Source organism: Halomonas sp. QHL1, assembly GCF_001882345.1.
Lineage (GTDB): Bacteria > Pseudomonadota > Gammaproteobacteria > Pseudomonadales > Halomonadaceae > Vreelandella.
On sequence record NZ_MINL01000001.1, the window covers coordinates 2,825,714 to 2,910,408 of the forward strand.

An 84,695-nucleotide genomic window follows, 5' to 3' on the forward strand; every position below is an offset into this window, starting at 1 on the left:
TAAGTTGGGCTGGTTTTCCAGCATTCCACGGATCGCTGCCTTATAACGGATGCGGTCAGCCTGGGCACGGGTGGCCCGAACGGCGGGCCCTTTGCTGGCATTGAGCACGCGAAACTGGATGCCACCCAAGTCCGTGGCAAGCCCCATGGCGCCGCCCAGTGCATCAATTTCCTTGACCAAGTGACTTTTGCCGATGCCGCCAATGGCGGGATTACACGACATTTGGCCCAGAGTTTCGATGTTATGGGTGAGCAGCAGGGTCTGACAGCCCATGCGAGCAGAGGCCAGTGCGGCTTCAGTTCCCGCATGGCCACCGCCGATGACAATCACGTCAAAGCGGTCGGGGTAATTCAAAAGACACCTCGTCTTGTGCCTATCGGCACGGATGATGTGGCCAGTGCAGTCGATTCTAGACGCAGCCACCTTAGATCAATGAGGCGGCAAGTATAAACCCCCTGTGGGTAACCGTCAGGTTTTTCCACACCCCGAATTGTTAAACAGCCTCTATTAATAACAACATAAATATAAAATAAGAGAAGTTCTGTAAATGTTGTAATTACTAGTGTGGACAATTTCTGTGTATAAGCGATTTATTGTTAGTAATTTCATGCGCTTATATTGTTGACTTCTACATGTTTGAAGGCGGGAGTTCCTGGGCAGAAAGGGTGCTAAGCCTGTGGATGGAATAGTGCTTTATCCACAGATGTAATTAGGCACGGCTTATCCACCGTCCAGTACCTGGGTTGTTACCGCACCTGTGAACAACCACCGTTGGGTGTAGAGCTAATGCTAAGAGACGGCCATAGTAGGCCTTAAGGTGATAAAACCGATGAAAGTAAAAAAACTTTATCCACAGGCAAAAAAATGGCCTGTCGTGTCGACAGGCCGGTAAAAAAGCGTTATTCAGCGTGAATTGGCGGTTATTTTAAAGCGCGAAAGGGTGTTCAATTTAATGTTTAAGCACGCGCGCGAGGAAGGATTGGGTGCGTTCGTGTTGTGGCGTATCGAACAATTCTTCCGGATGGCCCTGCTCAGTTATCTCGCCTTTATGGATAAAAATAACCCGGTCGGCAACCTCGCGGGCGAAGCCCATTTCATGGGTAACTATCACCATCGTCATGCCTTCTTTGGCCAACTCACGCATGGCATCCAGTACTTCGCCGATCATTTCCGGATCTAGCGCCGACGTAGGCTCGTCAAACAACATCAGGCGGGGTTCCATCGCCAAGGCGCGGGCCAGTGCCACACGTTGCTGTTGGCCGCCTGAGAGCTGGCTAGGGTACTTATCCGCTTGGTCAGCAATACCTACTCGGTCAAGCAGCCGCTTTGCGTTGCTGACCGCGTCGTCCCGGCTTAAACCACGCACTTTCATTGGCGCCAGGGTGACATTATCGATCACGCTGAGATGGGGAAAAAGGTTGAACTGCTGAAAGACCATGCCCACTTCGGTACGGATGGTTTGCAGCGCTTGGGTACTCTTTCCATGGGGCAATAGTTCGTTGCTGTCGACCACCAGATTGCCGGACTGGAACTCTTCCAGGCCGTTAATACAGCGAATTAGCGTGGATTTTCCTGACCCACTGGCACCGATAATCACGACGACTTCACCAGGCACAATCGTTAGGTCAATATCGTTGAGTACGTGCAGGCTGCCAAAGTGTTTATTGAGCTGCTGCATACGCACAATGGGTTGCGTTGCGTCGTTCATTGTCTCGCTCATTGCGCGTGTCCTTATTGTCCTGCCAGGCCTCTGATCTCAAGCTGGCGAAGGATGATTGATAGGGTCCAAGTGATCGCTAGATACATCAATGCGACCATGAAATAGACCTCAAGGGCCGTGAAGGTGGTGGAGATATAGATTTGTCCTTGACGCACCAATTCACCAACGCCAATCACCGAGAACAGTGACGTGTCCTTGATACTGATAATGCCCTGATTACCCAGGGAGGGGATCATCCGCCGAAAGGCTTGGGGCCAGATAACGTAGCGAAACGCCTGGGTGCGGGAGAGACCGAGTGAGAGCGATGCTTCGCCTTGTCCGCGCTCTATTGACTGCACGCCACCGCGAACGATTTCAGAGATATAAGCGCCAGAATTAACGGCAATCGCAGCAATACCGGCTACCAAGGGATTAATCGGCCCTCCTAGCAGTTGCGGTAAGCCGTAAAATATAAACAGCACTTGAACCAGGATGGGCGTGCCGCGAAATACTTCAATGTACAAAATTGCTGGCCAGCGCAGCCAACGTAGGCGGCTAATACGTAACAAGCCAAAGAAAATGCCGATAAAAAAACCGATGGCGAGACCGCCAAACGAGATAAGCAGTGTCCAGGGAATACCTGGCAGCAGGTAAGGGATAGACCCAAACGCTGCCGACCAATCAAATTGAAAATTGACGTCCACGCGTAGACTCCTGAATCAAAAACAGAGATGAGAAAAGCACACAAGAAACGCAGCAGGGCCGGGGGTTGTGGCCACCCGGCCCTGTCATGACGTTATACTGTCAGCGAGTATTTATGCTCACTCTTCGCTGGAGGCTTCACCAAACCATTTGGTGTAAATCTCATCGTAAGTACCGTCTTCTTTCATCGCAGCAAGCGCTTCATTGGTAGGCTCTACCCATTCGCTGCCTTTATGAAAAACGATGCCGTACTGTTGACCTTCGTACAACGGTCCAACGACTTTAGTGCGTCCTTCACCGCGGGTTTGTGCGAAGTAGGAAACGTTAGGCGCATCGTAGAAAACGGCATCGACGTTACGGCCTAGTAACGCCATATACATATCGCTCATGGCCGGGAAGGGAGTGATATCGGCGTCTTCACCGAGCTCTTCTTTTAAGAAGTCGTAGCTGGTGGAACCAATGCGCGTGGCGATAGACAGGTCGGCGAGGTCTTCGATAGTTTCAACGTCGTCGTTGTCGGCACGAACGATGATTTTTAAGCCGGAATCGTAGTATGGGTCGGAGAAGTCAACGATCTCAGCACGTTCTTCGGTGATGGTGGTTCCCGCAATAGCGATCTCTTGGCTACCGGTTTGCACGGCAGGAATAATGCCAGCAAATTCCATCGTGGTGAGATTGACTTCAAAGCCTGCACGTTCAGCAACTTCGTTAATAATGTCCATATCGAAGCCGACCATTTCGCCGGTTTCTTGATCCATCATTTCGAACGGCACAAAGCTTGGGTCAGTGGCCACGTTCACTTTGGGCAATTCAGCCATGGCGGCAGTGGTGCTGCCCAATCCCAGTGCGAGTGCGAGCGTTGTTTTCGTCAGGTTGAGTGGTAGTGCTACTTTCATAAGTTTCCCCGTGCTTTATGAGGCTAGTAGTGGGCTTTAAAGCGATTTAAACCGCTTGAAGCGTCCCTTAAGCCGTTATTGACCTATCAACCTTGGCGAGAAACGGTCAGGGCGTCAAGTCACGGGGGGCGTTGTGGGCCAACGCTGTTTAGACCATAAAGGAAGCGCCGCAGCCGCAGGTGGTGGTGGCGTTAGGGTTTTGAACACGAAAACGTGCGCCTGCCAGGCCCTCTTCGTAGTCGACGGTGGAACCTACCAAATACTGGTAAGAGAGGGGGTCAACCACTAAGGCAGCGTTGCCAAATTCAATAACGGTGTCATCTTCAGCGACGTTTTCAGCAAAATCGAAACCGTACTGAAAGCCCGAACAGCCGCCACCGGTCACGTAGACCCGCAGTTTAAGGGATGGATTATTCTCTTCTGCAATTAGCGCATTAATACGTTTGCGTGCGCTATCAGAGAGCAGTAGTGGGGTCGGAACAAAGGCTTCTGCACCGCTCATGGGTACCTCCCGCGAGCTTAAAGAACGAATAAATCGGCATTGGGGGGTGATTATGGGTAATTCCCAGCAAATTGGTCAACTATTGCTGGGAATTAGTTAGGTGAATCTTAGCTGGCGAGGGCAGGTTTCCGCGAGGGCGCTGTGAACCCATCCCTGGGCGCTACTTTCGACATCTGACCGCCATGGATGGCGGAAATGCCGGAATTGTCGGGAACATTATTCCGGCCCTGGAAAAAGACCTTCGCTTCAACCTATCCTCGCACCATGTGATCGGTTTCGGCACATCGCCCTCTCTGAGCTGCCCTCTGCATGCTGGTTTTGGTGAGGTTTTAAGGCATCAGTGCCGGGGCTGTTAGGCCGGTGTTCTCGTCAAAGCCGAACATCAGGTTGAGGTTTTGGATCGCTTGGCCCGAAGCGCCTTTGACCAGGTTATCAATCACCGATAGCACGACGACGGTGTTGCCATTGCCGGGGCGATGGACCGCTAGGCGGCAGGTATTGATGCCTTTGACACTGCGCGTTTCAGGATGGCTTCCCGCAGGCATTACATCGACAAACGGTTCGTTGGCATAGCGCTGCTCAAATAGAGCCTGCAGATCACCGGGCTCAGCGGTGAGCTGGCCGTAAAGCGTGGCGTGAATGCCACGGATCATCGGCGTTAAGTGTGGCACAAAGGTTAAACCCACCGTGGATTGCTGAATATCCCTAAGCCCTTGGCTAATTTCGGGTAGATGGCGGTGGCCACCTGCGCCGTAAGCTTTCATCGACTCACTGGCTTCGGCGAGCAGAGAGCCGACCTTAGCGCCGCGGCCTGCGCCGGTAACGCCGGATTTGCAGTCAGCAATCAATTGGCTTGGGTCGATCAAACCCGCTTCCAGAAGCGGCAGGTAGCCCAACTGAACGGCAGTGGGGTAGCAGCCGGGTACCGCAATTAAACGTGCTTCTTTGATTTTCTCACGGTGCATTTCTGGCAGCCCGTAGACCGCCTCTTGCAACAATTCTGGGGCGCCGTGGGCCTGGTCGTACCAACGGCTCCACTCATCGGCATCGCGCAGCCGGAAATCGGCTGATAGGTCGATCACCCGAGTGCCGTTTTCGAGTAGCTCACCCGCCAGGGCGTGAGCAACGCCGTGAGGTGTGGCAAAAAATACCGCATCCATGGCGCCCAACTGTTTGGCGTCCGGCTCGCTAAACGCCAGCGTGTCGTAGTGGCCGCGCAGGTTGGGGTACATATCGCACACCTTGACGCCGGTTTCCGAGCGCGAGGTAATCATGGCTACGTTGACGTGGGGGTGTTGGGCGAGTAGCCGCAATAGTTCAACGCCGGTGTAACCGGTACCGCCCACAATGCCGACCTTAATCACAAATTACTCCTTACGGATGCCACTGAGTAGAAAACCGAATTCGCTATTAGCCTAAGCATAGGATACCAAGCTGTTTAAGCGTATCCAGCTATGATACACAAGAGTGTAGATACATGAGCAAGGAAGGTCGCTGTGGCGCGTTTTTCCCGATCGGATTTTACCTTAGAGAGTTTTCGTCGCCAGTTGGCCAACGTCGACGCCCTTCCGCAACTCTGTTTGCTGGGCCTTGTCTCGGGGGTTATTACCGGCGCTGTGATGGTGGCGTTTCGGCTGCTATTGGAAGCGGGCGCCGCACTCTACATGACCGATGGCGATCCAGAAGCGTTTGAAAGCATGGCGCCCTGGCTACGTGCGCTGCTACCCATGCTGGCGGTTACCCTCGTGGGTGTGCTGCTGTACCGGCAAAAACCGGCAGCGCGCAAGCTGGGCGTTGGCCACGTGATTGAGCGGCTTACCTATCATCAGGGCCGTTTTCCGTTACGTAATTGGCTTAACCAATGGTGGGTTGGTGTTGTCGTAGTGCTAGGTGGTTTGTCTGCGGGCCGTGAGGGCCCGGCGATTCACTTGGGGGCAGCGGCGGCTAGCGGGCTTGGTCAGCAGATACGCTTGCCCAATAATAGTCTGAGAGTACTCGTGGCGTGCGGCACCGCAGCTGCTATTTCCGCCTCTTTTAACACGCCCATCGCGGGTGTCATCTTTGCCATGGAAGTGGTGATGATGGAGTACACCTTGATGAGCTTTATGCCCGTGATTTTGGCCTCTACCATGGGCGCGCTGGTGGCGCAGTTGGCGTATGGCAACGAACCCGCTTTCCGTATCCCCGAGATAGCACTGGGCTCACTGATCAACTTGCCGTGGATTGTGGTTACCGGGTTGGTGATTGGCCTGCTAGCAGGGCTGTTTATTCATATTTCACGCAGTCAGCGGATTATGCAGTGGCCGCTTTGGGTGCGTCTTGGCTTGGTGGGGGTGGCGACTGGTGCGGTGGCCTGGTGGTTCCCCCAGGTTCAAGGCATTGGCTATGACAGCGTGGCGGCGGCGCTCAATAACCAGCTGGAAATTAAAGTGCTGCTGGCGCTAATGATCGTCAAACTGCTGCTTACGGCACTAACCGTCGCTGGTGGTGTTCCCATCGGTATTATCGGCCCGGTGTTGGTCATCGGCGCTGCTACAGGCGCGCTGTTTGGTTTACTGGGGGGCTGGCTTTGGTCCGATAAAGCCGCGGATCCGGGCATTTACGCAATGCTAGGTATGGCTGCAATGATGGGGGCGGTATTACAAGCGCCCCTGGCTGCGCTAATGGCGCTTTTGGAGTTAACCCACACGCCGAGTATCATGCTTCCCGGCATGTTGGCGGTGGTGGTGGCGTGCTTAACTTCGCGTCAATTGACTGGCTGTGAAGGCTTTTTTATCAGCACGGTACGCTACGGGCTGCACCCGCTTCAGCAGCCGTTGATGCAGGCACTCTCAAGGGTTTCGGTGCCTGCGGTGATGGAGCGTCAACTGGTGCGCACCGAGCGAATGATCACGCCTGATCGAGCGCGACTTTTATTAGAAACCAACCCGGTATGGCTAGTGATCGAGCGCTCAACAGAGGAAAAACCCGTGCTGGCGCTAAAAGCCGCTGAATTGGCACGCTGGTTACTTGAGCACGATGAGGCGCTGCAGGGGGAAGAGCCACCTGCGGATGAACTGATCGATTTACTCGAAATCCCCGGGCAGCGTTTGGAGCTGGCGCCGATTGGCTTGCAGGCGACGCTTTCTGAAGCGTTTCTAAAACTGCAGGATAACGCCCTGGGGGCGCTCTACGTTGTGCATGGCTATCGCCCAAAGCAGCGACGTATTTCAGGTATTATCACCCGTGGCGCCATCGAGCGTTATTATCACTACACTGACCCACGCGGCGCCGATGACCTTGGCACTGATAAACGCGAGAAGGATTCATCACTTTAAGGAGCGACAATGTACCTATGGGTGAAGGCTATTCACTTAATGGCCGTAGTGACGTGGTTTGCTGCGCTGTTCTATTTACCCCGCCTGTATGTGTATCACGCCACTGCGCGGGATAACGGCGACGAACAGGCCATCAGCTATTTTAAAACCATGGAGCGTAAGCTTTACCGTGGCATCATGACACCATCGATGATTGCGGTGCTCATTTTTGGTGGCTGGATGCTCTACCTGGTGCCCGAATGGTTTAGCCAGGGCTGGATGCACGCCAAGCTGGCGCTAGTGGTTGTGCTTATTGCTTATCATCACGTTTGTTTGATCTATTTAAAGCAGTTTGACCAGGATCGTTGTACCAAAGGTCATGTGTTTTTCCGCTGGTTTAACGAAGCACCGGTGATTGCGCTGGTGGCGATTATTATTCTCGCCGTTGTGAAGCCCTTTTGATGCGCCGACCACTTCCTCCCGTGGTGTTGGTACTTGCCGGGCATGATCCGACTGGTGGGGCAGGGTTAATCGCTGACAGTGAAGCCATCGCAGCCTGTGGTGGTTGGGCGGTAACGATCCCCACTGCGCTGACGGTACAAAATTGTCATAATGTGACCCGCGTGATCCCTGCTGATCCGACCGCGATGCGCCAAATGGCCGAGGCGATTAGTGAGATGCAGGTCGCGGCGATTAAGCTTGGCTTACTCGCTGATGAAGACACCCTGCGCGCAGCGGAGCAAATTATTCGTCGTTTTCCAGGCATTCCCGTGGTGGCCGATCCGGTCTTTAAGGCCGGTGGCGGAACTGAGTTATCCACACCTGCTTTGCGTCAACTGTTTATTGATCGCTTGCTACCGCTTGTGGATATCTTAACTCCGAATCGCGCTGAGTTGGCCCAGCTTACGCCCGACATCATCACTCCTTTCGATGATACTGCCCGCGCGGTGGCACTGATGTCACAGGGGTGCCAAGCCATCCTGGTCACGGCCACAGATGAGCCTCTGCCCGGCAATGAGCAGCAGGTAGTGCACACCCTGCACTCGCCCGATACCACTCGCCAGTGGCAGTGGCCACGTTTGCCTGAACTGTTCCATGGCTCTGGATGCACGCTGGCATCGGCCATTGCCGCCCGTATTGCTGTTGGTGAGCGCTTACCAACTGCTTGTGAGCAGGCGCAGCGCTTTACCTGGCAAAGTCTGTCTCAAGGCTTTCAACCGTCCAGCGGCCAGTGTTTGCCACATCGTGTTTCACGGGCTGTCCGTTTTTGATCCTATCTTCTGTACGCCATTGACCGAGAGGATGCCATGACTACATCAGCTGAACTGTTTGAACTTGCCAGTCGTCATATACCGGGCGGCGTAAACTCACCCGTTCGGGCGTTTAAGGGATTACACCGTCCGCCGGTCTTTATGGAGCGTGCTCAAGGAGCCTTTTTGTTTGACGTCGAAGGCAATCGCTACGTGGACTATGTCGGATCCTGGGGACCCATGATCACTGGGCATGCCGACCAAGACGTATTGACTGCCGTGCGAGCGCGATTAGACAATGGCCTGTCCTTTGGTACCCCTACCGCAGTCGAAACCACCATGGCGGATTTGATCTGCGAAATGATTCCCTCCATGGATATGGTGCGCATGACCAGCTCGGGCACCGAAGCGACTATGTCGGCGATACGCCTGGCGCGAGGTACCACCGGCCGCGATAAGATCGTTAAGTTCGAGGGTAACTACCACGGCCACTCTGATTCGCTGTTGGTTAAAGCGGGCTCAGGTGCGCTTACCCACGGCGAACCCAGCTCGCCGGGCGTCCCCGCGTCGCTGGCTGAACACACCATTACGCTCTCGTTTAACGACCCTGAAGGCGTTGAGGCGTGTTTCAACGAAATTGGTGATCAGATTGCCTGCATTATCGTTGAACCCGTTGCCGGCAATATGAACTGTATTCCGCCTCAACCGGGCTTTTTGGAAACACTGCGCCGGGTATGTAACGAGTACGGCAGCGTGCTGATTTTTGACGAAGTGATGACCGGTTTTCGAGTGGCATTGGGCGGAGCGCAAGCCCACTACGGTATAGTGCCCGATCTAACCTGCTTGGGAAAAATTGTCGGTGGTGGTATGCCGGTGGGCGCCTTTGGGGGCAAGCGCGAAATAATGCAAAACATCTCCCCCATGGGGCCGGTTTACCAAGCGGGTACGTTGTCGGGTAACCCGCTGGCTATGGCCGCAGGCGTTGCACTACTTACCAAACTACAGGTACCAGGCTTTCACGATGCGCTTACCCAGCGGGTTAACACGCTTTGCACGGGCCTTCAGGAGCGTGCCAATGCCGCAAGGGTGCCGATGATGACGCAGTCGGCCGGCGGCATGTTTGGGCTCTTCTTCACCTCTCAAAGCCGTGTAGATAACTTTGCCCAAGCCACCGCCTGTAACCCGGATGCCTTCCGCCGTTTCTTTGGCGCGATGCTTGATCACGGTGTTTACTTGGCGCCTTCTGCCTACGAAGCAGGCTTTATGTCCAGCGCACACACCCCGGAAGACATTCAGTTCACCCTGGATGCAGCAGAAAAAGCCTTTGCAGTTATGTAACGGCAAGTAACTAAAAGCCCGCTATACTGCATTAGCCGCTCACCTTGAGCGGCTAATGCTTAGATGAGAGTTACACTCATGATACGACCAGCGGCTTGGCGATACGTGATCTGCGCGGCGGGGCTGCTAGCCTGCTTCCCGCTCGCTGCACAGACGCCTCAGGAGCAGAACATGACCCAGATACATATCACCATGAGCGGTTCGCCGGGCGCAGAGTTTTCCGCCCACTGGCGGATTACCCATGAAGGTGAAACCACCGAGCACGTTGAAGAGAGCGGTACAGTACCTGCTGAATACACCTTTACCGGTACAGAGCTTGAAGGCACAGTAAAGCTGTTAAGTGATGACGAGCGACTAGAGGTGGGTATTCAAAAAGGCAGTAACCGTTCTACTTCGTCAACTCAGGGAGCGGGAGGAACATTGACAGTGTCAATTCGCTAACAAAAAACCGCCCCTGAAAGGGGCGGAATTTATGAGCATGCGATATTTATTTTGTATCGCTTTGCTTAGCGACCTTGGCTTACAGTATTAACGTTACCATTGCCATAAGTAGTGATAGTTGAGTTATGGCTGTAACCAGCTTGAGTAACGTTATGTTCATTATTGGCACCAAAAGTTTTGATATAAGAATCATTACCAAAACCTGACTGCTCTACGTTACTAGTGTTGTTATATCCAATGGTAATAATCGTACTATCTAGGTAATTACCATTTTGGATAACACTATCATCGTTGTTACTACCAGACTGCTCTATCCACGAGTCGTTGCTGAAACCGTTTTGTTCAACGTTAGCAAGGTTGTTGTAGCCACCAAAAAAGCCAGACTGTTGGATGCCAGATTGGTTATTCCAACCAGATTGATCTACGTTTGCTTCGTTACCAAATCCACTTTGATCAACCCACGAGTCATTACTGTAACCGTCTTGATCGACGCTGGCAGTATTGTAAGAACCACGTTGTTCAATCACAGAATCGTTAAACTTGCCATCTTGAACCACAACGGCTTCGTTGCCAGTTCCCCAGCTTTGTTTTACATATGAATCATTCTTCTTGCCATCTTGGGTAACGTAGGCACCATTATCACTACTTGTTTGATAAATACCCGAAACGTTATAAGCCCCTAGCTGGTCAACAACGGCTTCGTTACCATTAGCAGTTTGTTCGATATTTGAGTCGTTTCGGCCAGGCGCATAAGTTGAATAACCAGCAACATCATCTTGAGTGACATAAGCACTATTGCCGTTCCCTTCTTGAAGAATTCGGGATTTTTGTGTTCCCCACTGGGTAACACTGGTAGTGTTATCGCTACCGTATTGGTAGGTAGAGGAGTCACTACCAGCTGTCTGAGCAAAAGCAGCAGTGCTCATAGCGAAGGCAACGGCGGCAGCGATAGTGGTGATTTGAGTTTTCATGGTGTTTCCCCTTGATGCTTGCTTTAGTTATTACTGAGTCAACGGTTGTTGCTCAGTAGGTTTCGACGGTGACTGGACGTGCATTGCTTGAAAACGCTTGTTGTTCAACACTAATGACACGGTAGCCACTCCCCGATTGTGAAATCTGTACATCACTCCGGTTGCCAAGTTGGCGCACATAAGAATTTAGTTGTCTTGATGCGCTTCCTGACTGAGTAATATCCGCTTTATGATTTCTACCTATTTGAGAGATATTACTTACGTTATTACCGCCTATTTGAGTTACCGTCGCCGTGTTGTAATTTCCTAACTGATAAATGCTAGAAAAGTTTCCGGCTTGGTAACTAGCTGATTGCGAAACATTGGTACGGTTATTGTTACCAATCTGCGCAATAATGCTGTAGTTGCCTTGATGTTGTTGGGCAGCAGCTTGCTTAGAGAACTGCTCAACACGGTTACTGTCCGCATTGATTGTCAAAGAAACTGAAAGGGTTGCCGTCAACAGTGCAGCCATTAGGGCAGATCGTTTGGTTGCGGTAATATTCAGCTTCATATTATTTCCCTCTGAAACAATTTGTATCGATTTGTATTTCTTGTGTTGAGTTTGGATCATTTTGAAATTTACGCTATCGAACCTTTTATTATTTTAGTTATGTATTTGTTAATAATTTTATAATTAAAAATTATTAGATTTCTAATCAAAATAATATAAAAATAGTAAAAAAACGGCTATGCATACCGCATAGCCGTTGATCATTGATGTTTTTTGTTCTGAGTTTTTTATAAGGTTGTAAATGAAATTTTGTTACAAAAGCCGTTTTGTGTTTCTAAAGTTAGTTTTAAATTGATTAAAGCAAAGGGATTGGTGCATCTAGGTAATCTGACAAAATAGTGTCTTGAAAATTAACACCATTAGAGAGATTCCAAAGGTTATTCTCTACACCACGGGCCACCAAATGTATAACTGCTGACTCAATGGCTGACATCACGGCAAGTTGTACTGGTTCATTGGTGGTAAGACCTACTTCAGCCTCTAACAAACGTCGAAAATCGATAAACCGATAAACACCTGCTCGCATCTCTTTAGAGTAAATCGTTTTGGTCGTGGTGACGTTAGCTAGTACCTCGCCGGTTGATATTTCAACCGCGCGTAGATTAACCGTTACTTGGTCCACCTGGTATTGTCCTGAAGCGCCAATACCAAAGTACTCTGCCCCAGCACCCCCGGTACGTACGTTGGACTCGTAGGCAATAATGCCACCTTCAAGCATCACCGAGGCAGCACGAAGTGAAGGCAATGTATCTGGTTGACCAAAGCGTTCGAACTCGGCACGAATAATGCGCCTCTCGGTAAGTAAGTTCTGTAAACCAACACGCTCAAGCGGTATAAACCAGCCGGAATCCGCCAGTGCTCCGGTGAGCATTGCTGCAGCTCCCTGCGTTACGGCGGTCGAAAAAGTACTGGCCGGTGCAGGGCGGTACTGGCCCGTTTGATCCCGGAAGTCATAAACAGAGACAAAAATTCGCCCTGAGGGTGGTGGTAGAGAGACTAAGTCTTGATAAGTTGCCCCACGCGGGGTCAATGTCGCTTCTGCACCTTCTAAATTCTCTGAAGTTGCGACCATACCAGCACAGCCGCTTAGTACACTAACCATGAGTAGTGTAGCGATGATTTTCATAATGATCCCCTGAATTGCATGTAGCATTAAGTAGGCTTTTGGCAGCCTTGTTAGTTTTTCTTAGTTAGTAGAGCAGATAAGACATCAAGGGTTGAACAGCAAACCACCTACGCTAATGTTGGTAACATCACCGGTGGCTTTATCGATTACTTCTACTATGAGCTGCCCCCCTTCATTGCGAACCACGACGCTAAAGTCCCCGCTGTCAAACGACCCTGTACCATTGTCTACTCCGCCTACATCATTGATTAGATCCGATATAAATCGGCTCTCAAGGCTTTGGATAAGCCGTTCGGTTGGGGAGAGCGGTTCAAAATCTTCGATGTTCGGGTCTGTGGTGGTGTCTTGCGCCTGGGCTTTACCCAGTAAATAGCTACCCATAAAGGGGTCGCCGCCAAACGAAGGGTTGATCGGTGTATAGATCAGCTCCCCTGCGCTTGCTTGCAGGGTCAGCGCACTTGCCAAGATGGTGGTTGCCAGAACACTAACAGCTGTTGTTTTAAATATGTTTTTCATTAGCGTAGCTCCTCTTTTCCAAGGTCTTTGTCTGAGTTAAGTACTGAAGCCAGTTGTTGCCGCAGTAATGCTTCTTCGACGGTCTGCACGGCTTCCCCGGCGGCCCGGTCAGCTTCGCTGATCCTAGGGGAGAGCTGTGTACGAAAATACATACGGTTGCCTTCCATCACCCATATTTGGCTACCCCAGCGCGCATCAGGCCGCTCATTAATTGTGATGGTGGCATTGCCGATAATTAGGTTATCCAGTGCCCGTTGGCTAAAGGCGCGATAGAAGGTTTTACCGGCCATAGTGATCGTTCGATCTACCAGCACGCCGGTCAGCTCACTTCCCCCGTTAGTGTTGCCTTGCACTTCAGGTCCATCGGGACTAGAGAGCTGATTAATAGCGTCAATCGCTTCTTGTTCGTTGGTGGGCAACGCATCCGTTGGCTCATTTGCCACTGCCACTACTAAAGATGACATGACCCATATCGCCAGGATGAGAAAGCCGCTTGATAGACGGTGTATTGATGACATAAAAGTTACCCTTACCCCTTCTCTATTAGCGGGGACGATGCCGCTGTAGGCTGCGCGCGGTTTCAATATTGGGCAGAATCGGACCCAAATTTTGATGAATCCAATTGAGCGCTTGGATACGGTTGTGAACGTTAATTTTGCGGAAAATGTTGTAAAGATGTGACTTAACGGTGTGCTCACTAACAAACAGCTTCTCGGCAATTTGTTGATTGGAGGAACCTGCGCTAAGCAGGGAAATAATCTCCATTTCCCGGTTAGTGAGTCCGCAGGCTGGGCGGAAGGCATTGCTTTGGTATTTTCGATAAAACAGGATCAACCGCGCCATTAAATCCCGCGACATCCACAGCTCCCCTTCAAGCAGCGCGTGTATGCCTTTACAGATCACCTCAAGGCTTTCGTTGCGATAAAAAACGCCTTTTAGCTGAGCGCATGACAGTGCTTCAAGCGCGTGATCCATATCGTGAATGTTGAAGGCGGCTAGAGGCGTTTTAGTTAACGCATCAGGTAACTTATCTTGCCACTCCGGCAGTGCATCAACGCCGATATGGTCGCTATCAATTAGAATCAACATGTTGCCCGAAGCGGAAATAGGTAACGCCGCGTGGGGAGAATGGATACTAATTTGACAGCCGGTGTGCTTGTTCAAGTATTCAGCGAACAGCTGAGCTTGGGGACTTCTTTCGGTAACGACATATACCGTACCGGTGGACTTTTCCTGCGACATTGGGTAGCCCTCGTGGAAAGAAAGAGTGAGCAGGTAACCTTTGAAGTGTTGACCATAAGGTGCGCTTCGTAAAGTTTTGTTATTAAAAATGTGGTAAAAATATTCTATATAAGTCGATAATATTTTCGAACAATTGTTTTTATTCCTTTAAAAACAATATTTAATGTTTAAATTAGCAAGTAATTGAACAGGTGTTTTTTTAGATACGTTTGGTAACATTATGATGGCTGTTGATACGATCAATGAGCGCGTAAACTGATGTTCTACTGTTTGGAGTGCGTACCATGGCCGCCGTCAATACCCTTGTTCTTGCCAGTGGCAATGCAGGAAAATTAAGAGAATTCAATCAATTACTTTCACCTTTGGGGTTCGATATTCGCCCTCAAGCGGATTTTGGCGTCACGGATGTGGAAGAGACGGGGCTTACCTTTGTCGAAAATGCACTGTTAAAAGCGCGTGAAGCGAGCCTTATAAGCGGATTACCCGCATTAGCTGATGATTCCGGGCTTGAAGTAGACGCACTGAACGGTGCGCCTGGTATCTATTCAGCCCGCTATGGCGGTGAACCCAGAAGTGATGAGAAAAATAATCAAACGTTGTTAGCTGCGCTAAGTGCCTTTGCGGAAGGCCAACGAAGCGCACGCTACTGGTGTGTGCTTGTCTATTTGCGCCACCCGAAAGATCCGGTGCCGGTCATCGTGCAACGCAGTTGGGAAGGCGAGATTCTTGCTCATCCCCGGGGGAAGGAAGGCTTCGGCTACGACCCGCTTTTCTGGTTACCCGACCAGGGCATGAGCGTTGCCGAGCTGCCCAGTGAAAGTAAAAATCGCCTTAGTCACCGTGGTCGCGCGCTGCAAGGGTTGGTGGAGTTATTGAAGGTGGCGCATGGCTGATACGCTGCCGCCACTATCTCTTTATATCCACACACCTTGGTGTGTCCGTAAATGTCCGTACTGTGATTTCAATTCTCATGAGCCGGGGACGCACGGTTTTACACCACGGGATTTGCCCGAAGTCGCCTATCTAAAGGCGCTGTTACAAGATCTGGATAGCGATCTTGTCCTAGCGGCTGGACGCGAAATTCAGACCATTTTTATTGGCGGTGGGACACCCAGCCTGCTGTCACCTGCGTTTTATGACCGTTTATTGAAAGAGATCGAAGCCCGTTTACCCTTCGCTAATGATATCGAGGTTACCTTGGAGGCGAATCCAGGTACCACCGAGCAAGAGCGTTTCATTGGTTACCGGAAAGCAGGTATAAATCGCCTCTCGCTGGGTATTCAAAGTTTTCAGCCCGATCAACTGCATGCTCTGGGGCGTATACATAGCGGTGACGAAGCGATCACGGCGGTAGCACAGGCGCGCCAGGCAGGCTTTACCAACATTAATATTGACCTTATGCACGGTTTGCCTGACCAAACGCCCCAGTTGGCGATGGATGATATTGCCCAAGCGCTGGCATTGGCACCTGATCATCTCTCTTGGTATCAATTGACCCTTGAGCCGAATACAGCCTTTCACTCTCACCCTCCGGTGTTACCAGAGGAAGAGGCGCTTTGGGATATTCAGGACAAGGGGCATCAGCTTTTGGAACAGGCGGGTTTTAAGCGCTACGAGATTTCGGCTTACGCAAGCGCTGATCACCAAAGTCGCCATAACCTTAACTACTGGCAGTTTGGTGACTATCTTGGAATTGGCGCTGGAGCCCACGGCAAGCTTAGCCATATTGATCAAAATGGGGAGTGGCGCATTGAGCGACGCTGGAAAACCCGTCAGCCGGACGCTTATTTAAAGCGCACGGATGATCTGCGTGGTTTTATCGCCGGGAAGCAGCCAATAAAAGCGGATGAGCTGCCGTTGGAGTTTGCCATGAACGCTCTACGGCTTACTGACGGGGTTGCGTTGGATACGTGGAGGGCCAACACTGGGCAGGCTGCTGCAATGTTACTCACGCGTTTACAATCCGCGGAGAAAAAAGGACTTTTGATGCAAATGCCTGAAAAGCTGCGTGCATCGCCTCAAGGTCTATTATTCTTGAACGAGTTGCTAGCCTTGATCAGTGATGATTGATTAGCGATGAATTAAAAGATATCTCAAACACAAACAAGGAGTGAGTGATGCGTATTTCTCGACTACTGACACCGGTGGCGGCCGCTATTCTACTGGCCGGTTGCGCCACATCGGACCCATACGGTGGCCAAACGCAGCGCTCTAGCACCGCGATGGGCTCTGGGATTGGTGCCGCCGTCGGTGCTGCTGCGGGTGCACTGTCTGGCGATGGCAGCACCAGCCGCCGTGACCGTGCGTTAATCGGCGCGGCCGTGGGTGCTGCCGCCGGCGCTGGTGTTGGTGTTTACATGGATCGCCAGGAACAGCAACTGCGTGAAAACCTGGAAGGGTCACGTATTGAGATTGATCGTCGTGGCGACGATATCGTGCTTAATATGCCAAGCGGCGTTACCTTTGGCTTTGACTCTGCCGATCTTACTAGTGAAGCGCGTAGCTCTCTTAATGAAGTTGCTAATGTACTCACCCAGTACCAAGATACCCGCGTGAATATTGCGGGCCACACCGACAGCACTGGTGATGCAAGCTACAACCAGCGCCTTTCTGAGCGCCGCGCTCAATCCGTGGGCAGCTACTTAACTCAAAACGGTGTTTCATCCACGCGTCTTAATACCTCTGGCTATGGCGCCACTCAGCCAGTTGCCAGTAACGACAATGATCAAGGTCGCGCCCAGAACCGTCGGGTAGAAATTACCTTAACGCCAACCGGCGATGGTCAAGGTCAAGGTTAATACACGGTTGGATTAATCTGGCTATTGCCGCCCAAAGCCCGCTATGCTCACATAGCGGGCTTTTTTCATTCATCTACCGATGAGTCTTCATGCTGTCTTATCAACACGCCTACCATGCTGGTAATTTTGCCGATGTGCATAAACATCTAACGCTTTACGCGGTAATTGATTACTTATTACGTAAAAAAACCGCTATTACATATGTTGATACTCACGCGGGACGAGGACTCTACCCCCTCAACGCTCAAGAGACCCAACGCTTGCAAGAGTATCGCCTGGGGATATGGCCAGTGTGGCAAGCCCGCGCAGGGTTTAGCGATGAGCTGCTAAAGGCGTGGCAAGAAGCGTTAACCAGCGCTCAACCCGTGTCAGAGTCACTGACTCACTACCCAGGCTCTCCCTGGTGGCTGGGCCATTCATTGCGTGAGCAGGATCATCTGAGGTTATTTGAACTGCATCCTGGTGAGCATGAGCAGCTGAGTACCCAAGGGTTACCGCCACACGCACAGCGCGTGTTTGGTGACGGTCTGTCAGGACTAAAAGCCATGTTGCCCGCTACATCCCCACGGTTGTGTGTGCTGGTCGATCCCAGCTATGAGCGTAAAGCGGAGTATCAGGAAGTTGCTGAGACAGTGGCTTATACGCTGGAAAAAGCGCGCCATGGGGTAGTATTGATTTGGTACCCGCTGTTACCAGCAGGCCATCATCACACGCTATTAAGCAGCCTCAAGGAGAGCGGAATACGCAAGATATGGCGCAGCGAGCTGCTGCTGCGCGAACCAGGAGAGCAGGCCCATGGCATGTTCGGTAGCGGTATGCTGGTGATCAATCCGCCCTGGGGGTTGGATAACCGCTTGGCAGCAGCGATGGCAGAAATTACCCCGCTGCTAGGTGCCGATAGCCGCTATCAGGCGGACTGGTGGGTGGGAGAGTAGTGTTTGTAAAAAAGTAGCGCTATTTGCCGATACAGAAACTGCCAAAAATCTCGCCTAGTAAATCATCAGCGCTGAATTCGCCAGTGATCTCGCCTAAGGCCTGTTGGGCGTCACGCAAATCTTCCGCCAGCAGTTCGCCTGCACCATAGCCATCAAGCTGAGCACGGCCGGTATCAAGTGATGCCATGGCGCGATCTAGGGCGTCCAGGTGCCGTCGGCGGGCGGAGAAGCAACCCTCGGTAGTGGCGGCAAATCCCATCACATCCTTTAGGTGAGCCTTTAAGTTATCCACACCCGTACCGGTTTTTGCCGATAACCTGACGATGGGCGTGGTTGTGGATAGATCAATTCCCGCCGTTTCAGCACTGGTATCGATTTTATTACGCACCAGGGTTAAGCGTGTCTGGTCGGGTAGGCGAGCGACAAACTCGGGCCAGATGGCCATAGGATCGGTAGAAGTGGTGGTACTGGCATCAACGAGTAGCAGCACCCGATCGGCTTTCTCTATCTCGGCCCAGGCACGTGCGACACCAATTTTCTCAACCGCATCGGGCGTATCGCGCAAACCAGCAGTGTCGATAATATGCAGCGGCATACCGTCGATATGGATATGCTCACGGAGTACGTCTCGGGTCGTCCCCGCGATATCTGTCACAATGGCGGTATCTTGTTCCGTCAGGGCATTCAATAGGCTGGATTTACCCGCATTGGGCCACCCGGCAATGACCACGCTCATCCCTTCTCGCAGCAGTGCACCTTGGCCTGCCGCCTGGCGTACGTCGCTAAGTGCTTGCTGGACGCTGCTTAAGTGCTGGGTAACGTGTCCGTCGGCAAGAAAGTCGATCTCCTCTTCGGGGAAGTCGATCGCCGCTTCAACGTATACGCGCAGTTCGATCAAGCGCTGCACCAGCGCAGAGACACGCTTTGAGAACTCGCCCTGTAGCGAGCGCACGGCGTTTTCTGCTGCTGAGCGCGAGGTGGCATCGATGAGGTCGGCAATCGCTTCCGCCTGGGCCAGGTCGAGCTTGTCGTTCAAAAACGCCCGCTCGGAAAACTCTCCTGGCCGTGCCAAACGGGCACCTAAGGCCACACAACGCTCCAGCAGCATGTCCATAATAATTGGGCCGCCGTGTCCCTGGAGTTCCAGTACGTCTTCACCGGTAAACGAGTGGGGACCGTTAAAGAACAGGGCGATGCCTTCATCAATGCTCTCTTCTGCGCCTTGGAAGGGGCCATAGTGAGCGTATCGTGGAGTAGGGCAATGACCTACCATGGCTTGAGCGATTGCGCGGCAGGCGGGGCCGGAGACGCGGATAATACCCACGCCGCCGCGTCCTGGGGGAGTTGCCAGCGCCGCAATGGTGTCAGGCGTGTAGAGGCGTTCGGCCATGGTGAATCTCTTAGTCAATTGGCAAAAGTAGCATTTGATCGGTCTAGCATCGATCTACATAGTTTGGATTTGTCGACCTTAAAACGCCAGACCCCCGCTCAAGGCGGGGGTCTGAAGGACGAAGTCAAAGGCAGTTTATTTAGTTCTCATACCCTTGCCGATACTCGGATCATTTTCGATTTTGCGCGTAATGTAGTACTGCTGCGCCACCGAAATGATGTTGTTGACCACCCAGTAGATGACCAGACCCGCCGGGAACCACAGGAAGAAGAAGGTAAAGATGATCGGTAGCATCTTCATGATCTTCGCCTGCATAGGATCCGGAGGCGTCGGGTTCAACATCTGCTGAACGAACATCGAAATGCCCATCAGAATCGGCAGAATGAAGTACGGATCCTTCACTGATAGATCCTGAATCCAGAAGATAAACGGCGCGTGGCGCAGTTCAACCGACTCCAGCAACATCCAGTAGAGAGCGATGAAGACCGGCATCTGAATCACAATAGGTAGACAGCCCCCCAGCGGATTGATCTTTTCCTTCTGGTAGAACTTCATCATCTCTTGCGACATTTTTTGTCGGTCGTCGCCATACATCTCTTTCAAGCGCTGCATTTCAGGGCCGAGCTTACGCATGCGGCCCATGGATTTGTACGCTTTGGCGGAAAGCGGGAACAGCACTGTCTTAACCAGCACGGTTAACAGAACAATCGACCAACCCCAGTTGCCAACCACATCATGGATCTTATCCAGCAGCCAGAAAAGTGGGTTAGCGATAAACCAAAGCCAGCCGTAATCCACGGTTAATTTCAGGTTGGGGGCGACTTGCTCAAGGTAGTCTTGCACCTTCGGCCCCATATAGAGGGTTGCACCCAGCGTCGCTTCACTATCGGCTGCCACATTGCTAGTAGGGCCAGCAAAGGCTACGACATTACGATTACTAGAGTCAGTAGTAACGTAATAAAGGTTTTGCTGATCCTGCTGAGGTGCCCATGCTGATACAAAGTAGTGCTGAATAATCGCTATCCAGCCGCCTTGTGCTTCGCGGTTTTCAAAGTTACGGCTTTGAATATCGTCAAAGTCGACTTTCTCGTAGCGCGCATCCGGCGTTGAGTAAGCGGCTCCCAAATAGGAGTTCATACCCATAGAGACACCGCTTGATGGATCAGGGCTATTGTCGCGTGCCAACTGGCCGATAAAGCGCGCACTTACCGGTGCGTCGGTATTATTGGCGAGGTAGTAATTGACGTTGACAGCATAGCTGCCACGCTCAAAGGTAAGCCGCTTAATAACCTCAACGCCGTTAACGTCAGCGGTCAGTTCAACGCTTAGCTCTTCGTCGTTATCGCCTAAACGATACTCAGAGTTTTCAGGTGTGAAGGTGATACGGCTCGCTTGACCATCGAGCTGGATACCTGAGCGAGCCACATAGCTACGGCTGCTGTTATCGGATAACAGGACATAGTTACGGTCTGAATCAAGGGATAGTTTGTGCTGCGGCAACGCGGCATAAACTATATCGCCACCGTGTGGATCAATACGCACATCGAGGACGTCGGTGGTGACGGCAATGAAATCGCGGCTTGATGTCTCGCTTTCGGTATCAGGAATACCTTCACCTACCGCACTTTGCTGTGAAGACGTGCTTGGAACCGCTAAGCCGTCCTCGCCATCTTCAACATTGCTGGGGGGCGCCGAAGTGCTGCGTTGCGTCGTTTCAGGCACTGAATCATAATTCGGCTGCCCGTAATCCTGATTCCACTGGACGACTAGCAAGTACGCCAGTACGGCTAGTGGAATCAGTAATAAAAGTCGTTTTACGTCCATGAGGGTTCTGCCCGCTGGGTGGTGAACATGCTAATGGCGCAGTGTCATTTACTCGACTCTTGACACACGAAAGCCTGCCAGTTGGCAGGCCGAGGTCGAGCGGCGAGGAGTGCACCAAAGGTCACGTGTCACGCTTAGGCGTTGGTACTGCGATCATCGCCTGTGCGTCACGCTGAAGTCGCTTCCACATGCCGTGTAACTGGCGATGTAAGGTGTCGTTATCGATATCCTGAACGCCACGTCGTGCCAGTACCACTATATCCACAGAGGGTAAGTGATCTTGACGAAGACGAACGGATTCTCTAACCAGACGCTTGAAACGGTTGCGATCTACGGCGCGTTTAACATTCTTTTTGCTGACCACCAGTCCAAGGCGGGGGTGTCCCCGAGTACTCAAGCGGACTAACGCCATCATACCTTTGCCATGCACTTTTAGGTCGGCTTGCTCGAACACGTGACTAAAATCCCCAGCATTTAGTAACCGTAACTGCCGGGGAAAGCCTTGCTGCGGCACACGCAATCCGAAATCAGGCGCTCAGACGCTTGCGGCCTTTGGCACGGCGACGTGCGAGGACGGCGCGACCGTTTTTGGTTGCCATACGAGCACGGAAGCCATGCGCGCGCTTGCGCTTGAGAACGCTAGGTTGAAAAGTGCGTTTCATAACTCGTTATTCCCACGTGGTTTAGGACGGAAAGTGAATTCCAAAAAGCCCGGTCCAGTGAGGAACTAGCCGGGGAGATTCAATTCAAGACCGGAAATTGTAGAGACTTCCTTTGCTGGGTGCAATTTTTCCTTGCATAAAAAGCCTTATCACGCCCCAGCCAGCGTGCTTGGTTCGGTAAGAGTAGCAATCAATAAGGTTACTATTATTACTAATTGGTAGTTCTAAATCTGTTGTTATTAATAGTGGGGATACAATTTGTGGATAAGTACTTTTAAATATTAATTTTCAGTTGGTTATAATAATTAAAAATCTGTGTGTAAGTTCCGTATAAGCCGTCCACAAGGTGTTGGCTGGTTGTGTTTAACCCGTGCGTAAGACGCATAATTAACGATTATCCCCGTCCCTCCACAGGGTTTTCCCATAGGCTCATGGCAAGTTGTCCACAGGTCAATATTGAGGATTAAACCCGTGTGGATAACCGAGGCTTTGGGCGCTACAATGGTCGGCCGTTTTCAACCGATGGTGAGATGAGTGTCACTGACGCTTTGGCAACAGTGCCTGGACAACCTGCAGGATGAGCTGAATTCCCAACAGTTCAATACCTGGATACGCCCGCTGCAGGCAGAGGAAGGAGAGTCCAACGAGCTGCGCTTATTAGCGCCGAATCGCTTTGTGCGCGATTGGGTGAGCGATAAGTATGCCAAGCGGATTAGTGAGCTCATGCGTGAACTCGCACCGGCTAAACCGCCAAAGGTCAGCCTGACGGTGGGTAGTCGCCGCTTGGCAACCCAGGCCCCTCAGCATCGCGATTTAGGCAATCCCGTATCCGCTTCTCCATCGCGACCAGCATCCCCCGCGGTTCACACGCTGCCACGCGGCGATATTGCCGATGAGCGTGAAATCGATAGACTGCGCGATGAAGCGCCAAGTCGGCGTAATAATGAGCGTCAGGTGCAGGTAGAAGGCAGCCTGAAACATGGTAGCGGGCTTAATCCGAATTTTACTTTCGATACGTTTGTAGAAGGCAAATCGAACCAATTGGCTCGTGCTGCCTCTCGTCAGGTGTCTGAAAACCCAGGCGGCGCTTATAACCCCTTATTTTTATACGGTGGTGTGGGCTTGGGTAAAACCCACTTAATGCATGCGGTGGGGAACGCTTTGGCAACCCGACGTGAAAACGCCCGAGTGGTGTACCTGCACTCCGAGCGGTTTGTCGCCGATATGGTCAAAGCGTTACAGCTTAATGCGATTAATGATTTTAAGCGTTTTTACCGCAGTGTTGATGCGTTACTGATTGATGATATTCAATTTTTTGCTGGGAAAGAGCGCTCGCAAGAAGAGTTTTTTCATACCTTCAATGCTTTATTAGAAGGCGGTCAGCAAATGATCCTTACCTCTGATCGCTATCCTAAAGAGATCAGTGGGGTAGAGGAGCGCCTCAAATCACGCTTTGGTTGGGGTCTTACGGTCGCGATAGAGCCGCCGGAGCTTGAAACCCGCGTGGCCATCTTGATGAAAAAGGCCGACCAAGCTAAGGTCGATTTGCCTCACGATGCGGCTTTCTTTATTGCGCAAAAAATTCGTTCCAACGTGCGCGAATTGGAAGGTGCGCTGAAAAAAGTCATTGCTGATTCGCATTTCATGGGTAAAACGATTACCCAGGACTTTATTCGCGAGTCACTGAAAGACCTGTTAGCGCTTCAGGATAAGCAGGTGGGGGTAGATAATATTCAGCGTACGGTTGCCGAATATTACAAGATTAAGGTGGCGGATCTGCTTTCGAAGCGCCGTTCACGCTCAGTTGCCCGCCCTCGGCAGGTGGCAATGGCGCTTGCTAAGGAGCTCACTAATCACAGCTTACCTGAGATTGGCGATGCCTTTGGGGGGCGCGACCATACAACGGTGCTGCATGCTTGCCGAAAAGTGAAATCATTGCAGGAAGAGAGCGCGGATATTCGTGAAGATTACAAGAATTTACTGCGCCTGTTGACCAGTTAATCATCCCATGGGACAGGTCTGTTACGCGCAGGCCTTTCAGGATATAGAACCGGAGTGTTGATGAAATTTTCGATTTCCCGAGAGGCGCTGCTACGTCCGCTGACTCTGGTCGCTGGTGTTGTTGAGCGCCGCCAAACGCTGCCAGTACTTTCTAATGTGCTGATTCAAGTAGAGGGTGACCAAGTATCGCTCACCGGCACGGATTTAGAAGTAGAGCTCGTTGGTCGTACCGTGGCCAGTCAGGTCGATCAGGCGGGTTCCGCGACAGTGCCCGCGCGTAAGCTGATGGATATTTGTAAATCATTGCCCGATCAGTCTGACATTCAGCTGGCCGTTGAAGAGGGTCGCGCGGTACTGCGTAGTGGTCGTTCACGTTTTACGCTGTCGACTCTGCCTGTCGCTGAATTTCCCAATATCGAAGATGCGGACGGCAGTCAGGAAATTAGCGTACCCCGCGGTACCCTCAAGCACCTGATTGAAGCGACCTCGTTTGCCATGGCGCAGCAGGATGTGCGTTATTACCTGAATGGTATGCTGCTGGAAATCCAGAGCAATTTGCTGCGCACTGTCGCTACTGACGGTCACCGTTTGGCAATGTGCTCGCGCCCAATCGACGTGACTGTTAGTCAGTCTCAAAAGCTGATTGTGCCGCGTAAAGGGATTTTAGAGCTGTCGCGCCTGCTAGATGACAGCGATGAGCCTGTCAGCTTAACGCTCGGCTCCAGCCATGTGCGTGCCCACACAGGGGATTTTACCTTCACCTCCAAGTTAATTGACGGCAAATTTCCTGACTATGAGCGTGTAGTGCCTCGCAATGGCGATAAAGTACTGATTGCCGAGCGAGCTGAGTTGCGTCAGGTGCTTTCGCGCACTGCCATCCTCTCTAATGAGAAGTACCGTGGTGTGCGCCTTTATCTTGAGGAGAACAACCTTAAAGTAATGGCTAACAACCCCGAGCAGGAAGAAGCGGAGGAGAATATCGCCGTTGAATATAACGGCGGGGCAATGGAAGTTGGTTTTAACGTTGGCTACTTGGTTGATGTGTTGACGGTGCTTAATGAGGATCGTGTGCAGATTACTCTGGCCGATCCCAATAGTAGTGCACTGCTTGAAGAGCCCGGCGGCGGTGATGCGCTCTATGTCGTTATGCCGATGCGCCTGTAAACAGTCTTTGTTTTGGGGCATAACAACCTATAAGCAGACAACGTTAGCGGCGCTTCTGGTTGCAGAAGCGCCGCTGCTCGTTTTGGGCAATACTCCCTTTTTCAAAGGATCTTTTAAGTGGTGATAATAGGATGAGCCTGACACTGCTTAGTTTCCACGCTTTGCGCAATCTCCAACCGATTGAGCTGGCCCCCTCTTCGCGCATCAATGTTATCAGCGGTGCTAACGGCAGTGGAAAAACCAGCCTGTTGGAAGGTGTGCATATTCTAGGCATGGGGCGCTCTTTTCGTACCCGCCAGTTAAAGCACGCGATCCAAACAGACGAGCCCTATATGACACTGTACGGCCGTTTAAGCGGAGAGCCGGAGGTTACCCTTGGCGTGCGCCGGTTAAGAGCTCAACGGGAGCTTGAGCTTCGTTTAAAAGGTGATAAGAACGCTCGCTTGGCGGAACTGGTAGAGGCAATGCCGCTTCAATTAATCAACCCAGATGCTTTCCGATTGCTTGAAGGTTCTCCCGCAGGTCGTCGAGAGTTTCTCGACTGGGGTGTGTTTCACGTGAAACATGACTTTTTAACAATCTGGAAGCGCACCCGACGTGCGTTGAAACATCGGAATGCACTGCTCAGGCGTGGTAGAATACAACCTCAAGAAATGGCGGTGTGGGAGCATGAGTTAGCCATTTCGGGTGAACAGATGGATACGTTACGTCGGGCTTGGTTCAATGACTTTTTGCCGGTCTTTGAAGAGACACTCAAGGTGTTGCTTCCCTTGCCGGGGATGTCGATTCACTACGCCAGGGGGTGGGATAAAGATCGATCCCTCGCTGATGTGCTATACGATAGTCGGCCAACTGATCAGCAGATGGGGTTTACTCAGCAAGGCCCGCAGCGCGCAGATTTACGTATCAGAATAAACAAACAGCCTGCTGTAGAAGTGCTTTCCAGAGGCCAGCAAAAGTTAGTGGTGAGTGCATTAAAACTTGCCCAAGGGCGGTTTCTGGAAAGAACAGCACAGCGGCACTGTATTTATCTTATTGATGATTTACCCGCAGAGCTTGACGAGCAAAACCGTTACCAGTTTTGTGGGCTACTCGAAGATATGCAGTGCCAAGCATTTATTACCAGTGTCGAACCTTCTGCATTAAAGAATGCCTGGCGCACTGATACCCCTGTGAATATGTTTCACGTGAAACATAGCAAAGAGGGATTTAGTGGTTTAGAGAGATTCAGCTAGCGCAGGAAGGGAAGGACGATACAGGATGAGACAGACTTCACAACGGAGTGGTCAATGAGCGAGCAGGCTTACGATTCATCAAGCATCAAGGTGCTCAAGGGACTGGACGCGGTGCGTAAGCGGCCAGGTATGTATATTGGTGACACCGACGACGGTACTGGGCTCCACCACATGGTCTTCGAGTTGGTGGATAACTCCATCGACGAGGCGTTGGCTGGGCATTGTAGTGAAATTCGTGTTGTCATCCACCCGGATGAGTCGGTCACCGTGAGTGATAACGGCCGCGGCGTACCCACCGAGCTTCACGAAGGGGAAGGGGTTTCCGCTGCAGAAGTTATCATGACGGTTCTGCACGCAGGCGGTAAATTCGATGATAACTCCTACAAGGTTTCCGGTGGGTTGCACGGCGTCGGTGTCTCTGTTGTTAACGCGCTTTCCGCTGAACTGCGCTTAACCATTTGGCGTCAAGGTGAAGTGTTCGAACAAATGTACCGCCATGGCGTGCCTCAAGCGCCGTTGGGTGTTGTGGGCAAAACCGAAAAAAGCGGCACCCGGGTTCACTTCCGCCCATCGCCAGAAACCTTTGGCAATATCGAGTTCCATTTTGATATTTTAGCCAAACGACTCCGTGAACTCTCTTTCTTGAACTCTGGTGTGGCTATCCGTTTGCTGGATGAGCGCAGCGGTAAAGAAGAGCTATTTCACTACGAAGGTGGTTTGAGAGCCTTTGTTGATCACCTCAATACCAATAAGAGTGTGATTAATCCGGTATTCCACTTTAACGCTATTCGTGAAGATGGCGTTGAAGTAGAAGTGGCCATGCAGTGGAGCGAAGCGTTCACTGAAAACATTTTCTGCTATACCAATAATATTCCACAGCGAGATGGCGGAGCACACCTGGCTGGTTTTAGGGCAGGTCTTACCCGTACGCTCAATAACTATATTGAAGCAGAAAACTTGCTTAAGAAGGCCAAGGTCAATACGACCGGTGACGATGCCCGTGAAGGCCTGACCGCGATCATTTCAGTAAAAGTGCCGGATCCTAAGTTTTCGTCTCAAACGAAAGATAAGCTAGTTTCAAGTGAAGTGAAGACAGCGGTTGAGCAGGAAATGAGTCGCCTTTTTTCTGAGTATCTTGTTGAAAAACCTAACGAAGCCAAGGCGATCGTCAATAAGATGTTGGATGCAGCGCGTGCCCGTGAAGCGGCCCGCAAAGCGCGCGATATGACCCGCCGCAAAGGCGCATTGGATATTGCCGGTTTACCAGGCAAGTTGGCGGATTGCCAGGAAAAAGACCCTAGCCAATCAGAGCTTTACTTGGTGGAGGGTGACTCGGCGGGTGGCAGTGCCAAACAGGGCCGCGACCGCCGTACTCAGGCTATTTTGCCGCTCAAAGGTAAAATCCTCAACGTCGAAAAAGCACGTTTCGACAAAATGCTTTCCTCTGCAGAAGTGGGCACGCTAATCACGGCGCTGGGCTGTGGCATTGGTCGTGAAGAGTTTAACCCTGATAAGTTGCGTTACCACTCGGTTATCATCATGACCGATGCTGATGTCGACGGGTCGCACATCCGTACGTTGCTATTGACGTTCTTCTTCCGTCAAATGCCGGAATTGATCGAGCGAGGTCATATCTTCATCGCTCAACCGCCACTTTATAAAATTAAGCGCGGCAAGCAAGAGCTCTATCTGAAAGATGAGCAGGCGATGGTGGATTATTTAACCACGACGGCTCTAGACGGCGCAGGCCTGCATGTTAACGCCAATGCGCCGGGTATTTCGGGCTCACAGCTTGAGACACTGGTAAATCAGTACCGTAATGTGATGAAGCGGATTGATCGTTTGTCGCGGGTTTATCCCAATGAAGTGCTTAAGCAGATCGTTCATGCATCGGCACTTAAAGGTGAAGAAAGCCTGAAAGATCGCGTTACCATGGAGAACTGGATAGCCGAGCTGCAGAAGATTATGGACGATATGGTGGCCTATGAAGGTGGGCCCCGTTATCACTTCCATCTTCAAGAAGATTCTGAGCGTGGGCTTTTCTTACCGACCGTATCGCTAGTTGCTCACGGTGTGACGACTGAGTATACGTGGGGTCTCGACTTCTTTGAAAGCGCTGACTATCGGGGCATCGCCGCGTTGGGCGAAACCTTGGATGGCTTACTGGAAGAGGGCGCCTATATTGCCCGTGGCGAACGTCAGAAGCCTGTATCGCACTTCTCTGAAGTGTTGGCGTGGTTAATGCAGGAAGGGCAGCGTGGTTTGTCGTTCCAGCGCTATAAGGGCTTGGGTGAAATGAACCCAGACCAGCTCTGGGATACCACAATGGATCCGGAAACTCGGCGCATGCTGCGGGTGACGATCGAAGATGCCGTGGGTGCCGATATGATGTTCAACACCTTGATGGGTGACGACGTTGAACCACGTCGCGACTTTATCGAAACCAATGCGCTGGTGGCGAATTTAGACGTATAAGATGGATAGCGCTCGTTAAGATGTTTCACGTGAAACACTACGTTAACGAGCATTAATCTCGACATAATTTAATGCCACCATGATAATAAGCGCCGCTATGTATTTTATAGCGGCGCTTTTTTTGGTAGGAAGAAGCTGTGGCAGAAAGGAGAGGGGCGCGTGCAGTCAAAGTAGAGCTGTCAAGTTATTTGCACGGTACTATTTAGCTATCAATTAGCCACTCAACAAATTGTGCTAAATCATCGAAGATTAGGGCCTTTTCAAGGTCAGCCCCTTTTTGCTCCGTCTTAACCCCTTTTCCTGTTCTCACCAGCACTGTTTTACAACCTACTGCTTCGCCCGCCTGTAAATCACGTAGGCTATCACCGACCATCCAGCTCCCTGTTAAGCTTTCTAGCCCGAGGAGTTGTTGAATGTTTAGCAGCATTCCTGGTAATGGTTTACGACATGAGCACTTATCGTCTGGCCCATGGGGGCAGTAAGCGATATGGGTGATATGGCCACCTTGCGCTTCGACTAACGCAATTAAGTGTTCATGCATCGCATGGAGCGTTGTTTCATCATAATAGCCACGGGCGATGCCCGATTGATTCGTTGCGACGGCAACGGTGAATCCCGCGCGTGTGAGTCGGGCAATGGCTGTGATGGAAGAGGGGTAGGGCACCCACTCGTCGAGAGATTTGATGTAGTTATCAGAGTCATGGTTGATGACGCCGTCTCGATCAAGAATGACAAGTTTTTCGGCATTTAGCATAGAGATCCTATTGTTACGGTTGCCAGGGACGCTTTTCTGCCGCCAATTTTAAAACTATCTTACCCTGATCTGGCAAAAGTGTTTCACGTGAAACACATACTCCCGTCAAACAATAAAAAGCCCAACCTTTTAGGGTTGGGCTTGGGTTGCGAACAATGAGCCGACGACTACTGAGGGAGTAGCGAAATATCGGCGACTTCTAAAAACAGCGCTTGAAGGCTAGCAAGAAGTGCTAATCGATTACGCTGAATAGCCGGGTCGTCCGCCATCACCATTACTTGGTCAAAGAAGGCATCCACAGGATCTCGCAGGGTGGCAAGTGCGTCGAGTGCACGCTGGTAATCCCCCGCAGCAAATAGCGGTGCCACCTGCGTCTGGCTACCTGTAACAGCGTCGAACAGCGCCCGTTCGGCATCTTCCTGCAGCAAGTTTTGATCGACCTGTGTGCTGCCGTCATGCTCCTGTTTGCTTAGAATATTTGAAACACGCTTGTTAGCCGCCGCCAGCGCTGCGGCTTCATCCCGCTGGGCAAAGGCCTTCACAGCGCGCAGGCGGCGAGCGAAGTCGAGCGGGTTAGTGACGGGGCGTGCACGCACGGCAAGGTACATTTCAGCGCTGATGCCTTCTTCCTGGCCCCAGGCGCGGAAGCGATCAAGCATGTACGTCAGCACGTCCTCAACCAGACCGTCAGCCTTGGGCAGACCCTGGTGCTGCTCTGAGGCAACCGCCAGCAGCTCGCGCAGGTCAAGATCCAGATCGCCTTTGACCAGAATGTTAAGTACGCCAATCGAAGCACGACGTAGCGCGAAAGGATCTTTTGCACCGGTAGGGCGTTGGCCAATCCCGAAGATGCCTACCAGGGTATCCAGACGATCCGCCAAGGCTAGTGCTTTGCCTGTAGCGCTTTGGGGAATCGTATCGGTAGCAAAGCGCGGCAGGTACTGCTCTTCAAGGGCTTGGGCAACCTCCGCGGGTTCACCATCCTGCTGCGCGTAGTAGCGTCCCATAATGCCCTGAAGTTCTGGGAATTCGAGCACCATTTCCGTCACAAGATCACACTTGGCAAGCGCTACGGCGCGCTGTGCATGAGCCACGTCGCCATTAATACGCTCGGCAATAAACGTCGCAATAGCTGAGCTACGGCGAGCTTTATCCGCGAGGGTGCCTAGCTGCTGCTGGAATACCACGCTCTCTAACTGGGGAATGCGCGAGGCAAGCGTTCGCTTGCGGTCGGTGTCGTAGAAAAACGCTGCATCGGCTAGGCGCGGGCGAATAACTTTCTCGTTACCGGCAATCACCTGGTCGGGGTCAGCGCTGTCGATATTGGCAATGGTGATAAATAGTGGTTTCAGCTTGCCAGCGTCGTCAAGCAGGTGAAAATATTTCTGGTTAGCCTTCATCGAGGAGATCAAGCACTCGGGGGGTACTTCCAGGAAGCGCTCATCGAAGCTACCAGTCAGGGCGACCGGCCATTCCACCAAGCCGCTCACTTCTACCAGAAGGTCTTCGTCGATAACGGCATTGGCCTCCTGCACTTCGGCTTCTGCTAATACCTGCTCACGGATACGCTCGCGGCGTTGCTCACGATCCACCAGTACATAGGCATTTTCCAGCGTAGCCACATACTCGTCGGCGTGGGCCAGCTGAAGTGCATCAGGGGCGTGGAAGCGGTGACCGTAGGTCGTACAGCTAGCTTCTAGGCCAAGCGCCTCTGCGGCCACTACATCGCTACCGTAAAGTGCTACCAACCAGTGAACAGGGCGCGAAAACTCAACCCGTGAAGTACCCCAACGCATGTTTTTGGGCACGGGGAGGGTGCTGATTGATTTGCGGATAATCGCGGGTAGCAGCGCTTGAATAGATTCTCCCTGCTGCTGTTCACGAAAACCTAGCCAAGTACCTTTATCGGTTTCTAAATGAATCAACTCGTCTACGCTTACACCGCAAGAGCGGGCAAAGCCTTCCGCGGCTTTAGTGGCAACGCCATCTTTGAAGGCAGCCGCCAGCGCTGGGCCACGGCGCTCAACGTCTCGGTCAGGCTGTTTATCGGCCAGTTCACGCACTTGTACCGCTAAACGCCGTGGCGTCGCAAAAGCGGTAACGCTGGCAAAGGGAACATCGGCTTCTTGCAGGCCTTTCTCTATTCCCGCGGCGAACGCATCGGAAAGAGCATCCAGAGCCGTGGGCGGTAGCTCTTCTGCACCGAGTTCTAGTAAAAGCGTATTAACAGCCATTAGTTGTCTCCCTGATCGGCGAGTAGCTCTTGTAACAGTTCTCGGCGAAGAATTTCTGGCGCCATGGGGAAACCTTCGGCCTTACGCGACTCAAAGTAAGCAGTGGCGACATCCCGGGCCATAGTGCGAACGCGTAGGATAAAGCGCTGACGCTCAGTGACCGAGATCGCGTGACGGGCATCTAATAAGTTGAACGTGTGCGATGCCTTCAGAACTTGTTCGTAGGCCGGTAGCGGCAGGCTGGCAGCGAGCAGCTTGCCACACTCTTTTTCCTGATGATCAAAGTTAGCAAATAGCTGGTCAACATCGGCATGTTCGAAATTGTAGGTGGACTGCTCGCGTTCGTTTTGCAGGTAGACATCGCCGTAAGTCACTTTGCTGCCATCGGGGGCAATGGCCCAAACGAGGTCATAAACGCTGTCGACGTCCTGAAGGTACATGGCGATACGCTCAAGCCCATAGGTCAGTTCGCCGGTCACTGGGTAGCATTCGATGCCACCAGCCTGCTGAAAGTAGGTAAACTGGGTGACTTCCATGCCGTTTAACCAGATTTCCCAGCCCAGGCCCCAGGCGCCAAGAGTAGGGGATTCCCAGTTATCTTCGACAAAGCGCACATCGTGAACCAACGGATCAAGACCCAGGCGTTTGAGAGAGCCCAGATAGAGATCCTGTAAGTTACTCGGCGATGGCTTCATCACTACCTGAAACTGATAGTAGTGCTGAAGGCGGTTAGGGTTTTCGCCATAGCGGCCGTCAGTGGGGCGACGGGAAGGCTGAACATAGGCAGCATTCCAGGTTTCGGGACCAATCGCCCGCAGGAAGGTAGCGGGGTGGAAGGTGCCCGCGCCGACTTCCATATCGAGCGGCTGAAGGATGACGCAACCCTGTTCTGCCCAGTACTGCTGCAGAGCAAGGATCAAGCCTTGAAAGGTCGACACATCGGGTGTCGATTGGTTTGTCGAGACACTCATCGCGGAAAGCACCGTTGGCCATGAATTCATAAGGCGTCAAGTATACAATCCTAGGCAGATGGGTTATAGGCAAGTATGCCAACAAGCCGCTTTAGGTAAGGAGAACAGTATGATTGTGGTAACAGGCGGTGCCGGTTTTATCGGGGCCAACATAGTCAAAGCATTGAACGCCCGTGGTCGAAATGACGTGATGGTGGTTGATGATCTTCGGGACGGTACCAAATTCGTCAATCTAGCCGACTGCACGCTGGCGGATTATCTCGATAAAGATGATTTCCTCACCAGGGTCAAAGCTGCCCTGCGCGGTGAAAGCGTCGATCTACCTAAGATCGATGCTATTTTCCACGAAGGCGCCTGCTCGGATACTACCGAATGGGATGGCCACTACATGATGGAGAATAACTTCGAGTACTCCAAAGTGCTGCTTAATTACTGCGAGCAGCAGAGTATTCCTTTTTTATACGCCTCGTCAGCCGCCACCTATGGCGGTAGCGAGGTCTTTAAAGAGGTGCCTGAGTGCGAAAAGCCGCTTAACGTATACGGCTATTCCAAGCTGCTGTTTGATCAGCACGTGCGTTCGCGCTGGGGCGAGTTAACCACGCAAGTAGTTGGCTTTCGTTACTTTAATGTCTACGGCCCTCGTGAGCAGCATAAGGGCAAAATGGCCAGTGTGGCCTATCATAACCACCTGCAAATTCGTAATGGCGAAACGCTCAAGCTGTTTGGCGGCTATGACGGCTATGAAGCAGGTATGCAGAGCCGGGACTTTGTTTATGTCGGCGATGTGGTCGATGTGAATCTCTGGTTTTTGGATAATCCTGGTCAATCCGGCATCTTCAATCTTGGCACCGGTCGGGCTGAGCCTTTTAAAGCCATTGGCGAGGCGGTTATCGACTTTTACGGTAAAGGCGAGATCGACTACATAGCCTTCCCCGAAGAATTGAAAGGACGCTATCAAAGCTATACCCGTGCCGATATTGGCCAGTTACGCGAGAGCGGCTGTGATGTTGAGTTCAAAACCGTTGCTCAAGGGGTGAAGGCCTACTTGGAGTGGTTAAATGGCTAACTCAAATCAGCGCTTGCTGGTGATTGGCCCCTCATGGGTGGGCGATATGGTCATGGCACAAAGCCTGTTTATGACCTTAAAAGCTCGTCAGCCAGGCGCGACGATAGGCGTGGTTGCCCCCGCGTGGTCACAGCCTATTTTAGAGCGTATGCCCGAAGTGGATGAAGTGCTGCCACTGGCAGTGGGGCACGGTGAATTTGGCTTAGCCAGCCGCCGCGAACTCGCCAACCGCCTGCGTGGACGCTTTGACCGCGCCATTGTGCTACCACGTTCCTGGAAGGCAGCGCTGGTGCCCTTTATGGCGCGTATTCCAGAGCGCATAGGCTTTTTAGGGGAACACCGATATGGGCTCCTTAAAGAGCGCCGCAAGCTCGACAAGCAGGTGCTTGATCAAACGGTAAAGCGCTTTGTATCGCTTGGCTTACCCCAGGAAGAGGCGGCTAGCGGTGACTTTGCACTGCCAAAGCCGCGACTGCAGATAGACCGCGATAATTTGGTCAATTTACGGCTGACGCACTCGCTTTCATCGCGTTCGGCGATCGGCATGATGCCCGGCGCTGAGTACGGCCCCGCCAAGCAGTGGCCGGTTAGTTATTTTCATGCATTAGCCAAACGGCTGGTGGATGAGGGCTTTGAAGTACGCGTAATCGGTGGGGCAAAGGATCATCCGGCGGGAGAGGAGATTACTCGGGGGCTTTCCCATGCCCATAATCTGTGCGGTAAAACGCAGCTGGCCGATGCGGTTGATCTGCTGGCGGATTGTCGGCAAGTAGTCACTAATGACTCGGGATTAATGCATGTGGCCGCAGCGGTAGGCGTACGTATTCATGCAATATACGGCTCCTCATCGCCCGCCTACACGCCGCCCTTGACCGATAACGCAGTCATTCATTACCTAGCGCTCTCCTGCTCGCCCTGCTTTCAGCGTACCTGCCCGTTAGGGCACACCAATTGCCTTAATCAGCTCAGCGTTGAGCAAGTCTATCAACAGATTCACGCGGCTCATCAGTGGGAGAGCGTCATCGTTAATGGGTGAGCTCAACTTCGTCTGCCACGTCAGCAGGCGTCTCTAGGGTTTGCTTTTGAGAGGCTTCTTGAGAAGGCTCATCGGGATCATCGCGCCGTTGAGGGGAGATGCCCTCCCAAAGGCGGTGCTGAAGCGCCGTCTCTTCTCTTAAACGCTCATTAAGCACTTCGATGCCGTGGGCCTCTACCAGCGTACGGTTACTGCTGAAAAGCGACGTACCCAATCCAGCGCGGTCGCGCTCCAAATGAAAGCCCATCGCATCGAGTATGGTGGGGAAAACATCCAGCATGGTAGCGTCCCGGCGAATACGCTGAGGCTCAATACTGTTACCTAGCATAACCAGCGTGTTGTCGCGATCTAATGCAGTCAGTTGATCCCACACAGAAACGCGCATCGTCAAATGGTCGCTGAGAATGACCACCAAGGTATTATCGAGAAGACCCTCGGACTCCAAACGTTCAACCAAATTTCGGGCAAGCCAAGTAGCGCACTCGACTGAGTAAAGAATATCCTGACCGTCAAATTCACCCTGCCTTTCTACGCACGACTGAGAGGGGTAACCATTGGGCGCATGGCCTGCCAAATTCAGGCTAATCACACCCCATGGGCCGTTATCTTGCTTATCTAAGCGCCTTACTTCATCGGCGGTGATGTCATAAAGCGTGTCGTCATAAAGCCCCCAGCTATTCACATACTCAGGATCCTCTAGAAGGGGCTCTAAATCTTCACGTCCTTTCACCATACTGAATTGATGTCCGCGGTAGAACAAACCTTTACCCGCAAATTGTGTGCTGGCGCCACCTAGATAGCTCAGCTGGTAACCCTGCCCGGCCAGTATGTCGCCGAGACAATCGACTCCAGGTACAACCTTGGAAAGCGGATCGAACTGGCTGTCGTGAAGGAGCCCGGCGGGCATCAATGGCACGCCGCACTGACTGGCAATCATGCCCGCCATCGTCCAGCCCGTATTATCCATCTGACGCACGCCCTCAAAGACGGCACCCCGCTCCCCTAGCGCGTTGAGATTGGCGTAGGCATCCCCAAATATTTCATTGGAGTAGGTGCGCTCAATGCTTTCCAAATAGAGAATGAGTAAGTTAGGAGCGCCTCTAAGTTCCTCGGCCGGAGGTGGCTTGTAGCGTCGATCCAGCCAAGCGCCGTCATCGGTAACAATGGCCGCGCTGCGTTGTCCTATGCCATAAAGTAGCGGGTTGCTAGCCAATAACAAAATAGCGAAAAAGCGCTCGGCTAACCGCCAGCGCTGATCATGGCGTGATAACCACGTCACGGCTGCCAGTACACCGATCATTATCAGCGTATAGAGCACTGCGGAGACCATTTTGCCTGCGCCACCGTGCTCGGCCATGCCCGCCTGAAGGTGAAAAAACACTGCACCCAGATCGACAATGCCAAAGCTGTCCGCCAGGTAAACGTAAACACCCCAAAGGCTTAACGGTACAAGCGACCATGGCCACATTTTACGGTAGCGGGCATTGGCAGGCTGGCCCCAGCGTAGCTTAAGCCCCACACCAATCCATGCGGCCGCTACAAAAAAGAGCGTCCACCAGGGCAGGCGAGTCAGTACCGTGACGGTATAGCCCATGCAGAGGCCTATAGTGACGATCGCTATTTTTCGAATAGTACGAGGATCCATAGGTAACCTATCATTCAGCTAAATTTTCCTACACAAAGGCATTTAGCTCCCTGTGCAATGCTTGCTTTGGCGGCTCGATTGCCCTAAATAATCACGACTGCGGCTGCTTTGAGGGAAAAAGTATTTCCTATGAACGAACTGCACGGCAGACCACTGGCAAAAAGATAGGCAAGGTGTTTCGTCGCTCCTCACTGCCTCGTGCGTAAAAACGGTAGTTGCTACAAGCCGAGTTGGCCACTTCCAGAAAAATCTGCGACATTAATAGTATGGCAGCCGAGGCTGAGAAAGCAGCTCCGTCGGAAGCGCTGTTGAATCATCCTTTATCAAACGCGGCTGCTGATGAGCCAATTGCCCTTCTATTTAAGCTAAGCCATAATAGGGCTACAGCGAGCATGTTCGCAGGTAATCCTGGGGCGCTATCTTTAGAGTACCGAAGAGTTTATCATTCAGTGAAAGTTTTAGTAATGCTTACGGGCACTGAATTGTTGCCATAAGATTAATTATGGCTGCAGCCTAATTTTAAAGGATTATTTGCATGAAGAAAATATTGATTTTAACTTTCAGCAGAGTTGTTAAGCTGTTGGCTAATATAGTTAAAATGCTAAGTTATTCTTTTCATTGGCTGCTTCCTGATAAACGATTCAAGATTCCTGCATATGCTAAGCCACTCTTGTCTAAGCCGGACGGTAGTCTTATTCCCAAGACAATATGGCAAACCAATTTCACAGACAAAGTTACGTTGCCAGTATATGTGAACTATTTGTTTAATCGTATAATGGCCCCTGGCTATGAATACCGGTTTATGATTACTGAATCACGTAGAGATTTTGTATCTACTTTTTATCCAAAAGAGCTTTCATATTACAAATCTCTACAGATAGGGGCTGCCCAAGCTGATTTCTGGCGGCTGCTTGTATTAAATAAATTTGGTGGTGTTTATCTTGACATTGATGCCCACTTAGTATGGCCGCTTGGAGATATTCTTGGCAACGAAGAAGAGCTCTATATCATCACTGGAAGAAAAGAGCTTAGTAATTACTTCATTGCTAGTCGAGCGGGTAACGATAATTTAAAAATAATGATAGATAAAATAGTCGATAATATTGATACAGAGAGCTCAGAAAATGTTTTTTACCTTACAGGACCCGGCGTGTTTCAGGAGTGTCTAGAGCAAACGGTGGTTCCTACTGTTTCATATCGCTATGCAGTCAACCAGGGTAGCTTTACCAATGAGTATTTTCAATACGTTGATAAACCAGAGGGGAAATGGAATAAGCAGCAAAGAAATACAAATATAATCAGAAAATAAGAGCTAAACTTTATAAATGTATAAAAGCTTGATGTATTTTATTGATTTATAAGGTGCTATCTTCATAATTAGTTTAGTAAAATCAATGCGTAAGTGTAATCTCATGGCGTATACAATTCTATAGGTTAAGAAGAGCACGCCATGGCGCTCATAGATAAATTAAACATTTTTTATAGGGTCATGGCAGCTTTATGATATAAGCTGAAGCTAGGAATTGTTAGTGACAGCCAAGATGTAAGCCTGAATAATGTAGATGCAGACATACCTTCAGGTATTACAAGCTAAGCTGTCAACAAACCTACTATATGTTATCGGCACAGAAGCCAATTTATTGTGCGAGCTTGCTAGCATGAAACTAGATCCTCATTTGATAAAATACGTTTTATTACGCGCCTACACACTTTTCTGGCGAAGGTGAACCGTGTCAATTTCTGCTGTTTTAATTGTGAAAAATGAAGCACATCACTTACGTGAGTGTCTGGATACGCTTGCCTGGGTTGATGAGATTGTCGTGCTGGATGCGGGAAGCCAGGACGACACCTGTAGCATTGCGCGTGAATACACCGATAATGTAAGCGTGAACACAGACTGGCAGGGCTTTGGCATACAGCGCCAGCGGGCACAGGCGCAGGCCACCCACGAGTGGATATTGATGGTGGATGCCGATGAGCGGGTAACCCCGGAGCTGCGCGACAGTATCCTGAAGGCGGTACAGCAGCCAACCGCCGTTTACAGCGCTAGTCGTCTTTCCTGGTGCTTCGGGCGCTTTATCCGCCACTCTGGCTGGTATCCGGACAGGGTACTACGTCTATATCCCAAAGCGCAGGCCTTCTATAACGCTGCGCTGGTACACGAAAAGCTGGTGGTGCCGGAGGAGTTAACCGTCAAGCGACTCTCCGGTGACTTGCTACACTACACCTATCGCGATTTGCGCCACTACTTGGAGAAGTCCGCCCACTATGCCCAGGCCTGGGCGGAGCAACGTGCCGCCCAGGGCAAAACCGCTACTTTGGGCAGCGGCGTCACCCATGGGATTGCCTGTTTTCTCAAGATGTATGTGCTTAAAGCGGGCTTTAAAGATGGCAGGCAGGGTTTTCTGCTGGCCCTGCTCTCGGCGCACTCCACGTTCAGCAAGTACGCTGATCTCTGGATACGCACTCGCACATCATCTGCTGAGAAACGCTGAAATCCGCCGAGCCGCCGCCTCAATATCAATCGCCGACATATCCTGCTGGTCTGCCGTGGCTGGCGGGCTAAACGCTAGGCGCCTGTCGGCGCTGTTGCAGGTTTGCCAGCGCAATGGCGTTGCCGAGCGTTTGGCCGGGTAAAACCCGGCCGTGGCAATGTTCAAGCAGCCAGCAATATGCAACGGGCCGGTCGAGCCGGCAATCAGCATATCCGCCCCCGCCAGTTGGAGAGCAAAATCAGCTACGCTAGCGCTGGCAGGTAGACGTCTGGCCGCAATACCTATACAGGCTAGCTGTTCAATCAGCGCTTGGCCGGCCGATTCTTCACCGGGGCCTGCGCTAATTAGCCAGTCGGCAAACGCCCCACTCAACTGTCGGGTAATACTACCCAGCAGCGCGGCATACTGATCAATCGAAAGATTCACCGCCGAGCCGCCGCTGCCAGGGTGTACCACCACCAGCCGGGCGGCGGGGTGCGGTTCAATGCAGCTTGCCAGTAGCTTGCGCTGCTCATTTCTTTGAACGTCATCCATGGGCCAAAAGGGCGGGTCGGGCAGCGTATTCAAGCTAAGTGAAAGGCGGGCAAGCAGCTCACAGGCGAGATCAACGTTATATTGATATTCGGGCTTTTCTGAACGCGAGCGCCTCTGTCGGATGCGCACGTTATAAAACAGTTGCGCCCATTTGGTCGCCGGCGCCACGCGCAGGCTGATACCAGCCCGCCAGCCCAGACAGCCAATTCTCGGTGTTGAGAAAAGCGTCAGCAGGCCATTAAACCGGGCAGCCTTGACGCTATCCAGCAGCTTCTTCTGGGCCGCTTTATCTGCTTGCGGGCCTGGGTCGATGATCACGTCGTCGACCCAGGGGCAGGCGCTTGCCAGTGGCGCGGTATAGGCGGGAACCAATACCGTAATATGGGGTGCAGGCGATGCGCGCTTCAGGCACGCCAACGCTGGCCAGGCCAGCATAAAGTCGCCGATTTTGTCGTTGCGAACAACGAGCAATTTTTTCGCCATGGTTAAAGCCCTATTAATTGCAGCCTGTATACTACAAGAGATTGTATTCATTGTTTAACGGTGCGTATGAGTGGTGACGGAATGACAGATAAAGTGCTGCAGTTGTGTATGTCGAGTGGCAAAGGAGGAATGGAGATCTATGTCGACCGAGCCATCGAGGATTTAAAGGAAGAGGGCTGGGAGGTTATTGGCATCTGCCTTGAAAATACCAAGGTAGAAGCATACATGCAGCTTAATGGTGTGGCGTACAAGGCCTTCAAGAGCAACCTGGCAGCACTGGCTAACGTATTAGGCATTCGCCGCTGGCTGATCGATCAGGGCGTGAAGGTCGTTCACTGCCATAAATCGAGCGATTTAAGGCTAAGTGCACTGTTGAAGTGCCTGATGCCGAATATCAACGTGCTGTATACCGACCATGTCGGAGGGCGCAGAACCAAGAAAAGCCCCTATCACCGATTTGCCTATGGCAAGGTAGATCGCGTTCTGTCTATTAGCCAGGCTACCCATCAGCGTAACGTCAGTAACTTGCCCGTGCCGCCAAAGCACGTGATCTGTCTGCCCCATGGGGTGAATATCAGCACGTATAGGCCGTGCCATGACGCTCAAGCGATCCGGGCCAAACGTGACGCGCTGGGTGTGCCCGACGGGGCAGTGGTGATCGGCTTGCCTGGGCGTGTCACACCCGGCAAAGGGCAGGACGTGTGGGTCAAGGCGTTGTTGGCGCTTAACCCTGCGCTTGATTTTTATGCACTCTCCATCGGCGGTACTGACTATGCCTCCGGCGGCGTCGAGAGTTTTTATGCAGAGCTTCAGGGGTTGATTGTTGGCACCCTGCTTGAAGGAAAAATCAGTTTCCTGGGACACCGTAGCGATCTGGCCGAGATTCTGCCGGTGCTAGACATGGTGTGCATTCCTTCAGAAAACGAAGCCTTTGGGTTAACGATCATTGAGTCTATGGCCTGCGGCATGCCGATCATTGGCTCCAATACCGGCTCTCTGCCGGAGCTGGTCGACAGTGCGTCGGGCGTACTGGTCGGGCCGCATGATATCGATGCGTGGGCCACGGCGATGGGCACCATGGTGCGGGATGATACTGGGCGCCAGGCAATGGGCCGTGCCGCCAGAGCGCGTGTTGAGCAGCACTTTAGCAACAAGAAACACGTCAAACGCCTGATTGAGCTCTATCGAGGTGCGGTGTAGTCCTCATGATAGCCCGCATGAATACGTGCTATGACAGACGCGACCTGGTCAGGCGCGCTAAACTTTGCCACCGAGCGGGAAAGACGAGACAAATTAGCCTCTTGCCACTTACCTGCCGTACGAAGCCGGCAGCGATCAAGGTCAATTAACCAGGGCATACCGGTTGGATCGATTAGGATATTGCGCGCGTTCAGGTCAACGTGGTCAAGCCCTGCTTGATGAAAGCGCCGAATCATAACCCCCACACGGTGTAATAGCGCTTCATCGGCTTGATCGTTGACTAGCAGCTCGGCCAGCGCCTTGGCACCCGCAATGCGCACGGTGATCAACGCAGCTTCATAAGTAAGCCCATAGCGGGTAACACAACTTGCTACAGGGCGGGGTACCGGCAACCCTTGCTCAAAAAGCTTGGCGGTCAAGCGCAGTTCACGAAATGCCCGGGTTTGCTCCGCGCCGGTCCATAGGTAGCGTTTTTCACTGAGTTTAGCCACCATGCCACCACGGCGATAAGGCCTGAGAGCCCATTGTTCTTTAGGTGTTGCCTGCAAGAAAAGGCTATTACCTCGACCGGGGGCCTCGCCCACAATTAATCCGCGTTCACACCAGTAATCGTGAGTGAATAGGTCTGGATCCATTTGGTGTGATCCCGGCGCGTCACATAAACTGTCCACATCATGTAAAATCAGCCAATTTCTCTTCCGGAGTGCCGCTAAGCGCATGAAGCCCTCTCTGCCTATTCAGCCTAACCACATTGCCATTTTGCGCCTCTCCGCCCTTGGAGACGTATGCAATCTCGTGCCCACGGTGCGGGCGTTGCAGCGCCAGTGGCCCGATGCGCGCATTACCTGGATTATCGGTAAGGGAGAACACAGTCTACTGGCGGGGCTTTCCGGGGTCGAGTTCGTTGTTTACGACAAGGCCACCGGTATTGCCGGTATGCGTGCGCTATGGCGCCAGCTTGCCGATATGCGCTTCGATGTGCTGTTGCATATGCAGCAGGCCATACGTGCCAGTGTTTTATCGCTCGGCCTGAAGGCTAACGTACGTGTTGGCTATGACAAGGCGCGTGCCAAAGATGCTCAGCACTGGTTCACCCAGCATCAGCTTGCACCGCACCCCAATGCCCATGTATTGGAGTCATTTATGGACTTCGCACGGGTGCTCGGGGTAAAGGACGAACGCTTAGAGTGGAATTTATCTGTGCCCGATACGGCACGTAATGAAGCACAGGTGATCAGTGGTGAGGCGCCTTACCTAGTGATTAACCCCTGCAGCAATGTGCGCCTGCGTAATTTTCGCAATTGGTCGGTAGAGGGTTACGCGAGCGTAATTGAATACGCTTGGGTGCAGCACGGTCTTAAAAGCGTCTTAACCGGTGGTGGTAGTGCCCTGGAGCGTGAAATCGGCGATCAAATCGAAGCGCTCTGCCAGCCTGCAAGTGTGATTAATGCCATTGGCGGCACCTCATTGAAAGGGGTTTTAGCGCTAATCGATCAAGCCCAAGCGGTGATAGCGCCGGATACTGGCCCTATTCATATGGCCAATGCCATGGGAACGCCCGCATTGGGGCTTTATGCCTCCACCAATCCTCAGCGTGCTGCACCTTATTTGTGGCGCGAGTTTGCCGTCAACGTATACCCCGAAGCGGTGCGTACTTATCTGCATAAATCGGTAGACGAAGTGAGCTGGGGCCAGCGAGTGCGCCACCCAAGCGCCATGATGCTGATTAAAGCAGACGATGTTATTGCCAAGTTGGATGCGTTGCTTGCGCATACCGCTTCAACCTCCAGCGCAGGGAGCACCGATGAAGATTGATTTAACCGCCTTAGAACATGCCCGAGTGCTAGTGGTCGGCGATGTCATGCTTGATCGCTATTGGCACGGCGGTACCTCGCGGATTTCCCCCGAAGCACCTGTGCCCGTAGTTCGGGTAGAAGATGTTGAAGACCGCCCAGGCGGGGCGGCCAACGTGGCGCTAAACATTACCTCCCTCGGCGGAAATGCGGTGCTGGCGGGCGTGATCGGAGACGATGAAAACGCGCAAATTCTACAAGCCAGTTTGACTGCCTCGGGTGTAAGTACTTACTTTCAGCGTAGCGCCGAGATACCTACGATCACTAAGCTGCGGGTGATGAGCCGCAACCAGCAGCTGTTGCGTCTGGATTTCGAGCAGCATTTGGACAGTGTTGATACTAGTGAGCTGGTGACTCAGGTAGAAAGAGCACTGCCCAACTGCGACGTAGTGATCCTTTCCGACTATGGCAAAGGCACGCTGAACCAGGTGGAAAACCTGATTGCCAACGCAAGAGCCCAGGGCAAACGGGTGCTGATCGATCCGAAAGGGCATGATTTCAGCAAATACCGTGGAGCAAGTTTAATCACTCCCAATCTGACTGAATTTGAAGCCGTGGTCGGCCATTGCACGACTGATGCAGAGTTATCCCGCCGGGGTGAAGCGCTACGTGCTGAGTTGGAGCTAGAAGCGCTGCTGATTACTCGCAGCGAAAAAGGCATGACGCTGATTCGTGAAGGACACGCGCCGCTTCACTTACCCACCCGGGCGCAGGAAGTTTTCGATGTAACAGGGGCGGGCGATACCGTTATTGGCCTAATGGGATTAGCGCTAGCGTCGGGCCATGCTTTTCCTGAAGCGATGATGTTGGCTAATTTGGGGGCTGGGTTGGTAGTGGCCAAACCGGGCACGGCCACGCTCTCAATCGCCGAGCTCTACACCGCGCTACACGGCGATAAATTAGCCGAGTTTGGGGTAATTGAGCCTGCTGTGTTGATAGAGGCTGTAAGGGCCGCCCAACTGCGCGGTGAGCGGGTGGTCATGACCAACGGCTGCTTTGATATTTTGCACGCTGGCCACGTGGCTTACCTGGAGCAAGCCAAGCGCCTGGGCGACCGTTTAATCGTCGCCGTTAACGATGACGCCTCCATTGGTCGTTTGAAAGGGCCCAAGCGGCCGATCAATCCCTTAAATCGGCGCATGCAGGTGTTGGCGGGGTTAGGGGCTGTTGATTGGGTCGTGCCGTTCAGTGACGACACCCCTCAAGCGCTGATTGAAGCGGTACTACCCGATATATTGGTCAAAGGTGGCGATTACCGCCCCGAAGATATTGCGGGTGGCGCGGCCGTTATCGCCAATGGAGGTGAGGTTAAAGTGTTGGGCTTTGAAGATGGCGTTTCGACCTCGGCGATGATTAGCTCTATCCTAGATCGCGAGCGCTAATGACGACACTTGCCTGGCCTCGGCTTGCCTATTCGGCAGCGCTGTATGCACTCTCACCCTTGATTTTTTGGCGTGTCTGGCGTGAGCAAGTGCACACTTACTCGCGTCTTCAGCGGCTGGGTTTACGCCTTCAGCCGCTGCCTCCCGCGCCGCGCATTTGGCTTCACTGTGCCTCGGTGGGAGAAGTTCGCGCCGCTCGACCGCTGATTGAGGGACTACTAGCACGTTATCCATCGCATAGCCTGCTGCTCACCACCATGACCGCCACCGGCGCCGAACAGTCCCAAGCGCTCATTAGCGAGCAACCCCCCGCCGATCAAGCAAGGCTTGCCCATCGCTTCCTGCCTCTAGACTTTCCTGGCGCTACCAAACGCTTTGTACGTAGCGTTCAACCTGAACTCGCGATTCTGTTTGAAACCGAGCTATGGCCCAACTTGATCCACGCCTGTCGCCAGCAGGGGACTCCCATCGCAGTGGTCAATGGGCGATTATCGCCTCGCGCCTTTACGCGTTACCGACGCCTACGCCCGCTGATGGCCTGCACGCTCGCCGAGATTAGCTGGCTAGCTGCAAAATCACCAGCAGACGCCGAGCGCTTTAATGCTTTAGGTTGCAGCACGGATATCACCCGCATCGTCGGCTCGCTGAAATTTGAGATGGCTAGCCAGGATAAGTCGCGGGAAGAGGGGAAGCACTTACTTCAAGATTGGGGAGAGCGCCCAGTATGGGTAGCGGGCTCCACCCGAGAAGGCGAAGAAGTGTTACTGCTTAAGGCCCATCGCCAATTGCTCAAAAGTCACCCTGATGCGTTGCTGGTGCTGGTGCCCCGCCACCCCCAGCGCTTTGATGATGTTGCTAAACTTTGCCAAACAGAAGGCTGGACACTAAGTCGTCGCAGCCAACAGCAGCCCGCCACAAAGCAAACGCAGGTTTACCTCGGGGATACGCTCGGTGAACTAGCCACGCTGTATGCGGCAGGCCGGGTGGCTTTTGTGGGGGGGAGCCTAGTGCCATTGGGCGGGCACAATGTGCTTGAGCCGGCGGCGCTAGGTAGGCCGGTGCTTAGCGGCCCCTCGATTGAGAACTTCGCCGATGTTGCTGAACCGCTTCAATCGGCAGGAGCGCTAACGCTAGTAGATAGCCCCGATGCTCTGGCAGAGGCCCTGGCGGACTATTTTGCTAACCCTGAGCGGGCCCAAGAAGCAGGGCTCGCCGGTTGGGAAACGATACGGGCCCATCGGGGAGCGTTGTCATGTACGCTTGATGGCCTTGAAAAGCTCTCACCTCACTGAGCTGGCCCAATGTGAGCGATCACTATCTATTTGCTAGGCTGCAACATAAATGTCTGGAAGGTGAGCTGCTCAAACTCATGATCCAGTACTGCCAGCCCCACAAGGGAAACAAAGAGCAGCGAAACTGCATAGCCGTAGCCATAGAATACTGGCCCTAGCAACTGGCTAAGTAGCGTCAGCATTAAATTAGCTAATAAGAATAAGAAGCAGAGCCATAGCGCGGGTTTAAGTCGGTCTAAATAAAACAGCACGTTGAGTATGGCCATAAACAGCACTTGAATACCTACTGCGACGATATCGATATTAAAAAGAGGTAAATACCAGTGTGAAAAGCCTAGCCAGGTAAATAGCGCTGGGCCGCTGAGCAATAAAGCAACCACGGTTATTCCCTGCACTTTAAAGATATCGTAAATACCGTGCCTTACACTGGCCACCATTTCGCCGCGCAGCTCTTCGATATGTAAAAGCGTATCTCCACCCCGAACGGCTTCGTAATAGGCGTGACAGCTTTCGGCAAAGTTTGTCTCCATGCGCATAATAAAGACCGCCATGCCCGGTACGATTGACAGGTAAGCTAAAAAGATCGGTAAATCGTAGATAGGCGATGCCCGCAACGGGCCAATAATCGATTCTGAAGTGGCAGGGTTGAACCAAAATACCAGCTTATCGGCCCAAATACCCAGCTGATAAAACAGCCCAATGGCTATTAACGAGTGCTGGCACTGCCCGGCGCGGTGGAGGTCAAAGGCCCATAAACGATCGCTTGGGTAGTGGCGAATCACCATGACCAGCAGGGTAAAGAGTAGTAAGCTTTGGCCAATCACAAAGCCACCTAGCAAACCTACCAGACCGTAGTCTTTAAGTAATAAGCCCGCCGCAAAAGTGGTGCCGTAACCACAGGCAAAGGCCAAGAGTACCTGGCGGTAGGCTTTAGTCCCCGCCACAAACACCGTGACACACCAGATCATGCTAAGCACCACAAAACTCATTAACATTTCGAGCTGATAGAGCCAGGGTGTGTCTGCAAAGGTGAACCATAGCAGAGCACCACCGATGCTGGATGCGGCGAGTATGACCAGTGTCAGCAGGCCAAATAAGTTGGGTAGAATGGCGCTATCGCGTTTCTCAAACAGCCGGTCAGCGACATAACGGGTAAACAAAAGCTGTACCAGCGAGGTAAGCAACAGCGAGCCTGCAACCAGCCACGTGACCGAGATCAAAAATGCCGTCACATGGGTGCTGTTCCCAGGGCTGGCAGCGGCAGAGAGCACGCCCAGTGCCATAACGGCCAGAATCGAAAGCACCCAGGGCCCAGAGCTGATTAAACCCGCGTAACCATAGGCGCGTATCAGGCTGAAATAACTGTCCTGCCGGAGTAAACGGCGTAGTTCAAAACCAATGCCAGCCATCAATTGTCTCCCATCGCGAGAAGCTAGCGCATGCCGAGCGCTGAAAAAAGGTGAGCAACCGTGGCGCTTGGCGGTGCGGCACGTGGGTCAATGACTTCTTCATAAAGCTGGTGGTAACGCGCCATCATTAACGCTTCGGTGTACTCGGCCTCTACCCGGGCAATGCCCGCTGCACGCGCGTTTTGCCAAGCGTTAGGTTGAGTTAGCAATAACTGCATAGCGTGGGCAGTGGCCATGGGACTGGCAATGGGTACGATGTGCCCAGCCACTTGTTGGTGTGCCGGGTCGCCAATGACAAGCTCGCGACACGCTCCCACGTCACTGCATACCACCGGAATCCCTGCCGCCATGGCTTCCAGCACTACTAGCGGCTGCGCCTCACTGATGGAGGTCAACACCACAAGACGCACCTGGGCGAGTATCTCTTCAGTGCGTTGAAAACCCAGAAAATGAACACTTTTTTCTAAGCCCAGCTGAGCCACTAAATCGCGGCACTCCTGGGCATAGTCGGGGTCTTCGCTATCCGGCCCAACAATCCACCCCTGTGCATCGGGTAGCTGGCTGGTGAGCTGGCGCATCGCGCGAATAAATGTCTTGATATCCTTAATAGGTGTGACGCGGCCAAGCAGCGCCACAATCGGTTGCTGGTTGTTGGCCGTAGCAGTGCGTAAAGGCGCGAAGCGCTCAATATGGATGCCATTGGGTATGATGCGAGTGCGCGCTTCGGGGGCGCCATCCTGCAACTGCCGTAGGCGATTACCTTCGTGTAACGTGGTGATTTGGGCAGCGCTGGCATAGGTCATCCGCCCCAGGCCTTGGAAAAAGCGGATCCACATTTGGCGAATATAACCGGTATCGATTTGAAAGCCATGGGAGAGTGCATCGGTAGCGCTTTTGATCCACTTCGCTTCCAGCAGATCGATTTGTCGCTCTTTGGTATAGATACCGTGTTCGGTAATCACCAGCGGCCGCTGGTGAATATGGTGTGCTAACGCACCTAAAAAGCCAGCGTAGCCAGTCGAGATCGTATGCAGACAGCGACCTCTTGGTAAACCTTTGGCAATACGCGCCAGCAGAAATAGCGGTGCGTGAATATTACGCACCGACCAGAAGTAGTCGATAAACGAGGGTTCGGTAACGTGTTCGAGGTAGTGATCAACAATATGCTGCCAAGCTGCTTGGCTATGCAGAAAATCCTCTTGGCTTAAGCCACCTCGCTGACCGATCATTTTGGCCACGTCACACAGCACACGGCTCTGGTCATGAAGCGATGGGTTGCGCAGCGTTTCATGCAGTTCATGCACGGTATTGAACGTGCTTGGGCTGCCTTTGCGTGCTTTTATGGCATGTAGACTAGGCTGATCATCCATTAAATAGTGGCGCTCTAAATGCACCACGTTAGTCGGCCGCTCAAACAGTATGTCCCCGTAGTGGTCGGGGCGCCCGCCAATAAAGACCAGCGCAAACCGTAGCTGAGGCAGTCCTCTAATCAGTTGATCCACCCAGGAACTCACCCCACCGCGAACCATGGGGTAAGTGCCTTCCAGCAGCAAAATCACATCTGCGGGGGCATCACGTTTACCAAGCGTGGGCCAGGTCATCGCCAATACTCCATTACGGGGTACAGCACAGGGTGCTGTTGAGCGGAAGGGCTAAGCTTTAAAAGCTGCTCGCGAAGTGCACTGAAACGGTGAGTTTGAAACGCTAGCTCAGCCCGGTAGGGGACAAGGTCATCGTTATCCAACCCTAAGGCTTCACACTGCAAAAAAGCAGCTTCAGCGCCATTAATATCGTTTAGAGCCACGCAAATGCGGCCACGCAGTAGCTGTCGGTGCGCAGAGTTGGCGCTGCTAATCGCTAGATCAATGTAATGAAGCGCTTGAGTTAAATAGAAGTGAGCTGTGCTGCCCTGGGCGAGCTTGAGGTAGTCATACTCCCAGTTCAGCATGGCGAGTGCTTCAGCATGGTGGCCGAACGGGTCGCTGTGTTGTTCCCGCTTATGAGCCAGCCGCTGAATGCGTTCGTCCAAATCACGCTCGATGCTACTGAGCATGGAATAGGCCAGCAGTCGAACGTCGTCAGTGTGGTCGGCCAGCCCCAAACGCAGCAGTCCAATGGCCTGCCGGGACGGCAAATGACGGCAGGCCAAGATCGCTTCCTGACGCTGAACGGGGCTGCCGGAATAGCTTAGTATGCTGGTGAGGCCTTCGCGCATCGCCGTAGAGTCGGCCCTGGGAGGGGTTAGCGGTTGATAAGGTAGAGGTGGTAATGCCAGTGCCTGCCAGTAGGCTGCATGGCGAGGAGTAGCAAAATAGAGCGCGGGTACCACGGCCAGCAATAAGCCTAATAGGGCAATGCCAGGAAACAACAACAGCAGCAGGAAAAACAAAAGCACAATACCAAAGACTGGCCGTTGGTAGTGCGTCGGTAACGTTAACCTCACCCCTTCGGCTAAAAGCAGGCTGCCTACAACGTGCAAGGCAAGTTGTAAAAGAGTAGGAAGGCCAACATCGCCTGCCCAGCTGTAGGCGGCCCACCCTTCGAAGCCAAGCCCTGCGGCCAACCATGGGATGCTACTGAGAAAGGCAAACCGCGCAGGTTCGACAGCTTTAGAGGTGGGCATAGGACACCTCTTGATTAGCATGGCGCGGTAACAGTTTTCTAGCCGAAAGGCCACCATCGATCACCTGGTAGTTAATAGTGATGTACTGGCAGGCTTCGCCCACGCCGGGTTCGGAGGCGAAAACTTCCTGTAAGCGTTCTGCATAAATGGCAAATGCACGTTGCTGCGTCAGCGGTAGCAGTACGTAAAGGCGCTGTGGGCGGCCCTCGTGGGTGACAACCCAACTGCGGTCAAGGCCTCGCTGCTGGTTGACCACGGTGTTAATAAGAGGCTGAACCTGCGCATTGCTGAGTTGAGAGGAGAAGTCGATGGTCACTAATAGCGAGGTCAGTTGAAAATCTCGGGCGTGGCGTACCCATTGGGCAACCACTGCGTGGCGGTCATAGCTACCCCCCTGAGGTGTGTGCTGGGCGTGGTGCAGCATATCGCCTAATTGAGCACCCAGTACGGCAAGCAGGTGCAAATGGCCGCGATGAAAATCAATAAACGGCATGGCGGTAACGGCGACCACTGCGTAGATGCGCTCTTCTACATCAATCAGTGGTACAACGGCCAGTAGCGGTGCATTGTCAATATTGATGCCCTGCTCCATAGCGCTTCTAAGACAGATCATCTGGCGCTGCTCAAGGCATGCACGCAGCATAGGGTCGTTCCAATCAAGCGGTGTTTCGCCACCAAACCAAGTCGCTGCTTGAGGCTGTAAACGGTGGAGGTGGTCCATCGGCACTAGCACCGCTTGCTGTATACGTGCGTGAAGCGCCAAAAAATTAAGCAACTCACTACCATGATTCGTCAAAGGCTCTTGGCTAGGGTTGAGAGACTGAAACTTCTCTTCAAGGGCTTTAAGCGCATCTCGCAGAGTGAAGGGGTTCGCGGCCAAACGCTCTGCCAATTGGTCATGGGAGACGCGCAGTAGCTGGTAGTGGCGCACAAACTCTTCTAAACGGGTTGATTGCGCTCGATGGATAATCGCCATTTGCTGTAGCCGCCGCCGCCATACATCCGCCATTTCTCCTGCCACCATACCCACCAATATCAGGGCGATAGCAATGGGGAGACGCTGAGCGCGGTCATTGATGAGGCTGCCGTGGTACCACCAGCCCTCCAGGCCCATCACGGCGACGCTTAACAGCGCGCTGCTGAACCCCATCGCGAAGCCATAGCGCATGCCCACCAATAAGGGGGCAATGGCTAACAGCCAGGTAAGGCCACTGCCCAACAGTAGCGGGTCTTCGGGATTGATCAGCCAACCAATCACCGGTAGCGCCAGGGTAATGACCAGCGCTTCCAGCAGACGCAGCCAACGAGGCGGTAGGGCAGGTTGTAGTTCGTCTATATGCGTGGCCATGGTGACCTCACTACTGCAAGGGCAGAGTATCGACTAGATCTGACATTAATTTTTGTGCCACGCCGCTAGTGGTGCTAAACCCCCAACCGGTGCGTGCACCGCTGGCGCTCCACATAATCTCACCGCTATTAACGTCGACGACTCGTAAGCTGATGCCGATGGCAGGCTCGCCATCTAACCCCGCTTTGTATTGCCACTCATCTACCGAGCCGGTAACGCCATAACGGACACCCTGCTGCTGTGCCCAGCTAAGAGCAGCTTGGTAGTCTTGGTCGCTGGGCAGCTCCAGTAGGCCCATGGGCGCCGCCCTCGGGGCTTGGGTTAGCGAGCGGATGCCCTGCTGGTGAAGCAGCGTAGACAAGCTTGCTTCAGCTTTTTGTCCTGCCAAGGGTGTTTCAGAATGGTTGGCAAGGGGCAGCAGTGCCCAGGTAACTTGGCGTTCAAGCGGTTCTGTCCGATGCACGTCCGTAACAGCGCAGCCGCTAAGAACTGTGCTAAGGGCAATGCTAAGCAGCACAAGCCATAGCAGGTGTCGTGACAGGTAAGTGCGCATAGCGGTATCTCCAGGGGCGCCAATACGGCGCTGTAAGCAGTGGTTGTGGAAATGGCATCGGCGTTGGGTTGTCTGAGACATGGTTAGTGCCCTAGGAAGTATTGATAGGTGAGTGAAACGCCAAGATTGGTATCGCCATCACTACCCGACCCTTGATCAGCCTCCAAGCGCAGGCTTAAAGAGTCGTTACCAAACAGGCGACTGCCTACAGCGAAGCGTGCATTAAGGCCAATATCGTTATCCGGCAGCTGGTAGCCAGCCTCCAGCCCTAATTCGATAGTGGGAGAGCCAACATAGGGCGTTGTGCTATAAGGATCGCCGCGGCGCAGGGTGACGCCCATGCCTACAAAGCTTGATTGATCGGTCAGTAGATCATCGGGCTGAAAATCTGTTGGCAGGCGCTGAAGAATATCGCCCGGTAAGTCATCGTCTAACGTGTAGTCGGCGTGGTTCGCCAGCAGGCTCACTTCTAACTGGCGGGTGGCGCCTTTTATCAGCGCATGGTGCAGTGCGGCCTCTACCCGATAGCCATCGCCCAGGCTATTACGCGATTCACGGCTGCGCAGGTTCACGTGGCTAGCATCCAGGGTAACGGTGTCACGTGCCGTTGGGGACCACTCCAGCTGGGCACCGATGCGGTCTTCCACCGCGAGTAGACGCATACGGTCATTGATGTCCGAGAGCTGGCTAATCTCGCCATAGAGCGTGCCTGCCAAGCGTGACGTGGCCTGCCAGCGTTGGGCCGCACGTCCATATGTCCGGTCAACACTGTCTGTTTGCACCTGGCCTACTGTGACGGTGGTATCAAGGCGTGTGCCGTTCCAACCAAGGGAGAGCTCAGCGCCGCGCTCATCAGTGAGGCCTTCACTGTCCACTTGGGTAGGGGGAATATCCAACTGGCGTTGTACCAGCGCTAGCTCGCTCCATAAGCGCTCGCCACTGACTTGATACAAAGCTTCCTGGGAGTCGATATCCAGATCACCCAGACGCCGGTAAGACGCGGTGGTGGCCAGCCGGTGCGGCATCTCATTGGCCAGTTCAACCATATCTAGGCGCTGATCTTGGCCAGCGTGATTGAGTGATTCAGCGAGCGCCTGAGCGTCTTGCCGGCGGTCTAACTGGCGCATAATGGCTAATCGGTCGGTGAGGGAAAGGGCACGCCCCATATCGCTATCAAGCAGTTGTTTAAGCGTATCGCGATCATTTTTTTCCAACGCCACGGCGAGCGTTTGCCAAGCGGGGCTAACGTGCCCCTGGGCTTGGGCGCGGAGCAGCAAATAGCGTGCATGGAGTGGCCGGTGCATGGCCATCTGCGCATCAAATAACCATTCACTGTCGCTTGGCTGGGGGGCCGCGCTTTCAAAAGCATTAGTGACCACTTGGGCGTACCAGCCGCGTACGCTCTCTGGCCCATGCTGCTGGGTGACCAGCGACATGGCCTGGGTATGGTCGCGGCGCTGCTCGGTACTTAGTGGGGTGTCTAGGTCTTTGATAAGCCCAGGGGCAAGTTCTTCCAGGGCGGCGACGCGACGTGTAAAGGCGAGCGCCTCTTGACCGCTTTGGCTAAGCGCATCGGCGTAATAAATCTGTTGCCAAGCGTCCAGTACGCCCGCATCGCTGGCCTGGGCATACCAGACAAGCGTTTGGCTTAGTTCACCCAGATAGCGGTGCCCTTCGGCCATGGCGCTCATCATTGTTGGGGTATGCGCAGCCTGCGCCTGCCACTCACCGAGGCGCTGGCGCAGGGTGGCTTCGTCACCTGAGGCGGCGAGAGCATACAGCATGCCCGCCTGCAGGCTTGGATCGTTGGGAGATAGTTCAAGCGCGCGTCGATAAGCGGCGCTAGCATCGTCAGGGGCGCGCTGCATAAGAGCCTGTTGAGCGACCGCAGCCCAGTAGTCGGGCGATTGTGCAAACTGCTCGGGTGCTTGATTCGCCATCATTAATAGCGTTTGGGTAAGCTCATTTTCTCGCTCTCGCTGAGCCAGATAGAGCATTTGAATCAGCGCATCTCCATCTCGCTCCTGAGCCCAGCGGTGTTGGGACACCCGCATGGCAAGTTCAAGGTCATTGCTATCCCCCGCGGTCTGGATTAAGCGATCAGCACCGTCCTCATCCAGGGCATCCTGCTCAAACAGTGCTTGGTAGGCTTCCAAGCTTGAAGCGCTATCTCCCAACTGCCACGCCAAGGCAGCCCGCTGCTGCCAGTAATCCATGGTGGGGTTATCGCTAGGCGGAGAGGCACTTTCCAATACTGTTAGGGCCCTATCAAGCTGCCAGTTTTGAGTTAATAACTCGCTTTGCGCTTGAGCGAATTCAGGCCGTGTGCCGTACTGCGCGTTTAATGCCGCCCAGCTTTCACCGGCTTCATCCAAACGTCCAGTTTGCTCCAGCCATGTGGCGAGTCGAACGCTTAATGCTTCATCACGAATGCCAGCGGCTTTCCAGGATTGAATAAGGGCAATGGCGGCATCGGGATCGCCTAGCTGTTCCAGCAAATCAGCCCATAAACGGCGGTCTTCCAGGGTGATGTGGTTATTGCGCTCTAGGCGAGAAAGGGCTTGAATGGCCACATTGCGGTCGCGAACGCTTAACGCCAAAGTAACCACCCAACGGTTGTGACGCTCTTCACCTGTTTGAAGTGCGAGCTCTTCGGCACTCTGCATAGCACCAGCGGTATCACCTGCCCATTGTTGGGTTTGGGCTAGTTGCTCTAAATAAACGGTTTCCTCAGGATTAAGCTGGCGCAACTGGTTAATAGCGTTAAGGGCACTTTGTAATTTGTTAAGCCCCAAAGCGATGGTGACATGGCGTTCCAAAAACGAGATATCTGGCTGTAACTCTATCAACTGCTGTGACCATTCCAGCGCTTGCTGTGGCTGCTCATGGGAAAGCGCTAACCGGATGCCCAAGTCGAGTAGTTCCGGGTCGTTTGGAAAAGCGGTGAGGTATTCACGGGCATAGTTAATGCCATCGTCCTGCTGGCCCTGCTGAGCAGAGCGCAGCGCCTCTAACGCGGCTGCTCGCCGAGGAGATTCAGGTGAGGCATCCGTTTGCTGCGCCTGGGCGGGGCTAATCAACCAGTTTAGCCAGCCCAGAGTGGGCATAGGCCCTTCTGCTACTTGATAAGCGCGATGCCAAGCTGCCGCCGAACGCTCTGGGTACCCCGCCCTTAACCACCAGTAGCCCGCCAGGGAGAGCCAGTGGTATTGGCGTTCTATATCATCTTGCTCCCCAAGTCGTTCATAAAGTGCAGCAGCTTGGTGGGGCTGCTCAATGGCCAGCCAATAAGAGGCCATCTCCTCTAAATACGCTGTGGGAATGGAAGCATTTGTCTGGAAAGCCAGCAATTGTGACTGAAACTGCTGTACCGCTTGCGGACGTTCCGGCTGGTCATACGCTATCGCCGCCAGTAGCTGCCACTGAATTCTAAGCCGTAGCCACTGAATGGCCACATCGTCTGAGTATTGTAATGGTTCGAGGGTCGCTTTTGCCAGTTCAAACTCACCTACCTGGTAGAGCTTTTTCGCCAGGCTGATGCGTAGTTCGGTATTGCCAGGGTTGGCATTTAACAATGCCTGGGAGTAAAGAATCGAAATACGGCTGGGTAGGATGTCGCTGTTTTCCAGGTTAAGCAGGTGGTGGGCAGGAAATAGCAGTACCAGTGTTAGGGCGATCACCACTGCAATCAGCCGCAGCGTGACGGGGCGGATGAGGCGCCGTGGGCCTACCGCTGCGGCTTTTTTAGAGCCAACGTTTGTTTTAGCGTGAAGCACAGCTCACCTCGATACGTTCAGCATGTGAACGACCAAAGGTTAGGAAAGTGCTGTTGCCACGCTGTTCCAGGCGCGCATCTGCCGTTACTTGGCAGCCTTCGGTGGCGGCAAGCTCAACCTTTAAGGGCACTTGTTCGGCGCCAAGACTTAGGCTTATGTGATTGGGAGTGTGTCTTTGCCACTCCGTAATGCGCCCATTGGCGTAGCGCAAATAGGGCGTTTGAGGTGTGTTAGGTGTGAGGTATAGCGTGGCATCGCTCTCCCCAGATAGGGCGACATAGCGGCCAGAAGTAATCTCACGAACGCCGGCGACATTGGTAGAGCGCTGCAGGTCTGGCCAACCCATAGTATTAGGAAGGCGCAGGGTACGCATGTGATCCGCCCCTTTAACCATCCAGCCACCATCTAGGTGTCGGGCAATACCGGTGTGATACCACTGAGTTGCCACATCGCTCCAGTCGCTGGCATAAAGCGGCAGTGTTTCTTGGGTTAATACATACTCATATACCTCATTTAGGGCACGCAGCGCCCCTGGGCTTGCCGCCGAATAAAAGTGGTAATAAATATCGATAGGCTTTAAGCGCCGTGGCTCATCGGTAAGTTGATAAGTTTCAATAGCTCTGCGGTACCCCCACAGCGGGCCCAGCATATTGTTGGTATAGACGTTCTCATTAATCTGCGGTGCGTACACCTGTAGATAGCGCCCTACGGGCCGCAGCATAGGGGAAACGCGGCTCATAGTGGGGTTGCTATGGGTAACGCTGGTGTTGCCTCCATTTAAGTTTCGCAGCCCCAGCTCGTCAGCAATCGCCAACGCCTGCTCGGGAGGGAGTGCATTGCCTGTCCAGAGCACAACTTTTACTGGTTTGTCAGCGGGGGCCAGGTTGCGGTTGATATAATCTGTAGAGCCCTCAATTTCCCGGCGCAGCGAAAAACGGTAGTTGGGGATAGGCATGTTGTAATTGAATAGGTCACGGGTTTGGCCTTGTCCGGACATATCGTCTTCATTGAGGCTTTCCCACTCAAAGGGGTGACTAAACGTGTGGGTGGCCACCTCTACCCAAGGGAGTGCGAAAATACGCCGTGCAATGGGCTCCAATAAAGAGCGGTACTGTGGATAGAGCCCTTCGGGCCCTATTTCACCTTCAATGATGGATACCGTCGTAGGAATTTGGTAACGCATTAAAATATCGGAAAGCATCAGCTCGCCAGTGAAAGGGGTGCCCGGAAGATCCGCACGGCTGACAAAAGCATCACCGTCGATCTGGGTCATCCAGTAGCGGGCGCCATTCTCGGTAGTGGCATCGGGGATGGGTATATCAGGTAGCGCCAAGGCGCGCTGCAAAAACGCAAAGGGATCCAGGTTCCAGCGTTTTTGAAACGCGTTGGCCTCTTGAAATACCCATGGGTAGCTGGCTAGGCCTCCCCACGCTCCTGTCACAATAGGCGCAAACTGCCGTCCACTTTCGTCGCGTAATGTTAGGTGGGCGGTTAGTCCATTGCCGATAAACTCGTAGCTGGTCTGCGGCACCGGCAGTGGCTGCGGCATACCTTCGAAGTTTGCTAAGTCGTCATGATCAGCCACCGTCAGCCCTTGGGGGCTTATCCCGTACATCTCGCGTAGCCCCATTAAATTGCCTAATGCGCCAGAAATTGGAGCGCCAGGAAAGCCCACAATTGCCACCCGCAGGCCATGTTCCATTTGTCGCTGTAGCCAAGCGCTATAGTGAGATGCATTGGTGAGGGGCTCATTAAACCAAGTGACAACGCCTGCATAGCGGCCATGCAGTAAGTCGCTGGGCAAGGGACCATTAACATCCAAATACTCCGCTCCATAGCCGAAATACTCTAACGGCATAGCGAGATAACTGTGCGCGTTAGTGTAGGCAAGTTCCTCTGCTTGGGTTTTGGCTTTATCGAACAGAATCAATACTCGGCGCGGCACTGGCTCAATCAAACCCACGCCCATTTGATTCAGTTGCGGTACGCTCACCCAGGGAATAAACCCTTCAGCGTGAATGCGCTGCGCGTTCTCTCTGGCGAGTGCGCGGTTATTGGCAGGCACATAGTCAATAGCGATAGCCGGTAGGCGATAGTGGTCACGCACTCGAGCAAGCTGCTGATAAAGCCAGGTTTGATCCTCTTCCGGTACGGCGCCATACACCTGGGTAGAAGGGTTCCACCCCAGGTAGAGTGATTCCGCCGCAACGCCGACGATGTCGCTATGTACATCCTCCAGTATCTCAAAGCCACGATTCAGCAGTAGTTTAATACCGGGAAATTGCTCCCTAATCTCCTGAATGATCTCGATTGATGCCGCCTGTTGTCGTTCAGCCTCCTCGCCGTCAGGGGCGAATAAGCGGTAACTGTCCATGGTGTCCAGAAAAAACCCACGGTAGCCCGCGTTCCAGAGTGGGCGGATGTGCTCCTCAATAAGAAACGAACGCCATGCAGGATGTGTTAAATCAGCAACTTGGCTATCCCACGCATCGTTTCTTGTGACCAAGGCAGCGCTGGGTAAGGTGATATTAGTGTCACGCCAGGCATCCAATTCACCAAGGCTTACGTAAGCAAACGGCTGCCCACCGTGCTGTTCAAGCAAGCGTAGTTCAGTGGGATCAACATTCGCGGCTTCAACGACGATCCAGTCAAACTGGGAGAGCAGCTCAACGGGCGGTTCGTTACCGTAGTAGAAGGTTACGCTGGGCGCTTTAGTTGTTTCATTGGCGTATGCAAAAGAGCAGCAAAGCCCGTATAGCAAACACAGCAAACCACGAATCAATGGCTTAGCCATAAGTACCACCTATAGAATAAGGAAAGTAGTGGAAAAAGGTGTTCCTTAGGCTCGCCGGTTTATCTGCTGATCATGGGCAAAATACGGTTTTCTTACATAGTTAATCAGTTCGCTTAGTCCTTCTTTTAGGGACCATTTTGGTTCAATCGTTAACCATTCAGATAAACGCTGATTATCGCCACATGAGTAACGGATATCTTCCGCCTTGGCAGGAAGATGCTGCGGCGCTAGATGACAGTTTGTAAGTTGGCCAAGAAGGTCAATTAATTCTAATAAATCAATCTGTTGGCCGGTAGCAACGTTACATATCCCGCATTGAGGGCTAAACAACGCAGCCATATTGGCGCTTGCAATATCGCCCACGTAAATAAAATCACGGGATTGGAGGCCATCGCCAAATACTGTGGGGGCTTGTTGGTTCATCAGCCGATCAAGAAAACGCGCGATGACCCCTGCGTAGGGCGAGCTTGGATCCTGACGTGGGCCATACACGTTGAAATAACGCAGACCTAAACTGGGTAGACCATGCAGGCTACCTAATAGAGTTGCATAGCGCTCATCTACCCATTTTTCCAAACCGTAAGGAGATAGAGGCTGTAGATCTGCTTCCTCTAATAGCGGCAGTTGAGCAGGGATGCCGTATACGGCAGCAGATGAAGCGTATACCAGCTTACTGACCTTCGCCGTTGCTGCGGCATGCATAACATTAAGGGCGCCTAAAATGTTATGTGTTGCCGAGCCAATGGGATCTTCAACGGAATTGGCAACCGATACCTGTGCGGCAAGGTGAAGGCAGTGGGTCATGCCTTGCATGGCAGTATGAACGTCATCACTATTACGAATATCGCCTACCACCACTTCAAGCTGCGGGTGTGAAGGAAGGTTACTTAAATGGCCAGAGGATAGGTTGTCCAGCACCCGGACGTTAACGTTATTCTCAAGTAGCAGTTCAACGCTATGAGAACCAATAAATCCTGCACCGCCTGTGACAAGGATATGAGGAGGAAACGTAAGCATGGGACCTCTCCCGGTTAGCACAAAGCGTGAGTTAGCTAAGGTGCTAATCAGCGTGCTTTGAAACAAAATGTATTCTAATGGTCGTTTTAATTACATTTAGATACAAGTTTCGGGAGACTGATATTTCTACAAGGAGAAAGGGGTTTTTTTAATACGAATGCGGAGGGCGGTGTAGGATGAGACGTTATCAACAAAATGCTGGGCCAGTTTATTACGTTGGCCCAACATAAGAAGCACTTATTAAACAATGGCAAGGGGGTTAGCGTAACGTTATTCGCTCTATACCATCCGCTTTACCCAGTATTAGAACGTCGGCACCCCGTGCGGCAAACAAACCATTGGTAACGACGCCGACGATAGCGTTAATGCGCGCTTCCATGGCCACTGGATCATCGATCATAAATTCATAGCAGTCGATAATTTGATTGCCGTTGTCGGTGATGACCCCTTGGCGATAAACCGGATCAGCCCCCAGTGCGACAAGCTCGCGAGCGACGTAAGAGCGTGCCATGGGGATGACTTCTACCGGCAGCGGAAAAGTACCCAACTTAGGCACGTACTTTGAACCATCGGCAATGCAGATAAAACGCTTAGCGCAGGCAGCCACAATCTTTTCTCGGGTAAGCGCAGCACCACCGCCTTTAATCATATGTAAGTTAGCATTTACTTCGTCTGCACCATCTATGTAAAAAGGAACAGTCCCAACGCTGTTGAGCTCAAACACTTCAATGCCCAATTTCTCAAGACGCTCGGCACTCGCTTTAGAACTCGCCACTGCGCCTTTAAAAAGATGACGCAAAGGCCCCAGGCGATCAATAAACAGGTTGGCCGTAGAGCCGGTGCCAATGCCTAAGATGGTATCCTTTTCTAACTGAGATTTAATTTCTGCAATGGCGGCGTCTGCCACGGCGGCCTTCAATTCATCCTGGTTCATTGCTTGGTTCATAGTAACCCTTGTGAGTCAGCGGAGAGTTAGAAGTGAGAGTGAGTGGCGCTAGTATAGCGACCTAAACGTTGCCTGCCGATGGAAACGCGGCTAGACGCCGCTATACGTAATCTGCTACCAATTAAAGCTTTGTCCGTTCACGTTCTTCCCTTGGGATATCCGCATGCTCGAAGCAACCGTCAAAAAGATCCTCCAGGCCCGCGTTTATGAAGCCGCTTGTGAGACCCCGATTTCCCCAGCTCCCTTTTTGTCGCGTCGTTTCAACAACCAGATTTTGATTAAGCGCGAAGATCTACAGCCGGTTTTCTCGTTCAAAATCCGCGGCGCCTATAACAAAATGGCGCAGCTTACCCAGGATCAAAAAGATAAAGGCGTTATTGCCGCCTCCGCCGGTAACCATGCTCAAGGGCTGGCCATGGCTGCGAAGCTGATGGGTGTTAAAGCCGTGATTGTGATGCCGCGTATCACACCGGATATCAAAGTGCAGGCGGTGCGCGCCCGAGGCGCCAAGGTCATCCTTAAAGGGGACGCCTTCGCCGCTGCAGCCGAGCATGCTCAAGAGTTGATCAAAGAGCACGGTTACACCTATATTCCGCCGTTTGACGATATTGATGTGGTGGCCGGTCAAGGCACCATCGGCGTGGAAATTCTGCGCCAACACGCTGGGCGCTTAGACGCCATCTTCGTGCCGGTTGGCGGCGGTGGGTTGATCGCCGGTGTCGCGGCTTATGTGAAGTACCTGCGCCCGGATATCAAAGTGATTGGTGTCGAAGCTGAAGATAGTGCATGCCTTAAAGCCGCATTAGAGGCGGGTGAGCGTGTGGTGCTCGACCAAGTGGGCGTATTTGCCGAAGGCGTCGCGGTGGCGCAAATCGGCGAGGTGCCGTTTTCGCTAGTGAAAGACTTGATCGACGGCGTTATCACCGTCAATACCGATGAAATGTGCGCGGCGGTGAAAGATATTTTTGAAGATACCCGTGCCGTGGCTGAAACCTCCGGCGCACTTTCGCTGGCGGGGCTGAAAAAATATATCCAGCAAACAGGTGCCGAGGGCGAAACACTGCTGTGCATTAACTCTGGCGCCAATACCAATTTTGATCGCCTACAACACATTGCCGAGCGCACGGAGCTAGGCGAGCAGCGTGAAGCGATTTTGGCGGTGACCATCGCCGAGAAACCCGGCAGCTTTAAAAAGTTTTGCCGCACGCTAGGCAAGCGCATGGTGACTGAATTCAGCTATCGCTACGCTGACAGCAGCGAAGCGCATATCTATGTGGGCGTCCAGGTGAAGCCCGGCGGTGAAGACCGTTTGGCAGTGATCGAGAAGCTGCGTGAAGGCGGCTACCAAGTGGAAGATCTGACCGAAAATGAGTTAGCGAAGCTGCATATTCGTCACCTAAGCGGTGGCCGCCCTAGCGAGCGTTTTGAAGAAGAAGTGTACCGTTTTGAGTTCCCCGAGCGCCCGGGCGCGCTGATGAATTTTTTGACGCAATTACCCCACGATTGGAATATCTCACTGTTTCATTATCGCAACCATGGCGCTGCCTATGGTCGCGTGTTGGTGGGCATGCAAGTGCCTAATGGCGACCGAACCCATGTGGCAGAGTATTTAGACGCTATCGGTTACCGCTATTGGCGCGAGAGCGATAATCCAGCTTATCGACTGTTCATGGCCTAGTGCGGTCTAGTAATGAGTAAAAACGATGTGTGTAAGTGGTTGCTTACCCTAGATGCCAGAGCAGCCAGTAACATAACGTTACTAAAATGTTTAAAATAAGGCTAGAAAACATCATCCAAGCTGTTGTCAGTAGTGGCCATATCGCCCTATAGTCGTGAACGAAATTAAGCAAGTTTGCCACCCTGTTGGCGACTGTAAAGGGTGTCAGATTTCACACATTCGGTAACGACAAGGGTGTTGGAGAAGCAGCATGCGGCGTAAGAAGCCTGATATGGTAATGGCGTTGATGGTGGTGTTTGCATTAGGGGTACTCGCGACCGGTTATGCACAGGCGTTGTCAGGTAGTTAATCCCCGACAACCGCGGCAGCTCCACTGTTAACCCGGGTAACAGATATCAGATAAGAAAGGCTGATCCCTGATGGGGTCAGCCTTTTTTGTGGGCGGTTTATTGGCGGCGTACGCAACTTAGGTCACTGACCACTGCTTGCAAAGGCACATCCCATGGCTCCACAGGCAGAGAAGCCACTTGCTGGCAGGCATGGGCGGCGCCAATCAGTGTAGGCGACGGGCCGGGGCGATGCATAAACGCCAAGCTGCGGTCATAAAATCCTCCCCCCATGCCCATACGGTTAGCGTTAGCATCAAACCCCACTAGCGGCACAATCAGTGTATCTAGCGCCCAAGCGGGCAGCCGATTGCGCCGCTGGGCGCTGAATCGTGCGTCAGGCTCCCAAATACCAAAACGGTTTTTCACCATTGGAGTGTCAGGACGGTAGGCAACAAACCAGAGGCGATTAGCGCTAAACGGACGTAAAACCGGTAGGTAGATATCGACGTTACGCTGACGCAGCCAGGGAAGTAGCGGGGTAGGATCAATTTCGCCGTTGACAGGCAGATAAAAACTTAAGCGCTGTGCGCGGCGGATTTCTGGCAGGGTTTTCAATCGTTGGCACAAGCGCTGTGCTGCAAGGCGCTGCTCATGCTTAGAAAGGGCTCGGCGTTGGTGACGTAAAAAGCGGCGTAGCGCGTGCTTATCGTCGTCCAGATAGAGGCTTTCCATGCAGATGTTCTCTTATACCCTATATTTTCCAATACTCTATTCTTTCAAATACATAGGTGTTCTCCAGAGTGCCGCTGTCATTCTGGCCCTGAACCTACTGGTTCAGGTGGGTGGCCGCAGCCAGACCGTCAGGCTTTCCGACGCACGGACATGCACACGGGCCTGGCTAGCATTTGGCCCCCTGGGTATTACGCATAGGCTCGAGGGACTATAACGACTGGCGTACACCCCAGAGAACTCCGTCATCCTAACAGAGCGGCGGCTAATGCCAAAGGTCTGGGTTAAACCTAGATCGTTGGCAGCGCTTTCAGGTAAAGCCTAAGACGGGCGTGTTTTAGCTAATGCTCGCTCAAGGCGCTCATTCAAGCGGTGCAGGTTCTCTTCACCGGCACGGTGTTCATCCATGGCTTCGAGAAGCTCATGGGTGATATTGAGGGCCGCCATGATCGCCACCCGCTCGCTCCCCAGCACGCTGCTTTGGGCATTGATACCCTGCATTGCGCGGTCTAAGTAGCGCGCGGCGCGGTCAAGTTTAGCTTCTTCACCCGTGTCGCAGGCGATGATATAGCCGCGCCCTAACAGGGTTATTTCTTTGGTTGGCCGCTTGGCGTTGCTCATCAAAGACTCCAGCACGGGCCAGCAAGGGGCCCAATGCGTTAACATCACAGCATAGGAAGATAGGTGTCACTCACTATAAGAGAGGCGCTTGTGTGCGGTCAACGCGCGGGCGAGGGCATCTTGCACCATTGTCGCCACCCTATCGCCCACACACCCAGTGAATACGAGGTTAGTAAATACGATGTCATTAATTGATGAGCGTCAGGACTTCTCTGACGTGGCGGATGTTTTTCTCCTGCATGGCAGCATGCAGTCCCCGGCTTTTTTGGATGGTCGCTTATGCGCACTGTTGGCGCTTCGTGATGTCAGTGCAGAGGCTTGGCTGGACGAAGTCTGCCAGAGTTTAGGCGTTGAGCAGCCCCGCGATCAGGCAAGCGCGGAGCGGTTATTAGGCTGGCGGCGGCAAACCGTAGAGGCGCTTAGCGCCAGCGACCTGGACTATACGCCACTGCTGCCCGACGAGCTTTTCTCCTTAGGGGAGCAGGCGCAGGGTCTGAAAGAGTGGACGCTGGGCTTTATCGAAGTGGTCGATGAAGTGGCCGACAACGAATTGCGCGAGCGCTGGTCGCAGGCGCTCCGTGAGGCGATTGATGACTTGCAGGCGCTAGGACGTATCGACACCGATATAGACGACAGCCCCGAAAACGAAAACGATCTGTTTGCGCTTACCGAGCATGCCCGCATGGCCGCTATGCTGCTGTATACCGAGCAGCACCCAGGGATGCCGCAAGTCGAACAAAGCGACGCGCCCGTTCACTAATCCCGTTACCTAGATAGGAGTCGCTATGCTGCCCGACCGTGTGTTGCCTACGTTGTTACCTCGCCCCCCTGCGATCAGCGTGGGCGAGTATCGCCACCGTCGAGATGCCTTAATGACCCAGCTGCCGGATAACACTGCGGTGGTGCTTCCCGGTGCCGGGCTGATGACCCGTTCACGGGATAGTGAATTTGCCTTCCGTCAGAATAGCGATTTTTACTACCTGACGGGCATACGCGAACCGGATGCGTTACTGGTGCTGCTCCCAGGGCGCGCTGAAGGTGAAAGCGTGGTGTTCTGCCAGGATCGCGACCCCACCATGGAAGCCTGGACAGGGCGCCGTTTGGGCGCCGAAGGCGTGGTCGCTGAATACGGCATTGATCAGGCGTTTGAAAACGCAGTACGCGATGAACGGCTGACCGAATTGTTGGCAGGTCGCGAGCTGCTTTATCTGCCACTAGACAATGCTGAAGCTGTCAGCATGGCTGAAGATGCTCTACAGGAAGCTAAGGCCGGGCTTAGGCGTGGTCGGCCGCCGCTAAAAGGTTGGCTGGATATCAGCCCGTTGATTCACGCCATGCGGCTAATCAAAAGCGACGCTGAAATTGCCCTGCTCAGGCATGCGGCGCTGATATCTGCCCATGCGCACCGGCGCGCCATGCAGGTGTCGCGCCCAGGACTGAGCGAATTTCAGCTCCAGGCCGAGCTAGAGCATGAGTTTGTCTGGCATGGGGCCAGTGGCCCTGCCTACAGTACGATTGTGGGTAGCGGTGCCAACGCCTGCGTACTGCACTATATTGAAAACAGCGCACCGCTGTGTGAAGACGGCTTGGTGCTAATTGATGCGGGCGCCGAATTTGAGTTATATGCCGGTGATATCACCCGCACATTTCCGGTGTCTGGGCGGTTTAATGATGCCCAGCGAGCGCTCTACCAGGTGGTGCTCAACGCCCAGCAGCGCGCTGTGAGTGCCGTCCAGCCGGGTGCCACCCTTGCTGATATCCATCAGGGCGTGGTGCATGACTTAACTGCCGGGCTGATTGAGCTTGGCCTGCTGGAAGGTGATGTACAGGCGCGTATCGATGACGAGAGTTATCGACGCTTTTACCTGCACTCAACGTCACACTGGTTGGGGCTGGACGTACACGATGTCGGTACCTACCGGCTGGATGAGCAAACACCTCGGCCACTGGTCGCAGGCATGGTGCTCACTGTGGAGCCTGGCCTGTATATCCCTAGCGATGACGATATTCCTGACGCCTATCAGAGTATTGGTATTCGTATTGAAGATAATGTGGTCGTCACTAACGAAGGTCACGAAGTGCTGACAGCAGACGTGCCTAAACAGGTCGACGAAATTGAGGCATTGATGGCTAAAAAATAACCAGCCCTCAATGCCTGTAGTGGTCTTTATGTAAATTACGTTACGAAATTATTGTTACCTCTTCATGAGATGGCGTCGTGGTCGGGAGAAGCCAATGCAGCAGTCTAATCAGGCGGTTAAGGGAGCGCTGACACATGACATCGTGATTGTGGGTGGGGGCCTGGTAGGCGCCAGTTTAGGCTGCGCCCTGGCGCCGCTGATTAAGCGCTATGGTTGGCGTGTGGCGATCATTGAGTCGGCACCCATGGCTGTTCAGCCGCAGGAAATTACCTGGCAGCCCAGTTTTGATGCCCGGGCCAGCGCGATCGCGGAAGGTTCAGCCCAGCGCTTCCAGCAGTTGGGGGTGTGGGAAGCGATGCGCGGTGAGGCTACGCCTATCAAACGCATTCATATCAGCGAACGAGGCCGCCTAGGAGCGACACGGCTGAGCGCTGACGAGCTGGGCGTTGCAGCGTTGGGCCATGTAATCCCCAATGCGTGGATGGGCCGTGTGCTGCACCAACGGCTTGCTCAACTGCCGCTGGAGTGGCACTGCCCGGCGAAGGTTGAGCAACTTACCCCAGTAGCTAATGGGCATGAGCTGCAGCTCTCAGACGGCAGCCAGCTAACCGCAGGGCTAACGGTATTGGCCGATGGGGGGCGTTCTGGGCTGAAAGAGCAATTAGGTATTGGCAGCCGCCATGAGTCTTACCAGCAGACGGCGCTGATCGCCCATGTAGGGGTAAGCCAGCCTCATCTTGGGGTCGCTTACGAGCGCTTTACCTCTCAAGGCCCAATGGCGCTGTTACCGCTGCCCGGCCAGGCCATGGAGTTGATCTGGACGCACCCCAGCGGCAGCGAAACAGCGCGCATGGCGCTTCCTGAACGTGAATTTCTGCTGCAACTTCAGCGTGCCTTTGGCGATCGGGTGGGTCGGTTTACCCGGGTAGGCACCCGACACGCCTATCCGCTTTCACTGGTTACCGCTGAAGAACCGGTGCGCCCAGGCCTGGCGGTATTAGGTAACGCTGCTCATGCCTTGCACCCGGTCGCGGGGCAGGGGTTTAACTTAGCCCTGCGCGGGGTAATGGATCTGGTCGACGCGCTGGAGCAGGGAGAGCAGGCCAAGCGGCCGTTGGGCGATATGACCACGCTGCAAGCCTTTGAAAAGCAGCGCTCCAGAGATCGCGCCAACGTGATCCGCTTTAGCGACGGCCTAGTACGGCTGTTTGGGCTCTCCTTTCCTCTGTTGCCCCATGCCCGCGCGGCGGGGTTAATCGGTCTGAATCTGGTTGGGCCGCTGCGGCGAGGGCTGGCTCGTCGCGCCATGGGCTTAGAACGTTAAGCTTACACATCCTAGGCCACGAAAAAGGGAACGCTATGCAAACGGACTCATCCATTGCGAAGCCGCCGGCGGAAAGCTTTGAGGCGATCATTGTGGGCGGAGGAATGGTCGGTACTGCGCTCTGTGCGCTGTTAGCCCAGGCGGGCATGCAGGTAGCGCTTGTTGAGGCAAAGCCCGCGCCGTTAAGCCTTGAAAATGCCACTAGCAAACTGCCAGCCCCGCGGGTTAGCGCGTTAACGCCGGTCTCTCAGCGTTTGCTAACCCATTTGGGCGCTTGGCCTGCGATGCAGAAAACCCGAGTGACTCCCTACCAAGGCATGCAGGTATGGGATGCCGAAGGCAGTGGTGAAATTGCCTTTTCTGCCGACGAGGCGGGTGTCGCGGTGCTGGGCCATATCGTTGAAAACGAGGTCACGCTGGCCGCGCTCAATAGCCAGGTCGTTGACCATCCCAATGTCACCCCATTTTTTGACGCTCGCCTACAGGCGTTGCAACGCGCCAGCGCTAACCTTTCAAAGCAAGCCTCAAGTGGCGACTGGCTGATACTTGACGATGGGCGCCAACTTCACGCGCCGTTAATCATCGCCGCTGATGGCGCCCACTCGGTGCTGCGCGAAATGGCCGGTATTGAGGTGGCCAGCGACGATATGCAGCAGGAGGCTGTGGTAACCACCGTTAAATGCGTCAAACCCCATGGTGGCGCGGCGCGACAAGCGTTTATTGATGGCCGACCGCTGGCATTTCTGCCATTAACCGTGGAAGAGAATGATCATTACTGCTCAATCGTATGGTCGACCACGCCAGAACACGCCGCTGAGCTTAGTGAATTGTCTCGCGAAGCGCTTGGGGAGGCGCTGGGTAGAGCGTTTGGTTACCGCCTGGGTGAGGTAACGGTCTGCGATAAGGCCCACCGCTTTCCTTTAGTACAGCGCCATGCCCGCCACTACGTGCAGCCGCATTTCGCACTGGTGGGGGACGCTGCCCACAGCATTCATCCGCTGGCGGGCCAGGGCGTCAATTTAGGCCTTATGGATGCTGCGGTCTTGGCAGAAGAGGTGGTGCATGCATGGCAGCGCGGCGCGCCTTGGGGAGAGCTAAGCACCTTGCGGCGCTATGAGCGTCGGCGGCGCTTTGATAACAGCGCCATGCTGGGCCTCATGAAGGGATTTAAAGTGCTGTTCGGTAGCCACGACCCAGCGTTGACGCTGGCGCGTAATTTGGGCATGAGTGGCATGAACCAGTTGGTACCATTGAAGCGGGTATTGATGCGACAGGCGACCGGAGAGCGCGGCCGCCTGCCGCTAAGTTGCCGTTAAATCAGGATGTCGTTAAACCCCGCTGCCGTCAGCGCCGCTGACGGTCGACTACATTGAGTGCTTTAAGCAGATTAAGCGCCTCGCTGAGTTGGTAATCATCGAGTAACCGCTCGGCCATTTCCTGGCGATCCCGGGGCGCCTGCTGAGCGCTTAGGTGGCCCTCAAGGTCGGCTTCGCGAATTTCACGACGGCTTTCCGCTACTTCTAAACGGCCACGCACTACGTCCACATCGGGTTCAATGCCTTGGGCCTGAATTGAGCGCCCGTTGGGGGTGTAGTAGAGCGCCGTGGTGAGTTTGAGTCCTTCGCCATTGCCTAGCGGCATAATCTGCTGCACTGATCCCTTGCCAAAACTATCGGTGCCCATAATCACGCCGCGCCGCTGATCCTGAAGCGCACCGGCAACAATTTCCGCCGCGGAAGCACTGCCGCCATTGATCAACACGACCAGCGGGACATCGGCAGCTGGCGTGGTGGATGAGGCTGAGAATGACATCTCGGTATCCGAGAGGCGACCCTCGGTATACACAATCAAGCCTTCATCCAGAAACAGGTCGGCAATGCCGACGGCAGCCTGTAGCACTCCTCCGGGGTTATTACGTAAATCGAGTATCAACCCTTCTAGAGCCTGTTCACGCGCCATAAGCTCAAGCGCCTCGCGGGCCTGTTCCGGCGTACGCGACTGGAACTGGCTAACGCGCAGGTAGCCGTAACCCGGCTCAAGCAGCTCGTGTTTGACGCTCTCGCTGCGAATAACTTCGCGGGTCAGGATAAATTCCCGCGGCGAATCTTCACCTGAACGCAGTATGCTGATACGCAGCTCGGTGTCCGGCTCGCCGCGCATTAAGGTCACGGCTTCTTGTAGCGACATGCTATCGGTGGGAGTGCCGTCAATGGCAACGATAATATCGCGAGACATCAGCCCAGCGCGGGAAGCCGGGGTGTCATCGATAGGTGTAATCACCATGAGCTGGCCATTCTCTGTGCCCACTTCGATGCCGATGCCGCCAAATTCGCCCTGAGTTGACTCCCGCAGGCTTTGGTACTCCTCCTCATCCAAGTAGGCTGAGTGGGGGTCTAGCTCACTCAGCATGCCGCGCATGGCGTTACGTAAAAGTGTGCTGTCATCGACCTCCTCCACGTAGGCACGCTTAATACGCTCAAACACCTCGGCGAAGGTCTGAATATCTTCCAGGGGTAGCTGGTCGTAGGCAGGCTCTTCCGTCGCGCTGCTACCGACTGGTTGAGCGAGCAGCGGTAGCGGGGCCGACAGTAAAACAATCGGGAGCAGGGTAGCCAAGAAGCGCTTGGCGGGGGTTGATACCCCGGTAACAGATAGCGTCATGCAGACTCCGCAGGGCGATAGGTGGCGCTAAAGCGCGCCACCCTGTCATTGAAAATGTTGATTTGAAAATGTGTCGTTGGGCGTTGTGACATCAATAGTCATGCAGCTTATCCCGTCAGCGACGCGCAATCCAACGCTGCGGATTAATTGGTTCACCGCCGCGGCGAACTTCGAAGTAGAGCGCCGCGCGGTTTTGACCACCACTATCACCTACGCGACCAATTTCATCACCTCGGCTGACCTGCTGGCCAGGCCTGACGCTAAACTGCTGCAGGTGGGCATGCAGCGTCATGATCTGGTCACCGTGGTCGATAATCAACAAGTTACCAAACCCGCGCATCCAGTCAGCGAATACCACCCGACCAGTGTGTACGGCGGTGACCGGGGTGCCCGCACTGGCCTGAATCACAATACCGTTATAGTGAACGCCGTCGCGATGGTGAAAATTGCTGCTGATTGAACCCTGTACCGGCCAAGGCAAATCACCTTGGGTGCTTACAATATGCGTAGTAGGCGTGGGTTCAGCAAGTTTTGCCATCTCCGCCTGGATATTGCGCAGCACTCGCTCGGCCTCTTCGCGGCTCTGATTGAGGTCGGCCAGCCGCTCCTCTTCACTGCCGTAGCGGTCATCCAAGTTGGAAACAACGCCGCGTCGTTCGGTGGTACGTTGTGCTAACAGCGCGCTTTGCTCTTCTAACTCATCGGCCAGCGTATCAAGGCGGGCCCGTCGCTCGCTGAGCTCCTCCTGGGTATCGGCGAGCGCCGTATCAAGGCGGGCGATAGCATTTAAGCGGCGATTGCGTGCTTCGGTCAGTCGATTCATATACGCCTGCATACGATCAAGCTCGGCCGGGTCGCCCTGGTTAAGCAGCAGTTTGAGCTGTGGCGTTGGGCCAAGACGGTAAAGCGCTGAGAGCTGCTGGCCTAAGGCTGCATATTGATCGGCACGCTCGCTCTCCAGTCGGTCACGATGCTGACGGAGCTGGGTCGTTTCATCATTCAACTGGCGGCGCTCAGCTTGTAGCGAGTCTAGGCGCTGATGAGTCTCGGCAAGCTTGGTTTCAACTTCTTTAAGCTCGCGTTCGGCACTATCCCGGGCTTCGCCAGTGGCGCTGAGGCGTTGGGCAACGGACTCGATTTCCTGGCCGACCGCATCCAACTGCTGACGCGCCGCTCCTTCATCCTGCTGAGCGAAGCCCGCTGACGCATAACTTAGCGTTAGGATGAGTGTCATTGCCAAATAGCGCCAAATAAACATTACTTATAATGAATCAGTGGCTTACCCGTCATCGCCTCGGGCTGTTTCTGGTTCATCATGGTCAACAGCGTGGGCGCCAGATCACACAACTTGCCTTCCTCTAAAGTGGCAGCGGACTCGCCAACATAGATGAGGGGCACTACAAACGTTGTGTGGGCGGTTTGCGGTGCGCCGGTTTCGGGATGAACCATCTGTTCCGCATTACCGTGGTCGGCGGTAATTAAGCAGGCGCCGCCTGCACGCTCAATGGCTTCAACGACACGACCCACGCAGGTATCGACGGTCTCAATGGCTTTTACCGCCGCATTGAAGTCGCCGGTGTGGCCGACCATATCACCGTTGGCGTAATTGCAAACGATGAGATCGAAGCTGCCGCCATCAATAGCGTCGACAAGCTTATCGGTAATCTCAAAAGCGCTCATTTCAGGCTTTTCGTCGTAGGTGCGCACATCACGCGGTGAGGGCACAAGAATGCGCTCTTCCCCCTCGTACTCGGCTTCATTGCCGCCTGAAAAGAAGAAGGTCACGTGAGGGTACTTCTCGGTTTCGGCAATACGCAGCTGCTTCAAGCCGCGCTTGGCGACGACCTCGCCCAAGGTGTCGTTAAGATCCGACGGCGGGAAGGCGGCAGGCGCAGGAATGTCAGCGGCGTACTGGGTCATCATCACCAGCCCTTTACCGGCAAGCTTGGGGCATATTCGGCGCTCAAAGCCGTTGAAATCGGGTTCGGCAAAGGCGCGGGTTAACTCCCGGGCGCGGTCGGAGCGGAAGTTAAGGAAAATGGCCGCATCCCCATCCTGCAAAGTAACGGCATTTTCTTTTGTACCGTCTTTAAGCGGTATGCTGCTAGCCGATACGAATTCATCGGTTTCACCGCGCTGGTAGGCGTCACGAAGCGCGGTTTCAGCACTAGAGACGTAGTACTCCGCGTGGCCATCGGTGAGCAGGCGGTAGGCTTGCTCGACGCGCTCCCAGCGGTTGTCGCGATCCATGGCGTAGAAGCGGCCAATAATCGAGGCGACAAAGCCATTATCAGCGCCCACCAGTTCGGCCAGGCGAGCATTGGCGCGCTCTATTGAGGCCAGCGCACTTTGCGGTGGCATATCGCGGCCATCCAGAAAAGCGTGAATAAAAATGCGCTGGGCACCGCGCCGGGCGGCAAGCTCGGCCATGGCAATAAAGTGGTCTTCATGGCTGTGGACGCCGCCGGGGGAGAGCAGGCCAATTAAGTGTACCGGTCGGCCATTGGCGACAGCTTCGTCAATCGGCTGAGTGAGGTTGTCATTAACATCCAGGTCACCGTCTTCAATCGCTTTGCTGATGCGGGTGAAGTCCTGGTAAACGATACGTCCGGCACCAATATTCATATGGCCAACTTCAGAGTTACCCATCTGGCCTTCGGGGAGACCCACGTTAAGGCCATCGGTATGAACGAAGGCGTGAGGGCGGCTTTCCCACAGTTTATCCATCGTCGGCGTGTGGGCAGCGGCCACCGCATTATGGTCGCTGACGGGGTTGTGGCCATAGCCGTCGAGAATAATCAGCGCCACGGGGCGCGGGGTGCGAGAAGTATCCATAAAATAACCTCGTTAAGATTGGCAAGCCGAACGACTCGAAAATTCGGGGTCGCGACAGGCGCACGCTTGGGGCATCATAACGCAGGCAACTGCCAGGCGTCATGATCAAGGCCTGCGCGGGAAGCTATCTGACGTGTATACTTGTCGCGTTTTGGCAGCGGTTAGGCCGCTTTTTTCTGCATAGACCAAGAGATTGTGTTCGCGATGATCGATCAGGTGTTCGAATTCGTACAGAACCACCCCCTGCTAGTTGGGGCATTTTTGCTGGTGCTGATAGCGTGGATTATTTATGAAACGCGCAGTGCCTCCACGAATGCGCTGAACGCCTCGCAGGCCACTCAGCTTATCAACCGCGAAGACGCGGTGGTGCTGGATATCCGTGAAAACAAAGACTTCAAAGCCGGGCATATCGCGGGGGCGCGCAACATACCGCAAAGCAACCTCGATAGCCGCATGAGCGAACTGGATAAGGTGAAAACCCAGCCGATCATCGTGGTATGCAAGCACGGCCAGAGTTCCGGCGCCGCACAGGCCAAGCTCACCAAAGCTGGTTTTGAGCGCGCGTACAAGTTGAGAGGCGGTATGGCGCAGTGGCAAGGCGACGGCCTTCCGGTGGTTAAAAAGTAAGCAACGCTACCTTTATTTAATCAACAATCAGGAGTTTTCTCATGGCGGAAGATAACAACACCCCGCAGGCGGGTGCCGCGGCAGACGAAAAACCGCAGCTCAAATTCTCGCTGCAGCGTATTTATGTAAAAGATATTTCGTTTGAAGCGCCCAACTCACCTTCGGTGTTCAAGCAGGCGTTCAAACCCAAGGTGAACCTGGATCTTAATACGACCAGCACTAAAATTGCTGATGATCAGTATGAAGTAGTAGTCAAAGTCACCGCCCAGGTGAACGACAACGAAACCGGTACCACCTCTTTCCTGGCCGAAGTTGAGCAGGCGGGTCTGTTCCGTATTGCCGGTATTGAAGGTGCGCAGTTGGATCAAACCCTAGGTGCCTTCTGCCCTAACCTGCTGTTTCCCTACGCCCGCGAGTGCGTGGATAACCTGGTCAACCGTGGTGGTTTCCCGCCGCTGATGCTGGCGCCGGTTAACTTCGAAGCGATGTACGCCCAGCGTAAGCAGCGTGAAGCCAAGCAAGCAGAAGAGAATACCCACTAAGCGATGTCGTCAGAAACGCTCGCCGCTGATTGGTACGCCCTGCATGGCAAAATGCCACGTCTCTATGTGCCTGCTGCCTTCGTAGCAGGCATTGACGTCGTACTGCCTGACGGCCCAGCGCGCCATATCACCCGCGTATTGCGCATGGGTGAAGGCGCGCCACTGGTGCTATTTGACGGCCAAGGTCTTGAGGCGGGGGTGCGTTTGGCAGACGTTAGCCGCAAGCAGACGCTAGCGCGGGTCGAAGCGGTATGGTCGGGCAGTGGTGAATCGCCGCTGTCGGTCCATTTAGGCCAGGCCATCTCTAAAGGCGACCGAATGGATTACGCCATTCAGAAGGCCGTCGAGTTGGGTGTTGCGGCGATTACCCCGCTGTATACCGAGCGCGGTGACGTGCGTTTAAAGGGCGACCGTGAAGATAAAAAGCTCGCCCACTGGCAGGCAGTGGCTGCTAGCGCCTGCGAACAGAGTGGCCGTGCAGTGGTGCCCCAAGTGCATTCACCGATGCCGTTATCTGCCTGGCTTGAAGAGCGCCAAGAGCCGCTGCGCTTGATGCTGCATCTAGCGACCGGTAATGCGTTTGATCGCCAAGACCGCCCGGCTTCGGTAGCGCTGCTTATCGGCCCTGAAGGCGGTTTGAGCGAGAGCGATATCGCCGCTGCCCAAACCGCTGACTTTACGCCGCTGACACTCGGCCCGCGGGTTTTGCGTACGGAGACGGCACCAGTGGTGGCGCTTTCACTGTTGCAGCACTACTTTGGTGATTTGTAAGTACTTACTATTAGTTAAAGCCTTCTATCATCAAGCGTAGCTGTTTTTTCACTCTCATCCTACCGCGCTTTGCCTTATCTATCTTAGGCACCATAATGTTTATCTATTTTCTTTAAGGACGACACCCATGGTGCGTGAGTCACACTCATCCCCCCGATCCGCCAGCGATGCAGCCGCCCAGTTGGGAGAAGTGGCGTACCTAACGGTCACGGCCGTCAATAACATCGGCGCGTTTTTGCAGTGGGGGCAGCCGAAAGATGTGTTGCTTCCGTTTAGCGAGCAGCAGTTTCGTCCTGATCCCGGCAAACGTGTACTGGTCATGCTATATAGCGACGACCAGGGGCGCCCGGTGGCGTCGATGAAGCTGGATCGTTTTTTGACCGATGACGCATGGGCCTTGGAAAAGGGCGACGAAGTTGCCGTCGTGGTGGCGGAGCGGACTGATTTAGGTATGAAAGTAGTAGTGAACCATCGCTACTGGGGGCTTATTTTTCAGGACGACGTTACTCAGCCATTGCGCCGTGGCCAATCAGTCAAAGGCTATGTAAAGCAGCGCCGTGAAGATGGTCGCCTAAATATCTCGCTGCTTCCGCCGGGTGCCGCTCGTTTAGATGTGGTGGGCGATAAGATAATGCAGGCACTGCGTGAAAGCGGCGGCTATCTGGCGCTGGGGGATAAAAGTCCTGCCCATGAAGTTAAAGCTCGCTTAGGGGTAAGTAAAAGCGCCTATAAACAGGCCATTGGTCGGCTTTATAAGCAGCAGTTGATCACTTTAGAGCCTGACGCTATTCGCCTAGTGCCTGGCGCACTCAGCGAGTAGTTAGCTGGGGTAGTTGGAGCCTAGCGGGCAGTGCGGCATACTGGGCCTTTATTGTTCATGTTTGGATAGTGCCCCCGATGAGCCAATCAAATCTGCATCTCGGCGTTGTGATGGATCCCATCAGCGACATCGCTTACAAGAAAGACACCACTATGGCCATGCTATGGGCTGCCCAGGAGCGTGGCTATACCCTGCACTATATGGAGCAGGAAGACCTTTTCTTGAATGCAGGGCAAGCCTATGCGCATATGCGCCCTTTAACGGTGCATCGCGATCCAAATCACTGGTATGACCTAGGCGAGCCCTCTGCGCGTCCACTGGTTGAGCTGGATGTGGTGTTGATGCGTAAAGACCCGCCCGTCGACGCCGATTTTACTAACGCCGTGCACCTGCTGGGCTTTGCTGAGCGTGAGGGTGTGCTGGTGGTTAACCCCACGGCGGCGCTATTGCAGTGTAATGAAAAGCTATTTGCCCAGCAGTTCCCTCAGTGCTGCGCGCCCACGCTCGTGGCCAGCCGAGATGATGTACTGCGCGCCTTCCACGCTGAGCACGGCGATGTAATCTTCAAGCCACTGGATGGTATGGGCGGTACCGGTATTTTTCATGTTGGCCCGGAAGGTCGTAATATCGGCGCGGTCATCGAGCAGCTCACCTTGCGTGGCCAGAGGCAAATCATGGCCCAGCGCTACTTGCCGGAAATTAAGGATGGCGACACGCGCATTCTGTTGGTCGATGGTGAGCCCGTTCCCTTTGGGCTGGCGCGGATACCCTCAGCAGGCGAGACCCGCGGCAATCTAGCCGCTGGTGGGCGGGGCGTCAGCCGCGAGCTTACCGAGCGTGATCACTGGCTAATTCAGCAGGTACAGCCCATGATTCGTGACAAAGGCTTAATGTTTGTCGGTCTGGATGTGATCGGTGACTATATTACTGAAATCAACGTCACCAGCCCTACCTGCGTGCGTGAAATAGATGATCAGCGGGGCACCAATATTGCCGGTTTGCTGCTGGATGCTATCGAGCGCCGCTTAGCCTAAGCACGGCTTAACTCTTATAATGACACTTATTACGCTATGCCTGCCGGGATGCCAGCAGGCAGTGGGAGACGCATGCAAAGTTTGAAACATCACTTTCTAATGGCCATGCCGCATTTAGAAGATCCTAATTTTGCCGGTAGTCTTATCTATCTTTGCGATCACGATAACAATGGCTGCATGGGGGTGATTACTAACCGACCGTTAGAGATCACGCTTGAGGCACTGTTTGATCAGCTGGAATTAGGCGGTGAAACAAGTCCGCACCGTAATGCGCCGGTTTATTACGGCGGGCCGATGCATAAAGACCGTGGCTTCATTCTGCACGTTGGCGATAGCCAGCAGTGGGATTCGAGTATCCAGGTGGAGGATGGCATTGCACTGACCACCTCGATGGATATTCTCCAGGCCTTTGCTGCCGGCGAGGGGCCAGAGCACTTTTTAGTTTGCTTAGGTTGCGCGGGCTGGGAAGTAGGGCAATTGGAAGAGGAGCTGAAGGGGAACAGCTGGCTAACGGTAGAAGCTGAGAGCAGCGTGCTCTTCAATACCCCGCCCGTTGAGCGCTTAACCGCGGCGGCAGGTTTGCTGGGTATTGATCTTAACCTAATGACCCGAGACGCGGGGCACGCCTGATGGCCGAAGCGGGGCAGCGCTTAATCCTGGCCTTTGACTATGGCACTCGGCGTATCGGTGTGGCGGTGGGCAACGAGATGCTGCGCAGTGCGCGCGAGCTCACTCCGCTGACGGCGCGGGATGGGATTCCCGATTGGAATGTCGTGTCACGGCTACTTAACGAGTGGCAGCCGGATCTGTTAGTGGTGGGATTACCGCTGAATATGGACGGCAGCGAGTCAGATATGAGCACCCGCGCCCGCAAATTCGGTAATCGTTTGCATGGCCGTTTTGGTAAACCGTGTGAAATGGTCGATGAGCGTGGCACCACGCGAGAAGCCAAGCTAATTGCTCGCGAGGCGGGGCATAAAGGCAACTACCGTCAAGATAGCGTCGATGGTATTGCGGCTATTCTTATTCTTGAGGGCTGGTTCGCCCACCAGGAAGGCTTGCCTGGCGGGCGCCTTTCTCTATAAGTCCTACCTTTAAATTCCTACCCTTAAACTTTTGCGCTTTACCGATCCAGCGTGCCCGTTTGGGCCGGTACGAACCAGCGCACGGGGCGTAGCTCTTTTTCGATTAGCTCATCGACATTGAGCAGTGTCGCGAAAATCGCCATTCGCATGGGGATACCGTTATCGGTTTGGCGGAAAATCGCCAGGCGCGGGTCGCCGTTAAGGTCGACGTTTAAATCATTCGCGCCGGGGCGGCTATCCCTGGGAAGCGGGTGCATCACGATGGTGCTTTGGCTGCAGCGGTGATCGAGAAAGTCGCGGTTAACCATAAAGTCGTCAGAGAGTCCCTGGAAGCTCTCATTCATCTCATCGGTAAAGCGCTCCTTCTGAATCCGCGTGGTGTACACCACATCTAAATCGGCAAAATCACTAGCGAGTGAGTCGCGCTGCTCAATGCGGTGGCCGCGAGAGGCAACTAAGTCAATCAGCTTGGAAGGCATCTCAAGGTCCGGCGGCGACACCAGCGTAATACGCAGCGGGTCATAGAGTGATAAAAGCTTAATCAGTGAATGAACGGTACGGCCATACTTCAAGTCGCCGGTAAGTAAGATATGTGCACCGGTCAGCGATTTACCCAGGCGCTGAAACTCTTTATCAATCGTATAAAGGTCAAGTAGCGCTTGGCTAGGGTGCTCCCCAGGTCCGTCGCCGCCATTAATCACCGGTACATTCGTCGCCGCAGCAAACTCAGCCACCGAACCCTGGTCGGGGTGGCGCATTACAATGGCGTCGCAGTAGCCACTCATTACACGGCTAGTGTCATATAGTGACTCTCCCTTCGCCATAGAGGAGAAGGTGAAGCCCGTGGTGTCACACACGCTGCCACCTAAACGACAAAAGGCAGCATTGAAGCTTACCCGCGTACGGGTGCTGGCTTCAAAAAACAGGTTGCCGAGTACCGCCCCTTCCAACACTCGCGTCACTTGGCGCCGCTGAGCAATCGGCTCCATGCGTGCAGCTACACGCAGTAAATGATCAACGCTTTCGCGGTTTAATGAGTCGACAGTTAGCAGGTGGTGGCTCATGGCGGACCTCAGTAAGGTGGTAGATAAGGCTAGTGTAACCGCCAATGAGGGTAGTGCCGAAGGGCTTTCATTCGTTACAGGCTGCTAATCTGTAATTTTCTTACAAAACCCCTTGCCAACCCGTCAGCAAAACCGTAAAGTACGCATCCGCTGCCGGGGACGCCTAGCGTTACCAGCGGTGTATGAGGTGTAAAAGCCTTGGTTTGTCAAGTGGTTACCGCTTTTGCGATAGCTCGCGGTTTTGGATGTTACGAGTACCACATCGAAAACAACGCCCTTGACAACCACCAGGAAATGCGTAGAATACGCCTTCCCCGCTGCGGCAAGCCAGTTCAACGGTTCGCCAGTCAAACACAGCGAAACAGCTCTTTAACAATTTGATCAGGTAATTCATGTGGGCGCTTGCTGATGTTGGTGACAAATCACCAAATATCAAGGCAAGCGGTCATGAAAACGTAAGTTTGAATGAATTCGTTTGAACCTTGAGCCAAGTTTGATCCGCTTCTGTCACTTTCGGGTGGCAGGTAAGGATCACATAGATCTTAAACTGAAGAGTTTGATCATGGTTCCCCGCTGCGGCAAGCCAGTTCAACGGTTCGCCAGTCAAACACAGCGAAACAGCTCTTTAACAATTTGATCAGGTAATTCATGTGGGCGCTTGCTGATGTTGGTGACAAATCACCAAATATCAAGGCAAGCGGTCATGAAAACGTAAGTTTGAATGAATTCGTTTGAACCTTGAGCCAAGTTTGATCCGCTTCTGTCACTTTCGGGTGGCAGGTAAGGATCACATAGATCTTAAACTGAAGAGTTTGATCATGGCTCAGATTGAACGCTGGCGGCAGGCCTAACACATGCAAGTCGAGCGGTAACAGATCTAGCTTGCTAGATGCTGACGAGCGGCGGACGGGTGAGTAATGCATAGGAATCTGCCCGGTAGTGGGGGATAACCTGGGGAAACCCAGGCTAATACCGCATACGTCCTACGGGAGAAAGGGGGCTTCGGCTCCCGCTATTGGATGAGCCTATGTCGGATTAGCTAGTTGGTGAGGTAAAGGCTCACCAAGGCAACGATCCGTAGCTGGTCTGAGAGGATGATCAGCCACATCGGGACTGAGACACGGCCCGAACTCCTACGGGAGGCAGCAGTGGGGAATATTGGACAATGGGGGCAACCCTGATCCAGCCATGCCGCGTGTGTGAAGAAGGCCCTCGGGTTGTAAAGCACTTTCAGCGAGGAAGAACGCCTGTCGGTTAATACCCGGCAGGAAAGACATCACTCGCAGAAGAAGCACCGGCTAACTCCGTGCCAGCAGCCGCGGTAATACGGAGGGTGCAAGCGTTAATCGGAATTACTGGGCGTAAAGCGCGCGTAGGTGGCTTGATAAGCCGGTTGTGAAAGCCCCGGGCTCAACCTGGGAACGGCATCCGGAACTGTCAGGCTAGAGTGCAGGAGAGGAAGGTAGAATTCCCGGTGTAGCGGTGAAATGCGTAGAGATCGGGAGGAATACCAGTGGCGAAGGCGGCCTTCTGGACTGACACTGACACTGAGGTGCGAAAGCGTGGGTAGCAAACAGGATTAGATACCCTGGTAGTCCACGCCGTAAACGATGTCGACCAGCCGTTGGGTGCCTAGAGCACTTTGTGGCGAAGTTAACGCGATAAGTCGACCGCCTGGGGAGTACGGCCGCAAGGTTAAAACTCAAATGAATTGACGGGGGCCCGCACAAGCGGTGGAGCATGTGGTTTAATTCGATGCAACGCGAAGAACCTTACCTACCCTTGACATCTACAGAAGCCGGAAGAGATTCTGGTGTGCCTTCGGGAACTGTAAGACAGGTGCTGCATGGCTGTCGTCAGCTCGTGTTGTGAAATGTTGGGTTAAGTCCCGTAACGAGCGCAACCCTTGTCCTTATTTGCCAGCACGTAATGGTGGGAACTCTAAGGAGACTGCCGGTGACAAACCGGAGGAAGGTGGGGACGACGTCAAGTCATCATGGCCCTTACGGGTAGGGCTACACACGTGCTACAATGGCCGGTACAAAGGGCTGCGAGCTCGCGAGAGTCAGCGAATCCCTTAAAGCCGGTCTCAGTCCGGATCGGAGTCTGCAACTCGACTCCGTGAAGTCGGAATCGCTAGTAATCGTGAATCAGAATGTCACGGTGAATACGTTCCCGGGCCTTGTACACACCGCCCGTCACACCATGGGAGTGGACTGCACCAGAAGTGGTTAGCCTAACGCAAGAGGGCGATCACCACGGTGTGGTTCATGACTGGGGTGAAGTCGTAACAAGGTAGCCGTAGGGGAACCTGCGGCTGGATCACCTCCTTAAACGATGCGTCACAGTTGGCAAGCGTCCACAATGAATTACCTGATCAGATAGCTGTTGATGCGCAGTGATAAGCCAGACGCCCATGGCGTTGCCTTATCACTGCGTATAGCAGTCGCTCTTTAACAATGTATATCATGCTGACAAGAACACTTCGTAAGAAGTGCGTCTTAAATTGTGATACGCGTCAGCGTATCCGGCAAAATGAAACGTGATCATTGCGACATCCAGACTCCTTCGGGTTATAGGGTCAAGCAATGAAGCGCACACGGTGGATGCCTAGGCAGCCAGAGGCGATGAAAGACGTGGTAGCCTGCGATAAGGCTCGGTGAGGTGGCAACAACCTGTGACCCGGGCATTTCTGAATGGGGAAACCCACTCATCATAAGATGAGTATCGTGCACTGAATACATAGGTGTACGAGGCGAACCAGGGGAACTGAAACATCTAAGTACCCTGAGGAAAAGAAATCAACCGAGATTCCCCTAGTAGCGGCGAGCGAACGGGGACCAGCCCTTAAGCATGTGACTGATTAGGCGAACAGATTGGGAAGTCTGGCCGTAGCGGGTGATAGCCCCGTAGTCGAAAATCTGATCATGTGAAATCGAGTAGGTCGGGGCACGAGAAACCTTGACTGAAGACGGGGGGACCATCCTCCAAGGCTAAATACTCCTGGCTGACCGATAGTGAACCAGTACCGTGAGGGAAAGGCGAAAAGAACCCCGGAGAGGGGAGTGAAATAGATCCTGAAACCGTGTGCGTACAAGCAGTAGGAGCAGGCTTAGTCCTGTGACTGCGTACCTTTTGTATAATGGGTCAGCGACTTATATTCAGTGGCGAGGTTAACCGTATAGGGGAGCCGTAGGGAAACCGAGTCTTAACTGGGCGACACAGTCGCTGGATATAGACCCGAAACCGAGCGATCTATCCATGAGCAGGGTGAAGGTTGAGTAACATCAACTGGAGGCCCGAACCAGGATCTGTTGAAAAAGATTTGGATGACTTGTGGATCGGAGTGAAAGGCTAATCAAGCTCGGAGATAGCTGGTTCTCCTCGAAAGCTATTTAGGTAGCGCCTCACGTAGTACCGCCGGGGGTAGAGCACTGTTTCGGCTAGGGGGTCATCCCGACTTACCAACCCGAGGCAAACTCCGAATACCGGTGAGTAACGCGTGGGAGACACACGGCGGGTGCTAACGTCCGTCGTGAAAAGGGAAACAACCCAGACCGTCAGCTAAGGTCCCGAAATCCTGGTTAAGTGGGAAACGATGTGGGAAGGCTCAGACAGCTAGGAGGTTGGCTTAGAAGCAGCCATCCTTTAAAGAAAGCGTAATAGCTCACTAGTCGAGTCGGCCTGCGCGGAAGATGTAACGGGGCTAAACCAGGTACCGAAGCTACGGGTTCATTCTTAGGAATGAGCGGTAGAGGAGCGTCGTGTACGCCAATGAAGGTGGATTGAGAAGTCTGCTGGAGGTATCACGAGTGCGAATGCTGACATGAGTAACGATAAAGGGAGTGAAAAACTCCCTCGCCGGAAGACCAAGGGTTTCTGTTCGACGCTAATCGGAGCAGAGTGAGTCGGCCCCTAAGGCGAGGCCGAAAGGCGTAGTCGATGGGAAACGGGTCAATATTCCCGTACCGGACATGGTTGCGATGGGGGGACGAAGAAGGCTAGGTGAGCCAGGCGTTGGTTGTCCTGGTGAAAGTGAGTAGGCTGAGGGTTTAGGTAAATCCGGACCCTTTTAAGGCCGAGACACGAGATGAACTGACCACGGTCAGGAAGTCACTGATGCCACGCTTCCAGGAAAAGCCTCTAAGCTTCAGATCATGTGCGACCGTACCCCAAACCGACACAGGTGGTCAGGGTGAGAATCCCAAGGCGCTTGAGAGAACTCGGGTGAAGGAACTAGGCAAAATGGTGCCGTAACTTCGGGAGAAGGCACGCCGGCGTAGGGTGATGAGACTTGCTCTCTAAGCCCGAACCGGTCGAAGATACCAGGTGGCTGCAACTGTTTATTAAAAACACAGCACTCTGCTAACGCGCAAGCGGACGTATAGGGTGTGACGCCTGCCCGGTGCCGGAAGGTTAAATGATGGTGTTAGCCGCAAGGCGAAGCTCTTGATTGAAGCCCCGGTAAACGGCGGCCGTAACTATAACGGTCCTAAGGTAGCGAAATTCCTTGTCGGGTAAGTTCCGACCTGCACGAATGGCGTAATGATGGCCACGCTGTCTCCACCCGAGACTCAGTGAAATTGAAATCGCCGTGAAGATGCGGTGTACCCGCGGCTAGACGGAAAGACCCCGTGAACCTTTACTATAGCTTCACACTGGACGCTGATGTTGCCTGTGTAGGATAGCTGGGAGGCTTTGAACTCTGGACGCCAGTTCGGAGGGAGCCAACCTTGAAATACCAGCCTGGCATCATTGGCGTTCTCACTCAGGTCCGTTATCCGGATCGAGGACAGTGTGTGGTGGGTAGTTTGACTGGGGCGGTCTCCTCCTAAAGAGTAACGGAGGAGCACGAAGGTACCCTCAGCACGGTCGGACATCGTGCATTGAGTGCAAGAGCATAAGGGTGCTTGACTGCGAGACAGACACGTCGAGCAGGTGCGAAAGCAGGTTCTAGTGATCCGGTGGTTCTGTATGGAAGGGCCATCGCTCAACGGATAAAAGGTACTCCGGGGATAACAGGCTGATACCGCCCAAGAGTTCACATCGACGGCGGTGTTTGGCACCTCGATGTCGGCTCATCACATCCTGGGGCTGAAGTCGGTCCCAAGGGTATGGCTGTTCGCCATTTAAAGTGGTACGCGAGCTGGGTTTAGAACGTCGTGAGACAGTTCGGTCCCTATCTGCCGTGGGCGTTGGATGTTTGAGAAGGGCTGCTCCTAGTACGAGAGGACCGGAGTGGACGACCCTCTGGTGTTCCGGTTGTCACGCCAGTGGCATTGCCGGGTAGCTATGGTCGGACGGGATAACCGCTGAAAGCATCTAAGCGGGAAGCCCCCTTCAAGATGAGACATCCCTGAGGCCTAGAGCCTCCTGAAGGGCCCAGCGAGACCAGCTGGTTGATAGGCACGGTGTGGAAGCGCTGCAAGGCGTTGAGCTAACGTGTACTAATGGCCCGTGAGGCTTGACCCTATAACACCCAAGGGGTCTGGTCGTAATGATGACGCAACATTAAAAAGCCGGATACGCAGCGTGTGGCCCCAGCAACAGCGAGGGCGGCACCATGAGACGCACACACTTGAGCAAACGCTCGTCAGCATGATATGCATTAACAGTTACGCCTGACGACCATAGCACGCGTGAACCACCTGATCCCTTGCCGAACTCAGCAGTGAAACCGCTTAGCGCCGATGGTAGTGTGGGGTCTCCCCATGCGAGAGTAGGTCATCGTCAGGCACCTATTCAACGAAGAACCCAGCCACCCGGCTGGGTTTTTTGTGTGCGTGGAAGAAAAACACCTCACTCTTACCAATCGATAGGTTGGCCATTCCAATCCCAAAAGGTACCGCTATCATCAGGCGTTCGCTGGGCGATAACTGCCAGCAACTGCTCCGCTACAAATGTGGGCGTGAACAACTTCTCGTGAGGAACCCTTGCTTGAAAGGGTTTGGAGAGTGCCGTGTCGGTGGTGCCTGGATGCAGGCAAAGCACGGTGGATTGCTTATTA

Annotated in this window: 70 protein-coding genes, 3 rRNA genes, 1 other RNA gene and 1 pseudogene (1 of these 75 cut by a window edge); 36 read left to right on the plus strand and 39 right to left on the minus strand. The window is 53.5% G+C overall.

All coding sequences use genetic code 11. The features are described from left to right. From mnmG to argC, 6 genes are all read right to left on the minus strand, one after another. Positions 1-354: the start of a tRNA uridine-5-carboxymethylaminomethyl(34) synthesis enzyme MnmG gene (mnmG, locus tag QHL1GM_RS12925; protein ID WP_071694849.1), read on the minus strand. 1,551 nt of this gene lie to the left of the window's left edge; only the first 354 of its 1,905 coding nucleotides appear in the window; its start codon is at positions 352-354; the stop codon falls past the left edge of the window. Between the two features lie 595 nt (positions 355-949). Next, positions 950-1,708, minus strand: coding sequence for an amino acid ABC transporter ATP-binding protein (locus tag QHL1GM_RS12930; protein ID WP_071694850.1), 759 nt, complete (start codon positions 1,706-1,708; stop codon positions 950-952). Positions 1,709-1,731: 23 nt separating this feature from the next. Beyond that, entirely contained in the window at positions 1,732-2,403 is a 672-nt protein-coding gene (locus tag QHL1GM_RS12935) for an amino acid ABC transporter permease (RefSeq protein ID WP_071694851.1), read from the minus strand. A gap of 117 nt (positions 2,404-2,520) precedes the next feature. Beyond that, positions 2,521-3,297 (minus strand): transporter substrate-binding domain-containing protein, encoded by a 777-nt coding sequence (locus tag QHL1GM_RS12940; protein WP_071694852.1) that lies wholly within the window; start codon positions 3,295-3,297, stop codon positions 2,521-2,523. Between the two features lie 148 nt (positions 3,298-3,445). Beyond that, on the minus strand, positions 3,446-3,799 hold the full coding sequence (gene erpA / locus QHL1GM_RS12945) for an iron-sulfur cluster insertion protein ErpA (protein WP_071694853.1): 354 nt from the start codon (positions 3,797-3,799) through the stop codon (positions 3,446-3,448). A gap of 329 nt (positions 3,800-4,128) precedes the next feature. Then, positions 4,129-5,163 (minus strand): N-acetyl-gamma-glutamyl-phosphate reductase, encoded by a 1,035-nt coding sequence (argC, locus tag QHL1GM_RS12950; RefSeq protein WP_071694854.1) that lies wholly within the window; start codon positions 5,161-5,163, stop codon positions 4,129-4,131. Positions 5,164-5,295: 132 nt separating this feature from the next. Here argC and QHL1GM_RS12955 point away from each other — a divergent pair, with 132 nt between their 5' ends. The 5 genes from QHL1GM_RS12955 (at position 5,296) to QHL1GM_RS12975 (ending at position 10,124) form a co-directional block, all read left to right on the plus strand. Next, positions 5,296-7,116, plus strand: a complete 1,821-nt coding sequence (locus QHL1GM_RS12955; RefSeq protein WP_071694855.1) for a chloride channel protein — start codon at positions 5,296-5,298, stop codon at positions 7,114-7,116. Positions 7,117-7,125: 9 nt separating this feature from the next. Then, the gene (gene hemJ, locus QHL1GM_RS12960; RefSeq protein WP_071694856.1) at positions 7,126-7,557 is read left to right on the plus strand and encodes a protoporphyrinogen oxidase HemJ; all 432 of its coding nucleotides are present in this window, start codon (positions 7,126-7,128) and stop codon (positions 7,555-7,557) included. Further along, a complete protein-coding gene (locus tag QHL1GM_RS12965) occupies positions 7,557-8,366 on the plus strand; it encodes a hydroxymethylpyrimidine/phosphomethylpyrimidine kinase (RefSeq protein ID WP_071694857.1) in 810 nt (269 codons plus the stop codon). Before hemJ ends, QHL1GM_RS12965 begins: the two co-directional genes overlap by 1 nt. A 36-nt stretch (positions 8,367-8,402) precedes the next feature. Next, a complete protein-coding gene (gene hemL / locus QHL1GM_RS12970) occupies positions 8,403-9,683 on the plus strand; it encodes a glutamate-1-semialdehyde 2,1-aminomutase (RefSeq protein ID WP_071694858.1) in 1,281 nt (426 codons plus the stop codon). Between the two features lie 171 nt (positions 9,684-9,854). Beyond that, positions 9,855-10,124, plus strand: coding sequence for a hypothetical protein (locus tag QHL1GM_RS12975; protein WP_254795308.1), 270 nt, complete (start codon positions 9,855-9,857; stop codon positions 10,122-10,124). 65 nt (positions 10,125-10,189) lie between these two features. On the opposite strand, the gene QHL1GM_RS12980 is transcribed toward QHL1GM_RS12975, so the two are convergent. The 6 genes from QHL1GM_RS12980 to QHL1GM_RS13005 form a co-directional block, all read right to left on the minus strand. Beyond that, positions 10,190-11,095 carry a hypothetical protein gene (locus tag QHL1GM_RS12980; protein ID WP_071694860.1) on the minus strand — a complete coding sequence of 302 codons (906 nt, stop codon included), beginning with the start codon at positions 11,093-11,095 and terminating at the stop codon, positions 10,190-10,192. 52 nt (positions 11,096-11,147) lie between these two features. Then, a complete protein-coding gene (locus QHL1GM_RS12985) occupies positions 11,148-11,708 on the minus strand; it encodes a hypothetical protein (RefSeq protein ID WP_254795309.1) in 561 nt (186 codons plus the stop codon). Positions 11,709-11,943: 235 nt separating this feature from the next. Next, positions 11,944-12,774: a CsgG/HfaB family protein gene (locus QHL1GM_RS12990; protein WP_071694862.1), complete on the minus strand. Its 831-nt coding sequence runs from the start codon at positions 12,772-12,774 to the stop codon at positions 11,944-11,946. Between the two features lie 84 nt (positions 12,775-12,858). After that, positions 12,859-13,290, minus strand: coding sequence for a curli assembly protein CsgF (locus QHL1GM_RS12995; RefSeq protein ID WP_071694863.1), 432 nt, complete (start codon positions 13,288-13,290; stop codon positions 12,859-12,861). Next, positions 13,290-13,754 (minus strand): CsgE family curli-type amyloid fiber assembly protein, encoded by a 465-nt coding sequence (locus QHL1GM_RS13000; protein ID WP_071694864.1) that lies wholly within the window; start codon positions 13,752-13,754, stop codon positions 13,290-13,292. Before QHL1GM_RS13000 ends, QHL1GM_RS12995 begins: the two co-directional genes overlap by 1 nt. A 79-nt stretch (positions 13,755-13,833) precedes the next feature. After that, a complete protein-coding gene (locus QHL1GM_RS13005) occupies positions 13,834-14,532 on the minus strand; it encodes a response regulator transcription factor (protein WP_071694865.1) in 699 nt (232 codons plus the stop codon). 284 nt (positions 14,533-14,816) lie between these two features. Here QHL1GM_RS13005 and rdgB point away from each other — a divergent pair, with 284 nt between their 5' ends. From rdgB to QHL1GM_RS13025, 4 genes are all read left to right on the plus strand, one after another. Further along, positions 14,817-15,425: an RdgB/HAM1 family non-canonical purine NTP pyrophosphatase gene (rdgB, locus tag QHL1GM_RS13010; RefSeq protein ID WP_071694866.1), complete on the plus strand. Its 609-nt coding sequence runs from the start codon at positions 14,817-14,819 to the stop codon at positions 15,423-15,425. After that, positions 15,418-16,602, plus strand: coding sequence for a radical SAM family heme chaperone HemW (gene hemW / locus QHL1GM_RS13015; RefSeq protein WP_071694867.1), 1,185 nt, complete (start codon positions 15,418-15,420; stop codon positions 16,600-16,602). Before rdgB ends, hemW begins: the two co-directional genes overlap by 8 nt. A gap of 47 nt (positions 16,603-16,649) precedes the next feature. Continuing rightward, positions 16,650-17,330: an OmpA family protein gene (locus QHL1GM_RS13020; protein ID WP_071694868.1), complete on the plus strand. Its 681-nt coding sequence runs from the start codon at positions 16,650-16,652 to the stop codon at positions 17,328-17,330. Between the two features lie 89 nt (positions 17,331-17,419). Next, entirely contained in the window at positions 17,420-18,265 is an 846-nt protein-coding gene (locus QHL1GM_RS13025) for a 23S rRNA (adenine(2030)-N(6))-methyltransferase RlmJ (RefSeq protein WP_071694869.1), read from the plus strand. A 19-nt stretch (positions 18,266-18,284) separates the two neighbouring features. Here the strand turns inward: QHL1GM_RS13025 and mnmE are convergent, their stop codons facing one another. From mnmE to rpmH, 4 genes are all read right to left on the minus strand, one after another. Further along, positions 18,285-19,655 (minus strand): tRNA uridine-5-carboxymethylaminomethyl(34) synthesis GTPase MnmE, encoded by a 1,371-nt coding sequence (gene mnmE, locus QHL1GM_RS13030; protein ID WP_071694870.1) that lies wholly within the window; start codon positions 19,653-19,655, stop codon positions 18,285-18,287. Between the two features lie 135 nt (positions 19,656-19,790). Beyond that, positions 19,791-21,479 (minus strand): membrane protein insertase YidC, encoded by a 1,689-nt coding sequence (gene yidC / locus QHL1GM_RS13035; protein WP_071694871.1) that lies wholly within the window; start codon positions 21,477-21,479, stop codon positions 19,791-19,793. Positions 21,480-21,600: 121 nt separating this feature from the next. Then, complete coding sequence (gene rnpA, locus QHL1GM_RS13040; RefSeq protein ID WP_071694872.1) at positions 21,601-21,993, minus strand: ribonuclease P protein component; 393 nt, start codon at positions 21,991-21,993, stop codon at positions 21,601-21,603. Between the two features lie 13 nt (positions 21,994-22,006). Next, a complete protein-coding gene (gene rpmH / locus QHL1GM_RS13045) occupies positions 22,007-22,141 on the minus strand; it encodes a 50S ribosomal protein L34 (RefSeq protein WP_008959105.1) in 135 nt (44 codons plus the stop codon). A 534-nt stretch (positions 22,142-22,675) separates the two neighbouring features. On the opposite strand from rpmH, the gene dnaA reads away from it, so the two are divergent. From dnaA to gyrB, 4 genes are all read left to right on the plus strand, one after another. Further along, positions 22,676-24,142: a chromosomal replication initiator protein DnaA gene (gene dnaA, locus QHL1GM_RS13050; RefSeq protein WP_071694873.1), complete on the plus strand. Its 1,467-nt coding sequence runs from the start codon at positions 22,676-22,678 to the stop codon at positions 24,140-24,142. A gap of 60 nt (positions 24,143-24,202) precedes the next feature. Continuing rightward, complete coding sequence (dnaN, locus tag QHL1GM_RS13055; RefSeq protein WP_071694874.1) at positions 24,203-25,306, plus strand: DNA polymerase III subunit beta; 1,104 nt, start codon at positions 24,203-24,205, stop codon at positions 25,304-25,306. 131 nt (positions 25,307-25,437) lie between these two features. Continuing rightward, a complete protein-coding gene (gene recF, locus QHL1GM_RS13060; RefSeq protein ID WP_071694875.1) occupies positions 25,438-26,541 on the plus strand; it encodes a DNA replication/repair protein RecF in 1,104 nt (367 codons plus the stop codon). Between the two features lie 54 nt (positions 26,542-26,595). Next, entirely contained in the window at positions 26,596-29,016 is a 2,421-nt protein-coding gene (gene gyrB, locus QHL1GM_RS13065; RefSeq protein ID WP_071694876.1) for a DNA topoisomerase (ATP-hydrolyzing) subunit B, read from the plus strand. Between the two features lie 202 nt (positions 29,017-29,218). On the opposite strand, the gene gmhB is transcribed toward gyrB, so the two are convergent. The 3 genes from gmhB to glyQ all read right to left on the minus strand — a co-directional run bounded on the left by gmhB (position 29,219) and on the right by glyQ (position 32,975). Then, on the minus strand, positions 29,219-29,770 hold the full coding sequence (gmhB, locus tag QHL1GM_RS13070; protein WP_071694877.1) for a D-glycero-beta-D-manno-heptose 1,7-bisphosphate 7-phosphatase: 552 nt from the start codon (positions 29,768-29,770) through the stop codon (positions 29,219-29,221). Between the two features lie 167 nt (positions 29,771-29,937). Continuing rightward, the gene (gene glyS, locus QHL1GM_RS13075; RefSeq protein ID WP_071694878.1) at positions 29,938-32,004 is read right to left on the minus strand and encodes a glycine--tRNA ligase subunit beta; all 2,067 of its coding nucleotides are present in this window, start codon (positions 32,002-32,004) and stop codon (positions 29,938-29,940) included. Beyond that, positions 32,004-32,975: a glycine--tRNA ligase subunit alpha gene (gene glyQ, locus QHL1GM_RS13080; protein WP_071694879.1), complete on the minus strand. Its 972-nt coding sequence runs from the start codon at positions 32,973-32,975 to the stop codon at positions 32,004-32,006. Before glyQ ends, glyS begins: the two co-directional genes overlap by 1 nt. A gap of 109 nt (positions 32,976-33,084) precedes the next feature. Here glyQ and rfaD point away from each other — a divergent pair, with 109 nt between their 5' ends. Both rfaD and waaF read left to right on the plus strand, forming a co-directional pair. Beyond that, positions 33,085-34,041, plus strand: coding sequence for an ADP-glyceromanno-heptose 6-epimerase (rfaD, locus tag QHL1GM_RS13085; RefSeq protein ID WP_071694880.1), 957 nt, complete (start codon positions 33,085-33,087; stop codon positions 34,039-34,041). Continuing rightward, positions 34,034-35,077 (plus strand): lipopolysaccharide heptosyltransferase II, encoded by a 1,044-nt coding sequence (waaF, locus tag QHL1GM_RS13090; RefSeq protein WP_071694881.1) that lies wholly within the window; start codon positions 34,034-34,036, stop codon positions 35,075-35,077. The genes rfaD and waaF overlap by 8 nt, the downstream gene beginning before the upstream one ends. Here waaF and QHL1GM_RS13095 read toward each other — a convergent pair. Next, positions 35,067-36,722, minus strand: coding sequence for a sulfatase-like hydrolase/transferase (locus QHL1GM_RS13095; protein WP_071694882.1), 1,656 nt, complete (start codon positions 36,720-36,722; stop codon positions 35,067-35,069). The genes waaF and QHL1GM_RS13095 overlap by 11 nt on opposite strands. A gap of 535 nt (positions 36,723-37,257) precedes the next feature. Between QHL1GM_RS13095 and QHL1GM_RS13100 the strand changes: the two genes are divergently transcribed. Next, positions 37,258-38,031: a glycosyltransferase family 32 protein gene (locus QHL1GM_RS13100; protein WP_071694883.1), complete on the plus strand. Its 774-nt coding sequence runs from the start codon at positions 37,258-37,260 to the stop codon at positions 38,029-38,031. 421 nt (positions 38,032-38,452) lie between these two features. Next, a complete protein-coding gene (locus QHL1GM_RS13105; protein WP_071694884.1) occupies positions 38,453-39,217 on the plus strand; it encodes a glycosyltransferase family 2 protein in 765 nt (254 codons plus the stop codon). Here QHL1GM_RS13105 and QHL1GM_RS13110 read toward each other — a convergent pair. Further along, entirely contained in the window at positions 39,197-40,234 is a 1,038-nt protein-coding gene (locus QHL1GM_RS13110; RefSeq protein ID WP_071694885.1) for a glycosyltransferase family 9 protein, read from the minus strand. The genes QHL1GM_RS13105 and QHL1GM_RS13110 overlap by 21 nt on opposite strands. Before the next feature lie 81 nt (positions 40,235-40,315). On the opposite strand from QHL1GM_RS13110, the gene QHL1GM_RS13115 reads away from it, so the two are divergent. After that, entirely contained in the window at positions 40,316-41,434 is a 1,119-nt protein-coding gene (locus QHL1GM_RS13115; protein WP_071694886.1) for a glycosyltransferase family 4 protein, read from the plus strand. Here QHL1GM_RS13115 and QHL1GM_RS13120 read toward each other — a convergent pair. Continuing rightward, positions 41,416-42,153, minus strand: coding sequence for a 3-deoxy-D-manno-octulosonic acid kinase (locus QHL1GM_RS13120; protein ID WP_071694887.1), 738 nt, complete (start codon positions 42,151-42,153; stop codon positions 41,416-41,418). The genes QHL1GM_RS13115 and QHL1GM_RS13120 overlap by 19 nt on opposite strands. Between QHL1GM_RS13120 and QHL1GM_RS13125 the strand changes: the two genes are divergently transcribed. From QHL1GM_RS13125 to waaA, 3 genes are read left to right on the plus strand one after another with little or no spacing between them, the layout of a single operon-like run. Next, positions 42,152-43,249, plus strand: a complete 1,098-nt coding sequence (locus QHL1GM_RS13125) for a glycosyltransferase family 9 protein (RefSeq protein ID WP_071694888.1) — start codon at positions 42,152-42,154, stop codon at positions 43,247-43,249. The genes QHL1GM_RS13120 and QHL1GM_RS13125 overlap by 2 nt on opposite strands. Beyond that, the gene (hldE, locus tag QHL1GM_RS13130) at positions 43,239-44,669 is read left to right on the plus strand and encodes a bifunctional D-glycero-beta-D-manno-heptose-7-phosphate kinase/D-glycero-beta-D-manno-heptose 1-phosphate adenylyltransferase HldE (protein ID WP_071694889.1); all 1,431 of its coding nucleotides are present in this window, start codon (positions 43,239-43,241) and stop codon (positions 44,667-44,669) included. The genes QHL1GM_RS13125 and hldE overlap by 11 nt, the downstream gene beginning before the upstream one ends. After that, positions 44,669-45,961 carry a lipid IV(A) 3-deoxy-D-manno-octulosonic acid transferase gene (waaA, locus tag QHL1GM_RS13135; RefSeq protein WP_071694890.1) on the plus strand — a complete coding sequence of 431 codons (1,293 nt, stop codon included), beginning with the start codon at positions 44,669-44,671 and terminating at the stop codon, positions 45,959-45,961. The genes hldE and waaA overlap by 1 nt, the downstream gene beginning before the upstream one ends. Positions 45,962-45,987: 26 nt before the next feature. On the opposite strand, the gene pelG is transcribed toward waaA, so the two are convergent. The 9 genes from pelG to rpiA form a co-directional block, all read right to left on the minus strand. Beyond that, positions 45,988-47,370: an exopolysaccharide Pel transporter PelG gene (gene pelG / locus QHL1GM_RS13140; RefSeq protein WP_071694891.1), complete on the minus strand. Its 1,383-nt coding sequence runs from the start codon at positions 47,368-47,370 to the stop codon at positions 45,988-45,990. A 23-nt stretch (positions 47,371-47,393) separates the two neighbouring features. Then, positions 47,394-48,971 carry a GT4 family glycosyltransferase PelF gene (gene pelF / locus QHL1GM_RS13145; RefSeq protein WP_071694892.1) on the minus strand — a complete coding sequence of 526 codons (1,578 nt, stop codon included), beginning with the start codon at positions 48,969-48,971 and terminating at the stop codon, positions 47,394-47,396. After that, positions 48,968-49,993 (minus strand): hypothetical protein, encoded by a 1,026-nt coding sequence (locus QHL1GM_RS13150; RefSeq protein WP_071694893.1) that lies wholly within the window; start codon positions 49,991-49,993, stop codon positions 48,968-48,970. Before QHL1GM_RS13150 ends, pelF begins: the two co-directional genes overlap by 4 nt. Next, positions 49,980-51,341, minus strand: a complete 1,362-nt coding sequence (locus QHL1GM_RS13155; protein WP_071694894.1) for a PelD GGDEF domain-containing protein — start codon at positions 51,339-51,341, stop codon at positions 49,980-49,982. Before QHL1GM_RS13155 ends, QHL1GM_RS13150 begins: the two co-directional genes overlap by 14 nt. A 10-nt stretch (positions 51,342-51,351) precedes the next feature. Next, on the minus strand, positions 51,352-51,975 hold the full coding sequence (locus QHL1GM_RS13160; protein ID WP_254795311.1) for a hypothetical protein: 624 nt from the start codon (positions 51,973-51,975) through the stop codon (positions 51,352-51,354). 2 nt (positions 51,976-51,977) lie between these two features. Next, positions 51,978-55,670 carry a tetratricopeptide repeat protein gene (locus QHL1GM_RS13165; RefSeq protein ID WP_071694896.1) on the minus strand — a complete coding sequence of 1,231 codons (3,693 nt, stop codon included), beginning with the start codon at positions 55,668-55,670 and terminating at the stop codon, positions 51,978-51,980. Then, complete coding sequence (locus QHL1GM_RS13170) at positions 55,657-58,464, minus strand: bifunctional glycoside hydrolase 114/ polysaccharide deacetylase family protein (RefSeq protein ID WP_071694897.1); 2,808 nt, start codon at positions 58,462-58,464, stop codon at positions 55,657-55,659. The genes QHL1GM_RS13165 and QHL1GM_RS13170 overlap by 14 nt, the downstream gene beginning before the upstream one ends. Before the next feature lie 45 nt (positions 58,465-58,509). After that, a complete protein-coding gene (locus QHL1GM_RS13175; protein ID WP_071694898.1) occupies positions 58,510-59,481 on the minus strand; it encodes an NAD-dependent epimerase/dehydratase family protein in 972 nt (323 codons plus the stop codon). A 259-nt stretch (positions 59,482-59,740) separates the two neighbouring features. After that, on the minus strand, positions 59,741-60,415 hold the full coding sequence (gene rpiA / locus QHL1GM_RS13180; RefSeq protein ID WP_071694899.1) for a ribose-5-phosphate isomerase RpiA: 675 nt from the start codon (positions 60,413-60,415) through the stop codon (positions 59,741-59,743). 175 nt (positions 60,416-60,590) lie between these two features. Between rpiA and ilvA the strand changes: the two genes are divergently transcribed. Continuing rightward, entirely contained in the window at positions 60,591-62,105 is a 1,515-nt protein-coding gene (gene ilvA, locus QHL1GM_RS13185) for a threonine ammonia-lyase, biosynthetic (RefSeq protein WP_071694900.1), read from the plus strand. Positions 62,106-62,551: 446 nt separating this feature from the next. Here ilvA and QHL1GM_RS13190 read toward each other — a convergent pair whose 3' ends face one another. From QHL1GM_RS13190 to QHL1GM_RS13200, 3 genes are all read right to left on the minus strand, one after another. Then, on the minus strand, positions 62,552-63,166 hold the full coding sequence (locus QHL1GM_RS13190) for a 5-formyltetrahydrofolate cyclo-ligase (RefSeq protein ID WP_071694901.1): 615 nt from the start codon (positions 63,164-63,166) through the stop codon (positions 62,552-62,554). Positions 63,167-63,222: 56 nt separating this feature from the next. After that, a non-coding RNA gene (gene ssrS, locus QHL1GM_RS13195) (6S RNA) lies at positions 63,223-63,405 on the minus strand. Positions 63,406-63,484: 79 nt separating this feature from the next. Further along, on the minus strand, positions 63,485-63,784 hold the full coding sequence (locus QHL1GM_RS13200; protein ID WP_071694902.1) for a cell division protein ZapA: 300 nt from the start codon (positions 63,782-63,784) through the stop codon (positions 63,485-63,487). 181 nt (positions 63,785-63,965) lie between these two features. On the opposite strand from QHL1GM_RS13200, the gene QHL1GM_RS13205 reads away from it, so the two are divergent. From QHL1GM_RS13205 to QHL1GM_RS13220, 4 genes are all read left to right on the plus strand, one after another. Then, positions 63,966-64,544 (plus strand): UPF0149 family protein, encoded by a 579-nt coding sequence (locus tag QHL1GM_RS13205; protein ID WP_071694903.1) that lies wholly within the window; start codon positions 63,966-63,968, stop codon positions 64,542-64,544. Between the two features lie 40 nt (positions 64,545-64,584). Next, positions 64,585-65,925, plus strand: a complete 1,341-nt coding sequence (gene pepP, locus QHL1GM_RS13210; RefSeq protein WP_071696001.1) for a Xaa-Pro aminopeptidase — start codon at positions 64,585-64,587, stop codon at positions 65,923-65,925. A 94-nt stretch (positions 65,926-66,019) separates the two neighbouring features. Next, on the plus strand, positions 66,020-67,249 hold the full coding sequence (gene ubiH / locus QHL1GM_RS13215) for a 2-octaprenyl-6-methoxyphenyl hydroxylase (protein WP_071694904.1): 1,230 nt from the start codon (positions 66,020-66,022) through the stop codon (positions 67,247-67,249). A 35-nt stretch (positions 67,250-67,284) separates the two neighbouring features. Next, on the plus strand, positions 67,285-68,565 hold the full coding sequence (locus QHL1GM_RS13220) for a UbiH/UbiF/VisC/COQ6 family ubiquinone biosynthesis hydroxylase (protein ID WP_071694905.1): 1,281 nt from the start codon (positions 67,285-67,287) through the stop codon (positions 68,563-68,565). 28 nt (positions 68,566-68,593) lie between these two features. On the opposite strand, the gene QHL1GM_RS13225 is transcribed toward QHL1GM_RS13220, so the two are convergent. The 3 genes from QHL1GM_RS13225 to gpmI form a co-directional block, all read right to left on the minus strand. Next, positions 68,594-69,910 (minus strand): S41 family peptidase, encoded by a 1,317-nt coding sequence (locus tag QHL1GM_RS13225; protein WP_071694906.1) that lies wholly within the window; start codon positions 69,908-69,910, stop codon positions 68,594-68,596. 115 nt (positions 69,911-70,025) lie between these two features. Further along, on the minus strand, positions 70,026-71,144 hold the full coding sequence (locus QHL1GM_RS13230; protein WP_254795312.1) for a murein hydrolase activator EnvC: 1,119 nt from the start codon (positions 71,142-71,144) through the stop codon (positions 70,026-70,028). Positions 71,145-71,167: 23 nt separating this feature from the next. Further along, positions 71,168-72,745 (minus strand): 2,3-bisphosphoglycerate-independent phosphoglycerate mutase, encoded by a 1,578-nt coding sequence (gene gpmI, locus QHL1GM_RS13235; RefSeq protein WP_071694908.1) that lies wholly within the window; start codon positions 72,743-72,745, stop codon positions 71,168-71,170. Between the two features lie 204 nt (positions 72,746-72,949). Between gpmI and QHL1GM_RS13240 the strand changes: the two genes are divergently transcribed. The 7 genes from QHL1GM_RS13240 (at position 72,950) to ruvX (ending at position 77,624) form a co-directional block, all read left to right on the plus strand. Beyond that, entirely contained in the window at positions 72,950-73,372 is a 423-nt protein-coding gene (locus QHL1GM_RS13240; protein WP_071694909.1) for a rhodanese-like domain-containing protein, read from the plus strand. Positions 73,373-73,413: 41 nt separating this feature from the next. Continuing rightward, positions 73,414-73,914: a protein-export chaperone SecB gene (gene secB, locus QHL1GM_RS13245; protein WP_007112152.1), complete on the plus strand. Its 501-nt coding sequence runs from the start codon at positions 73,414-73,416 to the stop codon at positions 73,912-73,914. Positions 73,915-73,917: 3 nt separating this feature from the next. Continuing rightward, positions 73,918-74,685 (plus strand): 16S rRNA (uracil(1498)-N(3))-methyltransferase, encoded by a 768-nt coding sequence (locus tag QHL1GM_RS13250; protein ID WP_071694910.1) that lies wholly within the window; start codon positions 73,918-73,920, stop codon positions 74,683-74,685. A gap of 127 nt (positions 74,686-74,812) precedes the next feature. Next, positions 74,813-75,505: a S1 RNA-binding domain-containing protein gene (locus tag QHL1GM_RS13255; protein ID WP_071694911.1), complete on the plus strand. Its 693-nt coding sequence runs from the start codon at positions 74,813-74,815 to the stop codon at positions 75,503-75,505. Positions 75,506-75,582: 77 nt separating this feature from the next. Then, a complete protein-coding gene (gene gshB / locus QHL1GM_RS13260; RefSeq protein ID WP_071694912.1) occupies positions 75,583-76,539 on the plus strand; it encodes a glutathione synthase in 957 nt (318 codons plus the stop codon). A 72-nt stretch (positions 76,540-76,611) separates the two neighbouring features. Continuing rightward, a complete protein-coding gene (locus QHL1GM_RS13265; RefSeq protein WP_071694913.1) occupies positions 76,612-77,169 on the plus strand; it encodes a YqgE/AlgH family protein in 558 nt (185 codons plus the stop codon). Further along, positions 77,169-77,624, plus strand: a complete 456-nt coding sequence (ruvX, locus tag QHL1GM_RS13270; RefSeq protein ID WP_071694914.1) for a Holliday junction resolvase RuvX — start codon at positions 77,169-77,171, stop codon at positions 77,622-77,624. The genes QHL1GM_RS13265 and ruvX overlap by 1 nt, the downstream gene beginning before the upstream one ends. A gap of 38 nt (positions 77,625-77,662) precedes the next feature. Here the strand turns inward: ruvX and QHL1GM_RS13275 are convergent, their stop codons facing one another. Next, entirely contained in the window at positions 77,663-78,688 is a 1,026-nt protein-coding gene (locus QHL1GM_RS13275) for an aspartate carbamoyltransferase (protein WP_071694915.1), read from the minus strand. 800 nt (positions 78,689-79,488) lie between these two features. On the opposite strand from QHL1GM_RS13275, the gene QHL1GM_RS13280 reads away from it, so the two are divergent. From QHL1GM_RS13280 to rrf, 3 genes are all read left to right on the plus strand, one after another. Beyond that, positions 79,489-81,021 (plus strand): 16S ribosomal RNA (locus QHL1GM_RS13280). 246 nt (positions 81,022-81,267) lie between these two features. Beyond that, a 23S ribosomal RNA gene (locus tag QHL1GM_RS13285) occupies positions 81,268-84,160 on the plus strand. A 148-nt stretch (positions 84,161-84,308) separates the two neighbouring features. Next, positions 84,309-84,424, plus strand: a 5S ribosomal RNA gene (gene rrf, locus QHL1GM_RS13290). The 16S, 23S and 5S rRNA genes sit together here, the layout of an rRNA operon. 69 nt (positions 84,425-84,493) lie before the next feature. Here rrf and QHL1GM_RS13295 read toward each other — a convergent pair. After that, positions 84,494-84,695 (minus strand): annotated as a pseudogene (locus QHL1GM_RS13295) (short-chain dehydrogenase); the annotation flags it as partial.

What these genes read in the sequence shown, in the direction of transcription:
- QHL1GM_RS12930 (WP_071694850.1), bottom strand. Translation starts at nt 1,708, where the DNA reads ATGAACGACGCAACGCAACCCATTGTGCGTATGCAGCAGCTCAATAAA.
- QHL1GM_RS12940 (WP_071694852.1), bottom strand. Translation starts at nt 3,297, where the DNA reads ATGAAAGTAGCACTACCACTCAACCTGACGAAAACAACGCTCGCACTC.
- erpA (WP_071694853.1), bottom strand. Translation starts at nt 3,799, where the DNA reads ATGAGCGGTGCAGAAGCCTTTGTTCCGACCCCACTACTGCTCTCTGAT.
- hemJ (WP_071694856.1), top strand. Translation starts at nt 7,126, where the DNA reads ATGTACCTATGGGTGAAGGCTATTCACTTAATGGCCGTAGTGACGTGG.
- QHL1GM_RS12965 (WP_071694857.1), top strand. Translation starts at nt 7,557, where the DNA reads ATGCGCCGACCACTTCCTCCCGTGGTGTTGGTACTTGCCGGGCATGAT.
- hemL (WP_071694858.1), top strand. Translation starts at nt 8,403, where the DNA reads ATGACTACATCAGCTGAACTGTTTGAACTTGCCAGTCGTCATATACCG.
- QHL1GM_RS12975 (WP_254795308.1), top strand. Translation starts at nt 9,855, where the DNA reads ATGACCCAGATACATATCACCATGAGCGGTTCGCCGGGCGCAGAGTTT.
- QHL1GM_RS12980 (WP_071694860.1), bottom strand. Translation starts at nt 11,095, where the DNA reads ATGAAAACTCAAATCACCACTATCGCTGCCGCCGTTGCCTTCGCTATG.
- QHL1GM_RS12985 (WP_254795309.1), bottom strand. Translation starts at nt 11,708, where the DNA reads ATGATCCAAACTCAACACAAGAAATACAAATCGATACAAATTGTTTCA.
- QHL1GM_RS12990 (WP_071694862.1), bottom strand. Translation starts at nt 12,774, where the DNA reads ATGAAAATCATCGCTACACTACTCATGGTTAGTGTACTAAGCGGCTGT.
- QHL1GM_RS12995 (WP_071694863.1), bottom strand. Translation starts at nt 13,290, where the DNA reads ATGAAAAACATATTTAAAACAACAGCTGTTAGTGTTCTGGCAACCACC.
- QHL1GM_RS13000 (WP_071694864.1), bottom strand. Translation starts at nt 13,754, where the DNA reads ATGTCATCTTTAGTAGTGGCAGTGGCAAATGAGCCAACGGATGCGTTG.
- QHL1GM_RS13005 (WP_071694865.1), bottom strand. Translation starts at nt 14,532, where the DNA reads ATGTCGCAGGAAAAGTCCACCGGTACGGTATATGTCGTTACCGAAAGA.
- rdgB (WP_071694866.1), top strand. Translation starts at nt 14,817, where the DNA reads ATGGCCGCCGTCAATACCCTTGTTCTTGCCAGTGGCAATGCAGGAAAA.
- hemW (WP_071694867.1), top strand. Translation starts at nt 15,418, where the DNA reads ATGGCTGATACGCTGCCGCCACTATCTCTTTATATCCACACACCTTGG.
- QHL1GM_RS13020 (WP_071694868.1), top strand. Translation starts at nt 16,650, where the DNA reads ATGCGTATTTCTCGACTACTGACACCGGTGGCGGCCGCTATTCTACTG.
- QHL1GM_RS13025 (WP_071694869.1), top strand. Translation starts at nt 17,420, where the DNA reads ATGCTGTCTTATCAACACGCCTACCATGCTGGTAATTTTGCCGATGTG.
- mnmE (WP_071694870.1), bottom strand. Translation starts at nt 19,655, where the DNA reads ATGGCCGAACGCCTCTACACGCCTGACACCATTGCGGCGCTGGCAACT.
- yidC (WP_071694871.1), bottom strand. Translation starts at nt 21,479, where the DNA reads ATGGACGTAAAACGACTTTTATTACTGATTCCACTAGCCGTACTGGCG.
- rpmH (WP_008959105.1), bottom strand. Translation starts at nt 22,141, where the DNA reads ATGAAACGCACTTTTCAACCTAGCGTTCTCAAGCGCAAGCGCGCGCAT.
- dnaN (WP_071694874.1), top strand. Translation starts at nt 24,203, where the DNA reads ATGAAATTTTCGATTTCCCGAGAGGCGCTGCTACGTCCGCTGACTCTG.
- recF (WP_071694875.1), top strand. Translation starts at nt 25,438, where the DNA reads ATGAGCCTGACACTGCTTAGTTTCCACGCTTTGCGCAATCTCCAACCG.
- gyrB (WP_071694876.1), top strand. Translation starts at nt 26,596, where the DNA reads ATGAGCGAGCAGGCTTACGATTCATCAAGCATCAAGGTGCTCAAGGGA.
- gmhB (WP_071694877.1), bottom strand. Translation starts at nt 29,770, where the DNA reads ATGCTAAATGCCGAAAAACTTGTCATTCTTGATCGAGACGGCGTCATC.
- glyS (WP_071694878.1), bottom strand. Translation starts at nt 32,004, where the DNA reads ATGGCTGTTAATACGCTTTTACTAGAACTCGGTGCAGAAGAGCTACCG.
- glyQ (WP_071694879.1), bottom strand. Translation starts at nt 32,975, where the DNA reads ATGAGTGTCTCGACAAACCAATCGACACCCGATGTGTCGACCTTTCAA.
- rfaD (WP_071694880.1), top strand. Translation starts at nt 33,085, where the DNA reads ATGATTGTGGTAACAGGCGGTGCCGGTTTTATCGGGGCCAACATAGTC.
- waaF (WP_071694881.1), top strand. Translation starts at nt 34,034, where the DNA reads ATGGCTAACTCAAATCAGCGCTTGCTGGTGATTGGCCCCTCATGGGTG.
- QHL1GM_RS13095 (WP_071694882.1), bottom strand. Translation starts at nt 36,722, where the DNA reads ATGGATCCTCGTACTATTCGAAAAATAGCGATCGTCACTATAGGCCTC.
- QHL1GM_RS13100 (WP_071694883.1), top strand. Translation starts at nt 37,258, where the DNA reads ATGAAGAAAATATTGATTTTAACTTTCAGCAGAGTTGTTAAGCTGTTG.
- QHL1GM_RS13110 (WP_071694885.1), bottom strand. Translation starts at nt 40,234, where the DNA reads ATGGCGAAAAAATTGCTCGTTGTTCGCAACGACAAAATCGGCGACTTT.
- QHL1GM_RS13115 (WP_071694886.1), top strand. Translation starts at nt 40,316, where the DNA reads ATGACAGATAAAGTGCTGCAGTTGTGTATGTCGAGTGGCAAAGGAGGA.
- QHL1GM_RS13125 (WP_071694888.1), top strand. Translation starts at nt 42,152, where the DNA reads ATGAAGCCCTCTCTGCCTATTCAGCCTAACCACATTGCCATTTTGCGC.
- QHL1GM_RS13120 (WP_071694887.1), bottom strand. Translation starts at nt 42,153, where the DNA reads ATGCGCTTAGCGGCACTCCGGAAGAGAAATTGGCTGATTTTACATGAT.
- hldE (WP_071694889.1), top strand. Translation starts at nt 43,239, where the DNA reads ATGAAGATTGATTTAACCGCCTTAGAACATGCCCGAGTGCTAGTGGTC.
- waaA (WP_071694890.1), top strand. Translation starts at nt 44,669, where the DNA reads ATGACGACACTTGCCTGGCCTCGGCTTGCCTATTCGGCAGCGCTGTAT.
- pelG (WP_071694891.1), bottom strand. Translation starts at nt 47,370, where the DNA reads ATGGCTGGCATTGGTTTTGAACTACGCCGTTTACTCCGGCAGGACAGT.
- pelF (WP_071694892.1), bottom strand. Translation starts at nt 48,971, where the DNA reads ATGACCTGGCCCACGCTTGGTAAACGTGATGCCCCCGCAGATGTGATT.
- QHL1GM_RS13150 (WP_071694893.1), bottom strand. Translation starts at nt 49,993, where the DNA reads ATGCCCACCTCTAAAGCTGTCGAACCTGCGCGGTTTGCCTTTCTCAGT.
- QHL1GM_RS13155 (WP_071694894.1), bottom strand. Translation starts at nt 51,341, where the DNA reads ATGGCCACGCATATAGACGAACTACAACCTGCCCTACCGCCTCGTTGG.
- QHL1GM_RS13160 (WP_254795311.1), bottom strand. Translation starts at nt 51,975, where the DNA reads ATGTCTCAGACAACCCAACGCCGATGCCATTTCCACAACCACTGCTTA.
- QHL1GM_RS13170 (WP_071694897.1), bottom strand. Translation starts at nt 58,464, where the DNA reads ATGGCTAAGCCATTGATTCGTGGTTTGCTGTGTTTGCTATACGGGCTT.
- QHL1GM_RS13175 (WP_071694898.1), bottom strand. Translation starts at nt 59,481, where the DNA reads ATGCTTACGTTTCCTCCTCATATCCTTGTCACAGGCGGTGCAGGATTT.
- rpiA (WP_071694899.1), bottom strand. Translation starts at nt 60,415, where the DNA reads ATGAACCAGGATGAATTGAAGGCCGCCGTGGCAGACGCCGCCATTGCA.
- ilvA (WP_071694900.1), top strand. Translation starts at nt 60,591, where the DNA reads ATGCTCGAAGCAACCGTCAAAAAGATCCTCCAGGCCCGCGTTTATGAA.
- QHL1GM_RS13190 (WP_071694901.1), bottom strand. Translation starts at nt 63,166, where the DNA reads ATGGAAAGCCTCTATCTGGACGACGATAAGCACGCGCTACGCCGCTTT.
- QHL1GM_RS13200 (WP_071694902.1), bottom strand. Translation starts at nt 63,784, where the DNA reads ATGAGCAACGCCAAGCGGCCAACCAAAGAAATAACCCTGTTAGGGCGC.
- QHL1GM_RS13205 (WP_071694903.1), top strand. Translation starts at nt 63,966, where the DNA reads ATGTCATTAATTGATGAGCGTCAGGACTTCTCTGACGTGGCGGATGTT.
- ubiH (WP_071694904.1), top strand. Translation starts at nt 66,020, where the DNA reads ATGCAGCAGTCTAATCAGGCGGTTAAGGGAGCGCTGACACATGACATC.
- QHL1GM_RS13220 (WP_071694905.1), top strand. Translation starts at nt 67,285, where the DNA reads ATGCAAACGGACTCATCCATTGCGAAGCCGCCGGCGGAAAGCTTTGAG.
- QHL1GM_RS13225 (WP_071694906.1), bottom strand. Translation starts at nt 69,910, where the DNA reads ATGACGCTATCTGTTACCGGGGTATCAACCCCCGCCAAGCGCTTCTTG.
- QHL1GM_RS13230 (WP_254795312.1), bottom strand. Translation starts at nt 71,144, where the DNA reads ATGACACTCATCCTAACGCTAAGTTATGCGTCAGCGGGCTTCGCTCAG.
- gpmI (WP_071694908.1), bottom strand. Translation starts at nt 72,745, where the DNA reads ATGGATACTTCTCGCACCCCGCGCCCCGTGGCGCTGATTATTCTCGAC.
- QHL1GM_RS13240 (WP_071694909.1), top strand. Translation starts at nt 72,950, where the DNA reads ATGATCGATCAGGTGTTCGAATTCGTACAGAACCACCCCCTGCTAGTT.
- secB (WP_007112152.1), top strand. Translation starts at nt 73,414, where the DNA reads ATGGCGGAAGATAACAACACCCCGCAGGCGGGTGCCGCGGCAGACGAA.
- QHL1GM_RS13250 (WP_071694910.1), top strand. Translation starts at nt 73,918, where the DNA reads ATGTCGTCAGAAACGCTCGCCGCTGATTGGTACGCCCTGCATGGCAAA.
- QHL1GM_RS13255 (WP_071694911.1), top strand. Translation starts at nt 74,813, where the DNA reads ATGGTGCGTGAGTCACACTCATCCCCCCGATCCGCCAGCGATGCAGCC.
- gshB (WP_071694912.1), top strand. Translation starts at nt 75,583, where the DNA reads ATGAGCCAATCAAATCTGCATCTCGGCGTTGTGATGGATCCCATCAGC.
- QHL1GM_RS13265 (WP_071694913.1), top strand. Translation starts at nt 76,612, where the DNA reads ATGCAAAGTTTGAAACATCACTTTCTAATGGCCATGCCGCATTTAGAA.
- ruvX (WP_071694914.1), top strand. Translation starts at nt 77,169, where the DNA reads ATGGCCGAAGCGGGGCAGCGCTTAATCCTGGCCTTTGACTATGGCACT.
- QHL1GM_RS13275 (WP_071694915.1), bottom strand. Translation starts at nt 78,688, where the DNA reads ATGAGCCACCACCTGCTAACTGTCGACTCATTAAACCGCGAAAGCGTT.